The 109,803-nt window shown below is 66.3% G+C and carries 101 protein-coding genes, 1 tRNA gene and 1 pseudogene (1 of these 103 cut by a window edge); 78 read left to right on the forward strand and 25 right to left on the reverse strand.

Features of this window, described 5'->3' with window-relative positions; genetic code table 11:
- From soxZ to zapE, 9 genes are all read left to right on the forward strand, one after another.
- A protein-coding gene (soxZ, locus tag M8A51_RS15790; protein ID WP_251779437.1) for a thiosulfate oxidation carrier complex protein SoxZ crosses the window boundary here: on the forward strand, nt 1–99 show its 3' end. It extends 213 nt beyond the left edge of the window; the window shows 99 of its 312 coding nt (coding positions 214–312); its start codon lies off the left edge, out of view; it ends in the stop codon at nt 97–99.
- Between the two features lie 36 nt (nt 100–135).
- Complete coding sequence (gene soxA / locus M8A51_RS15795) at nt 136–942, forward strand: sulfur oxidation c-type cytochrome SoxA (RefSeq protein WP_251779438.1); 807 nt, start codon at nt 136–138, stop codon at nt 940–942.
- A 10-nt stretch (nt 943–952) separates the two neighbouring features.
- Nucleotides 953–1,594, forward strand: a complete 642-nt coding sequence (gene soxX / locus M8A51_RS15800) for a sulfur oxidation c-type cytochrome SoxX (RefSeq protein WP_251779439.1) — start codon at nt 953–955, stop codon at nt 1,592–1,594.
- Between the two features lie 73 nt (nt 1,595–1,667).
- Nucleotides 1,668–3,383, forward strand: a complete 1,716-nt coding sequence (gene soxB, locus M8A51_RS15805; RefSeq protein WP_251779440.1) for a thiosulfohydrolase SoxB — start codon at nt 1,668–1,670, stop codon at nt 3,381–3,383.
- A gap of 30 nt (nt 3,384–3,413) precedes the next feature.
- Entirely contained in the window at nt 3,414–3,650 is a 237-nt protein-coding gene (locus tag M8A51_RS15810) for a hypothetical protein (RefSeq protein WP_251779441.1), read from the forward strand.
- 254 nt (nt 3,651–3,904) lie between these two features.
- On the forward strand, nt 3,905–6,763 hold the full coding sequence (locus M8A51_RS15815) for a 2-oxoglutarate dehydrogenase E1 component (RefSeq protein ID WP_251779442.1): 2,859 nt from the start codon (nt 3,905–3,907) through the stop codon (nt 6,761–6,763).
- A gap of 102 nt (nt 6,764–6,865) precedes the next feature.
- Nucleotides 6,866–8,125: a 2-oxoglutarate dehydrogenase complex dihydrolipoyllysine-residue succinyltransferase gene (odhB, locus tag M8A51_RS15820; RefSeq protein ID WP_251779444.1), complete on the forward strand. Its 1,260-nt coding sequence runs from the start codon at nt 6,866–6,868 to the stop codon at nt 8,123–8,125.
- Between the two features lie 14 nt (nt 8,126–8,139).
- Nucleotides 8,140–9,570, forward strand: a complete 1,431-nt coding sequence (gene lpdA / locus M8A51_RS15825) for a dihydrolipoyl dehydrogenase (protein WP_251779445.1) — start codon at nt 8,140–8,142, stop codon at nt 9,568–9,570.
- Nucleotides 9,571–9,636: 66 nt separating this feature from the next.
- The gene (gene zapE, locus M8A51_RS15830) at nt 9,637–10,737 is read left to right on the forward strand and encodes a cell division protein ZapE (RefSeq protein WP_407062243.1); all 1,101 of its coding nucleotides are present in this window, start codon (nt 9,637–9,639) and stop codon (nt 10,735–10,737) included.
- Nucleotides 10,738–10,743: 6 nt separating this feature from the next.
- Here the strand turns inward: zapE and M8A51_RS15835 are convergent, their stop codons facing one another.
- Nucleotides 10,744–11,529 carry a PP2C family protein-serine/threonine phosphatase gene (locus M8A51_RS15835; protein WP_407062244.1) on the reverse strand — a complete coding sequence of 262 codons (786 nt, stop codon included), beginning with the start codon at nt 11,527–11,529 and terminating at the stop codon, nt 10,744–10,746.
- Between the two features lie 242 nt (nt 11,530–11,771).
- On the opposite strand from M8A51_RS15835, the gene M8A51_RS15840 reads away from it, so the two are divergent.
- The gene (locus M8A51_RS15840) at nt 11,772–11,975 is read left to right on the forward strand and encodes a YdcH family protein (RefSeq protein WP_251779447.1); all 204 of its coding nucleotides are present in this window, start codon (nt 11,772–11,774) and stop codon (nt 11,973–11,975) included.
- Nucleotides 11,972–14,182 carry an ATP-dependent DNA helicase gene (locus M8A51_RS15845; protein ID WP_251779448.1) on the forward strand — a complete coding sequence of 737 codons (2,211 nt, stop codon included), beginning with the start codon at nt 11,972–11,974 and terminating at the stop codon, nt 14,180–14,182. The genes M8A51_RS15840 and M8A51_RS15845 overlap by 4 nt, the downstream gene beginning before the upstream one ends.
- A 6-nt stretch (nt 14,183–14,188) precedes the next feature.
- Here the strand turns inward: M8A51_RS15845 and M8A51_RS15850 are convergent, their stop codons facing one another.
- On the reverse strand, nt 14,189–14,986 hold the full coding sequence (locus tag M8A51_RS15850; protein WP_407062246.1) for an outer membrane protein assembly factor BamD: 798 nt from the start codon (nt 14,984–14,986) through the stop codon (nt 14,189–14,191).
- A gap of 74 nt (nt 14,987–15,060) precedes the next feature.
- Here M8A51_RS15850 and M8A51_RS15855 point away from each other — a divergent pair, with 74 nt between their 5' ends.
- From M8A51_RS15855 to M8A51_RS15950, 20 genes are all read left to right on the forward strand, one after another.
- Nucleotides 15,061–16,056: an RluA family pseudouridine synthase gene (locus M8A51_RS15855; protein WP_251779450.1), complete on the forward strand. Its 996-nt coding sequence runs from the start codon at nt 15,061–15,063 to the stop codon at nt 16,054–16,056.
- 281 nt (nt 16,057–16,337) lie between these two features.
- Complete coding sequence (gene scpB, locus M8A51_RS15860; protein WP_251779558.1) at nt 16,338–17,336, forward strand: SMC-Scp complex subunit ScpB; 999 nt, start codon at nt 16,338–16,340, stop codon at nt 17,334–17,336.
- Complete coding sequence (locus tag M8A51_RS15865; protein WP_251779451.1) at nt 17,326–19,176, forward strand: pseudouridine synthase; 1,851 nt, start codon at nt 17,326–17,328, stop codon at nt 19,174–19,176. Before scpB ends, M8A51_RS15865 begins: the two co-directional genes overlap by 11 nt.
- 118 nt (nt 19,177–19,294) lie before the next feature.
- Complete coding sequence (gene ndk / locus M8A51_RS15870; protein ID WP_251779452.1) at nt 19,295–19,720, forward strand: nucleoside-diphosphate kinase; 426 nt, start codon at nt 19,295–19,297, stop codon at nt 19,718–19,720.
- Nucleotides 19,721–19,760: 40 nt separating this feature from the next.
- Nucleotides 19,761–20,897 (forward strand): 23S rRNA (adenine(2503)-C(2))-methyltransferase RlmN, encoded by a 1,137-nt coding sequence (gene rlmN, locus M8A51_RS15875; protein ID WP_251779453.1) that lies wholly within the window; start codon nt 19,761–19,763, stop codon nt 20,895–20,897.
- Nucleotides 20,894–21,712 (forward strand): type IV pilus biogenesis/stability protein PilW, encoded by an 819-nt coding sequence (gene pilW / locus M8A51_RS15880; protein ID WP_251779455.1) that lies wholly within the window; start codon nt 20,894–20,896, stop codon nt 21,710–21,712. The genes rlmN and pilW overlap by 4 nt, the downstream gene beginning before the upstream one ends.
- Nucleotides 21,705–22,613, forward strand: a complete 909-nt coding sequence (locus tag M8A51_RS15885; RefSeq protein ID WP_251779456.1) for a helix-turn-helix domain-containing protein — start codon at nt 21,705–21,707, stop codon at nt 22,611–22,613. Before pilW ends, M8A51_RS15885 begins: the two co-directional genes overlap by 8 nt.
- A 33-nt stretch (nt 22,614–22,646) precedes the next feature.
- Nucleotides 22,647–23,930: a flavodoxin-dependent (E)-4-hydroxy-3-methylbut-2-enyl-diphosphate synthase gene (ispG, locus tag M8A51_RS15890; protein ID WP_251779457.1), complete on the forward strand. Its 1,284-nt coding sequence runs from the start codon at nt 22,647–22,649 to the stop codon at nt 23,928–23,930.
- Nucleotides 23,931–23,996: 66 nt separating this feature from the next.
- Nucleotides 23,997–25,307, forward strand: coding sequence for a histidine--tRNA ligase (gene hisS / locus M8A51_RS15895; protein ID WP_251779559.1), 1,311 nt, complete (start codon nt 23,997–23,999; stop codon nt 25,305–25,307).
- Nucleotides 25,308–25,361: 54 nt separating this feature from the next.
- Nucleotides 25,362–26,036, forward strand: coding sequence for a YfgM family protein (locus M8A51_RS15900; protein ID WP_251779458.1), 675 nt, complete (start codon nt 25,362–25,364; stop codon nt 26,034–26,036).
- Nucleotides 26,033–27,184, forward strand: coding sequence for an outer membrane protein assembly factor BamB (gene bamB / locus M8A51_RS15905; RefSeq protein ID WP_251779459.1), 1,152 nt, complete (start codon nt 26,033–26,035; stop codon nt 27,182–27,184). The genes M8A51_RS15900 and bamB overlap by 4 nt, the downstream gene beginning before the upstream one ends.
- A 30-nt stretch (nt 27,185–27,214) precedes the next feature.
- On the forward strand, nt 27,215–28,558 hold the full coding sequence (gene der, locus M8A51_RS15910; protein WP_251779460.1) for a ribosome biogenesis GTPase Der: 1,344 nt from the start codon (nt 27,215–27,217) through the stop codon (nt 28,556–28,558).
- A gap of 67 nt (nt 28,559–28,625) precedes the next feature.
- Entirely contained in the window at nt 28,626–28,868 is a 243-nt protein-coding gene (gene hfq / locus M8A51_RS15915) for an RNA chaperone Hfq (protein WP_251779461.1), read from the forward strand.
- Between the two features lie 58 nt (nt 28,869–28,926).
- Nucleotides 28,927–30,174, forward strand: a complete 1,248-nt coding sequence (hflX, locus tag M8A51_RS15920) for a GTPase HflX (protein ID WP_259372022.1) — start codon at nt 28,927–28,929, stop codon at nt 30,172–30,174.
- Between the two features lie 122 nt (nt 30,175–30,296).
- Nucleotides 30,297–31,565, forward strand: coding sequence for an FtsH protease activity modulator HflK (hflK, locus tag M8A51_RS15925; RefSeq protein ID WP_251779462.1), 1,269 nt, complete (start codon nt 30,297–30,299; stop codon nt 31,563–31,565).
- A gap of 37 nt (nt 31,566–31,602) precedes the next feature.
- On the forward strand, nt 31,603–32,487 hold the full coding sequence (gene hflC / locus M8A51_RS15930) for a protease modulator HflC (RefSeq protein ID WP_251779463.1): 885 nt from the start codon (nt 31,603–31,605) through the stop codon (nt 32,485–32,487).
- Between the two features lie 10 nt (nt 32,488–32,497).
- Nucleotides 32,498–32,686 carry a DUF2065 domain-containing protein gene (locus M8A51_RS15935; RefSeq protein ID WP_251779464.1) on the forward strand — a complete coding sequence of 63 codons (189 nt, stop codon included), beginning with the start codon at nt 32,498–32,500 and terminating at the stop codon, nt 32,684–32,686.
- Between the two features lie 92 nt (nt 32,687–32,778).
- Nucleotides 32,779–33,942: an ATP phosphoribosyltransferase regulatory subunit gene (locus tag M8A51_RS15940; protein ID WP_251779465.1), complete on the forward strand. Its 1,164-nt coding sequence runs from the start codon at nt 32,779–32,781 to the stop codon at nt 33,940–33,942.
- Between the two features lie 70 nt (nt 33,943–34,012).
- Nucleotides 34,013–35,344, forward strand: coding sequence for an adenylosuccinate synthase (locus M8A51_RS15945; RefSeq protein ID WP_251779467.1), 1,332 nt, complete (start codon nt 34,013–34,015; stop codon nt 35,342–35,344).
- A gap of 60 nt (nt 35,345–35,404) precedes the next feature.
- Nucleotides 35,405–35,926, forward strand: a complete 522-nt coding sequence (locus M8A51_RS15950; protein WP_251779468.1) for a phosphoribosyltransferase — start codon at nt 35,405–35,407, stop codon at nt 35,924–35,926.
- Nucleotides 35,927–36,164: 238 nt separating this feature from the next.
- On the opposite strand, the gene M8A51_RS15955 is transcribed toward M8A51_RS15950, so the two are convergent.
- Nucleotides 36,165–36,249, reverse strand: a tRNA-Leu gene (locus M8A51_RS15955).
- A gap of 103 nt (nt 36,250–36,352) precedes the next feature.
- On the opposite strand from M8A51_RS15955, the gene rnr reads away from it, so the two are divergent.
- Nucleotides 36,353–38,542: a ribonuclease R gene (rnr, locus tag M8A51_RS15960; RefSeq protein WP_251779469.1), complete on the forward strand. Its 2,190-nt coding sequence runs from the start codon at nt 36,353–36,355 to the stop codon at nt 38,540–38,542.
- A 9-nt stretch (nt 38,543–38,551) separates the two neighbouring features.
- Here rnr and M8A51_RS15965 read toward each other — a convergent pair whose 3' ends face one another.
- Genes M8A51_RS15965 through M8A51_RS15975 form a run of 3 tightly spaced genes read right to left on the reverse strand, consistent with a single transcriptional unit; the run spans nt 38,552 to nt 42,829 of the window.
- On the reverse strand, nt 38,552–40,102 hold the full coding sequence (locus M8A51_RS15965; RefSeq protein WP_251779470.1) for an NAD(P)H-hydrate dehydratase: 1,551 nt from the start codon (nt 40,100–40,102) through the stop codon (nt 38,552–38,554).
- A 55-nt stretch (nt 40,103–40,157) separates the two neighbouring features.
- On the reverse strand, nt 40,158–41,477 hold the full coding sequence (locus tag M8A51_RS15970; protein WP_251779471.1) for an FAD-dependent oxidoreductase: 1,320 nt from the start codon (nt 41,475–41,477) through the stop codon (nt 40,158–40,160).
- A 2-nt stretch (nt 41,478–41,479) separates the two neighbouring features.
- The gene (locus M8A51_RS15975) at nt 41,480–42,829 is read right to left on the reverse strand and encodes an amidase (protein ID WP_251779472.1); all 1,350 of its coding nucleotides are present in this window, start codon (nt 42,827–42,829) and stop codon (nt 41,480–41,482) included.
- Nucleotides 42,830–43,043: 214 nt separating this feature from the next.
- Here M8A51_RS15975 and rpsB point away from each other — a divergent pair, with 214 nt between their 5' ends.
- The 16 genes from rpsB to M8A51_RS16055 all read left to right on the forward strand — a co-directional run bounded on the left by rpsB (nt 43,044) and on the right by M8A51_RS16055 (nt 57,979).
- Complete coding sequence (gene rpsB / locus M8A51_RS15980) at nt 43,044–43,793, forward strand: 30S ribosomal protein S2 (protein ID WP_251779473.1); 750 nt, start codon at nt 43,044–43,046, stop codon at nt 43,791–43,793.
- A gap of 120 nt (nt 43,794–43,913) precedes the next feature.
- Nucleotides 43,914–44,822 carry a translation elongation factor Ts gene (tsf, locus tag M8A51_RS15985; RefSeq protein WP_251779474.1) on the forward strand — a complete coding sequence of 303 codons (909 nt, stop codon included), beginning with the start codon at nt 43,914–43,916 and terminating at the stop codon, nt 44,820–44,822.
- A gap of 57 nt (nt 44,823–44,879) precedes the next feature.
- A complete protein-coding gene (gene pyrH / locus M8A51_RS15990; protein ID WP_251779475.1) occupies nt 44,880–45,590 on the forward strand; it encodes a UMP kinase in 711 nt (236 codons plus the stop codon).
- A gap of 14 nt (nt 45,591–45,604) precedes the next feature.
- Entirely contained in the window at nt 45,605–46,165 is a 561-nt protein-coding gene (frr, locus tag M8A51_RS15995) for a ribosome recycling factor (RefSeq protein WP_251779476.1), read from the forward strand.
- 22 nt (nt 46,166–46,187) lie between these two features.
- The gene (gene uppS, locus M8A51_RS16000) at nt 46,188–46,916 is read left to right on the forward strand and encodes a polyprenyl diphosphate synthase (RefSeq protein WP_368408557.1); all 729 of its coding nucleotides are present in this window, start codon (nt 46,188–46,190) and stop codon (nt 46,914–46,916) included.
- Between the two features lie 4 nt (nt 46,917–46,920).
- A complete protein-coding gene (locus M8A51_RS16005; protein WP_251779478.1) occupies nt 46,921–47,760 on the forward strand; it encodes a phosphatidate cytidylyltransferase in 840 nt (279 codons plus the stop codon).
- Entirely contained in the window at nt 47,757–48,959 is a 1,203-nt protein-coding gene (ispC, locus tag M8A51_RS16010; protein ID WP_251779479.1) for a 1-deoxy-D-xylulose-5-phosphate reductoisomerase, read from the forward strand. Before M8A51_RS16005 ends, ispC begins: the two co-directional genes overlap by 4 nt.
- The gene (gene rseP, locus M8A51_RS16015; RefSeq protein ID WP_251779480.1) at nt 48,956–50,323 is read left to right on the forward strand and encodes an RIP metalloprotease RseP; all 1,368 of its coding nucleotides are present in this window, start codon (nt 48,956–48,958) and stop codon (nt 50,321–50,323) included. The genes ispC and rseP overlap by 4 nt, the downstream gene beginning before the upstream one ends.
- Nucleotides 50,324–50,328: 5 nt before the next feature.
- Nucleotides 50,329–52,656, forward strand: coding sequence for an outer membrane protein assembly factor BamA (gene bamA, locus M8A51_RS16020; RefSeq protein ID WP_251779481.1), 2,328 nt, complete (start codon nt 50,329–50,331; stop codon nt 52,654–52,656).
- Between the two features lie 14 nt (nt 52,657–52,670).
- Nucleotides 52,671–53,171, forward strand: a complete 501-nt coding sequence (locus tag M8A51_RS16025) for an OmpH family outer membrane protein (RefSeq protein ID WP_251779482.1) — start codon at nt 52,671–52,673, stop codon at nt 53,169–53,171.
- A gap of 10 nt (nt 53,172–53,181) precedes the next feature.
- Nucleotides 53,182–54,210: a UDP-3-O-(3-hydroxymyristoyl)glucosamine N-acyltransferase gene (gene lpxD, locus M8A51_RS16030; protein ID WP_251779483.1), complete on the forward strand. Its 1,029-nt coding sequence runs from the start codon at nt 53,182–53,184 to the stop codon at nt 54,208–54,210.
- Entirely contained in the window at nt 54,210–54,653 is a 444-nt protein-coding gene (fabZ, locus tag M8A51_RS16035) for a 3-hydroxyacyl-ACP dehydratase FabZ (RefSeq protein ID WP_251779484.1), read from the forward strand. The genes lpxD and fabZ overlap by 1 nt, the downstream gene beginning before the upstream one ends.
- Nucleotides 54,654–54,666: 13 nt before the next feature.
- Nucleotides 54,667–55,455, forward strand: coding sequence for an acyl-ACP--UDP-N-acetylglucosamine O-acyltransferase (lpxA, locus tag M8A51_RS16040; protein WP_251779486.1), 789 nt, complete (start codon nt 54,667–54,669; stop codon nt 55,453–55,455).
- 10 nt (nt 55,456–55,465) lie between these two features.
- Nucleotides 55,466–56,608: a lipid-A-disaccharide synthase gene (gene lpxB / locus M8A51_RS16045; RefSeq protein WP_251779487.1), complete on the forward strand. Its 1,143-nt coding sequence runs from the start codon at nt 55,466–55,468 to the stop codon at nt 56,606–56,608.
- The gene (gene rnhB / locus M8A51_RS16050; protein ID WP_251779488.1) at nt 56,580–57,203 is read left to right on the forward strand and encodes a ribonuclease HII; all 624 of its coding nucleotides are present in this window, start codon (nt 56,580–56,582) and stop codon (nt 57,201–57,203) included. Before lpxB ends, rnhB begins: the two co-directional genes overlap by 29 nt.
- The gene (locus tag M8A51_RS16055; protein WP_251779489.1) at nt 57,203–57,979 is read left to right on the forward strand and encodes a TrmH family RNA methyltransferase; all 777 of its coding nucleotides are present in this window, start codon (nt 57,203–57,205) and stop codon (nt 57,977–57,979) included. Before rnhB ends, M8A51_RS16055 begins: the two co-directional genes overlap by 1 nt.
- Here M8A51_RS16055 and ppsR read toward each other — a convergent pair.
- Nucleotides 57,969–58,790 carry a posphoenolpyruvate synthetase regulatory kinase/phosphorylase PpsR gene (ppsR, locus tag M8A51_RS16060; protein ID WP_251779491.1) on the reverse strand — a complete coding sequence of 274 codons (822 nt, stop codon included), beginning with the start codon at nt 58,788–58,790 and terminating at the stop codon, nt 57,969–57,971. The genes M8A51_RS16055 and ppsR overlap by 11 nt on opposite strands.
- A 206-nt stretch (nt 58,791–58,996) precedes the next feature.
- Here ppsR and ppsA point away from each other — a divergent pair, with 206 nt between their 5' ends.
- The 10 genes from ppsA to dnaB all read left to right on the forward strand — a co-directional run bounded on the left by ppsA (nt 58,997) and on the right by dnaB (nt 68,269).
- A complete protein-coding gene (gene ppsA, locus M8A51_RS16065; RefSeq protein ID WP_251779492.1) occupies nt 58,997–61,396 on the forward strand; it encodes a phosphoenolpyruvate synthase in 2,400 nt (799 codons plus the stop codon).
- Nucleotides 61,397–61,563: 167 nt separating this feature from the next.
- Nucleotides 61,564–61,860 carry a hypothetical protein gene (locus M8A51_RS16070; protein ID WP_251779494.1) on the forward strand — a complete coding sequence of 99 codons (297 nt, stop codon included), beginning with the start codon at nt 61,564–61,566 and terminating at the stop codon, nt 61,858–61,860.
- The gene (locus tag M8A51_RS16075) at nt 61,851–62,444 is read left to right on the forward strand and encodes a tetratricopeptide repeat protein (protein ID WP_251779496.1); all 594 of its coding nucleotides are present in this window, start codon (nt 61,851–61,853) and stop codon (nt 62,442–62,444) included. The genes M8A51_RS16070 and M8A51_RS16075 overlap by 10 nt, the downstream gene beginning before the upstream one ends.
- A gap of 140 nt (nt 62,445–62,584) precedes the next feature.
- Nucleotides 62,585–62,842, forward strand: a complete 258-nt coding sequence (locus M8A51_RS16080; protein WP_251779498.1) for a DUF4212 domain-containing protein — start codon at nt 62,585–62,587, stop codon at nt 62,840–62,842.
- A 2-nt stretch (nt 62,843–62,844) separates the two neighbouring features.
- Complete coding sequence (locus M8A51_RS16085; protein ID WP_251779500.1) at nt 62,845–64,962, forward strand: sodium:solute symporter family protein; 2,118 nt, start codon at nt 62,845–62,847, stop codon at nt 64,960–64,962.
- A 238-nt stretch (nt 64,963–65,200) separates the two neighbouring features.
- Entirely contained in the window at nt 65,201–65,563 is a 363-nt protein-coding gene (gene rpsF, locus M8A51_RS16090; protein ID WP_251779501.1) for a 30S ribosomal protein S6, read from the forward strand.
- Between the two features lie 37 nt (nt 65,564–65,600).
- Complete coding sequence (gene priB / locus M8A51_RS16095; protein ID WP_251779502.1) at nt 65,601–65,882, forward strand: primosomal replication protein N; 282 nt, start codon at nt 65,601–65,603, stop codon at nt 65,880–65,882.
- Between the two features lie 46 nt (nt 65,883–65,928).
- The gene (rpsR, locus tag M8A51_RS16100; protein ID WP_251779503.1) at nt 65,929–66,213 is read left to right on the forward strand and encodes a 30S ribosomal protein S18; all 285 of its coding nucleotides are present in this window, start codon (nt 65,929–65,931) and stop codon (nt 66,211–66,213) included.
- A gap of 11 nt (nt 66,214–66,224) precedes the next feature.
- The gene (gene rplI, locus M8A51_RS16105; RefSeq protein ID WP_251779505.1) at nt 66,225–66,677 is read left to right on the forward strand and encodes a 50S ribosomal protein L9; all 453 of its coding nucleotides are present in this window, start codon (nt 66,225–66,227) and stop codon (nt 66,675–66,677) included.
- A gap of 164 nt (nt 66,678–66,841) precedes the next feature.
- The gene (dnaB, locus tag M8A51_RS16110; RefSeq protein ID WP_251779506.1) at nt 66,842–68,269 is read left to right on the forward strand and encodes a replicative DNA helicase; all 1,428 of its coding nucleotides are present in this window, start codon (nt 66,842–66,844) and stop codon (nt 68,267–68,269) included.
- A gap of 75 nt (nt 68,270–68,344) precedes the next feature.
- On the opposite strand, the gene M8A51_RS16115 is transcribed toward dnaB, so the two are convergent.
- From M8A51_RS16115 to M8A51_RS16125, 3 genes are all read right to left on the reverse strand, one after another.
- On the reverse strand, nt 68,345–69,985 hold the full coding sequence (locus M8A51_RS16115; protein ID WP_251779507.1) for a PhoH family protein: 1,641 nt from the start codon (nt 69,983–69,985) through the stop codon (nt 68,345–68,347).
- Nucleotides 69,986–70,161: 176 nt separating this feature from the next.
- Nucleotides 70,162–70,638, reverse strand: a complete 477-nt coding sequence (locus tag M8A51_RS16120; protein WP_251779509.1) for a peroxiredoxin — start codon at nt 70,636–70,638, stop codon at nt 70,162–70,164.
- Nucleotides 70,639–70,757: 119 nt separating this feature from the next.
- A complete protein-coding gene (locus tag M8A51_RS16125) occupies nt 70,758–71,132 on the reverse strand; it encodes an Mth938-like domain-containing protein (protein ID WP_251779511.1) in 375 nt (124 codons plus the stop codon).
- Between the two features lie 155 nt (nt 71,133–71,287).
- Here M8A51_RS16125 and M8A51_RS16130 point away from each other — a divergent pair, with 155 nt between their 5' ends.
- The 9 genes from M8A51_RS16130 to clpB all read left to right on the forward strand — a co-directional run bounded on the left by M8A51_RS16130 (nt 71,288) and on the right by clpB (nt 80,855).
- The gene (locus M8A51_RS16130) at nt 71,288–72,514 is read left to right on the forward strand and encodes a pyridoxal phosphate-dependent aminotransferase (RefSeq protein ID WP_251779512.1); all 1,227 of its coding nucleotides are present in this window, start codon (nt 71,288–71,290) and stop codon (nt 72,512–72,514) included.
- Between the two features lie 18 nt (nt 72,515–72,532).
- Nucleotides 72,533–73,843 carry a homoserine dehydrogenase gene (locus M8A51_RS16135; protein ID WP_251779513.1) on the forward strand — a complete coding sequence of 437 codons (1,311 nt, stop codon included), beginning with the start codon at nt 72,533–72,535 and terminating at the stop codon, nt 73,841–73,843.
- Between the two features lie 25 nt (nt 73,844–73,868).
- Nucleotides 73,869–75,275 carry a threonine synthase gene (gene thrC, locus M8A51_RS16140; RefSeq protein ID WP_251779514.1) on the forward strand — a complete coding sequence of 469 codons (1,407 nt, stop codon included), beginning with the start codon at nt 73,869–73,871 and terminating at the stop codon, nt 75,273–75,275.
- A 22-nt stretch (nt 75,276–75,297) separates the two neighbouring features.
- Nucleotides 75,298–75,819: a molybdopterin-guanine dinucleotide biosynthesis protein B gene (gene mobB, locus M8A51_RS16145; RefSeq protein ID WP_251779515.1), complete on the forward strand. Its 522-nt coding sequence runs from the start codon at nt 75,298–75,300 to the stop codon at nt 75,817–75,819.
- A 4-nt stretch (nt 75,820–75,823) separates the two neighbouring features.
- Entirely contained in the window at nt 75,824–77,020 is a 1,197-nt protein-coding gene (locus tag M8A51_RS16150; RefSeq protein ID WP_251779516.1) for a molybdopterin molybdotransferase MoeA, read from the forward strand.
- The gene (locus M8A51_RS16155; protein ID WP_251779517.1) at nt 77,017–77,268 is read left to right on the forward strand and encodes a MoaD/ThiS family protein; all 252 of its coding nucleotides are present in this window, start codon (nt 77,017–77,019) and stop codon (nt 77,266–77,268) included. Before M8A51_RS16150 ends, M8A51_RS16155 begins: the two co-directional genes overlap by 4 nt.
- A 3-nt stretch (nt 77,269–77,271) precedes the next feature.
- Nucleotides 77,272–77,763 carry a molybdopterin synthase catalytic subunit MoaE gene (gene moaE, locus M8A51_RS16160; RefSeq protein ID WP_251779519.1) on the forward strand — a complete coding sequence of 164 codons (492 nt, stop codon included), beginning with the start codon at nt 77,272–77,274 and terminating at the stop codon, nt 77,761–77,763.
- Nucleotides 77,763–78,149: a fluoride efflux transporter CrcB gene (gene crcB / locus M8A51_RS16165; RefSeq protein ID WP_251779520.1), complete on the forward strand. Its 387-nt coding sequence runs from the start codon at nt 77,763–77,765 to the stop codon at nt 78,147–78,149. Before moaE ends, crcB begins: the two co-directional genes overlap by 1 nt.
- A 102-nt stretch (nt 78,150–78,251) precedes the next feature.
- Entirely contained in the window at nt 78,252–80,855 is a 2,604-nt protein-coding gene (gene clpB / locus M8A51_RS16170) for an ATP-dependent chaperone ClpB (RefSeq protein ID WP_251779521.1), read from the forward strand.
- 55 nt (nt 80,856–80,910) lie between these two features.
- On the opposite strand, the gene M8A51_RS16175 is transcribed toward clpB, so the two are convergent.
- The gene (locus tag M8A51_RS16175; protein ID WP_251779522.1) at nt 80,911–82,194 is read right to left on the reverse strand and encodes a hypothetical protein; all 1,284 of its coding nucleotides are present in this window, start codon (nt 82,192–82,194) and stop codon (nt 80,911–80,913) included.
- Between the two features lie 201 nt (nt 82,195–82,395).
- Here M8A51_RS16175 and nadB point away from each other — a divergent pair, with 201 nt between their 5' ends.
- Nucleotides 82,396–84,033: an L-aspartate oxidase gene (nadB, locus tag M8A51_RS16180; RefSeq protein ID WP_251779524.1), complete on the forward strand. Its 1,638-nt coding sequence runs from the start codon at nt 82,396–82,398 to the stop codon at nt 84,031–84,033.
- Between the two features lie 12 nt (nt 84,034–84,045).
- On the opposite strand, the gene M8A51_RS16185 is transcribed toward nadB, so the two are convergent.
- The 11 genes from M8A51_RS16185 to M8A51_RS16235 all read right to left on the reverse strand — a co-directional run bounded on the left by M8A51_RS16185 (nt 84,046) and on the right by M8A51_RS16235 (nt 96,493).
- A complete protein-coding gene (locus M8A51_RS16185; RefSeq protein ID WP_259372024.1) occupies nt 84,046–84,336 on the reverse strand; it encodes a late competence development ComFB family protein in 291 nt (96 codons plus the stop codon).
- 73 nt (nt 84,337–84,409) lie between these two features.
- Complete coding sequence (gene hutI, locus M8A51_RS16190; protein ID WP_251779525.1) at nt 84,410–85,624, reverse strand: imidazolonepropionase; 1,215 nt, start codon at nt 85,622–85,624, stop codon at nt 84,410–84,412.
- On the reverse strand, nt 85,621–86,589 hold the full coding sequence (hutG, locus tag M8A51_RS16195; RefSeq protein ID WP_251779526.1) for a formimidoylglutamase: 969 nt from the start codon (nt 86,587–86,589) through the stop codon (nt 85,621–85,623). Before hutG ends, hutI begins: the two co-directional genes overlap by 4 nt.
- Nucleotides 86,586–88,133, reverse strand: a complete 1,548-nt coding sequence (gene hutH / locus M8A51_RS16200; RefSeq protein WP_251779527.1) for a histidine ammonia-lyase — start codon at nt 88,131–88,133, stop codon at nt 86,586–86,588. Before hutH ends, hutG begins: the two co-directional genes overlap by 4 nt.
- Nucleotides 88,130–89,809 (reverse strand): urocanate hydratase, encoded by a 1,680-nt coding sequence (gene hutU, locus M8A51_RS16205; protein ID WP_251779528.1) that lies wholly within the window; start codon nt 89,807–89,809, stop codon nt 88,130–88,132. Before hutU ends, hutH begins: the two co-directional genes overlap by 4 nt.
- A gap of 23 nt (nt 89,810–89,832) precedes the next feature.
- The gene (hutC, locus tag M8A51_RS16210; RefSeq protein WP_251779530.1) at nt 89,833–90,561 is read right to left on the reverse strand and encodes a histidine utilization repressor; all 729 of its coding nucleotides are present in this window, start codon (nt 90,559–90,561) and stop codon (nt 89,833–89,835) included.
- Between the two features lie 103 nt (nt 90,562–90,664).
- Nucleotides 90,665–91,870 carry a M48 family metalloprotease gene (locus M8A51_RS16215; RefSeq protein WP_251779531.1) on the reverse strand — a complete coding sequence of 402 codons (1,206 nt, stop codon included), beginning with the start codon at nt 91,868–91,870 and terminating at the stop codon, nt 90,665–90,667.
- 113 nt (nt 91,871–91,983) lie between these two features.
- Entirely contained in the window at nt 91,984–92,850 is an 867-nt protein-coding gene (gene nadC / locus M8A51_RS16220) for a carboxylating nicotinate-nucleotide diphosphorylase (protein ID WP_251779533.1), read from the reverse strand.
- 1 nt (nt 92,851) lies between these two features.
- Nucleotides 92,852–93,964 (reverse strand): quinolinate synthase NadA, encoded by a 1,113-nt coding sequence (gene nadA / locus M8A51_RS16225; RefSeq protein ID WP_251779534.1) that lies wholly within the window; start codon nt 93,962–93,964, stop codon nt 92,852–92,854.
- A gap of 124 nt (nt 93,965–94,088) precedes the next feature.
- Complete coding sequence (locus tag M8A51_RS16230; RefSeq protein WP_251779535.1) at nt 94,089–95,390, reverse strand: roadblock/LC7 domain-containing protein; 1,302 nt, start codon at nt 95,388–95,390, stop codon at nt 94,089–94,091.
- 227 nt (nt 95,391–95,617) lie between these two features.
- Nucleotides 95,618–96,493 carry an AraC family transcriptional regulator gene (locus tag M8A51_RS16235; RefSeq protein ID WP_251779537.1) on the reverse strand — a complete coding sequence of 292 codons (876 nt, stop codon included), beginning with the start codon at nt 96,491–96,493 and terminating at the stop codon, nt 95,618–95,620.
- 92 nt (nt 96,494–96,585) lie between these two features.
- Here M8A51_RS16235 and M8A51_RS16240 point away from each other — a divergent pair, with 92 nt between their 5' ends.
- The 4 genes from M8A51_RS16240 to M8A51_RS16255 are packed head-to-tail and all read left to right on the forward strand — an operon-like array spanning nt 96,586 to nt 99,326.
- Nucleotides 96,586–97,848, forward strand: coding sequence for an MFS transporter (locus M8A51_RS16240; RefSeq protein ID WP_251779538.1), 1,263 nt, complete (start codon nt 96,586–96,588; stop codon nt 97,846–97,848).
- Between the two features lie 10 nt (nt 97,849–97,858).
- Nucleotides 97,859–98,317: a RidA family protein gene (locus M8A51_RS16245; RefSeq protein WP_251779540.1), complete on the forward strand. Its 459-nt coding sequence runs from the start codon at nt 97,859–97,861 to the stop codon at nt 98,315–98,317.
- A 35-nt stretch (nt 98,318–98,352) separates the two neighbouring features.
- Entirely contained in the window at nt 98,353–98,973 is a 621-nt protein-coding gene (locus M8A51_RS16250; protein WP_251779541.1) for a pyridoxamine 5'-phosphate oxidase family protein, read from the forward strand.
- A gap of 23 nt (nt 98,974–98,996) precedes the next feature.
- On the forward strand, nt 98,997–99,326 hold the full coding sequence (locus tag M8A51_RS16255) for a DHCW motif cupin fold protein (protein ID WP_251779543.1): 330 nt from the start codon (nt 98,997–98,999) through the stop codon (nt 99,324–99,326).
- Between the two features lie 2 nt (nt 99,327–99,328).
- Here the strand turns inward: M8A51_RS16255 and M8A51_RS16260 are convergent, their stop codons facing one another.
- Nucleotides 99,329–100,174 carry an alpha/beta fold hydrolase gene (locus tag M8A51_RS16260; protein WP_251779544.1) on the reverse strand — a complete coding sequence of 282 codons (846 nt, stop codon included), beginning with the start codon at nt 100,172–100,174 and terminating at the stop codon, nt 99,329–99,331.
- 157 nt (nt 100,175–100,331) lie between these two features.
- On the opposite strand from M8A51_RS16260, the gene M8A51_RS16265 reads away from it, so the two are divergent.
- The 4 genes from M8A51_RS16265 (at nt 100,332) to M8A51_RS16280 (ending at nt 106,040) form a co-directional block, all read left to right on the forward strand.
- Nucleotides 100,332–102,050: a thiamine pyrophosphate-binding protein gene (locus M8A51_RS16265; RefSeq protein ID WP_251779545.1), complete on the forward strand. Its 1,719-nt coding sequence runs from the start codon at nt 100,332–100,334 to the stop codon at nt 102,048–102,050.
- 144 nt (nt 102,051–102,194) lie between these two features.
- Nucleotides 102,195–102,782, forward strand: a complete 588-nt coding sequence (locus M8A51_RS16270; RefSeq protein ID WP_251779547.1) for a DUF3592 domain-containing protein — start codon at nt 102,195–102,197, stop codon at nt 102,780–102,782.
- Between the two features lie 32 nt (nt 102,783–102,814).
- The gene (locus M8A51_RS16275; protein WP_251779548.1) at nt 102,815–104,089 is read left to right on the forward strand and encodes a TIGR03862 family flavoprotein; all 1,275 of its coding nucleotides are present in this window, start codon (nt 102,815–102,817) and stop codon (nt 104,087–104,089) included.
- 241 nt (nt 104,090–104,330) lie between these two features.
- Nucleotides 104,331–106,040 (forward strand): L,D-transpeptidase family protein, encoded by a 1,710-nt coding sequence (locus M8A51_RS16280; RefSeq protein WP_251779549.1) that lies wholly within the window; start codon nt 104,331–104,333, stop codon nt 106,038–106,040.
- Nucleotides 106,041–106,055: 15 nt separating this feature from the next.
- On the opposite strand, the gene M8A51_RS16285 is transcribed toward M8A51_RS16280, so the two are convergent.
- The gene (locus tag M8A51_RS16285) at nt 106,056–106,592 is read right to left on the reverse strand and encodes a YcbK family protein (RefSeq protein WP_251779551.1); all 537 of its coding nucleotides are present in this window, start codon (nt 106,590–106,592) and stop codon (nt 106,056–106,058) included.
- 233 nt (nt 106,593–106,825) lie between these two features.
- Between M8A51_RS16285 and M8A51_RS16290 the strand changes: the two genes are divergently transcribed.
- Together M8A51_RS16290 and M8A51_RS16295 are read left to right on the forward strand one after the other, a co-directional pair.
- Nucleotides 106,826–107,977: a GGDEF domain-containing protein gene (locus tag M8A51_RS16290; protein ID WP_251779552.1), complete on the forward strand. Its 1,152-nt coding sequence runs from the start codon at nt 106,826–106,828 to the stop codon at nt 107,975–107,977.
- Nucleotides 107,978–108,068: 91 nt separating this feature from the next.
- Nucleotides 108,069–109,178 (forward strand): IS5 family transposase, encoded by a 1,110-nt coding sequence (locus tag M8A51_RS16295; protein WP_251779553.1) that lies wholly within the window; start codon nt 108,069–108,071, stop codon nt 109,176–109,178.
- Between the two features lie 500 nt (nt 109,179–109,678).
- Here the strand turns inward: M8A51_RS16295 and M8A51_RS16300 are convergent.
- Nucleotides 109,679–109,803, reverse strand: a pseudogene (locus tag M8A51_RS16300) (IS481 family transposase); the annotation flags it as partial.

A 109,803-nucleotide genomic window follows, 5' to 3' on the forward strand; every position in this document is an offset into this window, starting at 1 on the left:
CAGTTCAGCTTTGCGGGCGGCAAGCCGGGCGACAAGATCACGATCACCTGGGTCGACAACAAGGGCGACAAGCGCACCGACGAAGCGACGATCGCCTGAGCGCGCACCGCCACGACAACACGAGGAGAGACCACGATGAAATGGGTAGCCCTGAGCGGTCTGTGCGCCGCCTTGCTGGTAAGCCTGCCGGCGGCGGCACAGAAGTCCGCGGCCGAAGCCATCGCCGACTATCGCGCGTCGCTGCAGGACGGCAATCCTGCCGACCTGAACGCCGCGCGCGGGGCCGAGCTGTGGCGCAAGGCACGTGGGCCAAAGAACGTTTCGCTGGAGAAGTGCGACCTGGGCAAGGGCCCTGGCGTGGTGGCGGGGGCCGCCGCGCAACTGCCGCGCCATTTCGCCGACGTGGGCGCGGTGATGGATGTCGAGTCGCGGCTGGTGCACTGCATGGTTGCGCTGCAGGGCTTCGAGCGGGACGCGCTCGTGGCCAAGCCGTATTCCGGCACGGCCGAGAAGGCCACCGACATCGAGGACCTGGTCGCGTTCATCTACGACGAATCGCGTGACGTGCAGGTCAAGGTTCCGCAGTCGCACGCCAAGGAGAAGCAGGCATACGAGCGCGGCAAGAAGATCTTCTTCTTCCGCGGCGGCCCGTACGATTTCTCGTGCGCATCCTGCCACTCGGCCGACGGCCAGCGGATTCGCCTGCAGGATCTGCCGAACCTGACGCAGAAGGCGCCGGCGCAAGCGGCGTTTGCGTCTTGGCCGGCCTATCGCGTCTCGCAAGGCGCGGTGCGCACCATGCAATGGCGGCTGTACGACTGCTTCCGCCAGCAGCGCTTTCCCGAGCTGAAGTACCTGAGCCAGGCGTCGGTGGACCTGATCACCTTCCTGGGCGTCAATGCCAATGGCGGCACGATGGCCGCGCCGGCGATCAAGCGTTGAGGAGCCGCTGATGAACAAGATTCGCATCACGATGGGCGTGTTCGCCGCGGCGGCCCTGGCCGCCGGCTGCGCTTCGATGAGCCGCGGCCCTGAAGTCACCGAGGTGCTTCAGGCTTCGTTCAAGGAGCGTGGAATCGCCAAGCTCGACCGGCTCGAGCAAAGCCCGCTGCAGAAGGCCTGCAGCGAGGCCGCAGCCGCCGGCAAGGACCTCGACAAGGCGGAGCGGGCGCAGCTGGAGAAGGCCGCGCTGGCGTCGGTGAAGTATCCGGCCGACGGGCAATACCTCGGCGACTGGAAGGAAGGCGAGAAGGTGGCGCAGAGCGGCCGCGGCCTGCAGTTCAACGACACGGCGCAGACGGTGGCTGGCGGCAACTGCTACGCCTGTCACCAGCTCAGCAAGGCCGAGATCTCGTTCGGCAACATCGGCCCCAGCCTTTACCACTACGGCAAGCTGCGCGGTGTCGCCAACCCGGTGGACCCGGCCAGCGCAGAAGTCGTCAAGTACACCTGGGGCAAGGTCTGGAACAGCCACGCCTACAACGCGTGCTCGAACATGCCTCGCTTCGGCGACGCGGGCATCCTGACCGAGTCACAGCTCAAGGACGTGATGGCGCTGCTGCTCGACCCGAAGTCGCCCGTCAACGCGCAGTAGGCGCGACCCTCGCACCGGGCGCCACGGCGCCCGGTGTCACATTCGGACCTGTGCTCCGTGGGAGACCCCCCGCATGGATTTGTCTCGCCGTGAATTCCTGAGCGTGCTCGGCGCCGCTGCGGCTGCCGGCTTCCCGCTCGGCCGCGAAGCGAACGCGGCCGAGGTCGACGCGCTGTACGACGTGCCCCGTTACGGCAACGTGCATCTGCTGCATCTGACCGACTGCCACGCGCAGCTGCTGCCAGTCTACTTTCGCGAGCCGAGCGTCAACCTCGGCGTCGGTCCGGCCAGCGGGCAGTTGCCGCACGTCGTCGGCGAAAAACTTCTGAAGCTCGCCGGCTTCGGGCGCGGCACCCGAGAAGCCTATGCCTACACCTGCCTCGACTTCGAGCGTGCCGCGCGGCAGTACGGCAAGGTCGGCGGCTTCGCGCACCTGGCGACGCTGGTCAAGCGGCTGAAAGCCGGCCGTCCCGGCGCGCTGCTGCTCGACGGCGGCGACACGTGGCAGGGTTCTGCCACGGCGTTGTGGACCGGAGCGCAGGACATGGTCGACGCCGCCAAACTGCTTGGTGTCGACGTGATGACCGGCCATTGGGAATTCACCTACGGCATCGAACGCGTCAAGCAGATCGTCGAAAAGGACTTTGCGGGCCGCATCGACTTCCTCGCCCAGAACATCAAGACGGCCGACTTCGGCGACCCGGTCTTCAAGCCCTACGCTCTCAAGCAGATGAACGGCGCGACGGTGGCCATCGTGGGCCAAGCGTTCCCGTATACGCCGATCGCCAACCCGCGGTGGCAGGTCGCCGACTGGACTTTCGGCATCCAGGAGACCGAGTTGCAGCAGGTGGTCGACCAGGCGCGCGCCGCCGGCGCCCAGGCGGTCGTGCTGCTGTCGCACAACGGCATGGACGTCGACCTCAAGCTCGCGTCGCGTGTCACCGGCATCGACGTGATTCTCGGCGGGCACACCCACGACGGCATGCCGGTGCCGGTGACCGTGAAAAACGCTGGCGGCCAGACCCTGGTGACCAACGCGGGCTCGAACGGCAAGTTCCTCGGCGTGCTCGATCTCGATGTGCAGCAAGGCCGGGTGACCGGCCTGCGCTACAAGCTGCTGCCGGTGTTCGCCGGGCTGTTGCCGGCCGACGCCGAGATGGCCGGGTACATCGCCAAGGTCCGCGCGCCGTTCGCGGCGAAGCTGGCCGAGCCGCTCGCGGTCAGCGAGGGCCTGCTGTACCGGCGCGGCAACTTCAACGGCAGCTTCGACCAGCTGATCCTTGACGCGATGATGGACGTGCGCGGCGCGCAGATCGCGTTCTCGCCGGGCTTCCGGTGGGGCACCTCGGTGCTGCCCGGCCAAGCCATCACGCGCGAGCACGTGATGGACCAGACCGCGATCACCTACCCTTGGTCGACGCTGACCGAGATGAGCGGCGAGATGATCAAGACCGTGCTGGAGGACGTGGCCGACAACCTGTTCAACCCCGACCCGTACTACCAGCAGGGCGGCGACATGGTGCGTGTCGGCGGATTGACCTACACCTGCGATCCGCTGGCGGGGGCCGGCCGGCGCATCAGCGACATGCGGCTGGGCGGGCGCCCGATCGACGCCACCAAGATCTACAAGGTGGCCGGCTGGGCACCGGTGGGCGAGGCCGCCAAGGACAGTGGCCCGCCCATCTGGGAGGTTGTCGAGGCGTGGTTGAAAGACCAGCGCACCGTTGCCCTGCGCCGGCTTAACCAGCCTCGGCTCGTGGGCATGGAGGGCAATGCGGGTTTGGCCTAGAGTGCGCCCATGCGGCGGACTCTGCTTCTCATGGTTTTCTGCACCCTGGGCGTCACAGCGTGCGCCGGGGCTCGGGTGGGGATGTCGGTGCCGATCGGCTTCGGTGGCGTCGGCGTTTCGGTCAGCTCCGACGGCCGTGTCGGCGGCTCGGTGGGCGTCGGTCGCGGTGGCACCGGGGTAGGGGTCGGCGGCACGATGTCGCTGCCGCGCAACGACAAGGATCCAGGTCGCCAGCCGCCCGCGGCACCGCTCGACACCTCGCCATGACGCCGTCCGCGGCTTCTACCGTGCCGGCTCCGATGGTTCGCTGGGCCGCGCAGGCCATGCACAAACCACATGACGTGCGAGTTACAACGGTGTTAGAGTCGCCACTCTGACTTAGGTCCTTCCCGTCCCCTTTGCTGGTTTCTGCCCTGAACCCAGATTAAAGGCGGGTCGCAATCCGCCAACCGGTCAAGCCGTGTCGCGGAAGGTTGTTCAACCAGCCAAAGTCCTGGAAACCGGGACGAAAGGTGAGCGAGATGATGCAGCAATACAGGGCGAATTCGTACCTGTTCGGGGGCAATGCTCCCTATGTCGAGGAGTTGTACGAGGCCTACCTCGACAATCCCGGGTCGGTGCCCGACAACTGGCGCGCCTACTTCGACGCCCTCCAGAACGTTCCCGCCGTCGACGGCAGCGAGTCCCGTGACGTGGCCCATGCGCCGGTCATCGAGTCGTTCGCGCAGCGTGCCAAGTCCAACGCCTTCGCGGTCAAGGCGAGCAGCACCGACCTCGCGGTCGCGCGCAAGCAGGTCCACGTTCAATCGCTGATTGCTGCCTATCGCTTCCTCGGTTCCCGCTGGGCCGACCTCGATCCGCTCAAGCGCCAGGAGCGCCCCAAGATTCCCGAGCTCGAGCCGGCGTTCTACGACCTGACTGAAAGTGACATGGACATCACTTTCAGCGCGACGAACACCTACTTCACGAAGGCCGAGCAAATGACCCTGCGCGAGATCGTGCAGGCTCTGCGTGAAACCTATTGCGGCTCGATCGGTGCCGAGTTCATGCACATCACCGACCCGGCCGAGAAGCGGTGGTGGCAGGAAAAGCTCGAAAGCGCGCGCGCCAAGCCGAGCTTCACGGTGGAGCAGAAGCGTCACATCCTTGACCGGCTGACCGCCGCGGAAGGTCTCGAGCGCTTCCTGCACACCAAATATGTCGGCCAGAAGCGCTTCTCGCTCGAAGGCGGCGAAAGCTTCATCGCGTCGATGGACGAAGTGATCCAGCGCGGCGGCAGCAAGGGCGTGCAGGAGATCGTGATCGGGATGGCCCACCGCGGCCGCCTCAACGTGCTGGTCAACACCCTCGGCAAGACGCCCAAGGGCCTGTTCTCCGAGTTCGAACATACCGCTCCCGAAGACCTGCCGGCCGGTGACGTGAAGTACCACCAGGGCTTCTCGAGCGACGTGTCGACCGCCGGCGGTCCGGTGCATCTGAGCTTGGCGTTCAACCCTTCGCACCTCGAGATCGTCAACCCGGTCGTCGAAGGCTCGGTGAAGGCCCGCCTCGACCGCCGCGGTGACGTCGAAGGCGACCAGGTCCTGCCGGTGCTGGTGCATGGCGATGCGGCCTTTGCAGGCCAGGGTGTCGTGATGGAAACGCTGGCGCTCGCGCAGACGCGCGGCTACTACACCGGCGGCACCGTCCACCTGGTCATCAACAACCAGATCGGCTTCACGACCTCCGACCCGCGCGACAGCCGCTCGACGCTGTACTGCACCGACGTCGTCAAGATGATCGAAGCGCCGGTGCTGCACGTGAACGGCGACGACCCCGAAGCCGTGGTGTTCGCGACGCAGCTCGCGCTCGATTACCGCCAGGAGTTCAACAAGGACGTCGTCGTCGACATCGTCTGCTTCCGCAAGCTGGGTCACAACGAGCAGGACACGCCTGCACTGACGCAGCCGCTGATGTACAAGAAGATCAGCCAGCATCCCGGCACCCGCAAGCTGTACGCCGACAAGCTGGTGGCGCAGGGCGCCCTGAGCCCTGAAGCGCCGGACGAGATGGCCAAAGCCTATCGCGCCGCGATGGACGCCGGCAAGCACACCGTCGATCCGGTGCTGACCAACTACAAGAGCAAGTACGCCGTCGACTGGGCGCCTTTCCTGGGCAAGAAGTGGACGGACGCGGCGGACACCGCGCTGCCGCTGGCCGAGGTCAAGCGTCTGGCCGAACGCATCACCACCATCCCGAGCAGCTTCAAGCTGCATCCGCTGGTCGAGAAGGTGATCGCCGACCGCGCTGCGATGGGCCGCGGGGAGATCAACGTCGACTGGGGCATGGGCGAGCACCTCGCCTACGCGTCGCTGGTCGCCAGCGGCTACCCGGTGCGCCTGTCGGGTGAAGACTGCGGGCGCGGTACCTTCGTGCACCGCCATGCCGTGCTGCACGACCAGAAACGCGAGAAGTGGGACGAAGGCACCTACATCCCGCTGCAGAACGTGGCAGACAATCAGGCCCCGTTCGTCGTGATCGACTCCATCCTGTCCGAAGAGGCGGTGCTCGGTTTCGAGTACGGCTACGCGTCCGCCGATCCGAACACCCTGGTGATCTGGGAAGCGCAGTTCGGCGACTTCGCCAACGGCGCGCAGGTCGTGATCGACCAGTTCATCGCCTCGGGCGAGGTGAAGTGGGGCCGTGCCAACGGCATCACGCTGATGCTGCCGCACGGCTACGAAGGTCAGGGCCCGGAGCACTCGTCGGCGCGTCTCGAGCGCTTCATGCAGCTCGCGGCCGACAACAACATGCAGGTGGTGCAGCCCACCACGGCCAGCCAGATCTTCCACGTGCTGCGCCGCCAGCAGGTGCGCATGTTCCGCAAGCCGCTGGTCATCATGACGCCCAAGTCGCTGCTGCGGAACAAGGACGCGACCTCGCCGCTGACCGAGTTCACGAAGGGCGAATTCCGTACCGTGATCGGCGAACTGAACGCCGAGATCGATGCCGCCAAGGTGAAACGCGTGGTCGCCTGCTCCGGCAAGGTCTACTACGACCTGATCAAGAAGCGCGAAGAGAAGAAGTCGACCGACGTCGCGATCGTGCGCGTCGAGCAGCTCTACCCCTTCCCGCACAAGGCCTTCGCCGCAGAGCTGAAGAAGTACCCGAACCTGACCGAACTCGTGTGGTGCCAGGACGAGCCGCAGAACCAGGGCGCCTGGTTCTTCGTGCAGCACTACATCCACGAGAACATGTCCGAAGGCCAGAAGCTCGGCTACGCCGGGCGCCCGGCTTCGGCCTCGCCGGCCGTCGGCTACGCCCACCTGCACCAGGAGCAGCAGAAGGCGCTGCTCGACCAGGCGTTCGGCAAGCTCAAGGGCTTCATCCTCACCAAGTAGCACCCGTCTGTCGTCGCAAGCGCCGCGCGCTGCGACGACTGTGCGCATGCGGCCGGCGCGCGTGCCGGCCGCTGCGTGGCAAAGAACATCGAAAGACAAGACATGGCAATCGTAGAAGTCAAGGTTCCGCAGCTCTCCGAGTCGGTGGCCGAAGCCACCCTGCTGCAATGGAAGAAGAAGGCCGGTGAAGCGGTCGCGATCGACGAAATCCTGATCGAGATCGAGACCGACAAGGTCGTGCTCGAAGTGCCGGCGCCGTCGGCCGGCGTGCTGACCGAGCTCGTCGTCGCTGACGGCGGCACGGTCGTCTCCGACCAGCTCATCGCGAAGATCGATACCGAAGCCTCCGCCGGCGCTGCCGCTGCGGCGCCGGCTCCTGCGGCAGCTGCCGCACCTGCACCTGCACCAGTTGCTGCTGCCGCCGCCCCGGCCAGCACGTCGAAATCCGACGTCGCGATGCCCGCCGCCGCGAAGTTGATGGCCGACAACAAGCTGCCGGCCGGGTCCGTTGCCGGCACCGGCAAGGACGGTCGCGTCACCAAGGGCGACGTGCTCGGCGCGATAGAGGCCGGCGTCAAGCCTGCCGCCGCGCCTGCGCCGGCGCCCGCCGCCGCGAAGCCGCTGCCGGCCGTGGCTGCGCCGGTGGCGCAGAACCTGGGGGATCGTCCCGAGCAACGCGTGCCGATGAGCCGCCTGCGCGCGCGCATTGCCGAGCGCCTGGTGCAGTCGCAATCGACCAACGCCATCCTGACCACGTTCAACGAAGTGAACATGGCGCCGCTGATGGAGATGCGCAAGAAGTTCCAGGAGAAGTTCGAGAAGGAACACGGCGTCAAGCTCGGCTTCATGAGCTTCTTCGTGAAGGCGGCGGTGCACGCCCTGAAGAAGTACCCGGTCCTGAACGCTTCGGTCGACGGCAACGACATCGTCTACCACGGCTACTTCGACATCGGCATCGCCGTCGGCTCGCCGCGCGGCCTGGTCGTGCCCATCCTGCGCAACTGCGACCAGATGACCTTCGCCGAGATCGAGAAGAAGATCGCCGAGTTCGGCCAGAAGGCCAAGGACGGCAAGCTGGGCCTCGAGGAACTCTCCGGCGGCACGTTTTCGATCTCCAACGGCGGCGTGTTCGGCTCGATGCTGTCGACGCCCATCATCAACCCGCCGCAGTCGGCCATCCTCGGCGTGCATGCCACCAAGGACCGCGCCGTGGTCGAGAACGGCCAGGTCGTGGTGCGTCCGATCAACTACCTCGCGATGTCTTACGACCACCGCATCATCGACGGCCGCGAAGCCGTGCTGGGCCTGGTGGCGATGAAAGAAGCGCTGGAAGACCCGGCCCGCCTGCTGTTCGACATCTGAGCCGGGGGAACACGATGAGCAACAAGCAATTCGACGTCGTCGTCATCGGCGGCGGCCCCGGTGGCTACATCGCGGCGATCCGCGCGGCACAGCTGGGCTTCAACACGGCCTGCATCGACGACTGGAAGAACGGCAAGGGCGGTCCGGCACCGGGCGGCACCTGCACCAACGTCGGCTGCATCCCGTCCAAGGCGCTGCTGCAATCTTCAGAGCACTTCGAGCACGCCGGCCACCACTTCGCCGACCACGGCATCTCGCTGTCCAACCTGTCGATGGACGTCGCCAAGATGCTGGGCCGCAAGGACACCGTCGTGAAACAGAACAACGACGGCATCCTGTATCTGTTCAAGAAGAACAAGGTCACGTTCTTCCATGGCCGCGGCTCGTTCGTCAAGGCTGGCGGTGCGGGCTACGAGATCAAGGTCAGCGGCGCGAACGAGGAAGCGATCGAAGCCAGGCACGTGATCGTCGCCACCGGGTCCAACGCACGTGCGCTGCCCGGCGCACCGTTCGACGAGGAAAACGTTCTTTCGAACGACGGCGCGCTGCGCATCCCCGAGGTCCCGAAGAAGCTGGGGGTCATCGGCTCCGGCGTCATCGGTCTCGAAATGGGCTCGGTGTGGCGCCGCCTGGGCGCCGACGTGACGGTGCTGGAGGCGCTGCCGGCGTTCCTCGGCGCCGTCGACGAACAGATCGCCAAGGAAGCGCAGAAGGTCTTCACGAAGCAGGGCCTCAAGATCCAGCTCGGTGTGAAGATCAGCGAGGTCAAGAACGGCAAGAAGGGCGTCAGCGTCAGCTACACCGACGCCAAGGGCGAAGCGCAGACGCTGGACGTCGACAAGCTGATCGTCTCGATCGGCCGCGTGCCGAACACGACCGGCCTGAACCCCGACGCCGTCGGTCTGAAGCTCGACGAGCGCGGCGCCATCGTCGTCGACGACGAATGTCGCACGAACCTGCCGAACGTCTGGGCCGTGGGCGACGTCGTGCGCGGCCCGATGCTCGCGCACAAGGCCGAGGAGGAGGGGGTGGCGGTGGCCGAGCGTATTGCCGGTCAGCATGGACACGTCAACTTCAACACCATCCCGTGGGTGATCTACACCAGCCCGGAGATCGCCTGGGTCGGCCAGACCGAACAGCAGCTCAAGGCGGCCGGGCGGGCCTACAAGGCCGGTACCTTCCCGTTCATGGCCAATGGCCGAGCCCGTGCACTGGGCGACACGACCGGCATGGTGAAGTTCCTGGCCGATGCGAAGACCGACGAAATTCTCGGTGTGCACATCATCGGTCCGTATGCGTCCGAACTGATCGCCGAGAGCGTCGTCGCGATGGAGTTCAAGGCCAGCGCCGAGGACATCGCCCGGATCTGCCATGCCCACCCGTCGCTGAGCGAAGCCACGAAAGAGGCAGCGCTGGCGGTGGACAAGCGCACGCTGAACTTCTGATGACCAGACGGTGCTGACGAATCAGGGCGACTTCACCGTCGCCCTTTTTCTTGAGATGCGAGGCGGATGTTGACGGTCACCGAGCTGTACGAGCAGATGCTGAAGGCGCGCGGCTACCGCAGCGACCCGGCACAGCAACGCGCCATCGAGGCGCTGCAGCGCTGCTACGAAGAATGGCTGGATTACAAGGCCCGCCGTTCCAATGCGATCACCAAGCTGCTGCGGCACCCGCCGCTGCCTCGCGGCGTCTACATGTACGGCGGGGTGGGGCGCGGCAAGAGCTTCCTGATGGACTGCTTCTTCAACGCCGTGCCGCTGCAGCGCAAGACACGTCTGCACTTCCATGAGTTCATGCGTGAAGTGCACCGGGAACTCGCAGACCTCAAGGGCACCGTCAACCCGCTCGACGAACTCGGCAAGCGTATCGCGCGCAAGCACCGGCTGATCTGCTTCGACGAGTTCCACGTGGCCGACGTGACCGACGCGATGATCCTGCATCGGCTGCTGAAGGCATTGTTCGACAACCGCGTCAGCATCGTCACGACCTCGAATTTCCACCCGGACGAGCTGTATCCCCACGGCCTGCATCGAGACCGCATCCTGCCGGCGATCGAGCTGCTGAAGGACGGACTGGAGATCATCAACGTCGACAACGGCACCGACTACCGCCGCCGCACGCTGGAGCAGGTCACGCTGTACCACACGCCGCTCGGCACGGCCGCGGATGCGGCGATGGAGCAGGCTTTCGAGCAGCTGGCCGAGGTGCGCGACGATGACCCGGTGCTGCACATCGAGCACCGCGAGATCCACGCGCGCCGCCGAGCCGGCGGCGTCGTGTGGTTCGACTTCCAGACGCTGTGCGGCGGTCCGCGTTCGCAGAACGACTACCTGGAGCTGGCGACCCAGTTCCACACGCTGCTGCTGTCCAACGTGCCGCGCATGCCGCCGCGGCTGGCGTCGGAGGCACGGCGTTTCACCTGGCTGGTCGACGTGCTCTACGATCGCCGCGTCAAGCTGATCATGTCGTCCGAGGTGCCGGCCGAACAGCTCTACACCGAAGGCCCGCTCGCGCACGAGTTCCCGCGCACCGTCTCGCGCCTGCACGAGATGCAGTCGAAGGAGTTCCTGTCGGAAGCCAAGCGCGACGTCGATACGCGCTTGACCTGAGCCACTTCAGTTGCTCAGCAGCTCCACGCGCACGATCGCAAGCGACAGGTTGTCGCCGCCGCCGCGGGCCCGTTGCCGCGCCTTGCTGACGAGCATTTCGCTCGCATCGCGCGGCGGCAGTGTGTTCACGATGGCGCCCAGCTCGCGTGGACTGAAGTAGTGCCACAGGCCGTCGCTGCACGCCATCACGGTGTCGCCGATCTCGAGCCGGTCGATGTGGTGGAGGGTCAGCGGCGGATCCTGGAAGGTGCCGAGGCAGCCTGTCAGCAAGTTGGACTGGGGGTGCACATTGGCCTCGTCCTCGGTGATCTGGCCTTCCTCGACCAAGCGCTGCACATAGGAGTGGTCCTTCGTGCGGGTGACCATCTCGGCGCCGCGAAAGTGGTACACGCGCGAATCACCGGCGTGGATCACCTCGCATTCTCGGTTGGGGTTGATCAAAAAGGCAGCCACCGTGCTGTGCGGCTCCTCTTCTGCGGTGATCGCCGTCAGCTTGATCATCAGGTGCGATTCGAGCACCAGCTGTTTCAGCGTCTCGGTCGGTTCATCGATCGACGGAGCGTAACGGTCGAACAGCTGCTTCGCTGTCAGAACCACCTGGTCCGAGGCCTTGCGCCCGCCGCTCTTGCCGCCCATGCCGTCGGCGACCACGGCCATCACGCAGCCCGGCACGCGCGGGTGTGCCAGCACCTCGACCTGGTCCTGCTGGTACATGCGGTCACCGCGGTGTATGCCGGTGGCCGCCGTCAGGCGATAACCCTTCGAAACTTTGGAGGGGGCGTTCATGAGCATTCCCCGCTGCGCCCGGCGAGGGGAGGTCCGGGTGGCGAGAACCGGAGATGGCCGAATGGCGCCGTGAAGCCGGCTTTGCCGGTTCGCCGGCACCGCCCCCTCGAGGGGGTGCACGAAGTGCGTAGGGGGTGGTTCATTTCATGCCCATGAAGATGGACCAAAACTATAATCGACGCCACCCCCTGTTCCGCCCCCTCGGATTCCCGCCCGGGGCCCGCGCGGTTCCTCACCCACCGGCTTCCATGGACGAAAACCTGCATTCCCCGCAGCGGCGCCTGATCGAGCTGCGCATGGAGCACGCCGACCTAGACTGCCTCATCGACCAGACCGAAGGCCAGCGCCCGCTGGACGAACTGTCATTGCGGCGCCTGAAGAAGCGGCGCCTGCTGCTGCGCGACCAGATCGCGCGCCTGGAGGCGCAACTGAACCCGCAAGAGCCTGCATGAGCGCCGCCCGGCCGTCCGAAGGCGCGAGATCCCTCTCGGAGGGACAGGCGCAAAGCGCCCAGGGTGTCCCGACCAGCGCCGCCCGGCCGTCCGAAGGCGCGAGATCCCTCTCGGAGGGACAGGCGCAAAGCGCCCAGGGTGTTCCGACCAGCGCCGCCCGGCCGTCCGACGGCCCGCTGGTCCAGGCGGTCCTGGAGGCATTTTCGGCCGACGGCGCGCTGGCGCACGCCGACCCTGGCTACCGAGAGCGCGGCCAGCAGACCGAACTGGCCCGCGAGATCTCCCGGGCCGTCGAAGGCCGACGCCCGATCGTCGCCGAGGCCGGTACCGGCGTGGGCAAGACCTACGCCTACCTTGTGCCGGCGCTGTTGGCCGACGGGCGGGTGCTGGTGAGCACGGCCACCAAGAGCTTGCAGGATCAGCTGTTCCTGCGCGACCTGCCTCACGTGCGCGACGCGTTGCAGATGCCCGTGCAGCTGGCGCTGCTGAAGGGGCGCGGCAGCTACCTCTGCGTGCACCGGCTGCAGCAGGCCAGACAGTCTGCGATGCTGCCTGATCGCTTCGCCGTGCGCACGCTCGCCAAGATCGAGCAATGGTCGCAATCGACGCGCAGCGGCGACCTCGCGGAGCTCGAGGGGCTGGATGACCGCTCGCCTGTCATCCCACTGGTCACGTCGTCACGCGACAACTGTCTCGGCTCCGAGTGTCCCAGTTATCGAAACTGCCATGTGATGAAGGCCCGGCGAGACGCGCTCGCGGCCGACGTCGTGGTCGTCAACCACCACCTCTTCTTCGCCGATCTGGCCCTGCGCGAGACCGGCATGGCGGAGCTGCTGCCGAACGTCGACGTGGTCATCTTCGACGAAGCGCACCAACTGGCCGAAGCCGGCGTGCAGTTTCTCGGCGCGACCCTCGGCACGGCGCAGGTGATCGACTTCGGCCGCGACATGCTGGCGGCGGGCCTCCAGCATGCCCGCGGGCTTGCGCCATGGTCGGACTTGGCCGGCGCCTGCGATCGCGCGGCGCGAGATCTGCGGCTGTCGGCTGCCGGCCCATTGCGCGACGTGCGCGGCATTGTCAAGCTGCGCTGGCAGGAACGCGCCGGGCGTCCAGAGTTTACTGACGGCTTGCAATCGCTGGCCGGTCAACTCCGGGAGGCGTCTGCCGCGCTCGAACGGGTCAGCGAGACAGCTCCCGACTTCCCCAAGCTGCAAGAGCGCGCCGACCAGTTGGTAGGCCGCGCAAGCGCCTTCCTGAAGGACGCACCCACCGGCTCGGTGCGCTGGATCGACATCAGCCCGCAGCAGGCACGGTTGGTCGAGTCACCGCTGGACATACGCGAGACCATGCGCGAGCAGATCGAGGCCCAGCCCAAGGCCTGGGTGTTCACCTCGGCGACGCTGGGCGACGACGAGAGGCTGAGCTGGTTCACCGAGCCGACGGGGCTGGACGACGCGCAGACGCTGCGCGTCGGCAGCCCTTTCGACTACCCGGAGCACGCGCGCGTCTATGTACCGCGCACCTTCCCGAAGCCGAACGAGCCGGGGCATCCGCGTGCAGTCGCCGCGTTGGCCGCCCGCCTGGCAGGAGCGCTCGGTGGGCGCACCTTCGTGCTGACGACCACCCTGCGCGCGCTGCAGCAGATCGGCGACCAGCTGCGTGAACGCTTCGAGGCCGAAGGCCAGCCGATCGACGTACTGGTGCAGGGCGCAGCGCCGAAGCGGCAGTTGATGCAGCGCTTTCTGGAGCAGCATGCCCCGGCTCACGCGGTGCATCTGAGCGCATGGCCCGGCGTTCCAGTGATCGCCGACGCTCAGCGCCGCGGTGCGGTGCTGGTCGGGTCCCAGACCTTCTGGGAAGGCATCGACGTGCCGGGCGATGCGCTGCAATGTGTCGTGATCGACAAACTGCCGTTTCCGCCACCGAACGACCCGCTGGTCGAGGCGCGGGTGAAGCGGCTGGAGAGCGAGGGCCGCAATGCGTTCAACGAGTATTTCGTCGCCGAGGCGGCGGTGGCATTGAAGCAGGGGGCGGGGCGGCTGATACGCACCGAGAGCGACCGCGGCCTGCTCGTGGTTTGCGATCCGCGCATGGTGGGCATGGGCTATGGCCGCCGCCTGCTCGCGGCCTTGCCGCCGATGCAACGCCTCGCTTCGGAGGACGAGGCGCTCGAGTGGCTTACCCGATTGCGCGAAGACGCTGCTTGAAACCGTTCACCAGAGCTGCCACCAGGGCTTGTCTTTGGCCTGGAAGCCGCGCGTCAGGTAGGCACTGTCCGGGAAGCTGGTCTTCAGCACGCGCTCCGCATCGTCGCGCAGTTGCGTCAGGCCGAGGCGCTCGTAGCTGCGCGCCATGATGTAGAGCGCTTCCTCGATCGCCGGCGACTCCTGGTAGCCCTGCACAGCAGCCTGGGCACGGTTGGCGGCGGCGAGATAGGCGCCACGCCGGTAGTAATAGCGAGCCACATGCACCTCGTACGCCGCCAGCGAGTTGACGATGTAGTTCATGCGCAGTCGCGCATCGGAGGCATAGGTCGAGGCCGGAAACTGCTCGACCAGCTGCTTGAACGACTGGTACGCCTCTTTCGCGGCTTGCTGATCGCGTTCGGACAAGTCCTGACGGGACAGACTGCCGAACAGGCCGAGGTTGTCGTTGAAGTTCACGAGCCCGCGCAGGTACAGCGCATAGTCGAGCGCCGGGCTGCCCGGATGCAGCTTGATGAAGCGGTCGAGCGTCGCGAGCGCCTGCGCCCTCTCGTTGCCGCGGTAGTAGGCGTAGGCCAGTTCGAGCTGCGCCTGCTGCGACAGCAGCGTGCCGGCAGCGCGGCCTTCCAGGCGCTCGTAGAACCTGATCGCGCGCTCGTAATTGCCCGCTGCGGCCTCGTCGCGTGCCTCTGAATACAATTTCTCGTTCGACATGCCGGCCGTCTCGTCCTTGGCCGTGGTCGAGCAGCCTGCCAGCAAGGCCAGCGCGAGGACGGCGCTCCAGGCGGAAATCGACACGCCAGGCACCCGTTTCACATCACCCATATGCACCACGCAGGCGGCAGGCTTTGCCGCCGTCAAAGAAGGATCGCGGATTTTATATGCTTCCCCCTGATCGCCCCGGCGCACCGGAGGGCTTGGACACCGAAGCCGAAGAGGATCAGCCGGACGCGGCCGCGGTCGAGCGGCGCGAGGTCGAGGTCGGCATCCCCCAACACGGGCTGCGGCTCGACAAGCTGCTGGTCGAAATCGCCGGCGAGTTCTCGCGCAGTCACCTGCAGCACCTGATCGATGAAGCCTGCGTGCAGGTCGACGGGCGTGTCACGCAGACCGCCAGCCGCAAGGTGCACGTGGGGCAGCGGGTGGTGGTGGAGTTGCGCCCGACGCCCGAGAGCCGGGCGTTCCGTCCTGAGGCAATACCGCTCGACGTTCGCTTCGAGGACGAGCATTTGCTGGTGCTGCACAAGCCGGCCGGCCTGGTCGTGCATCCTGCGGCCGGGCACTGGTCCGGCACGCTGCTCAACGGTCTGCTCGCCCATCATGCCGCTGCAGCCCGTCTGCCGCGCGCCGGGGTCGTGCACCGGCTCGACAAGGACACCAGCGGCCTGATGGTGGTCGGCAAGACCCTCGAGGCAGTGACGCAACTGGTGCGCGCGATCGCTGCGCGCGAGGTGCGCCGCGAATATCTGGCGGTGGCTCAGGGCGAGATTCGTCAGCCAGCGGCGCTGGCCACGATCGAGGCACCCATCGGCCGCGACCCGCAGTCACGGGTCCGAATGGCGGTCGTCGCGGGCGGCAAGCCGGCCCGCACCGAAGTCGTGCTGGTGGCCGCGTCGCAAGGCTGTTCCGCCGTGCTGTGCAAGCTGCACACCGGACGCACGCACCAGATCCGGGTGCATCTGGCCGCGCGGGGGTTTCCGTTGATCGGCGATCCGCTCTACGGCGGGCGACCGGCGCTTGGCATGCAGCGGCAGGCGCTGCATGCATTCCGGCTCGGCCTGGCCCACCCCGTGACGGGCGAGCCGCTGGCTTTCGAGGCGGCTCCACCGGACGATTTCGCTCTGGCGTGGGCGACCGTGGCCGGTGCGACTGTGTGACACATGGGACACATTCGGCAAGAAGTGTCTCGCCGCGGGTCAGGCTTGGATACAATGGGGCCGAGGTATTCATTCACCGCCAGCCCGCAGCCATCCGGAAAAGACCCGGCAGGCCTTGCGAGGCGAGGGCGACCGCCAACAGCCTTGGCGCGTCGCGGCGGATCCCTGGCACGCATCGCAGACCTTACGCACCAGCGCGCGGCACGTTGGACGCTCGCTGCAACCTCTGCGCAAGGCGCGCCCGGCCGCACGACCCGGTTGAGGACGACAAACGACTATCCATGAACACGCAGGATGCAAAGCGCGTCCTCGAGACCGCGCTGATCTGTGCTCACCAGCCCTTGCCGCTGCGCGACATGCGGACCCTGTTCGACGACGAGCTCGGCGCCGACACGATCCGCATGCTGCTCGACGAGCTGACGCGCGACTGGGAGGACCGAGGGGTCGAACTGGTGGCGCTGTCGACCGGTTGGCGCTTCCAGAGCCGGCCGGAAATGCGCGAGTACCTCGACCGCCTGAACCCCGAGAAGCCGCCGAAGTACTCCCGGGCGACGATGGAGACGCTGGCGATCATTGCCTACCGTCAACCGGTCACGCGGGGCGACATCGAGGACATCCGCGGCGTGACCGTCAGCAGCCAGATCGTCAAGCAACTCGAAGACCGGGGCTGGATCGATGCGATCGGCTACCGCGAGGCGCCCGGCCGCCCCGCGCTGTATGCAACCACCAAGCAATTCCTCGACGACCTCGGGCTTGCCTCGCTCGATCAGTTGCCGGCCCTGGAAGGGGCGCCCATCCACGCCGAGCTGCTCACCGAGGGCTTGCCGGAGCAGGCTTCGCTGCTGGACGCAGCACAGGCGGCGGGCGCGGACGGCGAAACATCCGCGACTGTCGAGCCGGCGCCGGACGCGGACGCAGACATTTCCGGGCAGGAGCACCTGCTGGGCACGGATGATGCCGGAGTCCGGGTGTCAGCGGATGCGGCGACCGAAGATGGCGCCGTTGCGCCGGGCAAGAGCGTCGACCATGGCGAGCCAGCCATCGTGCGTGCGACCTCCATGGTCCCCGGCGAGCCTCCCGGCTCCGGTGACGAACCCGTTGCCGATCCGGCGGTTTCATACGCCCACGCCGAGGGCTCCGAGCCAGACGCCGAACCGCATCCGGTGGCAGACGAATCGGCGAACGAGATTGCCGTGACCGAACCCGCTACGGAGAACGACCGCAGCGACCCGAACGACCAAGACCCCAGCGCTCCTGAAGCGACTCGCCATGAATTCTGATCCGCACGACCTGCCTTCGACGCCCGAGCCGGACAACGCCGTCGCCTCTCCCAACGAGACCGCCGGCGAAAAGCCGAAGCGTCGCAGCCCTCGCAAGCCGAAGGCCGTGCCGGCACCGAGCGAAGCTTCGGCCGAAGGTTCCGCAGCGGCCATGGCGGCCGAGGACGCGCCAGCTGAAGCGCTCCCGCCAGCCGCGAAGAAGACCCCGCGCCGTCGCAAGCCGGTTGCGCAGGCCGCTGAGCAGGCGGTCGATGCGGAAGCGGGCGAGGCCCGGGCCTCGCTCCCGGCTGAGCCGTCGGCCGCCATGGTGGGGGTGGACGCCGCCGCGTCGCCGGAGGTGGTCGCACAGACCATTGCGGCATCGCGGCCAGAGGACGAAGCGGCTGCTGAGCCCGGCAACGAAGGCGGCCCGCGTCGCCGCCGCGACCGGCGTGGGCGCCGCGGCGAGCGGGGCGAGCGAGGCACGAGCGAGGCCCCGCAGGAGGCCCGCAACGACGACCGCGCTGGGGGCGCGCAACATGGTCGCAAGGGGCCGAAACCGGGCCAGCCGCCGGCGGCGCAGCAGGCGGTGCAGGAGCGTTTCGCCGAGGTGCTCGCCGGCCATTTCGACACCGAGGACGAGCCGGAAGACGCCGAAGCGCAGCCAGCCAAGCGCGTGCTGCAGCCGGAGCCCGACGCGCCGAAGCTGCACAAGGTGCTGGCCCAGGCCGGCATCGGCTCGCGACGCGACATGGAGCAATTGATCCTCGAGGGGCGCATCTCGGTCAATGGCGAGCCGGCGCATATCGGCCAGCGCATTTCCTTCGGTGACCAAGTGCGCGTCAACGGCAAACCGATCAAGGTGCGCATTGCGCCGCCGCCACCCCGCGTGCTGGCCTATCACAAGCCGGCCGGCGAGGTCGTCTCGCACGACGACCCGCAGAACCGGCCGACGGTGTTCCGCCGCTTGCCGAAATTGCAACAGGGGAAATGGCAGTCGGTCGGTCGCCTCGATATCAACACCGAGGGGTTGCTGCTGTTCAGCAATTCCGGCGAGCTGGCCAACCAACTGATGCACCCGCGCTTCGGCGTCGAGCGAGAGTACGCGGTGCGCGTGCTCGGCACGCTGGACGACGGTTCGCGCGCCAAGCTGCTCGAAGGGGTCAAGATCGATGGCCAGCCGGCGAGTTTCAAATCGATCGAGGATGGCGGCGGCGAGGGTGCCAATCACTGGTATCGCGTGATCATTACCGAAGGGCGCAACCGTGAGGTGCGCAAGCTGTTCGACGCCGTCGGCCTGACGGTCAGCCGCCTGATCCGTATCCGCTACGGCACGGTCGTGCTTCCACGTGGTCTCAAGCGCGGCGTCTGGGTCGAGCTGGAAGACAACGACGTTCGTACCATCCGGCGCCTGGCCGGCGGCGACGTCACTCGTCCGGCCGAAGGCGACGGCAGGGGCGCCAAGGGTGGAAACAAGCGGCAGGGCGGCGGCAAAGACCGTCGAGGCAGCAAGGAACGGGGCCCCGGCCGTCCCGCCGGGCCGGACCCGTTGCAGCAAACATTCGACAAACGCTTTCGTTCGGCGGGCAGCGGGCCGGTCGGAGGCCGCGGCAATTCCGGCCCTGACCCGCTGGAGCAGACCTACGACAAGCGATTCGCGCAGTCAACCAAGGCCAAGGCGGCGGGCAACACTCCGCGCCAGCCCGATCCAATGCAGACCAGCGTCGGTTACATCGGTGGCGACGCGTTCTACCGCAAGACCCATGGCAACAAGGGTGGGGGCGGTGGCGGGGGAGGCGGTGGCCGCAACAAAGGCTTCGGCGGTGGCGGTGGCCCGAAGCGCGGCGGCCGGGGACGCTGAGGCCCGACGGCTTCATGCCCTTTCGAGCCATTGGAATTAGCGGGCCGGGCTGGGGAAAACCCCGGTTCGAGAGCTACAATCGAAGGCTTTGCCAAGTACTTGATTCAGGAGAACTTTCATGGCGGTCGAACGCACTCTGTCGATCATCAAACCCGATGCCGTGGCCAAGAACGTGATCGGCCAGATCTACTCGCGCTTCGAAGGCGCGGGTCTCAAGATCGTCGCGGCCCGGATGGCGCATCTGTCCCGTGGTGAGGCCGAGCAGTTCTATGCTGTCCACAAGGCTCGTCCTTTCTTCAAGGATCTGGTCGACTTCATGATCTCCGGCCCGGTCATGATCCAGGTGCTCGAAGGCGACAACGCCATCGCGAAGAACCGCGAGCTGATGGGTGCTACCGACCCCAAGAAGGCCGAGAAGGGCACCATCCGCGCCGACTTCGCCGACAGCATCGATGCCAATGCCGTGCACGGTTCCGACGCCCCCGAGACGGCTGCCGTCGAAGTGGCTTTCTTCTTCCCGGGCATGAACGTCTACAGCCGCTGAGCGCGGTTGTAGCTTTCGCGTCCTCGAACGAGGAATGCACGTGGCCGCCAACCTTCTCGACTTCGATCTCGACGGGCTGGCGGCCTACTGCGAGCAGCTGGGCGAAAAGCGCTTCCGCGCCACGCAGCTGTTCCGCTGGATCCATCAGAAAGGCGCGTCGGACTTCTCGCAGATGTCCGATCTCGCCAAGTCGCTGCGCGAGAAACTCGCCGGTGCCGCTGAGGTGCGGCCGCTGTCGGTACTGACCGAGCAGGCGTCCGCCGACGGCACGGTCAAGTGGCTGTTCGACGTCGGCAGCGGCAACGCCGTCGAATCGGTGTTCATTCCCGAGGACGATCGCGGCACACTGTGCGTGTCCTCGCAAGCGGGCTGCGCGGTCGGCTGCCGCTTCTGCTCCACGGGCCATCAGGGCTTCAGCCGCAATCTCACGACCGGCGAGATCGTCGCGCAGCTCTGGTACGCGGAGCACCAGTTGCGCCGCCGCCTCCGGCTCGCACCGGGTGAGCGCGCGATCACGAACGTCGTGATGATGGGCATGGGCGAGCCGCTGCAGAACTACGCCGCGCTCGTGCCAGCGCTGCGTGTGATGCTTGACGACCATGGCTACGGGCTCTCGCGGCGCCGGGTGACGGTTTCCACTTCGGGTGTCGTGCCTATGATCGACCGTCTGCGTCAGGACTGCCCGGTGGCGCTCGCCGTGTCGCTGCATGCGCCGAACGATCCGCTGCGCGATGAGCTCGTGCCGCTGAACCGCAAGTACCCGACCAGCGAATTGCTCGATGCCTGCAACCGCTACCTGGACACCGCTCCGCGCGACTTCATCACCTTCGAGTACTGCATGCTCGACGGCGTCAACGACACCGAGCGGCATGCTCGCGAGCTGGTCGCGTTGCTGAAGGGGCGCGTGTCGTGCAAGCTGAACCTGATTCCGTTCAATCCTTTCCCGGCGTCCGGCTTGAAGCGTTCTTCGCGCGGGCAGGTGCAGGCTTTTGCCAAGGTGCTGATGGATGCTGGTATCGTCACCACCGTTCGCAAGACGCGCGGGGACGACATCGACGCGGCTTGCGGTCAGTTGGCCGGCGAAGTGCAGGACCGCACCAACGTGCAGCAGCGTCTGACGCGCCAGCCGATTCGCATCCACGCAACGACCGGCTCGAGCCGGCAGGAGACGAAATGATCACGTTGGGTCGGTCCGGGTCCCGGGGGGTATGGCATCTGGCCGCATGGATCGTTGCGAGCGCGCTGGCAACGGGCTGCGCGACGTCGCCGTCGGCCGGCGAGTCGCGCGAGATTCCCACCGCTTCAGACCAGACCGATGCGCAGAAGCGCGCACGCATCCGGCTGGAGCTGGCGTCGGCGTACTTTGCACAAGGCCAGGCGACCACCGCGCTGGACGAAGTCAAGCAGGCGCTGCAAGCCGATCCTTCGATGCCGCAGGCCTACAACCTGCGCGGCCTGATCTACGCCAGCCTCAGCGAGGATCGCCTTGCCGAGGAGAGCTTTCGCCGTGCGCTGCAGCTCGACAGCCGCGATGCCGACGTGATGCACAACTATGGCTGGTTCTTGTGCCAGCGCAACCGCTATCCCGAAGCGTATGCGCAGTTCGACGCGACGCTTGCCGTGCCGCAATACCGCGACACCACACGCACGCTGTTCGTCAAGGGCGTGTGCCAGGCACGTGCCGGCGCACTCGGTGAGGCCGAGAAGAGCCTGATGCGGGCCTACGAACTCGACCCTGCCAGTCCCGCTATCGCGGTCAACCTCGCCGACGTGCTGTATCGCCGTGGCGAGCTCGAGCGTGCGCGCTTCTATATCCGTCGCGTCAACAACTCGCCCCAGTTCACCAACGCCGAGACGCTGTGGCTGGCCGCGCGCATCGAGCACAAGATTGGCAACACCTCTGGCGCGATGGATTACGGCAATCAGCTGAAGCGGCGCTACCCGAATTCACGCGAGGCCGCGGCGTTCGAGCGAGGAGCGTTCAATGACTGAGGCGGACCGCAGCACGGTGTCGACCGCCGAGACGGCGGCAGGGGGGCAGACCGCCGGCGAAATGCTGAAGGCCGCGCGGCTGGCGCATGGCGTGCACATCGCCGCGTTGGCGGCGTCGATCAAGGTGTCGATACAGAAGCTCGAGCTGCTCGAGGCCGATCGTTTCGACGAACTGCCCGATCCGACCTTCGCGCGTGCGCTGGCACAGACCGTGTGTCGCTTCCTCAAGATCGATCCGGTGCCGGTGCTCGCGCGCCTGCCTGAGCCGGGCACACCGTCCAAGCTCGAACACGTTGCGCGCGGGCTGAACCAGCCCTTCCGCGACAGCACGTCGCGCGCGGGCGACGGCGTGAAGCTGTCAGCGCTGTCGCGACCGACGGTGTGGCTGCCGCTGCTGATCGTCGTCGCCGCGGTCGTGCTGTGGCTGCTGCCACCCGGGATGCTGAAGCTGCCGCAGGGCTGGGGTTCCAGCGAAACGGCTGCGCCCCGCGGCGAGGGGACGACCGTCACGACGCCGGTGCCGGTGATGCCGCCGGCGGAAGCCGCCTCCGAGACGGTTCATTCCGCGCCGCTGGTGGTGGCCCCGCCGCTGCAGGAAGCCGCGTCCGAACCTGCGGCTGCTGCTGCACCGACGTCTGCCGCGCCGGCAGCGCCCGTTTCGACGGACGCCCCCCTGGTCGTGCGCACAACGGCCGAAAGCTGGCTGGAGGTGCGCGACGCGAACGGCCGCGTGCTGGTGTCGCGTCTGGTGGCTCCCGGCGAAACGCTCGCGCTGAGCGGCAGTTTCCCGATGCGCGTGCGTGTCGGCAACGCGGGAGCGACGCAGCTCGTCGTGCGCGGCCAGCCCTTCGACATCGCTCCGTTCGTGCGCGACAACGTGGCGCGATTCGACGTCAAGTAGTCGCAACGCCTGTACGCCATCAGGTTCCATTCCATGCAGCCGCTCACTCCCGACCTCGACCATTTCACCGAAGCCGCGTCCCCGGCGCCGAGGCGCGCGCGCCAGGCGGTCGTGCGCTGGGGTGAGCGGATCGTGACGATCGGCGGTGACGCCCCGGTGCGGGTGCAGTCGATGACGAACACCGACACCGTCGACGTGATCGAGACAGCGGTGCAGGTCAAGGAGTTGGCGCTGGCCGGCTCCGAGATGGTGCGCATCACGGTCAACACACCGGAGGCGGCTCAGGCGGTACCGGCGATCCGCGAGCAGCTCGATCGCATGGGTGTGGACGTGCCCCTGGTCGGCGACTTCCACTACAACGGCCACACGCTGCTGACGCAGTTCCCCGGCTGCGCCGAGGCGTTGTCGAAGTACCGCATCAACCCCGGCAACGTCGGCAAGGGCGACAAGCGCGACCGCCAGTTCGCGCAGATGATCGAAGTCGCGATGCGGCACGACAAGCCGGTGCGCATCGGCGTCAATTGGGGCAGCCTCGACCAGGAGCTGCTGGCTGAACTGATGGACGAGAACGCCGGCCGTGCCAAGCCATGGGACGCGCAGCAGGTGATGTACCAGGCGCTGATCACCTCGGCCATCGAGTCGGCCCGCCGCGCCGAGGCGCTGGGCATGAACGGCGACCAGATCATCCTGTCGTGCAAGGTCAGCGGCGTGCAGGATCTGGTCTCGGTCTATCGCGGGCTGGCTCGGCGTTGCGACTATCCGCTGCATCTCGGCCTGACCGAGGCCGGCATGGGTACCAAGGGCACCGTGGCGTCCACCGCCGCCTTGGCGATCCTGCTGCAAGAGGGCATCGGCGACACGATACGCGTGTCGCTGACGCCGCAGCCGGGCGAGGCGCGTACACAAGAGGTGGTCGTCGCCATGGAGATTCTGCAGTCGCTGGGCCTGCGCGCGTTCGTGCCGAGCGTGACCGCCTGCCCGGGCTGCGGGCGGACCACCAGCACCGTGTTCCAGGTACTCGCCAAGCAGATCGACGACTACCTGCGCGCACAGATGCCGCTGTGGAAGGCGCGCTATCCCGGCGTCGAGACGATGAAGGTCGCGGTGATGGGCTGCATCGTCAATGGCCCCGGCGAGAGCAAGCATGCCGACATCGGCATCAGCCTGCCGGGCACGGGCGAAAGCCCCGCCGCACCGGTATTCATCGATGGCGAGAAGGCGTTGACGCTGCGCGGCGAAGGCATTGCGCGGGAATTCCAGAAGATCGTCGAGGATTACATCGAGCGGCGCTATGGCAGCGTCACGGCCGCGCATTGAACCAGGCGCCGCCGAGACCGTCCCTGCCTTCCAACTTCCAACGCGGCCCACATGGCTGCCTACGACATGGCTGAAATCCTGCGTGCCGTCAAAGGCATGAACGACATCCTGCCGGCCAGCGTGCCGCGCACCGAGAAGCTGCCCGATTCCGCGCTGTGGCAATGGTTCGAGGTTACCGTGCGCAAGGTGCTCTCGCGCTATGGCTACCAGTACGCGCTGATGCCGATCGTGGAGCCGACCGCGCTGTTCGTGCGGGGCCTCGGAGAGGTGACCGACATCGTCGAGAAAGAGATGTACTCCTTCGTCGACTCAATGAACGGTGACAAGCTCACGCTGCGCCCTGAGGCGACTGCCGGCATCGTGCGCGCGATGATCGAGCACAACGCGCTCTACAACGGGCCGCTGCGCGTATGGACCATGGGCCCGATGTTCCGTCACGAGAAGCCGCAGAAGGGACGTTACCGGCAGTTCCACCAGCTCGACGTGGAGGCGTTGGGGTTTCCGGGCCCCGACGTGGACGCCGAAATGATCCTGATGATACGTAGCCTCTGGCGCGAGTTGGGGCTGCTCGAAGGGCGGCATGTCCGCCTGGAACTCAACAGCCTTGGCCAACTGGAGGAGCGCAAGCAGCACCGCGATGCGCTGGTGTCCTACTTTGAGCGCCACGCCGTCCAACTGGACGCCGATTCACAGCGCCGGCTGCACAGCAATCCGCTGCGTATTCTCGACAGCAAGAATCCGGCAATGCAGGCGCTGATCGAAGCGGCGCCGAAGCTGATGGACTTCCTCGGCGACGCCTCGCTTGCGCACTTCGACGGGGTGCGTTCCGCGCTGGATGCAGCCGGTCTCGAATACCGCGTGAACCCGCGCCTGGTGCGCGGCATGGACTACTACAACCTCACCGTGTTCGAGTGGGTAACCGATCAACTCGGATCCCAGGGGACGGTGTGCGGCGGTGGCCGTTACGACGGGCTGATTGAGCAGTTGGGTGGCAAGCCGGCGCCCGCGGTAGGCTTCGGTCTGGGCATTGAACGGCTGCTTCTGCTGGTTCAAGAGCTGGCGTTGCCCGTGCCGGCAGCTGCGCCGGTCGCGTATGCGGTCGTGCCGTCGCCGCAGCAGATGCCGCAAATCCTGCCCGCGCTGGAAACGCTGCGCGCCGCGGGGGTGTCGGTGCAGATGCATGCCGGCGGCGGCAGCATGAAATCGCAGTTCAAGAAGGCTGACACCAGTGGAGCCCGCTACGCACTCGTATTCGGCGAGGCGGAGGTCGCGCAAGGCATGGTGGCCGTGAAACCGCTGCGCGACGCGGCCGCGCCCCAAGTCATCCGGCCGATTGCCGATGCAGGCGCCTGGGCGCGCGAACTGCTCGACGCATAATTCCGCCTTTCGGCCGCGTCCTGCGGTCCCGCCTCTTTCTCTGGAACGCCCTGTATGGCCACCCAACTCGACCTCGAAGAACAAGAGCAGCTTGAGAACATCAAGCACTTCTGGAAGCAGTACGGCAGCCTGATCACCTGGGTGGTGATCCTGGTCCTGGCCGCCTTTGCCGGATGGAACGGCTGGAACTGGTGGCAGCGGGACCAGGCAGTCAAGGCCAGCGCGCTGTACGACGAAGTCGACAAGGCGGCGCAAGGCAACAGCGCCGACCAGGCTTTGCGCGCCTTCAATGATCTGAAAGACCGCTATCCCCGCACCGTTTTCGCAGCGCAGGCGGGGCTGCTGGCCGCCAAGGTGCTGCATGACCAGGACAAGAGCGAAGAGGCGCGCACGGCGCTCGCCTGGGTCAGTGACCACGCGAGCCAGGATGCATACGGTGCCATCGCACGGCTGCGCCTGGCCGGCTTGCTGCTCGATCAGAAAGCGTACGACGACGCGCTGAAACGGCTGTCTGGCTCGATGCCGAAGGAGTTCGAGGCGCTGGCCGCCGACCGCCGCGGTGATGTCTACCTGGCGCAGGGTCAGCAGGCCGAGGCGCAGGCTGAATACGAAAAGGCCTACAAGGGCATGCCGGCCACCGCAGAGTACCGCCGTCTGGTCGAGGCCAAGCTGACCGCGCTCGGCAAGGCGCCCGCACCAGAGACCCCCGCCTCGGAGGTGACGCAGTGAACGGTCGCGCAGCGGGACAGGGTGGGCGCATCGCGGTCGTGCGCCTGGTGGGGGCCGTGGCGTTGCTTGCGCTGGCGGCATGTTCGAGCGCGCCGAAGAAGCCCGATCCGGCGCCTCTGATCTCGCCGGCGCCGAGCGCCATGCCCGTGCAGACGGTCTGGAGCGAGCGCATCGGCGACGTCAAGCTGCCGCTGCGCGTTGCGGTGGCCGGTGACGGCGTGACCGTCGCCGCCAGCGACGGTAGCGTGGTCCACTTCGATGCTGCCACCGGCAAAGTGCGCTGGCGCGGCCACATCGATGCGACGCTCGTTGCCGGAGTCGGCAGCGATGGGCGCTTCACGGCCGTCGTTACCGAGGGCAACGAAGTCGCGGTGCTGGAGCAGGGCAGGCTGCTCTGGCGCGAACGCATCGGGTCACGCGTCGTCACCGCGCCGCTGGTCGCGGGCGAGCGCGTGTTCGTCTACGGCTCCGATCGTTCCGTGCACGCCTACGATGCCCAGGCCGGCGGCAAGCTCTGGACGCAACGCCGACCCGGCGACCCGCTGACCCTGTCGCAGCCGGGTGTGCTGCTGCCCGTGCGTGACACCCTGGTGGTCGGACAAGGGCCGCGGTTGGCGGGACTCGACCCCCTGCGCGGTTCGGTCCGCTGGGAAGCGTCGGTGGCGTCTCCGCGCGGGACCAACGAGGTGGAACGGTTGGCAGACCTGGTCGGGCCCGCGGGACGCGACGGCGACACGGTGTGCGTGCGTGCCTTCCAGTCTGCTGTCGGCTGTGTCGACGCGCTGCGCGGCGGCCTGCTGTGGAGCAAGACGAGCAGCGGCGGGCTGGGCGTCTCCCTGGACGACCGCCACCTCTACGGCGTCGATGCGACCGACAAGGTGACCGCCTATCGACGTGCCGACGGCGAGGTGGCGTGGAATGTCGAGAGCTACCGTTTTCGAGGGCTGAGCGCGCCTTTTGCGGTCGGGCGCAGCGTCGTTGTCGGCGACGCCGAAGGCTATGTGCACTTCCTGTCGGCCCATGACGGTACACCGCTGGCGCGCGTCGCGACGGACGGTTCTCGCATCATCGCTCAGCCGGTGCTGGCCGCCGGTCTGCTCATCGTCGTGACCAGCTCAGGCAGCGTCCATGCGCTGCGGGCGCAGTGACTGCCGCGGCGCAGCATCGAGGCTGATTCCATGAAACCCGTCATCGCCCTGGTCGGACGGCCCAACGTCGGCAAGTCGACGTTGTTCAACCGCATGACGAAATCGCGCGACGCGATCGTCGCCGACTTCGCCGGGCTGACCCGCGACCGTCACTATGGCGATGGCCGCCTCGGCGAGCACGACTTCATCGTCATCGACACCGGCGGCTTCGAGCCCGATTCGTCGACCGGCATCGTCAAGGAAATGGCCAAGCAGACGCGCCAGGCCGTGGCCGAGGCTGACGCGGTGGTCTTCGTCGTCGACGTGCGTGCCGGTTTATCGGCCCAGGACCACGACATCGCGCGTTACCTGCGGACCGTGAACAAGCATGTGATCCTCGCCGCCAACAAGGCCGAGGGCATGAAAGACGCGCCGCAACTGGCCGAGTTCTTCGAACTGGGCATGGGCGAGCCGATGGCCGTATCGGCCGCACACGGGCAGGGCGTGCGCAGCCTGATCGAGACTGCGCTCGAGCCATTCGTGTTCGACGAGCCCGACGAGGACGTATCGGACGAAGAGCGCGCGCTTGTCGTCCGGCTGGCCGTGGCTGGCCGGCCCAATGTCGGCAAGTCCACGCTGATCAACACGTGGCTGGGTGAGGAGCGCCTGGTCGCCTTCGACATGCCGGGCACGACGCGCGACGCAATCTCGGTGCCTTTCGAGCGCAACGGCCAGCGCTTCGAGCTGATCGACACTGCCGGGCTGCGCCGCAAAGGCAAGGTGTTCGAGGCCATCGAGAAGTTCTCGGTGGTCAAGACGCTCCAGGCGATCGCCGAATCCAACGTCGTCGTGCTGTTGCTCGATGCGACGCAGGGCGTCACCGACCAGGACGCTCATATCGCCGGCTACATCCTCGACAACGGCCGCGCCGTGGTGCTGGCCGTCAACAAGTGGGATGCGGTGGACGACTACCAGCGGCAGATGCTGCAGCGGTCGATCGAGCAGCGGCTGGCTTTCCTGAAGTTTGCGCCCATCCTGCATATCTCGGCGCTCAAGCGCCAAGGGCTCGGGCCGCTGTGGAAGGCGATCAGCGAGGCGCATGCCTCTGCCTTCAAGAAGATGTCCACACCGGTGCTCACGCGTCTGGTGCACGAGGCGGTGGAGTTCCAGGCGCCGAAGCGTGCCGGCATGTTCCGGCCCAAGTTGCGCTATGCACACCAGGGCGGCATGAACCCTCCGATCATCGTGATCCACGGCAACTCGCTGGAACACGTCACCGATGCCTACAAGCGCTTCCTGGAGGGCCGCTTCCGCGAGCACTTCAAGCTGGTCGGCACCCCCTTGCGTGTGGAGATGCGTTCGTCCCGCAACCCCTTCACGGACAAGGATTCCTGACTTTTACCCGGCCCCTGTAGGGCTGTGTTAACGTGCAGGTTCCAAAACTTTCAACACGGAGCATATCGTGAGCAATAAAGGGCAGCTTTTACAAGACCCCTTTCTGAACCTGCTGCGCAAGGAACACGTGCCGGTGTCGATCTACCTCGTCAACGGCATCAAGCTGCAGGGCCACATCGAGTCTTTTGATCAGTATGTGGTGCTTTTGCGCAATACCGTGACCCAGATGGTGTACAAGCACGCCATTTCCACGGTGGTCCCCGGCCGGGCGGTGAATTTCCACGCCGGTGAATCGGCCGACTCCAACTGAAGTGCATGAGGGTCCGGCGACGGACCCTCCATGCGAACGCCTGGCGGCGGCAAAGACTTTGACTCCTTCCGACAACGAGAGCCTTCCCCGTACCATCCTGGTGGGCGTGGACCTTGGTCCCGGCTCGCCGTTCGACCCCACCCTAGACGAACTCGCGTTGCTGGCCGAATCGGCCGGCGACGAGCCCGTGGCCCGCCTGACGGCGCGGCGCAAGGCCCCAGATGCCGCGCTGTTCGTCGGCGAGGGCAAGGCCGACGAGATCAAGCTGCTGGTCAGCGAACATGACGCTGCATCGGTGCTGTTCGACCAGGCGCTGTCGCCCGCGCAGCAGCGCAATCTCGAGCGCCACCTCGGTGTGCCAGTGGCCGATCGCACGATGCTGATCCTGGAGATCTTCGGGCAGCGCGCCAAGAGCCATGAAGGCAAGCTGCAGGTCGAGCTTGCACGGCTTCAATATCTTTCCACTCGCCTGGTGCGCAGGTGGACCCACCTGGAACGTCAACGCGGCGGCGTGGGCCACCGCGGTGGCCCGGGCGAAACCCAGATCGAACTCGACCGTCGCATGATCGGGCAGCGTATCAAGGCGCTGAAGCTGCAGCTCGAGAAGGTCAAGCGCCAGCGCAGCACGCAGCGGCGCTCACGCGCTCGCAACAACACCTACAGCGTTTCGCTGGTCGGCTATACGAACGCCGGCAAGTCGACGCTGTTCAATGCACTGGTCAAGGCGCGCACCTATGCGGCCGACCAGCTGTTCGCAACGCTGGACACCACCACTCGCCAGCTCTATTTGTCGGAAGCTGCGCGCTCCGTGTCTCTGTCCGACACGGTCGGCTTCATCCGCGACCTGCCGCACACCTTGGTCGAAGCCTTCCAGGCGACCTTGCAGGAGGCCGCCGATGCCGACTTGCTGCTGCACGTCGTCGATGCCGCCAGTTCGACTTGGCGTGAACAGCTCGACGAGGTGCAGCGAGTGCTGCACGAGATCGGCGCTGAACGGGTGCCGCAGCTTCTGGTGTTCAACAAGCTGGACGCGTTGGAGGCCACGCAGCGGCCACGCAACCTCGTGGACGCCTTCGAGATCGAGGGCGGCCGCTCCGTGCCACGTGTCTTCCTCAGCGCGGCCAAGGGCGAGGGCCTGGATGAATTGCGCCATATCATTGCGCAGGCGGCAGTGGGGGCGTTCTCGGCGCTGGCCGGTCATGCCGACGAGGGAACCTCCGCCACCGAAGGCAGTTCACAAGAAATCGCCGTGACGCAAGACTCCAACGCCGCGACGCAGAATTCCGTTTCTTTTGCACGAGCATGAACACAAGCACCTCTCACGCAACCCCCGGTCCCGCAGACAGCGGTTTTCCCGCGCGACTGTCGGACGTTGCCGTCTCCTTCGTGAGAGCCGTCGGTGCGACCGCGAGCCGCGGCGCCCAGCGCATGTTCAATCTCAACGACTCGCGCTGGGGTCGCAGGATCGAGCCGCAAGAGAACGAACCCACGCGCAACCAGGGGTCGGGTGGCGGCGGCCGCAATGACGGCCCGCCGGATCTCGACGAGCTGTGGCGCGACTTCAACCGCAAGCTCTCCGGTCTGTTCGGCGGCAAGGGCGGTGGCTCGCGTCCTGGAGGGCCGGACGGTGGCGGATCGTTCCAGCCGGACATGAAGGGCGCCGGCCTGGGAGCGGTGCTGATCATCGGTGTCGTCGTGCTGATCTGGCTGGGCAGCGGCTTTTTCATCGTGCAGGAAGGTCACCAGGCGGTGGTGATGTCCTTCGGCAAGTACAGCCACACGGCCGAAGCGGGGTTCAAGTGGCGCATGCCCTATCCGTTCCAGTCGCACGAAGTGGTGCCGGTCACGCAACTGCGCTCCGTGGACGTGGGCACGTCGTCGGTTGTGCAGCAGACAGGGTTGCGCGATTCGTCGATGCTGACGCAGGACGAGAACATCGTCGATATCCGCTTCACCGTGCAGTACCGTCTGAAGGACGTGAAGCAGTACGTCTTCGAGAACCGCCGCCCTGACGACGCGGTCGTGCAGGCGGCCGAGTCTGCCGTGCGCGAAATCGTCGGCCGCAGCCAGATGGATTCGGTGCTGTACGAGCAGCGTGATGCCATCGCCGCGGACTTGGTGAAGTCCATTCAAGCCCAGCTCGACCGGCTCAATGCCGGCATCCTGATTTCCAATGTCAACGTCCAGAGCGTGCAGCCGCCGGAGCAGGTTCAATCTGCCTTCGACGACGCCTTCCGTGCGACGGCCGACCGCGAGCGCCTGAAAAACGAGGCGCAAGCCTATGCCAACGAGGTGATCCCGCGTGCGCAGGGCTCCGCCTCGAGGTTGCGGGAAGAAGCCGAGGGCTATCGGGCGCGCGTCGTTTCGCAAGCTGAGGGCGATGCAGACCGCTTTCGCAGTGTGTTGGTCGAATACGAGAAGGCACCGGGTGTCACCCGTGACCGCCTCTACATCGAGACCATGCAGCAGATCTACTCGAACGCGACCAAAGTGCTGATCGACACGCGCAGCAACAGCAATCTGCTGTATCTGCCGCTCGACCGGCTGATGCAGCAGGCCGCAGGGACCGACGGCGGCGCCACCTACGCTCCGCCCGGTGGCTCCTCGCCTGCGTCGACGGATCCCACGGCAGTGCCGTCGGGGGGCGACATCCGCTCACGCGACAATCAGCGCAGCCGCGAGCGCGAGAGCCGCTGACCCGCCAGAACAAGACCAAGATACAGAGGCGCTCCTCATGAACCGCATCGGATTGATTGTTTCGACCTTCCTGCTGCTCGTCGTCATTGCCGGCTCGACGCTGTTCGTCGTCGACCAGCGCCAGGCGGCAGTGGTCTACGCCCTCGGCGAGATCAAGGAGGTCGTGGTGGACCCGGGTCTGAAGGTCAAGATGCCGCCGCCGTTCCAGAACGTCGTGTTCCTGGACCGCCGCATCCAGACACTCGACAGCCCTGAAACCCGCCCCATCTTTACCGCTGAAAAGAAAAGCCTGGTGATCGACTGGCTGGTGAAGTGGCGCATCGTCGACCCGCGGCAGTTCATTCGCAACAACGGCGTCGACATGCGCAACGCCGAGATCCGGTTGGCGCCGATCGTCCAGGCTGCTTTCAACGAAGAGGTGACGAAGCGCACCGTGCGCGAGGTGTTGGCGACGCAGCGTGAGCAAGTCATGCAAGGGGTGCACGCGCGCTTGGCCGATGACGCCAAGAGCTTCGGCATCGAGATCGTGGATGTGCGCACCAAGCGTGTCGACTTCCATACCAACATCACCGAGTCGGTGTACCGGCGCATGGAATCGGAGCGCAAGCGCGTGGCCAGCGAACTGCGCTCGACGGGGGCGGCCGAAGGCGAGCAGATCCGTGCCGACGCCGACAGGCAGCGCGACGTCATCATCGCTCAGGCCTACCGCGACGCGCAAAAGATCAAGGGTGAGGGCGACGCCAAGGCGTCAGCTCTTTACGCGGGCGCCTTTGGCCGCGACCCGCAGTTCGCCCAGTTCTACCGCAGCCTGGAAGCCTACCGTCAGAGCTTCCGCAACCGTTCAGACGTGCTGGTGCTCGACCCGGCCACGAACGATTTCTTCCGGGCCATGCGCGGCGGCTCACCAGTACCGCGCAAGTGACACGCGCCCGATGAGCGAGGTGCTCTGGACGGCAGTTGCGTTGGTGTTCGTTCTGGAAGGACTGCTGCCTTTCCTGAGCCCGGGCAGCTGGCGGCGGGTGTTCGAGCAGGCGCTGCGGCTCACCGACGGCCAGTTGCGCTTCCTGGGACTCGCCAGCCTGCTGAGCGGCTTGCTGTTGCTGTGGCTGCTTGCGTCTTGAGTGCGCCTTTCCTAACTTGAAGATGCGCCAGGTGAGGCGGCTGGCTTCCGGCACGCCGGTACAATCGCGGTTTTAATCCCCCGGTGGTTTTTATGTCGTCTGCTTGGCTGCTGCCCGAGCACATTGCCGATGTCTTGCCCTCCGAGGCGCGGCGGATCGAGGAACTGCGCCGGGCGCTGCTCGATGCGGCACGGGGCTACGGCTACGAGCTGGTGATGCCGCCCCTGCTCGAGTACCTCGAGTCGCTGCTGTCGGGCACCGGCCGCGAACTCGATCTGCGCACCTTCAAGCTGGTCGACCAGCTCAGCGGCCGCACCATGGGAGTGCGCGCTGACGCGACGCCTCAAGTTGCGCGCATCGATGCCCATCTGCTCAATCGCCGGGGAGTCACCCGCCTGTGCTATTGCGGGCCGGTCCTGCACACCCGCCCGTCCGGTCTGCATGCGACGCGTGAGCCGCTGCAGTTCGGTGCCGAAATCTATGGCCATGCCGGGCTCGAGGCCGACCTCGAGGCCCAGGAACTGGCCCTTGAAGGTTTGCATCGCATCGGGATGGCGCGTTTGACGCTCGACATGGCCGATGCGCGCATCGTGCGCGACCTGCTTGCGGGTGTTGCTGTTGACGCCGCGGTATTGGACCAGGTGTATGCGTGTCTTGCCTCCAAGGATGCGGCCTGCCTCGACGACCTGACGCGTGGCTTCCCTCGGGACAGCCGCCAGGGTTTGCTGGCATTGATCCACCTGTACGGTGGTGCCGAAGTGCTCGACGATGCTGGCAAGGTTTTGCCGGCGCACGCAGGCATCACGGCTGCACTGTCCGACCTGCGCTGGCTGGCCGAGCATCTCGGCCGCGCGCACCCGGAGGTGCGCATCGGCTTCGATCTCGCAGATCTGAGCGGTTATGCCTACTACAGCGGTACTCGGTTCGCCGTCTATGCCGAAGGCGGTGCTGATTCGCTGGTGCGCGGTGGCCGCTATGACGAGGTTGGTGCGGTTTTCGGTCGCAACCGGCCGGCTGTCGGCTTCAGCACCGATCTCAAGGAGCTGGTGCGCTGGACCCGCGTTGATGGAACCCGCGCTGCCATCCGTGCGCCGTGGGGCGAAGCACCGGCGCTGCGCGAGGCGATCCGGCGTTTGCGCGAACAGGGGCAAACCGTCGTGTGTGTACTGCCAGGACACGAGCACGAGGTGCAGGAATTCGACTGTGACCGCGAGTTGACGCAGGTCACGGGGCAGTGGGTCGTGAAGGCGCTCTGACGCCTTCGACCCGCGCCACACGCGGCGGTCGCACGCCTTTCAAGTTTCAAAAGTATCCAGGAACATTTCCATGACGCAGCAAAACCGTGGGCGCAACGTCGTCGTGATCGGCACCCAGTGGGGCGACGAGGGCAAGGGCAAGGTGGTGGACTGGCTGACCGACCATGCTGCAGCCGTGGCGCGCTTCCAGGGTGGCCACAACGCCGGTCATACCTTGGTGATCAAGGGCAAGAAGACCGCGTTGCAACTGATTCCCTCAGGGGTGATGCGCGATGGTGTTGCCTGCTACATCGGCAACGGCGTCGTGGTCGATCCCTCGCACCTGCTGTCCGAGATCGAGCGCCTTGAAGCGGCTGGCGTCGATGTGCGCTCCCGGCTGTTCATCAGTGAATCCTGCCCGCTGATCCTGCCTTTCCACGTCGAGGTCGATCGTGCGCGCGAGGCGCTGCGTGAGTCGAGCGGCGCCGGCAAGATCGGCACCACCGGCAAGGGCATCGGCCCGGCCTATGAGGACAAGGTGGCGCGCCGTGCGCTGCGTGTGCAGGACCTGAAGCACCCCGAGCGCTTCGCCAAGAAACTGCATGAACTGCTCGAGCTGCACAACTTCGTGCTTCAGGGCTACCTGAAGGGCCAGCCGCTGGAGTTCCAGCCGATCTTCGACCACGCGATGAAGGTGGCCGAGCAACTGCGCCCGATGCTGGCCGACGTTGGCGTGCGCATCGATCAGACCAACCTCGAAGGCGGCAACGTGTTGTTCGAGGGTGCGCAAGGCACGCTGCTCGACATCGACCACGGAACCTACCCGTACGTCACCTCGAGCAACTGCGTGGCCGGCAATGCGGCAGCGGGCTCGGGAGTGGGGCCTGACAAGCTGCACTACATCCTCGGTATCACCAAGGCTTACACCACGCGCGTCGGCAGCGGCCCCTTCCCGACCGAGCTGCCGATCGACGCACCGGGAACCGTGGGGCATCATCTGTCGACCGTAGGTCAGGAGCGCGGTACGGTGACGGGTCGTGCACGACGTTGCGGCTGGCTCGACGCCGCCGCCCTGAAGCGCTCTATTCTGATCAATGGCGTCTCCGGCCTGTGCATCACCAAGCTCGACGTGCTCGACGGGCTGCAGGAAATCAAGATGTGCGTCGGCTACGAACTCGACGGGCGGCGCATCGACATCCTTCCCTTGGACGCTGACGAGATCGTGGCATGCAAGCCCGTTTATGAGACGTTCCCGGGCTGGAGCGACAGCACGGCGGGCCTCACGCAATGGGATCACTTGCCGCTGAATGCACGCCGCTACCTCGAAAGGGTTCAGGAATGCATAGGCGCGCCGATAGACATGGTCTCCACCGGACCCGACCGGGAGGACACCATCCTGTTGCGCCATCCGTACAAGGCCTGATCGGGTGGCTGCTTTGATCGCTTGAACATCACGGCTTTACGCCCCGCGCTAGGAACTCGCATGCTGACCGATGACGGCAAACACCTTTATGTCTCCTGGGACGAGTACCACATGCTGATCGAGCGCCTTGCGCTCAAGGTCCACAACTCGGGCTGGCAATTCGATCAGATCTTGTGCCTGGCACGCGGGGGCATGCGTCCAGGGGATGTGCTGTCACGCGTGTTCGACAAGCCACTGGCCATCATGTCGACCAGTTCCTACCGGGCCGAAGCAGGCACCATCCAGGGCCGGCTCGACATGGCAAAGTACATCACGATGCCCAAGGGCGAGCTTGCGGGCCGAGTGCTGCTCGTCGACGACCTCGCCGATTCGGGGATCACGTTGCGCGCGGTGGTCGACCGCTTGCGCGGCATGCCGGCGATCGCCGAACTGCGTTCCTCGGTGATCTGGGTGAAGGGGGTGTCCAGCTACACGCCCGACTATTTCGTCGAGACCTTGCCTACGAGCCCCTGGATTCACCAGCCTTTCGAGGAGTACGACAATCTTCGCCCCGAAGGGCTGGCGAAGAAGTACGAGGTCTGAGCCGCCATCGCCCCAACATCGTCTGCCACGCAACACGTTGCATCTGCCAGTCGTCGCAAAGCTGGCCGTCCCCGCAGGGGGCACCGGCTTTGCTTGCTTTGGGCGGAACTCCTGGGGCACGATGGATGCATGTCGATGCGCATGTGCCACGATGCCGAACCGAGGCTCGCAGCAATCGCCGGATGGGAAGGGCCCAAGCGGAAAGGCCTCGCATCTTGCGATGCGAGGCCTTCGTATCTGGTGCCCAGGAGAGGACTCGAACCTCCACGGAGTTACCCGCTAGTACCTGAAACTAGTGCGTCTACCAATTCCGCCACCTGGGCTTTTGCCTGACCGACAATTCGAATATCTCTAGTGCCGAACAGAGAAGGAGATTCTATCATCAAAAATTCAAACGTATCAAGTCCTCCCGCCGGCCCCTCGCTGATGAGCGAAGTCGAAGGCACCGTGCAAGGCCATCGAGACGGGCATGGTTTCCTGTTGCGCGACGATCGTGAAGCCGACGTCTACCTGTCGCCGCAGGAAATGCGTGCGGTACTGCACCGCGACCGCGTGCGGGTGCGCATCATCCGCTATGACCGCAAGGGGCGCCCCGAGGGTCGTGTCCTGGAAATCCTCGATCGCCGCAAGGCGCCGATCATCGGGCGACTGTTGCACGAGAACGGCGTCTGGGTTGTGGCCCCGGAGGACAAGCGCTATGGCCAGGACATCCTGATCCCAAAGAACGCCACTGCGAAGGCGCAGGCGGGGCAGGTGGTGGCAGTCGAACTGACCGAACCGCCATCGCTGTATTCGCAGCCGGTGGGTCGCGTCACCGAGGTGCTGGGTGAGATCGACGATCCCGGCATGGAAATCGAGATCGCTGTACGCAAGTACGAAGTGCCGCACCAGTTCTCGCCCGAGACGATAGCCGAGACCGCGAAGCTGCCCGACAGCGTTCGCCCTGTCGATTGCAAGCATCGCGTTGACCTGACCGACGTGCCGCTCGTCACCATCGATGGCGAGGACGCCCGCGACTTCGACGACGCCGTGTACTGCGAGCCGGTGAAGGTAGCTCGAGGCAAGGGCTGGCGGCTGGTGGTCGCGATTGCCGACGTCAGCCACTACGTGAAACCTGGCGAGCCGCTCGACGTCGACGCCTACGAGCGCGCGACGTCGGTGTACTTCCCGCGCCGGGTGATTCCGATGCTGCCCGAGAAGCTCTCGAACGGCCTGTGCTCGCTCAACCCCGAGGAAGATCGGCTCTCGATGGTGTGCGACATGCTCGTCAATGCGAAGGGCGAGATTCACGCCTACCAGTTCTTCCCCGCCGTGATCCGCTCGCATGCGCGGCTCACGTACACCGAGGTCGCGGCGATCCTGGCGAATACGCGCGGCCCTGAAGCGACGCGACGCGAAGTGCTGGTACCGCACCTGCTGAACCTGCATGAGGTCTACCGGGCGCTGCTGCGTGAGCGCGGCGAGCGCGGTGCCGTCGACTTCGAGACCACCGAGACCCAGATCGTCTGCGACGACAACGGCCGCATCGAGAAGATCGTGCCACGCGTGCGCACAGAGGCGCACCGGCTGATCGAGGAGGCGATGCTCGCGGCCAACGTCTGCTCGGCCGATTTCATCGCGCGTGCCAACCACCCGGCGCTGTACCGGGTACACGAGGGCCCCACGCCCGAGAAGCGCACCATCCTGCAGAACTATCTGCGCGCGCTCGGCATCGGCATGGGGATCAGTGACGACCCGAAGCCCGGCGAGTTCCAGGCAATTGCAGCTGCCACCAAGGAGCGGCCCGACTCGGCGCAGATCCACATGATGCTGTTGCGCTCGATGCAGCAGGCGATCTACACGCCTGCCAACAGCGGCCACTTCGGGCTGGCCTACGAGGCCTACACCCACTTCACGAGCCCGATCCGGCGCTATCCGGACTTGCTGGTGCACCGTGTCATCAAGGCGTTGCTCATCGGCAAGCGCTATCAACTGATCGGGGTGGCCGAGGAAGAGCATCCGAAGCGGACAGGCCGCAAGCCGGCGGCCGTGAATGAACTCGCGCAATGGGAGGCCGCCGGCATCCATTGCAGTGCGTGCGAGCGGCGCGCCGACGAAGCCTCGCGCGATGTTGAAGCCTGGTTGAAGTGCCGCTTCATGCGCGAGCATCTCGGCGAGGAGTACAGCGGCACCATCAGTGCTGTCACGAGCTTCGGGCTGTTCGTGCAACTCGATGCGCTGTATGTCGAGGGACTGATTCACATCACCGAGCTTGGCGGCGAGTACTACCGCTTCGACGAGGTGCGACAGGAGCTGCGCGGCGAGCGCACGGGGGTGCGCTACGTCGTCGGCGGCCGGGTGCGCGTACAGGTCAGTCGGGTCGACCTCGACGGACGCAAGATCGACTTCCGCATGGTGCGGGACACCGCGGACGAGCGGCTCGTGGCACGTGCGTTGCGGGACAAGGGGGCCACCGGCAAGGTGGCCGAGCTGAAGGGCGTCCAGGAGGCCGATCGTGAGGTCAAGTCACGCACGCGTGCCACGGCACGCAAGAGCCCAGGCCGCACGAATGCGAAAGCTCATCCGGTGAAAGCGGCAAAAAGCGCCGCCAAGAAGTCGCGCCCGCGGCGCAGCTGAGGTGCTGCTTCATGGAGGGTACCCGGCCAGCAGCTCGATCAGGCGACTGGCCGGGAGGGGGCCTTGGTGTCCGTGTGACGCTACCCAGCGGTCGGCTGCCGCACCATGGGCGTGTGTCGCGAGCTGTGCAGCGAGCAGCGCGTCCCGTCCCTGAGGCCACAACCCGGCCATCCAGCCGGCCAGCACGTCGCCGGTGCCAGCGCTTGCCAGCGCCGCATTGCCCGTGAAGTTGATCGATGGCACGGTGTCCGGAGCGGCGACAACGCTGCCTGAACCCTTGAGCACCACGACGCTGCGGTAGCGATCGGCCAGTTGACGCGCCGCTCGCAAGCGATCGCTCTGCACCGTTGCCGCTTCCTCGACGCCAAGCAGTCGTGCGGCTTCCAGCGGATGGGGGGTGAGGATAGTGGCTGCGCCACGCCGGCCGCGGCCCTCGAGCAGCGACTGCAGCATCGGGTCGGCGGCGATGGCATTGAGCGCGTCGGCGTCGAGAACGAGCCGGCCGGCGTGACTCAGCGCACGTGGCAGCATCGCGCGCACGACGGTGCCGCCGCCGCAGCCGCACACCAGCGTCAGCGGCGCCCAGTTCATCGCTTCAACGGCGGCGGCATCGCGGAACATGAGTTCTGGCGTCATCGTGTCGACGGGCCATGCCGGATCACCGAGCGTGTGAACGAAGACCCGCCCCGCCCCCGCCACGAGAGCGGCTCGGCCGGCCAGCAATGCTGCGCCCGTCATGCCTGCTGCACCACCGAGCACCAGCACGTCGCCGAAGCTGCCCTTGTGTTGTGAATGCCGCCGCCCGGGTTCGATCGACGCACTTTTCGAGAACAGCCACGCCGTGGGCGGCTCGCGCAGACCCGTCTGCAGGTCGTCGAACCACACCTGTCCAGCGTGGTCACGCCCCGAGCCGGTGAAGAGGCCCGGTTTCAACGTCAGCAGCGACACCGTATGGTGGCCACGCACGACATCGCCGCTCTCCTCGAAAGCTTGCCCCGTGTCGGGGTGCAGACCACTTGGCAAGTCGACGCACAGCACCGTGCCGGGCCAGTGGCGCAAATGCATGACTGCTGCCGCCAGTGCGCCTTGGGGCGCACGGGCGCCGCCCACGCCGAGCAGCGCATCGATCGCGAGATCGTGGCAGCTGGGGACAGTCGGGGGGCTGGCGCTGTCGGTGATCGGCACGCCGGCAGCCTGCGCCCGCCGCAGCGACGCCGCCGCATCCGGGGGCAGGCGCGTCGGGTCGCCGAGCAGGCCGACCTGTACCCGCTTGCCCGCCCGGTGCAGGTGCATCGCCGCTTCGAGGCCGTCTCCGCCATTGTTGCCGGGGCCGCACGCGACCCAGATGCCCCTCGCATGCGGCGCGATCGCCAGCGCAAACCGGGCGACCGATGCGCCGGCGCGCTGCATCAAGGTATGAGTGGGCAGGCCCTGCTGTGCGTGTTGCTCGATCAGCCGGCTGAGCGCCGCGCCATGCAGTGGCCACGGAGGTCGACCATGGGCCGCGACGCGCAGCGGCGCGCGGGAGGCGGGAGCGGTGCCTGCGGAACAATCATCCATGGTGGGCGAACGATAGCGCCAAGCGTCCGGCTGTCCAAGCGAGGACGCGCGTTGTTCAGGTCGCGCGCAGCCGTTGCAGGCCGAAACCCGTCAGCGGCAGCTCAGTGCCTCGGCCAGCAAGTGCGTCTGCCAGCAGCCGTGCCGCGGCGCAAGCCGTGGCCCAGCCCTGGTTGGCGTGGCCGAGATTCAGCCACACCCCTGTCGCACCGCTTTCGCCGATCAAGGGCAGGCCATCGGGCAGTTGCAGGCACGTTCCTTTCCAGGTCTGTGCGTGCGCCTTGTGAGCTGCCCCTGGGAACCAGCGGTCGAGCACGGCATACAGCGAGCGCAGCATCGATTCGTGGTGATCGTGCACCGGGGTGCCGATTTCCAGGCCGCCGCCGATGCGCACGCGTTGCCCGAACCGCACGATGCTGACGCCGCGATCCGCGTCGGTGATCGCCGCGCGCGGGCACCGTTCCAGGTGGCGCAGATTGGCGGTGACGGTGTAGCCGTGCACCGGCATCAGCGGCAAGGACAGGCCGAGTGCACTCAACAACCTGGTCGACTGCGCCCCGGTGCACAGCATCACGACGTCGAAGTCGTCCTGGTCCGGGTGGTTCACAGGTGCCGAAGATCGAGAACTGCCGCCGGGGGCATGCCGACTGACGAAGCTCGTGGCTGCGGCCTGTGCCGCGCTGTGCACCCTCGGTGATCGGCCGGTTTCGATGCGGGTGACTTCGGTGGCGAAGCGGAACTCGGCGCCCATGCGCTCGCATGCTTCCTTCATCAGGTGGGCGATCTGACGGCAGTTCGCGGCCTCGTCCGAAGGAAACAGGATGGCCGCCGACAGTCTCGCTTCGCGCTCGAGGCCGGGCTCCATGGCGCGGCACTCCTCGGCGCTGAGCCATTGCGCCGCGTGCCCTTGTGCACGCAGCGCGTCGAAAGTCTGGCGGGCGCCCGGAAGCTGAGCCGGGTAGCGCAGCAGCACGATATGGCCTCGGCACGCCTCAAACTCGACCCGCTGCATCGCGACGAAGCGGGCGTGCTCGCGGTGCCCGCAGGCCGCCAGCTCGCGCAGTGCCGGCTGCAGTTCGGATCGCCGCGCCATGGACTGCCGCGTCTGCCAGAGCCAACGCCAGTTCGCGAGCCGCCAGCCAGGACGGACATGGGCTTCGCGAGGCAACCTCCACCAGCTTCGCGACGCGATCGATGCGAAGGGCGACAGCAGGCCCGGGCCCGCGAGGCTGGGCGCCACCAGTCCCAACTGCGCATAGCTGGCTTCCGCCGCGACGCTGCCGCGGCGTTCATACACCGTCACCTGATGGCCTTCGCTGGCCAACACGTGCGCAGCGCTGACTCCGGCGATGCCGGCGCCGACAATCGCGACACGCATGATCAGGCGCCTTCCAGCAAGAGGGCGGCCTCGATGGCGAGCGACACGGCCAGCACCGTGTCGTCGTGCAGGGCCGACGACCAAACCATCAGTCCGACGGGCAGTTGGTCGGGGGCATGACAGGGCAGTGACAAGGCGCACCCGTCGAGCATATTGACGATGGACGGATTGCGCAGCAACAGCGCGTTGACCCGAAAGAATTCGGCGTCGTCATCGGCGATTGCGGCGATCGGTGGAGCGACGATCGGCACGGTGGGCGAAAGGACGGCGTCAAAACCTTCGAGCTGCCGTTCGACCTGCGCAATCCATGCACGCCGCGCGTGCACAAGGTCGATGTAGTCCGCCGCGCTCATCTGGGCGCCGCGCCGGATCCGCTGTGCGACGCGCGGGTCATAGCGTTCGCCGTCGACTTCCAGACGCACTCGGTGCCAGGCCCAGCTTTCGGCGGCTGAAAAACCCCCGGTCGCCTGGATCCGGCTCAGCTGAGACAGTTCGGGGAGGCCGATCTGCTCGATCTGGGCGCCTTGATTGCGCAGCCGTTGCAGCGTCGAGTCGAAGGCGTTTGCGACGGTGCCATCGAGCCCGTCCTGCATCGTGTCGCGTGCGATGGCCAGGCGCCAGGCGCGCAACGGGCGGCGGTTGGCGCGCACCTGCCTTGCGGCCAGTACTTCATGCAACAGGACCGCATCGCGCACGCTTTTCGTGATGGCGCAGGCGGTATCGAGTGTGGTCGACAACGGAATTGCGCCTTCGAGCGGCGTCAGCCGGGCGGTGTTCTTGAATCCGACCAAGCCCTGCAGTGCGGCCGGGATGCGGATCGAGCCGCCGGTGTCCGAGCCGAGCGCTGCCCAGGCGGCGCCGGTCGCGACCGAGACCGCTCCGCCCGAGGTCGAGCCGCCCGGGATGCGGGGCACATCAGGATCGGCCGGGTTTGGCGGTGTGCCGTGGTGCGGGTTCCAGCCGACGCCGGAGAACGCGAACTCCGTCATGTTGGTGTGACCGGTGAGTGCCGCGCCTGCGGCTCGCAGGCGTGCGACGGCTGCAGCGTCTTGCGCCGCGGGTGCACCGTCTTGCAGCACCCGTGAGCCGCCGGTCGTCGGCTGGCCGGCCACGTCGAACAGATCCTTCACGCTCACGGCGAGGCCGGCAAGCGGTAGGCAGGGCAGTGCGGCGCTGCCGGCAGCAAGATCCGCGGCCCTGGCGGCAGCCTCGGCCTGCTCCCAGAAGGTGCGCACGAAGGTATGCCGGTTCGCGGGAGTGTCGGACGCCATGCGCGCTGCGTCCAGCAGGCCCACGGCGCTGCGCTCGCCGGAGTGCACCGCGGAACGCGCCGCGATCAGATCGAAGTGCATGGGAGTGATATACTCTTCGGGTTTATCTGGAGGCCGATGGACTGTCGTCTTGCGGTCCTCTTGCGCCAGGGTACCGATGCATAGCATCGCAGGGCCGTGGCGGCCAGATGAGCAAATCGCGAACCCGGCGGTTTGAAGGTGTTGCAGCGCGCGTTCTCTTGTAAGTGCGGTTGCAATCTGCGCCGGATTCTAGACCCAACCTTTGGAGTACTCCATGTCCGTCACCATGCGCGAAATGCTGGAAGCCGGTGTCCATTTCGGGCACCAGACCCGCTTCTGGAACCCCAAGATGGCCCCATATATCTTCGGCCATCGCAACAAGATCCACATCATCAACCTCGAGAAGACGCTGCCGCTCTTCGAGGACGCGATGAAGTACATCCGCCAGCTCTCGGCCAAGCGTGGCACGGTTCTGATGGTGGGTACCAAGCGCCAGGCCCGTGAAGTGGTCGCCCAGGAGGCACAGCGCGCTGGCGTGCCCTTTGTCGACCAGCGTTGGCTGGGTGGCATGCTGACCAACTTCAAGACGGTCAAGACCTCGCTGAAGAAGCTCAAGGACATGCAGGCCCAGGCAGAAGCCGGCCTCGAGCAAATGAGCAAGAAGGAAGCCCTGCTGTTCCAGCGCGAGATCGCCAAGCTCGAAAAGGACATCGGCGGCATTCAGGACATGAACGCGCTGCCTGACGCCATCTTCGTGATCGACGTCGGCTATCACAAGATCGCCATTGCCGAAGCCAAGAAACTCGGCATCCCGGTGATCGGCGTGGTTGACAGCAACCACTCGCCGGCCGAGATCGACTACGTGATCCCGGGCAACGACGACTCCTCCAAGGCCGTCGCGCTCTACGCCCGTGCCGTGGCCGACGCCGTGCTCGAAGGCAAGGCCAACGCCGTGAACGAGGTGGTGCAAGCCGCGTCGCCCGGCGGTGAAGACGAGTTCGTGGAAGTCAACGAAACCGCCTGAGCCCTGCCGCGGTGCTGAAAGAGGGGGCTGCTACAGCCCCTTTTTTTCAACGCGGTCCGAATTGATGCTGATACCGGTCCTCCGAACGGCCCGGGGTCCCTGAAGAACTGGAGATACGAGATGCCCGCAATTACCGCAAGCATGGTCGCCGAACTGCGTGCCAAGACCGATGCCCCGATGATGGAATGCAAAAAGGCGCTGACCGAAGCAGACGGCGACATCACCAAGGCCGAGGAGCTGCTGCGCGTGAAGCTCGGCAACAAGGCGAGCAAGGCCGCCTCGCGCGTGACTGCTGAAGGTATCGTGGCCGCCTACATCGACGGTACGACCGGCGCCCTGATCGAACTGAACTGCGAGACCGACTTCGTTTCGAAGAACGACGACTTCCTGGCCTTCGGCAAGTCCCTGGCCGAGCTGGTCGCGAAGCAGAACCCGGCCGACGTCGCCGCGCTGTCCGCGCTCGACCTGAGCGGCAACACCGTCGAGGTGACCCGCACCACGCTGATCGGCAAGATCGGCGAGAACATGTCGATCCGCCGCTTCAAGCGCTTTGCCGGCGGTGGCAAGCTGGTGAGCTACCTGCATGGCACCCGCATCGGCGTGATGGTCGAGTACGAAGGCGACGACGTGGCCGCCAAGGATGTCGCCATGCACGTTGCGGCAATGAAGCCGGTGTCGCTGGCCGCCAGCGAAGTGCCTGCCGAGTTGATCGAGAAGGAGCGCAATGTCGCTGCCGGCAAGGCAGCCGAGGACGCGAAAGCGGCCGAAGCTGCTGGAAAGGCGCCCCAATCTGCCGAGATCGTGGCCAAGCGCATCGAAGGTTCGGTGCAGAAGTACCTCAAGGAGGTCTCGCTGCTGAACCAGACGTTCGTGAAGAACGACAAGCAGACCGTCGAGCAGATGCTCAAGGCTGCGAACACCGCGGTCAAGGGCTTCACGCTCTATGTGGTCGGCGAGGGCATCGAGAAGAAGCAGGACGACTTCGCCGCCGAGGTGGCTGCCCAGGTGGCTGCAGCCAAGGGTCAGTAAGTCGCTTCGAACTACACTTTCACTCAACCTCAGCGCTGCACCACTGGAGAGAATTGCATGCCGGCCTACAAGCGCATCCTGCTGAAGCTTTCGGGTGAAGCCCTGATGGGCGACGATGCGTACGGCATCAACCGTGCCACCATCGTCCGGATGGTGCGCGAGATCCAGGACGTGACCGCGCTGGGCTGCGAAGTGGCAGTGGTGATCGGCGGGGGCAACATTTTCCGTGGCGTGGCCGGCGGCTCGGTCGGCATGGACCGGGCCACCGCCGACTACATGGGCATGTTGGCCACCGTGATGAACGCGTTGGCGCTGGCCGACACGATGCGCCAGGAAGGCATGACCGCGCGGGTGATGTCGGCCATCGGCATCGAACAGATCGTCGAGCCTTATGTTCGGCCGAAGGCGTTGCAGTACCTCGAGGAAGGCAAGGTGGTGATCTTCGCCGCCGGCACCGGCAACCCGTTCTTCACCACCGATACGGCGGCTGCGTTGCGTGGGGCCGAGATCGGTGCGCAGATCATGCTGAAGGCAACCAAGGTGGACGGTGTCTACAGCGCCGACCCGAAGAAGGACGCCAGCGCAACCCGCTACACGAACATCAGCTTCGACGAAGCCATCATCAGGAATCTGCAGGTGCTGGACGCCACCGCCTTTGCGCTGTGCCGCGACCAGAAGTTGCCGATCAAGGTGTTCAGCATCTTCAAGCCGGGCGCGCTCAAGCGTGTGGTGCTCGGCGAAGACGAGGGGACCCTCGTCCACGTTTGAGGAGTATGAAGCACATGAGCATTGCAGACATCAAGAAGACGACCGAACAGAAGATGCAGAAGTCGGTCGAGGCCTTCAAGCATGAACTGACCAAGATCCGCACCGGCCGCGCTCACCCCGGTTTGCTGGATCAAGTGCACGTCGAATACTACGGCTCGCCGGTGCCCATCAGCCAGGTGGCCAACGTCACGCTGCTCGACGCGCGTACGATCAGCGTGCAGCCGTGGGAAAAGGGCATGGGGCCCAAGATCGAAAAGGCCATTCGAGAGTCCGACCTCGGCCTCAACCCGTCGTCGCAAGGCGATTTGCTGCGGGTGCCGATGCCGGCGTTGACCGAGGAACGCCGCAAGGAACTCACCAAGGTGGTCAAGCATGCCGGCGAGGAGGCCAAGGTGGCCGTGCGCAATCTGCGCCGCGATGCCAACGAGCAGGCGAAGAAGCTGACGAAGGACAAGCAGATCACCGAGGACGACGAGCGCCGGTCTCAGGACGAAGTGCAGAAACTGACCGACCGGACGATCGCCGAGATCGACAAGCTGATCGCCGGCAAGGAAGCCGAGATCCTTGCGGTCTGATTCGTCACCGCATGCTGCAGCCGTGAGCGGCGTCATCCCTCGACATGTGGCCATCGTGATGGATGGCAATGGCCGCTGGGCCAACCGGCGCAAGAGGCCGCGCGTGTTCGGCCACGAGCAGGGCGTCGAGGCGCTGGTGCGCACCGTGCGTGCCTGCGTTGAGCGAGGCATCGAGTACCTGACGGTATTCGCCTTCTCTTCCGAGAACTGGAAGCGGCCCGAAGAAGAAGTCTCCGGCTTGATGAGCCTGGTGCTTGTCGCGGTCTCCAGGCACGTCGCCAAGCTGGCGGAGGAGGGCGTGCGCATCCGTATCGTCGGCGACCGAACGGCGGTATCCGAGAAGGTGCGTGCCTCCTGGGACAAGGCCGAAGCCGCCACGCGCGACAACCATCGCCTGGTTCTTTCGGTCGCGTTCAACTACGGCGGACGCTGGGACATCGTCCAGGCCTGTCGCCGTGCCGTTGCCGACGGGCTCACGTCGGACACGCTGACCGAAGCGGCGCTCTCGCGCTATATGGCGTTGAGCCATGCGCCCGACCCAGACCTTTTCATCCGCACAGGCGGCGAGTTGCGCATCAGCAATTTCCTCCTTTGGCAGGCGGCGTATTCCGAGCTGTACTTCACCGACTGTTTATGGCCCGATTTCGACGCTGCTCAGCTCGACGCCGCTCTGGCAGCATTTGCCGCTCGCGAGCGTCGTTTCGGCGACGTGCAGGCGGCGGCTCCTGCGTCAGCCCCCGAGGAGGCCTGAAACCATGCTCAAGCAGCGCGTGATCACCGCTGTGCTGCTGCTGGCCGTGCTGCTGCCCGCCTTGTTCGCGCGGCCGGTGTGGCCGTTCGCGGTGCTCAGCCTGGTCGTGGTTGCCACGGCGGGCTGGGAATGGGGGCGCCTGAACGGGCTGGGCTTCGCGCCTGCGGCCGTCATGGGAGGCGCGGTCGTGCTCGTTTGCCTTGCCACCTGGTGGGTCGGGTTCCCGGTCTTGCAGTCCGCGCCGCTATGGTGGCTCGTGACCGGTGCCTGGGTGCTGGGCGGGGCCTATGTGCTGAGTTGCGGGCCTGCGAAGTGGCCGGAGTTGCCGGCAGCTCTGAGGCTGTCGTTGGGCGTCGTTGCACTCTGGTTGACGTGGACCGCACTGACCCAGTCGAAGGCGCTGGGCCTGAATTTCCTGTTGTCGGTGTTCTGCCTCGTCTGGGCAGCGGACATCGCGGCCTACTTTGGCGGGCGAGCCTTCGGACGCCGCAAGCTGGCGCCTGCGATCAGCCCGGGCAAGAGCTGGGAGGGCGTCTGGAGTGGCATGGTGGGCGTGCTGGTGCTGGCAGTCGCCTGGATCGCGGCCGACGGGCGCTGGGATCTCGGCGGCGACAGCCTGTTCACCGGGGTGCGGTCGAGCTTCGGTTGGGTGGGCCTGATCGTCGCCTGTGCCTTCCTGGCGGCAATGAGCGTGGTCGGTGACCTCTTCGAATCCCTGATGAAGCGTAGCGTGGGCGCCAAGGACAGCAGCCAGCTGTTGCCGGGCCACGGTGGCGTGCTCGATCGCATCGACGCCTTGCTGCCGGTGTTCCCGATTGCTTTGACCTTGAGCCTGTTCCGATGACCGGACCGTCCACGGCGCGCCAGCAGGTGTGCATTCTCGGCTCGACGGGGTCGGTCGGCGCCAACACGCTGGACGTCATTGCACGCCACCCACAGCGCTACCAGGTCTTCGCGCTCACTGCGCACCGCCGCGTCGACGACTTGGAGGGGCAGTGTCTGCGCTTTCAGCCTCGCTACGCGGTCATGTCCGACGAACCGGCCGCCGCGTCTCTGCGAGCGCGTCTACGCAGCGCCGGAAGCCCCACCGAAGTGCTGGGCGGGGTGGACGCGCTGACCGAGATCGCGGCTCACCCGGACGTCGACACGGTGATGGCCGCCATCGTCGGTGCTGCCGGGCTGGCGCCTTGCCTCGCTGCCGCACGTGCGGGCAAGCGGCTGCTGCTGGCCAACAAGGAGGCGCTCGTCGTCGGCGGCGGCTTCTTCATGCAGGCGGTGCGTGCCGGCGGGGCACAACTGCTGCCGATCGATAGCGAACACTCGGCGATCTTCCAATGTTTGCCCGAGGACCCGGCGACCTGGCGCGAACGCATCGAACGCATCATCCTCACGGCGTCCGGCGGGCCGTTCCGCGACCGAGACCCCGCGAGTCTGTGCGACGTCACGCCCGAGCAGGCCTGCGCGCACCCCAACTGGGTCATGGGACGCAAGATCTCGGTCGATTCGGCAACCATGATGAACAAAGCGCTCGAGGTGATCGAGGCCCGATGGCTGTTCAGCCTCGAGCCCGAGGACATCGAGGTCGTGATCCACCCGCAAAGCATCGTGCACTCGATGGTGGTGTGCCGCGACCGGTCGGTGCTGGCTCAGTTGGGCACGCCCGACATGCGGGTGCCGATCGCATTCGGCTTGGCCTACCCCGAGCGCATCGAGTCAGGGGCGGCCCACCTGGACTTCACTCGATTGTCCGGGCTCACCTTCGAGGCCCTCGATCGGCGCCGCTTTCCGGGGCTGCAACTGGCCTGGGACACTTTGCGTGCGGCAGCGGGCAGTACGGCAGTGCTGAATGCCGCCAATGAAGAAGCGGTCGCCGCTTTCCTTGCGGGAACCATCCGCTTCGACCAGATTCACACGGTGAACGCGCGCACACTGGACGAAGTCGTCCCGGGGGCGGATGCCGCCGGCTCCCTTGAAGCACTTCTGGAGCTCGACGCCGGCGCCCGTCGCCGTGCGCGAGACTTCGTGAAAGGGTTGGCCGCATGATCACCGTTCTCGCCTTCTTGCTGACCATTGCAATCCTGATCGTCGTGCACGAATGGGGTCACTACCGCATGGCGCTTGCCTGCGGCGTCAAGGTGCTGCGTTTCTCCGTGGGTTTCGGCCAGGTGCTGTGGCGCCGCCAGCGGACGCCGGACAGCACGGAATTCGTCGTCTGCGCACTGCCGCTGGGCGGCTATGTGCGCATGCTGGACGAGCGCGAAGGAGCAGTGCCGCCGGCGCTGGCGCACCAGGCCTTCAATCGCAAGCCACTGCGCTCTCGCGCTCTGATCGTCGCTGCGGGCCCGGCGGCCAACCTGGTCCTCGCGGTGGCGCTCTATGCGGTGGCCGGCTGGATCGGAACCGACGAACCGAAAGCGGTGCTGGGCGCGCCGGTGGCCGCCAGTCTGGCCGACCGTGCCGGCATGCGCGCCGGCGACTGGGTGCAAGCGGCGCAGGAGCCCGATGGCGATACGGTGGAGATCCGCTCGTACAACGATCTGCGCTGGTACGTCACCGACGCCACCGTGCACGGCCGCGACCTGACGCTGCAACTGACGGATGCACAAGGGCATCGCCCGCGTGACGTGACCCTGTCGCTGGCCGAACTCGGTTCCCGTTCTGTCGACGCAGGGCTGTTGCAGAAGATCGGCATCGGCCTGCCGTACAGCGAGCCGGTGCTTGGTCGTGTGATTCCGGGGGGACCGGCCGAGAGGGCCGGTTTGCGTACCGGAGACAGTGTGCTTTCGATCGATGGTGAACCGGTGTTCGATGCGGCGCGGCTGCGACAGCGCATCCGATCGGCAGTGCGGGGCGACGCTGCCGTCCCCATGAAGTGGCGCGTCGAGCGCGGTGGCCAGGCCATGGACCTGATGGTCGAGCCCACGCTCGTCGAAGAGCAGGGCAAGCGTTTCGCACGTATCGAGGCCGAGGTCGGGCGACCGATCGAGTTCGTCACCGTCTCCTACGGGCCTTGGGAAGGCGTGGTCTATGGGATGCGCCGCACCTGGGAGGTCGCTGCGCTGAGCCTGCGCATGCTGGGCAAGATGTTGATCGGCGAAGCATCGATCAAGAATTTGAGCGGGCCGCTGACGATCGCGGACTTCGCGGGGCAGTCGGTGCAGCTCGGGCTGTCCTACTACCTGGGCTTTCTGGCGCTCGTCAGCGTCAGCCTTGGCGTGCTGAATCTGCTTCCGCTGCCCGTCCTCGATGGGGGGCACCTGATGTATTATCTTTTCGAGGGAGTGACTGGGCGGCCGATCTCCGACGCGTGGCTTGATCGGCTGCAGCGTGGTGGGGTGGCGATCATGCTCGTGATGATGTCACTCGCTCTCTACAACGACGTGGCCCGATTCCTGGGTCTGCACTGAGTTCCATGCTGCCTTCCTCCCGTTCGCGCCTGCGTCCGTCTTCGCTTCGCACCCCTACTCTCATCGCTGCTGCCGTTGTCGCCGCTCTTCATGCGGGATGGGCTTGGGCGGTCGAGCCGTTCACCCTCAGCGACATCCGCGTCGAAGGTCTGCAGCGCACCGAGCCGGGAACGGTCTTCGGGTCGCTGCCCTTTCGCATCGGCGATACCTACAACGACGAGAAGGGGGCGGCCGCGTTGCGCGCATTGTTCGCGACGGGCCTGTTCTCCGATGTTCGTATCGAAGTCGACGGCAATATCGTTGTGGTACTGGTCGAGGAACGTCCGATTGTCTCGATGGTGGAGTTCGTCGGCACCAAGGAGTTCGACAAGGACGTGCTCACGAAGGCGTTGCGTGATGTCGGTATTGCCGAAGGACGCCCTTTCGACAAGGCGCTCGTCGATCGCGCCGAGCAGGAACTGAAACGGCAGTACCTGGCCAAGAGCCTTTACGGCGCCGAGGTGATCACCACCATCACCCCGCTGGAACGCAACCGCGTCAACGTCACGTTCACCGTGACAGAAGGCGGGGTTGCCAAGATCCGGGAGATACACATTGCCGGTGCCAAGGCCTTCTCTGAAAGCCGGCTCCGGAGTCTGTTCTCGCTGACCGACGGCGGTTGGCTGACCTGGTACACCAAGTCGGACCGCTACTCACGCGCCAAGCTGAACGCCGACCTCGAACAGCTGCGTTCGTTCTACTTGAATCGCGGCTACCTCGAATTTGCGGTGGAATCGACGCAGGTGGCGATCTCGCCGGACAAGCAGGACATCTCCATCACGGTGAACATCCGTGAGGGGCAGCCCTATGTGGTCACTGCCGTCGAGCTCGAAGGCGAATACCTCGACAAGGAGGCGGACTTCAAGTCGCTGGTGACGATCAAGCCGGGCGAGCCCTACCGGGCCGAGGACGTGGCCGAGACCGTTCGTGCCTTTACCGAGCGTTTCGGCGCCTTCGGGTACGCCTTCGCGCGCATCGAGCCGCGCACCGACATCAATCGTGAGACGGGCCGTGTTTCGGTGGCCTTGGTGGCAGAACCCCAGCGGCGGGTCTATGTGCGTCGCATCAACCTTTCCGGCAACGCACGTACGCGTGACGAGGTCATCCGGCGCGAGTTCCGGCAGTTCGAGTCGTCCTGGTACGACGGAGAGCGGATCCGCCTGTCGCGCGACCGGGTCGACCGGCTCGGCTACTTCAATGAGGTCAACGTCGAGACCAATGAAGTGCCCGGCACCAACGACCAGGTCGACTTGACGCTCAACGTCGTCGAGAAGCCTACCGGCAACCTGCTGCTCGGCGCGGGCTTTTCGAGCGCTGAAAAGCTGACGCTGACGGCGTCGATCAAGCAGGACAACATCTTCGGCTCGGGCAACTATCTTGGCGTCGAGTTCAATACAAGCAAGTACAACCAGAACTTCGTCATCAGCACGATCGATCCCTACTTTACGATTGACGGAATTTCGCGTTCGTTCGACCTTTACTACCGCACGACGCAGCCTTTGTCGAGCCAAGGCTCGGACTACAAGTTAGTGACCCCCGGTGTCGCCATTCGATTCGGAGTGCCTTTCACCGAATACGACACGGTGTATTTTGGTATCGGCGTGGAAAGCACCGAAATTAAAGGTGACGAAAGTGGCATGCCGTTCGCGTACTCCGAGTATCGTGACAAGTTCGGGGCGAAGAGTGTTGCTTTGCCATTGACACTGGGGTGGACCCGAGACGGCCGCGACAGCGCTTTGGTGCCGACGCGAGGCAGGTATCAGCGGTTGAACGCCGAGATGAGCTTGGCCGGAGACGCGCGCTACATCAAGACGAACTATCAATTCCAACAATATATTCCACTGAGCCAGTCATTCACTTTGGCGTTCAATGCTGAACTGGGTTGGGGGAAGGGGTTGTCAGGAAGACCGTTTCCCGTGTTCAAGAATTTCACGGGTGGAGGGTTGGGATCAGTCCGCGGATTCGAGCAGAATTCGTTCGGGGCGCTTGACAACACTACCGGTGGGCGTGTGGGTGGACACAAGCGGCTGAATCTGAATACCGAACTGTATGTTCCGTTTCCGGGCTCCGGAACCGACCGCACGCTTCGCCTGTTTGGATACTTTGACGTAGGAAACGTCTTCGACGACAAGTTCGAAAAGGTGAGCGTCGACAACCTTCGGGCCTCAACAGGCATCGGCTTCAGCTGGGTTTCACCGGTCGGCCCGTTGAAGCTCGCCTACGGCATTCCGGTGCGTGCAAAGTCCGGAGATAGAATCGAACGTCTGCAATTTCAGATTGGGACTGCCTTCTGATGAAGAAGATTTACATGAAGTCTGCGCTGTGTGCCGGCTTGCTCGCGCTGACGATGCAAGGGGCGCAGGCCCAGGAACTGAAGATCGGCTATGTGAGCAGCGATCGTGTGATGCGCGACTCGGAGCTTGCCAAGGCTGCCGAGGCACGTCTGCGCCAGGAGTTCTCCCGTCAGGAGAAGGAACTTGCCGACATGGCCGCGAAGCTCAAGACCGCTTCCGACAAGCTCGACAAGGAAGCTCCGACCCTGGCCGAATCGGAGCGTGGACGGCGCCAGCGTGATCTGGTCGACATGGACCGCGAATTCCAGCGCAAGCGCCGCGAGTACCAGGAAGACGCCAGCCGGCGGCGCAACGAGGAGTTGTCTGCGATCATCGACCGCGCCAACGGGGTGATCAAGCGCATCGCCGAGCAAGAGAAGTACGACCTGATCATCCAGGAGGCCGTCCACTGGAGCCCACGCGTCGATATCACCGACAAGGTCATCAAGGCGTTGAACGCCAACGGTGGCAAGTGAATCTTCGGCCGTGAACGATGTTGCCCTCGGCGAAATCGCGCAAGCACTTGGCGGAGAACTGATCGGCTCCGCCGCATTGCGCATCACCCGGATCGGCCCCCTGGAAGGCGCAACGCCTTCCACGCTCTGTTTCCTTTCCAACCCGCGATACACCTCACAGTTGGCGGCTTCCCAAGCCGGCTGCGTCATCGTTGCGCCGGCGTTTCGCGAGCAGGCGGTGCAGCGTGGTGCGGCCATCGTGGCCGACGACCCGTACGTCTATTTCGCCAAGCTGACGCAGTGGTGGGCGCGTCGGATGCTGCCCACCGTGCCGGCAGGCATCCACCCGTCGGCGGTGGTGGCTGCTACGGCGAGGATCGGGCAGAACGTTCGCATCGAGGCGCTCGCGGTGATCGATGACGAAGCGGAAATCGGTGACGGTGCCATCATCGGCGCGCACAGCGTGGTCGGGCGGGGCACCCGCATCGGTGCGAGGACACGACTGGCGCCCCATGTGTCGGTGCTGGACGGCTGCTCGCTCGGCGAGCGTTGCATTGTGCACTCGGGCGTCGTGATCGGCGCGGACGGCTTCGGCTTCGCTCAAGAGCAAGGCCGCTGGGTCAAGATCGAGCAGCTGGGCGGCGTGCGCATCGGCAACGATGTCGAGATCGGCGCGAACACCTGCGTCGACCGTGGCGCACTCGGCGATACCGTGATCGAGGACGGCGTCAAGCTCGACAACCTCATCCAGATCGCGCACAACGTGCACATTGGCGCGCACACCGCGATGGCGGGCTGCGTCGGCGTTTCGGGCAGCACGCGGGTTGGTGCGCATTGCACCATCGCCGGCGGGGTCGGTATCGCCGGGCACCTGACGATTGCCGACAACGTGCATGTGACCGCCATGAGCCTCGTGAGCCGTTCGCTGCTCAAGGCCGGCGTCTACAGCGGCGCGTTTCCCATCGACGACAATAAGGACTGGGAGAAGAATGCCGCGACACTGCGGCAACTCCATGCGCTGCGCGAACGAGTGCGCGCACTGGAAAAGAAGCTCAAGTGATGATGGACATCCACAAGATACTGAAGAAGCTGCCGCACCGCTATCCCATCCTGCTGGTGGACCGTGTGCTCGAACTCGAGAAGGGCAAGCGCATCCGGGCGCTGAAGAACGTCACGATCAACGAACCGTTCTTCATGGGGCACTTTCCGAACCGGCCGGTGATGCCGGGCGTGCTGATGCTCGAGGCGCTCGCGCAGGCTTCTGCGCTGCTGGCCTTCGATGCCGGCGATGCCGAACTCGATCCACGCGCGGTGTACTACTTCGTCGGCATCGACGGTGCAAGATTCAAGCGCCCGGTCGAGCCAGGCGATCAACTGGTGCTCGAGGTCTCGCTGGAACGCGCGCGTGCGGGCATCTACAAGTTCAAATGCCAGGCGCTCGTCGATGGCGAGCTGGCGGTCGAGGCCGAGTTGATGTGCACGATGCGCATCGTCGAGGACTGACCAGGGGCAGTCGATGGCTGAGGTTCACCCTACTGCAATCGTCGATCCCAAAGCCGAGCTTGCCGCTGGCGTTGCCGTCGGCCCGTATGCCGTGATCGGTGCCGGCGTGCGCATCGGCGAAGGCACGAGCGTCGGTGCACATTGCACGATTGAAGGTCCGACGACCATCGGTCGCGACAACCGCATCTTCCAGTTCGCGTCGCTCGGTTCGGCGCCGCAGGACATGAAGTACCGCGGCGAGCCGACCGAACTGCATATTGGCGATCGCAACACGATACGCGAGTTCTGCACCTTCAGCCGCGGCACCGTGCAGGACACCGGCGTGACATCGATCGGCGACGACAACTGGATCATGGCTTATGTCCATATCGCGCACGACTGCGCTGTCGGCAACCGGACCATCCTTGCGAACAACGCGACGCTTGCCGGGCACGTTCATCTGGGCGACTGGGTGTTCATCGGCGGACTGACCGGCATACATCAGTTCGTGAAGGTGGGTGCTCATGCGATGGCCGGCTTCGGCAGCCATGTGTCGCAGGACATCCCCCCGTTCATGACGGTCGCAGGCAACCCGCTGTCGGTGCATGGGCTGAATGTCGAGGGCCTGCGCCGCCGCGGCTTCTCGCGCGAGCGGATTGCGCATCTGAAGCAGATCCACCGGCTGCTCTACCGACAAGGGCTGACGCTCGAAGAGGCCAAGCAGCAGATTGCAGGCTTGCCGGGTGGCGATGCCGAGATGCGAGGCGACGTCGAGACGATGCTTGCCTTCCTCGCCCAGTCGTCGCGCGGCATCGTCCGCTGAACCTCCCGCCATGCCGACCTTTCCCCGTCTGGCCATGGTGGCCGGTGAGGCCTCGGGCGACTTGCTCGCTGGCTTGCTGATGGGCGGCCTCAAGCAGCGTTGGCCCGACGCGTCGACCTATGGCATCGGCGGGCCGCGCATGGCAGAGCATGGATTCGCCGCCTGGTGGCCGCACGAGAAGCTGGCGGTCCGGGGCTATGTGGAGGTGCTGCGGCACTACCGGGAGATCGCGGGCATCCGTTCCCAGCTGTGCGAGCGGTTGCTGTGTGACAAGCCCGATGCCTTCATCGGCGTGGACGCACCCGACTTCAACCTCGGTCTTGAGGAACGGCTGCGAGCCGCCGGCGTCCGCACGATACAGTTTGTCTGCCCGTCGATCTGGGCCTGGCGCGGCAAGCGCGTGCACAAGATCCGGCGCTCGGCCGATCACGTGCTGTGTCTGTTTCCGTTCGAGCCCGAACTCCTCGCCGGTCATGGCATCGAGGCGACGTACGTGGGGCATCCGCTGGCCGACAGCATCGCACTCGACGTACCACGTGCTGCGTCGCGCGAGGTGTTGGGCATCGATCTCGAAGCCGCGGTGGTGGCCCTGCTGCCTGGCAGTCGGCGTAGCGAGATCCAGTACAACGCTCCCAAGATCATCGCTGCGGCGGCCGAACTGCACCGTCGCCGGCCCGGTCTGAACTTCCTGCTGCCGGTCGTACCCGGCTTGCGCAGCATGCTCGAACCGCTGCTCGCCGAATATGGTGCGGGGTCACCTATCAGGCTGCTGGACGGTCGCTCGCACGAGGTGATGGCCGCAAGCGACGTGGTGGTCATCGCCAGCGGAACCGCGACGCTGGAGGCCGCCCTGTTCAAGAAGCCGATGGTCATCACTTACAGCATGCACTGGCTCAGCGCGATGATGATGCGGCGCATGGGATACCTGCCATGGGTCGGGCTGCCCAACATCCTGTGCAAGGACTTCGTCGTGCCCGAATTGCTGCAGGAAGCAGCCACGCCGACGACACTCGCGGATGCTACGCTTGCATGGCTCGACGACCCGGCTCGCTGCCAGGCGCTGGTCGGGCGCTTTACAGAACTGCACCAACGCCTGCGTTGCGACACTGCGCAAGCCGCCACCCATGCGATCGCGAAAGTCCTCCAAGCTTGAACAACTGCCGCTGAGCTGGGACGTTCCCGGCTTGCTGGCGGGGGTCGACGAGGCCGGTCGCGGACCTCTGGCGGGGCCGGTCGTGGCCGCCGCAGTGATCCTCGATGACGAGAACCGCATCGAGGGCTTGGCCGACTCCAAGCAACTGAGCGAGCGTACGCGTGAGCGTCTGTTCGACGAGATCCGTGCCAGGGCTTTGTGCTGCGCGATCGCCGAGGCGAGCGTCGAGGAGATCGATCGGCTCAACATTCTGCAGGCGACGATGCTCGCGATGAGGCGTGCGGTCGAGTCGTTGCGTCTCAAACCCGCGAAGGTGCTGGTCGACGGCAACCGCCTGCCGGTATTGAAGGTGGCAGCCGAGGCCATCGTGCAGGGCGATGCAAAGGTCCAGGCGATTTCGGCTGCGTCCATCCTCGCCAAGGTGCACCGCGACCGGCTGTGCCTGCAGCTGCACGAGCTTCACCCTCAATATGGCTTTGCCGAGCACAAGGGCTATCCGACGCCTGAGCATCTTGCAGCACTGCAGGCCCACGGCGCTTGTGCGGTGCACCGCCGCAGCTTCGCGCCGGTGCGTGCGGTGCTCCGGGTGGACTGATGTTGGTGCAGCAAGTCACATCACGAGACAACCCACTGGTTGTCAGGCTGCGCAAGCTTGTGCAGGAGGCAGCGGCCTACCGCAAGCTCGGCGAAGTCTGGCTGGAAGGCGAGCACCTGTGCTCTGCCTACCGGCAGCGCGGAGGGCAGGTGATGCTGGCGGTGGCATCGCAGGCAAGTTGGGAAGACGCGAGCGTCCGCGGGCTGTGCGCCGCGGTTGGCAAGGTCACGCTGTTGCCGGACAGCTTGTTCAAGTCGGTCAGCGGCCTGGAGTCGCCGGGGCGTGTGGGCTTTGTCGTCCCGTGGAGCGGCCCCGTGGCCCCGCAGTCCGGCATCGCGACGGTGGTGCTCGACCGCTTGCAGGACGCGGGCAACGTGGGCTCCATTTTGCGTAGCGCCGCGGCCCTGGGCATCGGTCAGGTGATCGCTCTGCGTGGAACCGCTGCGCTGTGGTCGCAGAAGGTACTGCGCGCCGGCATGGGGGCGCATTTCGGCCTGCGGCTGGTGGAGGCAGCAGGCGCCGATGCTCTGGATAGCCTTGGCCTCCCGCTCATCGGCACCAGTTCGCACACCGAAACCGAACTGCATGCGACGCGGCTGCCGTCACCATGTGCCTGGGTGCTGGGCCACGAAGGGCAGGGGGTCGATCCGGCCGTACAGCAGCGCTGCCAATGGACCGTGCGTATCCCACAGCCTGGCGGAGAAGAATCGCTGAACGTCGCGGCCGCCGCCGCCATCTGCTTCTACGAGGGCTTGCGGCAGCAACTCAATAGATGAGCCTGTCCGGGCGTATGTCGCGCAGGATGGTGGTTGCGATCTCTTCGATGGACTTGTGCGTCGACGACAACCAGGAGATGCCTTCGCGTCGCATCAACGCCTCGGCAGCGGCCACTTCATAGCGACAGTTCTCAAGGCTGGCGTACTTGCTGCCAGGCCGTCGCTCGTGCCGTATTTCGGCGAGCCGGTCCGGCGCGATCGTCAACCCGAAGCACTTCATCTTGTGCGGCACGAGCGACGACGGCAGGCAGTTGCGTTCGAAGTCCTCGGGAATCAGCGGGTAGTTCGCGGCTTTGATGCCGTGCTGCATTGCCAGATACAGCGACGTCGGCGTTTTGCCGCTGCGGCTTACGCCGACCAGAATCACGTCGGCTTCCTGCAGGTTTTTTGCCGATTGACCGTCATCGTGAGCCAACGAGAAGTTGATGGCCTCGATCCGGTTGTGATACTCCTGGCTCTTGGCGATGTCGGAAAATCGACCCACGCGGTGGTTGGACTTCATCGCGAACTCGAGCTCGAGCGGTTCGACGAAGGTCATGAACATGTCGAGCACCAGGCCCTTGCACCCGAGCTTCACGACCGACAGCACTTCTTCGTCGACGAGTGTCGTGAAGACGATCGGCTTGCGCCCTTCGACGTCCGCGGTTCGGTTGATCTCGTTGACCGCCTGATTCGCCTTTTCCACCGAGTCGATGAAAGGCATTCGGACGTGCCGAGGCTGGATGGCAAATTGTTTGAGAATCGAATTTCCAAACGTTTCGGCGGTGATGCCGGTGCCATCGGAAACGAAAAAGACGGTGCGGGTAGGCATGTCGCGGATTGTTTAGCCTTTGTTCAGCGCCCGGCCGGAAAAGCCCCGTAGAATTCTCTGGATTACCTCTCGTCCATACGCATGCGCGCCACACCACACGAACCAGAATCCACAAAGTGGGTCGGCCAGCGTGCGCCTCGGCGGCCGGAAACGGCACCGCGCGGGGACTCGGGAGCACCGGTTTCTCAACATCACGGAGCTTTCCCATGTCATCGACCGCATTGGCGACCACCCTGGTCGTACCGCTTGAAAACCTGAGGATGACCGACGTCGAGTCGGTGGGCGGCAAGAACGCCTCCCTCGGCGAGATGATCAGCCAGCTGGCCGCTTCCGGCGTGCGAGTGCCTGGCGGCTTTGCCACCACGGCGCACGCCTTCCGGGAGTTCCTGCGCCACGATGGGTTGGCGGACAGGATCAACGCGAAACTGGCGAAACTCGATACCGAAGACGTGCGTGCTCTGGCGGAAGCCGGTGCCCAGATCCGCCAATGGATGGTCGACACGCCGCTTCCTGCCACGCTGGAACTGGCGATCCGCGGTGAATTCGAGAAGCTGACGGCCGGGAACCCCGGTGCGTCGTTCGCCGTGCGGTCGTCCGCCACGGCAGAGGATCTGCCGGATGCGTCCTTCGCCGGCCAGCAGGAAACCTTTCTCAATGTCGTCGGCATCGACGATGTGTTGCACAAGATCAAGGAAGTCTTCGCGTCGCTCTACAACGACCGTGCCATCAGCTATCGCGTACACAAGGGTTTCGCTCACAGCGACGTGGCCTTGTCGGCGGGCATCCAGCGCATGGTGCGCTCCGACCTCGGGGCCGCTGGCGTGATGTTCACGATCGACACCGAATCAGGCTTCAAGGATGTGGTGTTCATCACGTCCAGCTACGGCTTGGGCGAGACGGTGGTGCAGGGCGCGGTGAACCCCGACGAGTTCTACGTCCACAAGCCGGCGCTGAAGAACGGCAAATTCCCGGTGATCCGCCGCAACCTCGGCTCCAAGCTGATCAAGATGGAATTTGCCTCTGCGGAGGAGAGGGCTTCGGCCGGCAAGCTGGTGAAGACGGTCAACACGCCGCCGGAGCTGCGCAACCGCTACTCGCTCAACGATGCCGACGTGATCGAGTTGGCGAAGTATGCGCTGATCATCGAGCAGCACTACGGGCGCCCGATGGACATCGAGTGGGGCAAGGACGGTGGCGATGGCCAGCTCTACATCCTCCAGGCGCGGCCGGAGACAGTCAAGAGCCAGTCCGACGGCGCCGTCGAACAGCGCTACAAGCTCAAGGGGCACGGCACGGTGCTGGCCGAAGGTCGCGCGATCGGGCAGAAGATCGGCACCGGCCCCGTGCGCCTGGTGCACTCGATCTCCGATATGGACCGTGTGCAGGCCGGTGACGTGCTGGTCACCGACATGACCGACCCGAACTGGGAGCCGGTGATGAAGCGTGCCAGCGCGATCGTCACCAACCGAGGCGGGCGCACCTGCCATGCGGCCATCATTGCACGCGAGCTCGGTATCCCGGCGGTGGTCGGCTGCGGCGACGCGACCGAGGTGCTGAAGGACGGGGCTCTGGTCACCGTTGCCTGCTCGGAAGGCGATACCGGCTACATCTACGACGGTTTGCTGGAAACCGAGGTGACCGAAGTGCGTCGCGGCGAGATGCCGTACTGCCCGGTCAAAATCATGATGAACGTCGGCAACCCGCAGCTCGCATTCGACTTCGCACAGATGCCCAACTCAGGCGTCGGCCTCGCGCGGCTCGAGTTCATCATCAACAACAACATTGGCGTGCACCCGAAGGCCATCCTCGACTATCCGAACGTTGACAGCGAACTGAAGAAGGCGGTCGAGTCGGTCGCTCGCGGCCATGCATCGCCGCGTGCTTTCTATGTTGACAAGCTCGCGGAAGGCGTGGCCACCATCGCGGCAGCCTTCTGGCCCAAGCCGGTGATCGTGCGGTTGTCGGATTTCAAGTCCAACGAGTACCGCAAGCTGATCGGCGGCTCGCGCTACGAGCCCGAGGAGGAGAACCCGATGCTGGGTTTCCGGGGGGCGTCGCGCTACATCAGCGGCGACTTCGCCGAAGCCTTCGCGATGGAGTGCGAGGCGATCAAACGCGTTCGCAACGACATGGGCCTCGACAACGTCGAGATCATGGTGCCTTTTGTGCGCACGCTGAAGCAGGCGGAGCGCGTGACGCAGATGCTGGCAGGCCATGGCTTGCAGCGAGGCAAGGACAACGTGCGGGTCATCATGATGTGCGAGGTGCCGAGCAACGCGATCCTGGCCGAGCAGTTCCTCGAGTACTTCGATGGCATGTCCATCGGCTCGAACGACTTGACCCAGTTGACGTTGGGACTCGACCGAGATTCGGGCCTCGAACTGCTCGCACGGGATTTCGACGAGCGCGACCCCGCTGTCAAGGCGATGATTTCGCGTGCGATCGCCGCGTGTCGTGCCGTCGGCAAGTATGTCGGCATCTGCGGGCAGGGCCCCAGCGATCACCCCGATTTCGCCGATTGGCTGGCCCAGGAAGGCATCGTCTCGATCTCGCTGAACCCGGATACGGTCGTCGACACCTGGCAGCGGCTGGCCGAACGCAAGTAGTTTCGCTTTTTCTTCCTTCCTGCAAATGGCTCCCACGGGAGCCATTTGCATTTGTGGCTCTAGGGTAAGTCCTGATCGGGCTTTCCTTCCGCGGAGCGGTTCTGTCAGAAAGGCGTAAGGCCCCCGCCAAGAATGGCTTGCAAGGTTCACGTAAAGAAAGGTTTCTAATGCTGCTGCTGGCCTCGGCGGTCAAATTGATCGCGGAGATCGCCTTGCTGGCGTTCTTGGGGCAATGGGTGCTCGGTCTCATCGCCGGTCGTCATCGTGAGACCAACCTGTTTTATCAGCTGCTGAGCATCCTGACCCGTCCTTTCGTGAAAGCGGCGCGATTCATCACGCCCAAGGTGGTGATCGACGCGCATGTCCCGTTGGTGGCGTTCCTCCTGCTTTCAATTGCGTGGGTGGCGGCGACGCTGACGGTCATCAGCATCTGTATCGAGATCGGAGTGCAGGCATGTCGATGAACACCGCGACGAGTTCGCGTCGCAGCCTTCGATACCGGCTTCTCAGGTGGCGGGCGATCCTGTGGCTCGTGGTCGGGCGCAATGCCCGGGCGCGGGCGCTGTTCGATCGCATGCTCGACGAATATCCGGGCGATGCCTATGGGTTGTCGAGCAGGGGCCACCTGCTGGCAAGCTCCGGGAGGCGCGACGCGGCCCTGGCCGATTACCGAGAACTGACCAGTCGGCATCCACAGCACAGCGCCGCAGCCTGGTTCAACCAAGCCTTCCTGCTCGATGAGGCCGGCCGCTATGACGAGGCGGAGCAGTGCTTCCGCCGGGCGGTCGAACTCGATCCGAAGCTTGATCGTGCATGGTACGGCCTGGGTCTGGTGCTTATCCGTGCGCACCGCTTTGACGAAGCCGTTGCGGCCCTGAAACGCAACACCGAACTGCAGCCCATGAGTCCGTACGCCTGGTACCAACTGGCGCGGGTCCATGTGGATCGTCACGAGCCCGAAGAGGCGACGAAGATCATTCGCCATCTCAAGGGTTTCGAGCCCAAGGTCGCAGCTCAGCTCGAGCGCGAAACGGGCTTGGCCGTGTGACGTGGCGGCTGGCTGCACCGGCGACGGTGCGGCGGCCGCCCAGCGACAGCCCGGCTGCAGGTTTGCAAAGGAGACGCAAGCGGGCTGTTTTCGTGCTTCGGGTTCACCGCCCGGGGTGTGCATCAGAGGAGACCACTGCCATGCAGTTGACGAGCAAGCATGAGGAGTACTGGCGAAAGAACTTGAGGATCACCGGCATCTTGCTGGCCCTGTGGTTCTTCGTCACCTTCGTGATCGGCTATTTCGCACGGGATCTGAATTTCAGCTTCTTCGGCTGGCCATTCAGCTTTTGGGTCGGCGCGCAAGGTGCGCTGATCGTCTATGTCGTGATCATCTGGTTCTATGCACGGTACATGAACCGGCTGGATCAGGAACACGGCGTTGCCGAGGAGGAATGAGCATGGCTGGATTCTCACCCGCCGCAAGCGGCACATCGGGGGCAGCGGCCAATGCCGCGTTCAAGAAGCAGCTCAACAAGGTGTACGGCTGGTACACCGGCGGCTTCGTCATCTTCGTGGTCGTCCTCGCCATCCTCGAGCAGATGGGGCTGCCGCGGAACTGGATCGGTTTCATCTTCCTGCTCGCGACCGTGGCCCTGTATGCCGGCATCGGCATCATGAGTCGCACCAGCGACGCCGCCGAGTACTACGTGGCAGGCCGCCGGGTGCCGGCGATCTACAACGGCATGGCGACCGGTGCCGACTGGATGTCGGCGGCCTCCTTCATCGGCATGGCCGGCACGCTCTACCTCACCGGCTACAACGGCCTGGCCTTCATCATGGGCTGGACCGGCGGCTACTGCCTGGTCGCGCTGTTCCTCGCGCCCTTCCTTCGCAAGTTCGGGCAGTTCACGATTCCTGACTTCCTGGGGGCACGGTACGGCGGCAATCTGGCCCGCTTCATCGGCATCTGTGCGGCGATCCTGTGCTCCTTCACCTACGTGGTGGCGCAGATCTACGGGGTGGGCATCATCACTGCACGCTTGTCCGGCCTGGCATTCGAGATCGGCATCTTTGTCGGTCTGGGCGGCATTCTGGTGTGTTCCTTCCTCGGCGGCATGCGTGCCGTCACCTGGACGCAGGTCGCCCAGTACATCATCCTGATCATTGCCTACCTCCTCCCGGTGGTCTGGCTGTCGGTCAAGCAGACCAGCGTGCCGGTGCCGCAGGCCATCTACGGCTACCAGCTCGAGAAGGTATCTGCGGCGGAGAAGCGGCTGCGTGAGGACCCGAAGGAACTCGAAGTCATCGAGCTGTTCAAGCAGCAGGCCGCCGCGGCCGACGCCAAGCTGAAGGACGTGCCGGCCGCGATGGCGGCCGACAAGGCTGCTGCCGAGCAGAAGCTGGCCGACCTGAAGGCACAGAACGCCGCCCTGGCAGACATTCAAGCGGCGGAAAAGGCACTTGCCGGCTTGCCGCAGACGGAAGCTGACGCCCGCAAGGCCTATACCGCGGCGAAGACGGGGGCCGAAGGACGTGCCAAGCCGCTGGCCGGCATGCCGGCCCATGCACAGATCTTCGCAGGAGACCCGAACGGAGACGCGGCAGCGCAAAAAGCGTTCGACACGTCGCGGCGGAACTTCCTGGCGCTGATCTTCTGTCTGATGGTCGGTACTGCGGCCCTGCCACACATCTTGATGCGCTACTACACGACGCCATCGGTGAAGCAGGCCCGCGAGTCGGTGTTCTGGTCGTTGTTCTTCATCTTCTTGCTGTATTTCACCGCGCCTGCGCTGGCCGTGCTCGTCAAGTACGAGATCTTCACGGCGCTGGTCGGTACGCCGTTCGACAGATTGCCTGACTGGATCGCTGCCTGGAACAAGGTCGACCCGGCGCTGCTGTCGGTGACCGACATCAACAAGGACGGCATCTTCCAGCTCGGCGAGATGAAGATCGGTGGCGACATCATCGTGCTGGCGACGCCCGCGATCGGCGGCCTGCCGTACGTGGTTTCGGGCATGGTCGCTGCGGGCGGCCTGGCGGCTGCGTTGTCGACTGCCGACGGCCTGCTGCTGACGATCGCCAATGCGCTGTCGCACGACCTGTACTACAAGATGATCGACCCGAACGCACCCACCTCCCGCCGCGTCATGATCTCCAAGATCCTGCTGCTGGTGGTGGCCCTGTGCGCTGCATACGTGGCAGCGCAGAAGCCGGCGGACATCCTGTTCTTGGTCTCTGCGGCGTTCTCGTTTGCTGCGGCAGCGTTCTTCCCGGCGCTCGTGCTCGGCATCTTCTGGAAACGGGCTTCGAGCATCGGCGCGGTGTTGGGCATGGTCAGCGGCCTGGGCATCACCTTCTACTACATGGCGACGACCCAGCCCTGGCTGCGCAGCATCTTCGGCGTCACCTCGCCGGTCGAACTGTGGTTCGACATCCAGCCGATTTCGGCCGGCGTCTTCGGCGTGCCGCTGGGCTTCGCGGTCATCGTGCTGGTGAGCCTGGTGACCCCGGCACCGAAGAAGGACGTTCAGGAGCTGGTCGAACACGTCCGCTATCCGAACCTCAAGTCGGCCTGACACCGACGCGCGCACCCCTGGCCGCCCGAGTTTGAAGGCGGCTCCTGAGGCCCGCTCCACCCGGAGCGGGCTTTTTTGCTTCCGATGCGCTATACTTTCGGGCTTTCCTTGCCGCACCCGGTATTGCTTGTGCCTTGTCGTTCCCCTGAAGGGAGGACGGGTCTGCCAAGCGATGCGACGCCCCGGGGCGGCTTCATGCGCGGCGATTTCTCGTCGCGTGAACCCACAAGGAGTGTCGATGCGTCACTATGAAATCATTTTGCTGATCCATCCGGATCAAAGCGAGCAGGTCAACGCCATGGTCGAGCGCTACAAGGGCGCCGTGACCGCGGCCGGTGGCAAGGTCCACCGCGTGGAAGACTGGGGCCGCCGTCAGCTGGCCTACATGATCCAGAAGCTTGCAAAAGCCCATTACATCTGCATCAACATCGAATGCAGCAAGGAAACGCTGGAAGAGCTCGAGACCGGCTTCCGCTTCAACGACGCCGTGCTGCGCCATCTGACGGTGCAGAAGAGCAAGGCCGAAACCACTCCGTCCGTCATGATGAAGATGGTGGAGAAGGAAGAAGCCAAGAAGGCGCAACAGGAAACTACGGCTTAAAGGTGTTCGCGGCCGTTCGCCTGCACGACCTCGCTGAATGAACCGCCTGGTTCTGACCGCGGCGATCGTCGAACGCAGTGCGATGCGCTACACGCCCGCCGGCCTTGCGGCCCTGGACCTGCGCCTGGCGCACGAGTCGATGGCTGCGGAAGCCGGGCACCAACGACAGGTTCGCATGGAACTGAGGTCGGTGGTGATCGGGCCGATGGCGGAGCAACTGAACCGTGTGGAACTGGGCGTCGCCCGGGATTTCGCCGGTTTCCTCGCTTCGCAGCGCAACGGCCGAGGTGTGGTGTTTCACATCACCGAGCTGCCCTAGAACGTTCGTTTTGTATTCGGATCGATAGACATTTAAGGAGGTCATCATGCCCCCGCCCCGTGGTAAGTTTTCCAAGGACCGTAAAGGCAAGCGCAACCAGCAATCGCTGCTGTTCAAGCGCAAGCGCTTCTGCCGCTTCACCGTCGCCGGTGTTGAAGAGATCGACTACAAGGATGTCGACACGCTGCGTGACTTCGTCGGCGAGAACGGCAAGATCATCCCGGCCCGCCTGACCGGCACCCGTGCGATCTACCAGCGCCAGCTGTCCACCGCGATCAAGCGTGCCCGCTTCCTCGCCATGCTGCCGTACAGCGACCAGCACAAGGTCTGAGGAGCCAGAACATGCAAGTGATCCTGCTCGAAAAAGTGGCCAACCTCGGCAACCTCGGTGATGTCGTCAAGGTCAAGGACGGCTACGCGCGCAACTACCTGATCCCGACTGGCCATGCCCGTCGCGCGACGGAAGCCGCCATCAAGCAGTTCGAAGCCAAGCGCGCCGAACTCGAGAAGGCCGCCGCCGACAAGCTGGGCGCTGCCCAAGCGCAAGGCGAGAAGCTGGCTGGCAAGACGGTCCAGATCGCGCAGAAGGCCGGTGTCGACGGCCGCCTGTTCGGCTCTGTGACCAACTTCGACATCGCTCAAGGCCTGGCCAAGCTGGGCTTCGAAGTGGCCAAGTCGCAGGTGCGGCTGCCCAACGGTCCGGTGAAGACCGTCGGCGAGCACCCGGTGTCGGTGGCACTGCACACCGACGTCGTCGTCGACATCACCGTCAACGTGGTGGCCGAAGCCGACTGAAGCCGGCAGCGGCGTTGTTCCGCGATGAAGGCCGGTCGAAAGACCGGCCTTTTGTCTTTTTTCATGGCGTCGGAGTTGTCCTCCGCCGTCCCCTGGCTGTCCAGCGGTTTTCCACAGACTTGTCCCTTGCCTTGGGCGGGGGGCCGCCCTAATCTTCGTCGCTTATGTCTGCCATTCTGAGCGGTTCAGAGTTTTCCGGGGCCCCACGGCGGGTCGACGACGAAGTTGCACGCCTGCGCGTGCCGCCGCACTCGATCGAGGCTGAGCAGAGCGTGCTCGGTGGCCTGCTGCTCGACAATGGCGCCTGGGACCGTGCCGGCGATCTGCTCACAGACAGCGACTTCTATCGGTTCGAGCACCGCATGATCTACGCGGCGATCGGCAACCTGATCAACGCGACCAAGCCTGCCGACGTGATCACTGTCTACGAACAGCTGCAGAGCCTCGGCAAGGCGGACGAATGCGGCGGGCTGCAGTACCTGAACGCGCTCGCCCAAAGCGTGCCGAGCGCCGCCAACCTGCGCCGCTACGCCGAGATCGTCCGAGAGCGCGCCGTGCTGCGCAAACTGGTCGCCGCCAGCGACGAGATCGCGACGGCCGCCTTCAACCCTCAGGGGCGGCCGGTCTCGCAGATCCTCGACGAGGCCGAGGGCAAGATCTTCAAGATCGGCGAGGAAGGCTCGCGCTCCAAGCAGGGCTTTCACTCGATGGACTCGCTGGTGGTCGACCTGCTCGACCGCGTGCAGGAGCTGGCCGAGAACGGCGCGGAAGACGTGACCGGCGTTCGCACCGGCTTCTTCGACCTGGACCGCATGACGGCGGGGCTGCAGCCGGGCGACCTGATCGTCCTCGCTGCCCGCCCGTCGATGGGCAAGACGGCCTTTGCGCTCAACATCGGTGAGCATGTCGCGGTGAGCGAAGGCTTGCCGGTGGTGGTGTTCTCGATGGAAATGGGGGCTTCACAGCTCGCGCTGCGTGTGGTCGGCTCCCTAGGCCGCATCGACCAACAGCACCTGCGCACCGGTGCATTGCGCGACGACGAATGGTCGCGCCTTTCCGAGGCGGTCGAGAAGCTGCGCAATGCCAGCATTTTCATCGACGAGACCCCCGGCCTGTCACCGAGCGAGCTGCGCGCCCGCGCGCGACGGCAGGCGCGGCAATGCGGGCAGCTGGGCCTGATCATCGTCGACTATCTGCAGCTGATGAGCGGCAGCGGCGGGGCCAGCGAAGAAAACCGGGCCACCGTGATCGGCGAGATCTCGCGCGGCCTCAAAGCGCTGGCCAAGGAGCTGCGCTGCCCGGTGATCGCGCTGTCGCAGCTGAACCGCAGTGTCGAAACCCGCACCGACAAGCGTCCGATGATGAGTGACCTGCGCGAATCCGGCGCCATCGAGCAGGACGCGGACGTCATCATGTTCATCTACCGCGACGAGTACTACACCAAGGAAGCCTGCAAGGAGCCCGGGGTGTCGGAGATCATCATCGGCAAGCAGCGTAACGGCCCTGTCGGGACGGTGAAGCTCGCCTTCCTGAAGCCGTTGACGAAGTTCGAGAACCTGGCGCCGGGCAGCTTCGGCGGCGACGAATACTGAGCGTTGCGATCGCTCCCGGACAAGAAAAAAGCGGCTCCCTCGGAGCCGCTTTCTTTTCGGCCGACGTGGCCTTGCTCAGAGCACCTCGCTGGCGAAGTCCGCCAGCCGCGAGCGTTCGCCGCGCGCGAGGGTGACGTGGCCGCTGTGCGGCCAACCCTTGAAACGGTCTACCGCGTAGGTAAGGCCCGAGCTGCCCTCGGTGAGGTAGGGCGTGTCGATCTGAGCCAAATTGCCCAGGCAGACGATCTTGGTGCCGGGCCCGGCGCGGGTGATCAGCGTCTTCATCTGCTTGGGCGTCAGGTTCTGCGCCTCGTCGATGATCACGAACTTGTTCAGAAAGGTGCGGCCGCGCATGAAGTTCAGGCTTTTGATCTTGATCTTCGAGCGCACCAGTTCGTTGGTGGCCGCACGTCCCCATTCGCCGGCACCGGAGTCCGAGCGTGCCAGCACTTCGAGGTTGTCATCGAGCGCGCCCATCCAGGGCGACATCTTTTCCTCCTCGGTACCGGGCAGATAGCCGATGTCCTCACCGACCGGCACCGTGACGCGCGTCACGATGATCTCGGTGTAGCGCCGCTCGTCGAGCACCTGGCTCAGGCCGGAGGCCAGTGTCATCAGCGTCTTGCCGGTGCCGGCCGTGCCTGTCAGAGTCACGAAATCGCACTCAGGATCCATCAGCAGGTTCAGCGCGAAGTTTTGCTCGCGGTTGCGACCCACCACGCCCCAGACCGCGTTCTTCTGGTGGGTGTATTCCTTCACCGTGCGCAGTACGGCGGTCTTGCCGGTGATCTCGGTGACCTTGGCATACAACGGCGCAACGCCTGGCGCTTCAAGGTAGACGAACTGGTTGACGAGCAATGCCGGCACCAGCGGTCCGCTGATGCGGTAGAAGGTCAGGCCGCCTTGCTGCCAGCTTTCCATGGTCTTGCCGTGCCGCTCCCAGAAGTCCCCAGGCAACGCAAGCACGCCGGTATAGAGCAGGTCGACGTCGTCGAGCGTCTTGTCGTTGTAGTAGTCCTCTGCAGGCAGCCCGAGCGCACGCGCCTTGATGCGCATGTTGATGTCCTTGGACACCAGCGCGACATCGCGCTCAGGATGCTGCGCGCGCAAGGCCTGCACCACGCCGAGTATCTGGTTGTCGGCCTTGCCCTGTGGCAGCCCTTCCGGCAATTCGATCTTCAGCAACTGCGTCTGGAAGAACAGGCTGCCAGCGGCTTCGCGATGGCCGGTCTTGGCCAGCGGGATGCCGTCCGGCATCGCTCGCGGGCTGTCGGCGACGAGCGCGTCCAGCTCGCGGCTGACCTGCCGGGCATTGCGGGCCACTTCCGACATGCCGCGCTTGTGGCTGTCGAGCTCCTCCAGCGTGATCATCGGCAGATAGATGTCGTGCTCGTCGAAGCGGAACAGCGACATCGGGTCGTGCATCAGCACATTGGTGTCCAGCACGAACAGGCGTTTCGGCCCGGCCGGCGTGGAACGTCTGGGAGTCACTGCCTTGTTCGGTGCAGGGCGTGCCGGGACCGCGGTGACCGTCTTCGCCTGAGGCTTGGCGGTCGCGGGAGCTGGTTTGTCTTGGGGGTCGAACAGATCGAGCACGGCCGGCGAAGCAGGCTCGGCCTTGGAGGAGCGTTTCGCCGGCCGGGGGGCAGCTTGCGCGTCGATGTCGGCGAGGGAAAGGACGGTGGCTTTCTTGGCGGGTGGCTTCGGCAGTGGCATTGCGGGGCGACGTGGCTAACGTCAGGCTGCGAAAACAAAAAGCCGCACAGCAAGCTGTGCGGCTTCGCGGTTTATGCAGGAGTCCAACTCAACGGCATGGACCCATTATGCACAAGTCAGATGGCTGATCAACGATGGTGTCGGCGGGGACCGCGACAGCGGTTGCCTGCGCGGTATCAGGCCGACTTCTTGAGTGCCTTGACGGCCTTCAGCACGTCGTCGACATGGCCTGCGACCTTGATGCCACGCCATTCGTGGCGCAGGACTCCATCACTGTCGACCACAAACGTGCTGCGCTCGATCCCCTTGACCTTCTTGCCGTACATGATCTTGTTCTTGACCACGCCGAACATGTGACACATCTTTTCTTCCGTGTCGGCGATCAGGTCGAACGGCAGTTCCAGGCTTTGCTTGAACTTGTCGTGCGAGGCCATGTTGTCGCGCGAAACGCCAAATACCACCGCACCGGCCTTCAAGAAGTCCTTGTGCTTGTCGCGGAATTGCATCGCCTCGGTGGTGCAGCCTGGGGTATTGTCTTTGGGGTAGAAGTACAGGACGACGGTTTGCCCCGCAAAACCCTGCGGGGTGTACTTCACACCGCCGGTCGCGAGCGCTTCAAATTCCGGGAGGGGTTTATTGAGAGCTGGCGTCATGTAGATTTTGGAAGTGGTGCGCCCGGTAGGCGTAGCCCCTCATTATACGGGCACCTGTCAATTCCCCCGACGTGCGGGCCCTTTGCAGGCCTGCCAGAAACGCCAGTTGCGCGGGCGTTTCAACTTGCGATCAGCAGTGCCGCCACCACGGTGCGGCCTTCCGACACGAGGATGTTGTAGGTACGGCACGCCGCGCCTGTGTCCATCGTCTCGACACCGATGCCCCGCTCGATGAGCGGGCGCAACGCTTCCGGGCTTGCGAAGCGCAGTCGCGCGCCGCTGCCGAACAGCACGACTTCGGGTTCCAGCCGTGCCACCTGCTCGAAGTGCTCTGCGCGGAGGTCCTCGATCCGCTTGCAGGACCAATCGACCACGTCGCCCTTGGATGGCACGACCACGCTGGCGTGGTGCACCCGCCCGTTGATCGTCACGCCGCCCGGGCCGTGGGCGCCTATGACGTTGGCTGAATCGATGCGGTCGGGCTGAAGTTTCACGTCGAGATTGCAACTGGGGTGAAGTACTGCGGCCGGACACGCGTGTCCATTTCGGGCCGGTGACGAGCGAAGCGTGTGGTTAAATTATAGGTTTTGCACTGCAGCAAACCTGTAAATCCTTGCTGCCACCGATTTTTCCGTCTGCGGAGGTTCTTTTGAAACCCGTCTCCAAATCCGCCAAGCTGGCCAATGTCTGCTACGACATCCGGGGGCCGGTGCTGGAGAAGGCTCGCCAGATGGAAGAAGAGGGCCAGAAGATCATCAAGCTGAACATCGGCAATCTGGCCGTGTTCGGCCTGGAGCCGCCCGACGAGATCGTGCAGGACATGATCCGTAACGTGCCGCATACGGCCGGCTATACCGATTCGAAGGGTCTCTTCGCGCCACGCAAGGCGGTGGTGCACTACACGCAGGAGAAGAACGTGCGTGGCGTGACGGTCGACGACGTGTTCCTCGGCAACGGGGCGTCGGAGTTGATCGGCATGTCGATGAACGCGCTGCTCAACGACGGTGACGAGGTGCTGATCCCGGCGCCGGACTATCCGCTGTACACGGCGGTGGTGGCGCTGTCGGGCGGCAAGCCGGTGCACTACATGTGCGACGAGCAGGCAGACTGGATGCCGGACGTTGCCGACATCAAGAGCAAGCTCACGTCCAACACGAAGGCCATCGTCGTCATCAATCCGAACAACCCGACCGGCGCGCTGTACCCCGATACGCTGCTGCTCGAACTGGTCGAGATCGCTCGTGAGCACCAGCTGATCGTGTTCGCCGATGAGATCTACGACAAGACGCTGTACGACGGCCACACGCATACCAGCATCGCTTCGCTGGCCGACGACGTGCTGTGCGTCACGTTCAACGGCCTGTCGAAGAACTACCGTTCCTGCGGCTATCGCGCCGGCTGGATGGTGGTGTCGGGCGAAAAGAAGCATGCGCGCGACTACATCGAGGGCCTGAACATGCTGGCTTCGATGCGCCTGTGTGCGAACACGCCGGGGCAGTTGGCGATCCAGACGGCGCTCGGGGGCTACCAGAGCATCAAGGACCTGGTGGCGCCGGGCGGCCGACTGTGCCGCCAACGTGATCTGGCGCACCAGTTGCTGACCGACATCCCAGGCGTCAGCTGCGTCAAGCCGAAGGCCGCGTTGTACATGTTCCCGCGGCTCGACCCGAAGCTGTATCCGATCGAGGACGACCAGCAGTTCGCCTACGAGCTGCTGGCCGAGGAGAAGGTACTGATCGTGCAGGGCACCGGCTTCAACTGGCCGCAGCCCGACCACTTCCGGCTGGTGTTCCTGCCGAACTCGGACGACCTCACGGAGGCCGTTGGCCGCATCGCACGTTTCCTCGAGCACTACCGCAAACGTCATTCCTACTGAATCACTGATCGAGTTCCTATGAATCCCATCCGCATCGGGTTGCTGGGCGCCGGCGTCGTCGCCAGCGGTGTCGTGAACGTCCTCAGCCGGAATCAGGCCGAAATCAAGCGCCGTGCCGGGCGTGGCATCGAGGTCGCGCGCATTGCCGCGCGTAATGCCGAGAAGGCGCGCGCCTCGCTCGGCTCGGACATCGAACTCACCACCGATTTCGATGCACTCGTGACCGACCCGGCCATCGACATCGTCGTCGAGCTGATCGGCGGCACCACCCGCGCCAAGGAACTCGTGCTGAAAGCCATCGGGGCAGGCAAGCATGTCGTGACTGCCAACAAGGCGTTGCTGGCCGTGCACGGCACCGAGATCTTTGCCGCGGCCAGCGCAAAGGGCGTGATGGTCGCGTTCGAAGCGGCGGTGGCCGGTGGTGTGCCGATCATCAAGGCGCTGCGCGAGGGGCTGACGGCCAACCGCATCCAGTGGATCGCCGGCATCATCAACGGCACGACGAACTTCATCTTGAGCGAAATGCGCTCCAAGGGCCTGGACTTCGACACGGTCCTGAAGGAGGCCCAGCGTCTCGGCTATGCCGAAGCTGACCCGACCTTCGACATCGAAGGGGTCGATGCGGCGCACAAGGCAACCATCATGAGCGCGATCGCGTTCGGCATCCCGGTCCAGTTCGACAAGGCCTATGTCGAGGGCATTACGAAGCTGCAGGCGGCCGACATCACCTATGCCGAACAACTCGGCTACCGCATCAAGCTGCTGGGCATCACCAAGTGGCGTGAGCAAGGCATCGAGCTGCGCGTGCACCCGACGCTGGTGCCGGAGAAGCGGCTGGTGGCCAACGTCGAGGGGGCGATGAACGCGGTCGTGGTGCACGGCGATGCGGTGGGCTCGACCCTGTACTACGGCAAGGGCGCGGGCTCCGAGCCAACCGCCTCGGCGGTGGTGGCGGACCTCGTGGACGTGACGCGCTTGCACACGGCCGACCCGGATCACCGCGTGCCGCACCTGGCGTTCCAGCCGGACGCGCTCGACAACACGCCGATCCTGTCGATCGACCGGGTCGTCACTTCGTTCTATCTGCGCCTGCGCGTCGCCGACCAGACCGGTGTGCTGGCACGCATCACCGGCATCCTGGCCGAGCACGACATCTCGATCGACGCAGTGCTGCAGCGGGAAGCCGGCGACAACGAGAATCAGACGGACCTGATCATCCTGACGCACGACACCGAAGAAGGCCGCATGAACCGCGCGATGGCGCAGATGCAGGCGCTGACCACCGTGCTGCAGCCGATCGTGCGCATCCGCAAGGAAGAACTGAACTGAACGCAGCCCATCGTCGGAGACGGATTTGAAGTACATCAGCACCCGGGGCGACCGGACCTTGCGCGGTTTTTCCGAGATCCTGCTCGAGGGGCTGGCGCCGGATGGCGGCCTGTACCTGCCGGCCGAGTACCCGAAGGTCGACGCCGCCACGCTCGCACGCTGGCGCAAGCTGCCGTATGCCGAGCTGGCGTTCGAGGTGTTGTCGCTTTACATCGACGACATTCCGTCGGCCGACCTGCGCGACATCGCGGTCCGTACCTATCGCCAGGAGGTGTTCGGTACCGCGGAGATCGTGCCGCTGAAGCGGCTGGAGCCCGGCCTGTGCCTCGAAGCCTTGTCCAACGGACCGACGCTGGCCTTCAAGGACATGGCGATGCAACTGCTCGGCAACCTGTTCGAGTACGAACTGGGCCGCCGTGGCGAGCAGCTGAACATTCTCGGTGCGACGTCGGGCGACACCGGCAGCGCTGCCGAGTACGCGATGCGTGGCAAGCAGGGGGTGCGGGTGTTCATGCTGTCGCCCCACCGTCGCATGAGCCCTTTCCAGCAGGCGCAGATGTTCAGCCTGCAGGACGCCAACATCCACAATCTGGCCGTCGAAGGCGTGTTCGACGACTGCCAGGACATCGTCAAGGCGGTTTCGAACGACCTGGAATTCAAGCGCCGTCACCGCATCGGCACCGTCAACTCGATCAACTGGGCGCGGCTGGTCGCGCAGGTCGTCTACTACTTCGCCGGCTACTTCCAGGCAACGAGCTCGAATGAAGAGGTCGTCAGCTTCGCGGTGCCGTCGGGTAATTTCGGCAACATCTGCGCGGGGCACGTCGCACGCATGATGGGGCTGCCGATCCGGCAGCTGGTGCTGGCGACGAACGAGAACGACGTGCTCGACGAGTTCTTCCGCACCGGCACCTACCGCGTGCGCAAAAGCGCCGAGACCCACGAGACGTCGAGCCCGTCGATGGACATCTCCAAGGCCTCGAACTTCGAGCGCTTCGTGTTCGACCTGCTCGGTCGCGACGCAGAGCGCACGCGCCGCCTGTTCAAGGAGGAGGTCGAGCTGCACGGTTCGTTCCAGCTGCTGCCGCACGAGTTCGCCCGTATTGCCGACTATGGCTTTGTCTCGGGCAAGAGCACCCATGCCGATCGCCTGGCGACGATCCGCGATACCTTCGAGCGTTGCGGCGTGATGATCGATACCCACACCGCCGATGGCCTGAAGGTGGCGCGCGAGCGCCGTCAGCCCGATGTGCCCATGCTGGTGCTCGAGACGGCCTTGCCGGTGAAGTTCGCTGCGACGATTGTCGAGGCCCTGGGGCGCGAACCGGAGCGGCCCGCAGCCCTGCAGGGCATCGAGGACCTGCCCAAGCGCTACACGGTGATGCCGCCATCGCCCCAGGCGATCAAGGACTACATCGCGCAGAATTGCTGATCCCTCCACGGATCGGCAGTTCATGAAGGTCGTCGGTTTTTGCGGTTACTCGGGCTCGGGCAAGACCACGCTGGTCGAGCAGCTCATCGTGCGTATGAAGTACGAAGGCCTGCGCATTTCGGTGGTCAAGCATGCGCATCACAAATTCGACATCGACCATGAGGGCAAAGACTCCTGGCGACACCGTCAGGCCGGGGCTTTCGAGGTGGTCGTGGCCTCCGACCGCCGGCTGGCGAAGATCCGCGAGTACGAGGCTGTGTGCGAACCGACCGTCCACCAGCTGATCGCTGAGCTCGTCGAATGCGACTGGGTGCTGGTCGAAGGTTTCAAGCACGCCGACATCGGCAAGATCGAGGTCTGGCGCGCCGACACCGGGCAGCGTGTGCAGTATGTCGAAGACCCTTTCGTCTTTGCGATCGCGACCGACAGCCCCGACCGGCTGCCCCAGTCCACCCTGCGGCCGGTGCTGAACCTCAACGACCCCGACGCCGTGGTCGAGCATCTGCTGCAGAATGCTTCCCGCTATGAGTACACCGCCACGTAGCCCCATGCTGAGCCTGGAGGAGGCGCTCGGCCGCCTGCTGACTTGCGTCCGACCCTTCGCCGAGCGCGAGCAACTGCCGACCGCGCAAGCGCTCGGCCGCGTGCTGGCCGAGGACTTGGTGTCGCCGCTGGATGTGCCGCCGCTGGCGAACAGTTCGATGGACGGCTACGCGGTGTGTCGGTCCAACATTCCCGACGAGGGCGTGGCATTGCCGGTTTCCCAGCGGGTGGCCGCGGGGCAGGTCGGCACGGTGCTCCAGCCGGGCACGGCCGCGCGCATCTTCACCGGCGCACCGGTGCCGGACGGCGCCGATGCGATCGTGATGCAGGAGCAATGCGAACTGCTGGACGACGGCCGGGTGCGTCTGAACACGGTACCGATGGCGCGGCAATGGATCCGTGAGCAGGGCGAGGATGTACGGCGTGGCACCGTGGTGCTGCCGCGCGGCACGCGGCTGACGCCGCAGGCCATCGGCCTGGCGGCCACGGTGGGCGCCGCGACGCTGCCGGTGGCGCGCAAGCCGCGCGTTGCATTGTTCTCGACGGGCGACGAACTGGTGATGCCCGGCGAGCCGCTGCGTCCTGGCGCGATCTACAACTCGAACCGCTACACGCTGCGGGCGTTGCTGGCGCAGCTTGGCTGCGACTGCACGGACCTCGGCATCGTGCCGGACACCCTGGAAGCGACGCGCGATGCGCTGCGCCGGGCGGCTGCCGGGCATGACCTCATCCTGACCTCGGGCGGCGTCTCGGTGGGCGAGGAAGACCACATCAAGCCGGCGGTACAGGCGGAAGGCCAGCTCGATCTGTGGCAGATCGCGATCAAGCCGGGCAAGCCACTGGCGTTCGGGCAAGTGCGCGACGCCTGGTTCATCGGGTTGCCGGGCAACCCGGTGTCGAGCTTTGTGACCTTCCTGCTGGCGGTGCGGCCCTTCCTGCTGGCGCTGCAAGGCAGCCGGGTCGAGCCGCCGCAGACCCTGCCGATGCGTGCGGCCTTCGACTGGCCAAAGCCGGACAAGCGGCGCGAGTTCCTGCGGGTGCGCCGTACCGCAGACGGGCGGGTGGAACTGTTCCCGAATCAGAGTTCAGGCGTGCTGACTTCGACGGTCTGGGCCGATGGCGTGGTGGACAACCCGCCCGGGCAGGCGATCGCGAGCGGCGACATCGTGCGCTATCTGTCGTTGGCGGAGTGGATGCAATGAAGGTGACGGTGAAGTACTTTGCGTCCATCCGGGAGGCGCTGGGACCGGGCGAGGTGGTCGAACTGCCGGCCGGCTCGACGATCGGCGCACTGCGCGACCGGCTCATCGCCGCGTCGTCGCCGCATGCCGAGGCGCTGGCCCGCGGCCGTGCGGTGCGCGCGGCGCTCGACCAGGCACTGTGTGACGAGAACGCCGTGGTGCCGGAGAATGCCGAAGTGGCCTTCTTCCCGCCCGTGACCGGCGGCTGAGACATGAGCACGTCGCGCGTCAGCATCCAGACTGAAGATTTCGACTTGTCGGCCGAAGTCGCACAACTGCGTGCCGGCGACACCGGGGTCGGCGCGGTTGCGGCCTTCGTCGGCACCGTGCGCGACGTCAGCGAAGGGCAGGGCGTGCAGCGCATGGAGCTGGAGCACTACCCGGGCATGACCGAGAAGTCGATCGAGGCCATGATCGACGAAGCGCAGCAGCGCTTTCGCATCCGTGCAGCCCGGGTGATCCATCGCGTCGGCGCGTTGGCGCCGGCCGACCAGATCGTGATGGTGGCGGTGACTTCCGCGCACCGTGGCGACGCCTTCCAGGCCTGCGAGTTTCTGATGGACTACCTGAAGACACAGGCACCGTTCTGGAAAAAGGAGCACACGCCGGAAGGCGCGCGCTGGGTCGATGCGCGCAGCAGCGACGATGCCGCCTTGGCGCGCTGGGGCATCCACGCGGCCAACGCCAGCGAGCCGCCAAGCTGATGCAGCAACTCACGCTGCTCCACGCGGTGGCGGTGGCTGTCGGTGCGGCGGGCGGGGCCCTGCTGCGCTGGCTGGCCAGCATGTGGCTGAATCCGAGCTGGTCGGGCTTTCCTCTCGGAACGCTGCTGGTCAACTGCGTGGGGGGGCTGCTGATCGGCGCCGCGTTGATGTGGTTCAGCCGCTTCCCGGACGAATTCTGGCGCTTGCTGTTCGTCACCGGTTTCCTCGGTGGGCTGACCACCTTCTCGGCCTTTTCGCTGGAATCGCTGCACCTGCTGCAACAGGACGAGTGGGGGATGGCCGCGGCCCATACTGCGGCCCACGTGGCGGGCGCGCTGGGCTGCGCTGCGCTCGGGTTCCGGGGCCTGAGGCTGCTGCTGGGGTGAGCGCCCGAGCGCCGGCTTGATCCAGCGCACGTCGGGGCACGCGGTTTGCACTTGAAATGTGCGGCGGCTGCCTCATTTCCTTCGCAATTCGGAGGATTTCCCATGCGACTCGACAAGCTCACCACCAAGTTCCAGGAAGCCCTGGGCGATGCCCAGAGCCTGGCGCTGGCGCACGACAACCCGTACATCGAGCCGCCGCACATCGTGCTGGCGATGCTGCAGCAGGACGAGGGCCCGAAGGCGCTGCTGGCGCGCGCGGGCGTCAACACTGGCGGGTTGCAGAAGGCGGTCGAAGCTGCCATCAAGCGCCTGCCGCAGGTGCAGGGCGCCGAGCAGGTACAAGCCGGCCGCGACACCGTATCGCTGCTGCAGGCGGCCGAGAAGGAAGCGCTGAAACGAGGCGACCAGTTCGTCGCCAGCGAGATGTTCCTGCTGGCGCTGACCGAGACCAAGGCTGACATCGGCCAGATCGCAAAGGAATTCGGCGTCACCCGCAAGTCGCTGGAGTCCGCCATCGAGGCCGTGCGCGGCGGACAGCCCGTGGACAACGCCGAGGCCGAGGGCCAGCGCGAAGCGCTGAAGAAGTACACGCTCGACCTGACCGAGCGCGCACGCCGGGGCAAGCTCGACCCGGTGATCGGCCGCGATGACGAGATCCGCCGGGCGATCCAGGTGCTGCAGCGCCGCACGAAGAACAACCCGGTACTGATCGGCGAGCCGGGCGTCGGCAAGACGGCCATCGTCGAAGGCCTGGCACAGCGCATCGTCGCCGGCGAAGTACCGGAGACGCTGAAGAACAAGCGCGTGCTGGTGCTCGACATGGCAGGGCTGCTGGCCGGTGCCAAGTACCGCGGCGAATTCGAGGAGCGGTTGAAGTCGGTGCTGAAGGAGGTGGCGCACGACGAGGGGCGCATCATCCTGTTCATCGACGAGATCCACACGATGGTTGGCGCGGGCAAGGCCGAAGGTGCCATTGACGCCGGCAACATGCTGAAGCCGGCGTTGGCGCGCGGCGAGTTGCACTGCATCGGCGCGACCACGCTGGACGAGTACCGCAAGTACATCGAGAAGGATGCGGCGCTGGAGCGGCGCTTCCAGAAGATCCTGGTCGACGAGCCGACGGTGGAAGCGACCATCGCCATCCTGCGCGGCCTGCAGGAGAAGTACGAGGTGCACCATGGCGTCGAGATCACCGACCCGGCGATCGTGGCGGCGGCGGAGCTTTCGAACCGCTACATCACCGACCGCTTCCTGCCCGACAAGGCGATCGACCTGATCGACGAGGCGGCGGCCAAGATCAAGATCGAGATCGACTCCAAGCCCGAGGCGATGGACCGGCTCGACCGCCGGCTGATCCAGTTGAAGATCGAGCGCGAGGCGGTCAAGAAGGAAAAGGACGAGGCCTCGCAGAAGCGACTGTCGCTGATCGAGGAAGAGATCGGCCGGCTGGAGCGCGAGTACGCCGACCTGGAAGAGATCTGGAAGTCCGAGAAGGCCACTGCGCAGGGCTCGGCGCAGATCAAGGAAGAGATCGATCGCATGCGCTTCCAGATGGAGGAACTGAAGCGCAAGGGCGACTTCAACAAGGTCGCCGAGCTGCAATACGGCAAGCTGCCCGAGCTGGAGAAGAAGCTCAAGGACGCGCAGGCGAAGGAAGCGGGCAAGGCCAAGGACGGTAGCAAGCCGCAGTTGCTGCGCACGCTGGTCGGCGCCGAGGAGATCGCCGAGGTCGTCGCGCGTGCCACGGGCATTCCGGTGAGCAAGCTGATGCAGGGCGAACGCGACAAGCTGCTGCAGATGGAAGCGAAGCTGCATGAGCGCGTGGTGGGCCAGGACGAGGCCATCGTCGCTGTGGCCGATGCCATCCGCCGTTCGCGCGCCGGCCTGTCCGACCCGAACCGGCCGCTGGGTTCGTTCCTGTTCCTCGGGCCCACGGGCGTTGGCAAGACCGAGCTGTGCAAGGCGCTGGCCGGCTTCCTGTTCGACAGCGAGGAGCACATGATCCGCATCGACATGAGCGAGTTCATGGAGAAGCACTCGGTGTCACGCCTGATCGGCGCGCCGCCGGGCTACGTCGGCTACGACGAGGGCGGCTATCTGACCGAGGCGGTGCGGCGCAAGCCGTACAGCGTGCTGCTGCTCGACGAGGTCGAGAAGGCGCACCCGGATGTGTTCAACGTGTTGCTGCAAGTGCTGGACGATGGCCGTCTGACCGACGGCCAGGGCCGCACGGTGGACTTCAAGAACACCGTGATCGTGATGACCAGCAACCTGGGCTCGCACGTCATCATGCAGATGGCGGGCCAAGACCCGGAGTTGATCCGCGAAGCGGTGTGGGCCGAGGTCAAGGGCCACTTCCGGCCCGAGTTCCTGAACCGTATCGACGAGGCGGTGGTGTTCCACGCGCTCGACCAGAAGCACATCGAGTCGATCGCGAAGATCCAGCTCAGGAACCTCGAGCAGCGGCTGGAAAAGATGGAGATGAAGCTCGACGTCTCACCCGCGGCCTTGACCGAACTGGCCAAGGTCGGCTTCGACCCGGTGTTCGGGGCTCGGCCGTTGAAGCGGGCGATCCAGCACCGCATCGAGAACCCGGTGGCGAAGCTGATCCTGCAGGGTCGCTTCGGGCCGAAGGACGTGATCCCGGTAGACGTGCAGGGTGCCGAGCCAGGCAGCGAGTTCTCGTTCGAACGCGTGGTGCACTGACGGCGCGGCTGTCATCGGGCACGGGGCCGCTTCTGCAGCGAGCGGCCCTTGTTTCTTACCCCTGCTGACTCTGCAGCCAGGTGTCGAGCTTTTGCAGCTGGAAGCGGATCAGCGACTGGTTGGTCTTGCCGCGCTCGAACAGGCAATGCAGCGCCAGCGTACGCTCGCCCGGCAATGGACGCAGCACCTGGTGGTGGCGCTCTGACGACAGCAGCATTTCCTGCAGCGGCTCGGCCAGGCTCATCGACATGCGGGCGAGCTGCTGGGCCTTGAAAAGGGCAGCGCCTTGCTGCGCCATTTGCGCCGCCGAGGGGCCGCTGCCGGCATGCCCGAGCGCTGTGCTCTGGTCGATGTCGAACACGCAGCAGGCCTGCACGCCGGCCATCTGCGAGACCAGCCGGAGGTAGGTGGCCAGCTCCGGCGGGAGCGCGGTGGCCGAAGCTGTTCTCGGCGCCGTGGTGAAAGCCGGCGATCGGAGGGGAGCGAGCCCAGAAGCGGGCGGGTCGAGGTCCAACGTCAACGGGCGCAGTTCGCTGCTCGGATTCAGCGGCGCCAGCCGTCCGCGCATATGGTTCTTCTGCCAGAAGCCGGCGATGTAATTCCAGGCGTCCGCCGGGCGGCCCGGAGCAGGGGCGGCGCGCACCAGCAAGCCGTGGCGTTGGACCACCTGGTTGCATTGCGCGGCAGCGGCGGTCGCGGCGTGACTGCCGAGCGGCAGCACAAGCAGGTTCGGGCAGGTCCAGCCGCCGGTGTGAACGGCCTGCATCATCGTGCGCAACGCGTTCGCACTGCCTTGTCCGGCCATCTCGCCGAGCAGCAGCACGCTGGCCTGGCTCATCTCGAGCAACGCGCGGGCAACGGCCTGCTGCGCTGACGGCGTGCTCTCGACGGCAGTGGAATAGACGCAGACCGTTTCGCCGTCTTCTGCCCGGAAACTGACGTATTCGACGGAGGCGAGCGTCGTGCCGTAGCCCTGTTGGCGGATCACCAGGCGCTGCACGGCGCTGCAGCCGAGCGCCGTCAATTGGCGCAGCAACTGGCGCGAATGTGTGTCTCCCAGGTCGTGCAACGCGATGTAGCGGCTCTCGAGATGGGTGAACTGTTGCCGCAACGCTTCGGCAGCATCGCAGGACACGAACAGTTCCCAGGTGTTGTCGCCGACGGCGCGGCCGATGTCCTTCGGATCGCTGCTCAGGTACTCGTTCTCGCCACCCATGACGGCGGTGTTCGCGACCTCCGTGGGCCGCGTGACCGGCCATTCGCGGGTCTGCGCGGGGCCGGGCCCGCCGTTGCCGCGCGACACCGGGCCGGTCTTGTCCGGGGAAAGGGGCTGGTACATGACGTCGAGGGCGGCTGGGGTGATGAAACACAGTGTAACCACATGTGTCGCCCCTGTGTGCCACCCGATTGGGGGTGTGCCACGGGGCCGTGCGGTATTCGCTCTTTGCCCCCGTGTGGCCGGCGGGAGGCGGTGGACCGACCGCAGGAAGGGTGGCCGATAGAATCTGCCCTCCATTTCCTCGTACTGCACAGGATGCGCATGCAAGCGACTGCACAAGCCCCCGTCGTCATCGTCGGCGCCGGGCTCGCCGGGCTGACCGTGGCGTTGCACCTGGCCGATCATCAGCCGGTCATCGTGCTGGCCAAGCGCAATCTCGAGGAAGCAGCGACGGCGTGGGCGCAAGGCGGCATCGTCGGCGTGCTGGGCAGCGACGACAGCGTCGACAGCCACGTGCGCGACACGCAGGATGCTGGCGCCGGCCTGGTAGACGAACAAGCTGCGCGCTTCATCGCCGAGCACAGCGCTCATGCGGTCGCATGGCTGGTGCAGCGCGGCGTGCCTTTCTCGGCCGACCCGTCCGGCCCGCTGGGCCTGCACCTGACACGCGAAGGCGGGCACGCGGTGCGCCGCATCGCGCATGCGGCCGACGCCACCGGCAAGGCCATCCACGATGTGCTGCTGGGACAGGTGAAGGCGCACCCGAACGTGGACCTGCGTGAGCGCTGGATGGCGGTTGACCTGATCACTTCACGCCACCTGAAGCGCGATGAGCCGGCCCGCTGCTACGGGGTCTACGCGCTCGACATCGATCGCGGCCGGGTCGAGACGCTGCCGGCTGCGGCCGTGGTGCTCGCGACCGGCGGGGTGGGCAAGGTCTATCGCTACACCAGCAACCCCGAGACCGCCACCGGCGACGGCATCGCGATGGCATGGCGCGCCGGCTGCCGGGTCGGCAACATGGAATTCGTGCAGTTCCATCCGACCTGCCTGTACCACCCGCAGGAGCGCAGCTTCCTGATCACCGAAGCCCTGCGCGGCGAAGGTGCGCAGCTCAAGCTGCCCGACGGCACGCGCTTCATGCCTGCGCACGACGCGCGCGGTGAACTGGCGCCGCGCGACATCGTGGCTCGCGCCATCGACTTCGAGATGAAGAAGCACGGGCTCGACCACGTGTGGCTCGATGCCACCCACCTGGGCGCGGAGTTCCTGAAGGAGCACTTCCCGACCATCCATGCGCGTTGCCTGAAGCTGGGGATCGACATCACGCGCCAGCCCATCCCGGTGGTGCCGGCTGCGCACTACACCTGCGGCGGCATCGTGACCGACCTGCAGGGACGCGCCGACCTGCCCGGGTTGTATGCGGTGGGCGAGGCCAGCTATACCGGCCTGCACGGCGCGAACCGCCTGGCCAGCAACTCGCTGCTGGAATGCGTGGTGCTTGGACGGACGGTCGCCGCACACATCTGCGGACATGACGGCGAAGCGGCGATGGCGCTGCCGGCCTGGGACGAAAGCCAGGTGGAGGATGCGGACGAGCAGGTGGTCATCTCGCACAACTGGGACGAGCTGCGGCTGCTGATGTGGAACTATGTCGGCATCGTGCGCACGACGCGCCGGCTGGAGCGCGCCCTGCACCGCATCAAGCTGCTGCGCAGCGAGATCGACGACTACTACGCGAATTTTCGCGTCTCGCGCGACCTGCTGGAGCTGCGCAACCTGGTCGATTGCGCCGAACTCATCGTGCGCTCGGCGCTGGTTCGGCACGAAAGCCGCGGGCTGCACTACAGCCGCGATTTCCCGCAGACGCTGCCGGCGAGCTTCCCGACCATCCTGGTGCGCCCGGCCGGGCGCCGCGGCGGCAACGGGGCGCCGGTGCCGAACTTCCTGGGGATGTGAGGTTTCCGGAGGTCAGCCGCGGGCCCGCATGGCCTGGCGCGCCTGCACGAACTCGAATGCGAAAGTGACGGCTTCGTCGACCGCCCGCTCGATCTCGGCGCGCTCTTTCTCGGTCAGGTAAAACACCAGATCGACTTCGTGGCGGATGTACCGCGGCGGCAGGCGATTCAGCGCGACGCACAGCACGTCGGGCAGCAGGTCCTGGCGCAACTGCGGGTAGCGTGCCGTGGCGTCCGCGATGGCTTGCATCACGGGACGCTCATAGTAGTTGTGGATCGAGGCGAAGTCGTCGGTGATGCGCATGGGCGGGGCTCCTGAACCGGAGTATCGGCCGCCACGTGCCAGGCTGCGGGCGGAAATACGCGTCTGGTGCGCCCTAAATCACACTGCGGCCGGCCAGCCAGGAGGCGGCCAGCGGGTTGAAGCCGAAGCGGCATGCCAGGTCGCGCGGGTGATCGATGGCCCACAGCGCCAGGTCGGCTTGCAGGCCGGTCGCCAGGCGGCCGGTGTGATGGTGCAGCCCGAGCGCACGTGCCGCATGGCGGGTGACGCCGGCCAGCGCTTCCGAGGGCGTCAGCCCGAACAGCGTGCAGCCCATGTGCAGCATCAGCAGCAGCGAGGTGCACGGGCTGGTGCCCGGGTTGCAGTCGGTCGACAACGCGATGGGCACGCGGTGATCGCGCAAGGCCTGCATGTCGGGCAACTGCTGCTCGCGCAGGCAGTAGTAGGCACCGGGCAGCAGCACGGCGACCGTGCCGGCGCGAGCCATCGCAGCGATCGACTCGCGCGAGCTGTACTCGATGTGATCGGCGGAGAGCGCCTGGAATTCCGCCGCCAGCGCGGCGCCCCCCAGGTCGCTGAGCTGGTCGGCGTGCAGCTTGACGGGCAGGCCGAGCGCGCGGGCGGAGTCGAAGACCCGGCGCGTCTGTGCGGGCGTGAAGCCGATGCCTTCGCAGTAGGCGTCCACGGCATCGACCAGGCCTTCCTGGTGGGCGGTTGGCAGCATCTCGGAGCAGACCTGCTCGATGTAAGCCTCCGGCCGGCCGCGGTACTCGGGCGGCAACGCATGCGCGCCCAGGAAGGTGGTCGTTACACGGACGGCGTGGGTCTCCCCGAGGCGGCGCGCGGCGCGCAGCAGCCGCAATTCGGTCTCGGTGTCCAGGCCGTAGCCGGACTTGATCTCGACCGTGGTGACGCCTTCGCGCATCAGCGCCCGCAGGCGCGGCGTGGCCGCATCGACCAGTTCGTCCAGCGAGGCGGCGCGCGTGGCGCTCACCGTGGAGACGATGCCGCCGCCGGCGCGCGCGATCTCCTCGTAGCTGGCGCCTTGCCAGCGTCGTTCGATCTCGGCGGCGCGGCTGCCGGCCCAGACCAGGTGGGTGTGGCAGTCGATCAGCCCCGGGGTGAGCCAGCCGCCGTGGCCGTCGACCTCGCGATCTGCCTGCAGTCCGGGGGGCCGCTCCCGCTCGGGGCCCATCCAGGCGATACGCCCGGACGCGACGGCGAGTGCGGCGTCGGGCACCTCGCCATAGCCGCTCTCGTCGGCCAGTGTCGCGAGATGCACGTGGCGGATCAGGAGGTCTGCTTTCATGCCGCAGCCTCCTGCCAGGCGTCCACGATGCGCCACGCCAGTCGAGCGGCTGTGCGCGCGGTGCGCTGGTCGATGTCCAGTGGCGGGCACAGCTCCGCGATGTCGGCCAGACGCAAGCGCCCGCAGCCGGCCACGCAGGCGACCATCGGCTCGATCACGTCCACCGGCACGCCGCGCGCGGCGGGGGCGCTGACGCCCGGAGCCACGCTCGCGGGCAGTACGTCGAGGCAGATCGTGAGATAGACGTGATCGAAGCCGCCGAGCCACTCGCGCAGCTCGTCGCAGTGACGAGGCAGTGCGGCCGAGGTCAGCGCGTCGTCGTGCCGCCACGAGATGCCGCATTCGCCCGCCTGCTCGAACAGGGCGCGTGTGTTCGACGTGACGCTGATGCCGAGGCAGTGGTAGGCCACGTCGCAACCCTGTGCGCGAGCATGATCCAGCGCTTGCCGGAAGCCCGTGCCGGAGGTCGACTGCGCATCCCGGCGGATGTCGAAGTGCGCGTCGAAGTTCACGATCGCCAGGCGCTGTCCTTCGCCCGGCGCCCAACGCGAGGCGGCCAGTGCCTGGTAGCTCGCCCAGGCGATTTCGTGGCCCCCGCCCAGCCCAAGCACGAGCTGTCCGGCGTCGAGCATGCGAGCGGCGCGCGCAGCGTACTCCCGCTGAGCGGCTTCCAGCTGTTGGTCGAGGCAAGGCACGTCGCCCGCGTCGTACAACGCGAGCGGCCGGTGCACCGGCAGGTTGGCGAGCATGCGGCGTAGCGCCTGCGGGCCTTGCGCCGCACCGACGCGGCCGTGGTTGCGGCGCACGCCTTCGTCGCTGGCCAGGCCGAGCAGTGCCACGCCGGGTGCAGCGTGGGCGTGCCACGGCTGCACCACCTGGTGCCAGCGGTGACCGGCTTCGCCGTCGAGCGTGTCCACGCGGCCCTGCCAAGGCTGCCGCCACTGCGAGCCGGGTTCGTTGCTCACGCGGCGCTCCACGACGGCAGCACGCCGCCGGCATGGCGGGTGAAGCTGCCCGCGTCGATCAATTGCTCGACGGCGGCGATGTCGGGCGCGAAATAGCGGTCTTCGGCATAGTGCGGCACGCGGCTGCGGATCGCAGCGTGCACTTCTTCCAGCGGCGCTGAAGAGGCGAGCGGGCGATGGAAGTCGATGCCCTGCGCGGCCGCCAGCAACTCGATGGCGATGATGTGACGCACGTTGAGTGCCATGTCGGCGAGCTTGCGGGCGGCGAAAGTGGCCATGCTGACATGATCTTCCTGGTTCGCCGAGGTCGGCAGCGAATCCACGCTGGCCGGGTGGGCGAGCGTCTTGTTCTCGCTGGCCAGCGCGGCGGCGGTCACGTGCGCGATCATGAAGCCGGAGTTGATGCCGGGGTCGGCGACGAGGAAAGGCGGCAGGCCCGACAGCGTGGCGTCGATCAGCAGTGCGATGCGACGCTCTGAGAGCGCGCCGACCTCGGCGATCGCCAGCGCCAGCGTGTCGGCGGCGAAGGCGACCGGCTCCGCATGGAAGTTGCCGCCGGACAGCACCTCGCCGCTGTCCGAGAACACCAGCGGGTTGTCCGACACCGCATTCGCCTCGATCACCAGGGTTTTCGCCGCGTTGCGGATCAACTCCAGGCAGGCGCCCATGACTTGCGGCTGGCAGCGCAGCGAATACGGGTCCTGCACGCGATCGTCGCCGATGCGGTGCGAGGCGCGGATGGCGCTGCCGGTCAGCAACTTGCGGTACAGCGCTGCCACCTCGATCTGGCCGGCATGGCCGCGCACCTGATGGATGCGGTGATCGAACGGCGCATCGGAGCCCTTGGCGGCATCGACGCTCAGCGCACCTGCCACCACCGCTGCGGCGAAGACCTGCTCGGCACGCAGCAGGCCGATCAGCGCGATGCCGGTCGACACCTGCGTGCCGTTCAGCAGCGCCAGGCCTTCCTTGGCCGCCAGCGTGACCGGCTGCAACCCGGCCTGCTTCAGCGCCTGCGCGGCATCCATCATGCGGCCTTCGACGCGCACCTCGCCTTCACCCATCAGCGGAAGCGTCAGGTGGGCCAGCGGCGCCAGGTCGCCGGAGGCGCCGACCGATCCCTGCGACGGAATGCAGGGCCAGATCTGCGCGTTGTACATCGCGATCGCGGCATCGATGACTTCCGGGCGCACGCCCGAATAGCCGCGCGCGAGCGACGCGATCTTCAGCAGCAGGATCACGCGCACGGTGTTGTCATCCAGCAGCGGGCCGACGCCTACCGCATGCGAGCGCACGAGGTTGGCCTGCAGTCTTGCCAACTGGTCGCGCGGGATCTGCACCTTGGCGAGTTTGCCGAAACCGGTGTTGATGCCGTAGGCCGGTTCGCTGCCCGCGCCGATGCGTTGCACCGTGGCGGCACTGGCCGCGATCGCGGCGCGGCATTCGAGGTCGAGCTCGATCGGCATGAAGCCGGCGGCGACCTCACGCAGCGCCGGCAGGTCCAGCTGGCCGGGGTGCAAAGTCAAACGGTTGGCCGGGTTCATCGTGCATCTCCGAGCATCGGAATGTGCACACCTTGCTCGCGCGCCGTGCGGACCGCCAGCTCGTAGCCGGCATCGGCATGACGGACCACACCGAGTGCGGGGTCGTTCCACAGCACGCGGGCCAGCCGCGCATCGGCGTCGCGCGAGCCGTCGCAGACGATCACGACCCCTGCATGCTGCGAGTAGCCCATGCCCACTCCGCCGCCGTGGTGCAGGCTCACCCAGGTGGCTCCGCCTGCGGTGGCGGTGAGCGCATTGAGCAGCGGCCAGTCCGACACGGCATCGGAGCCGTCGCGCATCGCTTCGGTCTCGCGGTTGGGGCTGGCAACCGAGCCGCAGTCGAGGTGGTCACGACCGATCACGATCGGCGCTTTCAGCTCGCCGTTGCGCACCATCTCATTGAAGGCCAGCGCGGCCCGATGCCGCTCGCCCAGCCCCAGCCAGCAGATGCGCGCCGGCAGGCCCTGAAACGCAACGCGCTCGCGTGCCTGGTCGAGCCAGCGGTGCAGGTGGGTGTCCTCGGGGAACAACTGCTTCACCTTGGCGTCGGTCTTGTAGATGTCCTCGGGGTCGCCCGACAGCGCCACCCAGCGGAACGGCCCCTTGCCCTCGCAGAACAGCGGCCGGATGCACGCCGGCACGAAGCCGGGGAACTCGAAGGCGTCGGTGACGCCCTGATCGAGCGCGACCTGGCGGATGTTGTTGCCGTAGTCGATGGTCGGCACCCCGATCTGGTGGAACGCGAGCATCGCGCGCACGTGCTCCGCGCAGGAGGCCGCCGCGGCCTGCACGAGTTGCAGGCGTTGCGCGTCGGTGCCGGTGCGTGCGGCTTGCCACTGTTCGACCGACCAGCCACGCGGCAGGTAGCCGTTGACGAGATCGTGGGCCGAGGTCTGGTCGGTCACTGCGTGCGGGCGCGGGCCGCCTTGGCGCGCCCGCTGGGCGAACTGCGGCAGCAGGTCGGCGGCGTTGCCGAGCAGCGCCACCGAGGTCGGCTGCTTCGCGTTCTCGATGATGGCGAGTGCTTCGTCGATGCTGTGCGCCTTGTGGTCGACATAGCGGGTGCGTAACCGGAAGTCGATGCGCGATTCCTGGCACTCGATGACGATGCAGTGGGCTCCCGCCAGCGCCGCCGCCAGCGGCTGCGCGCCGCCCATGCCGCCGAGCCCGGCGGTCAGGATCCATTTGCCGGACCAGTCGCCAGCGTAATGCTGGCGGCCCAGTTCGACGAAGGTCTCGTAGGTGCCTTGCACGATCCCCTGAGAGCCGATGTAGATCCACGAGCCGGCCGTCATCTGGCCGTACATCATCAAGCCCTTGCGGTCGAGTTCGTGGAAGTGCTCCCAGGTGGCCCACCTGGGCACCAGGTTGGAGTTGGCGAGCAGCACGCGGGGGGCGTCGGGGTGAGTCTTGACCACGGCGACCGGCTTGCCGGACTGCACCAGCAACGTCTCGTCGGCTTCGAGCTGGCGCAAGGCCTCGAGGATGGCATCGAACGCCGGCCAGTTGCGCGCGGCTTTGCCGATGCCTCCGTAGACGACCAGGTCCTCGGGGCGCTCTGCCACGTCCGGGTCCAGGTTGTTCTGGATCATGCGGTAGGCCGCTTCGATCAGCCAGTTCTTGCAGTGCAGTTCGCTGCCGCGCGGGGCGCGGACGGTGCGATAGGGGGTGCTCATGGGGTCTCCTTGTGGAAGCGCGCTCAGCCGGGGTCAGGCTGTGTGAACGAGAAGCGACCGCTCAGCCGGAAGCGGCGGGCCGGATGGAACAGGCGGGCGACGCTGGCGACGCGCCCGCCCGACCAGGTGCGGCGGTTCAGCACCAGCACCGGCTCATGGGGCTGAAGCTGCAAATGCCGTGCGACCTCGGGTGACGGCGTGTCGGCTTCGATCACGTGCTCGGCCTGTTCCAGCGGCGCGACGCGCGTGAGGTAGTGGTGCGGCGTATCGGCGGCGAGGTCCTGCTGCAGATAGCCGGGGGCGGCAGCCGGGTTGACATAGCGGTCTTCGAGCTGCAGCGGCTGCCCGTCGGCGCAGTGCAGCAGCAGCGAGTGATAGAGCGGCGCGCCGAGCGGCAGGCCGAACGCTTCGGCCAGCGCTGCATCGGCGTGGGTCTCACCGACCGACAGCACGGTCGCCGCGTGCTGCTGTCCGCGCTGGCGGATCTCGTCACGGATGCCGTGCACCTCGACCATCGTCGATTCGGCCTTCGGGCCCGCGACGAACGAGCCGACGCCCTGCACCCGGGTGATCGCCCCGCTGACGGCCAGCTCGCGCAACGCACGGTTGACCGTCATGCGCGACAGGCCGAACTCTCGCGTCAGCTCGCCTTCGCTGGGAATGCGCTCGCCGGGCTGCCAGTCGCCGGCAGCGATGCGGCCGAGGATGTGGCGCTTGAGCTTGAGGTACTCAGGGGCAGGATGAGCCGTCATGGTGGGGCATCATACCGACTTGTATATACAGGTCAATACAGGGCGTCCCAAGCAAAAGCGGCCGGCTGCGCTACGCAGCCGGCCGCTTCTCGGCACGAGCGCTTTACTGGCCTTCGCTGCAGGCCTTGGGCAGGTGCTTGCCCGGGATGTCGTCCGATTCGCAGGCCCAGCGAATGGAGCCGTCATCCTGGCTGCTGGGCACCAGCGCCAGCCGGTGGTCGTCGGCCAGCACCAGCGTGATCACTGCGCCATCGGCCGTGTACTCGATGCCGGTGACGCCGGGGGGCAGGGCGCCTTCGGTGAAGCCGGCTTGCTCGAGCGTCTCAGGCACCTCTTCGTTCTGGCGGTAGTAGCCCTCGACCAGCGCCGCGGCCTGCGCGCCGTACTGGTATGCGATGGCGACCTGGGCACGCTGCTGATAGTCGTGGTAAGCGGGGATCGCGACCGCGGCGAGGATGCCGACGATCGCCACCATCAGCACCAGCCCGACCGCGCCGCTGCCGCGCCCGCCGACGCGTGGCGTGAAGCAGGCCAGGAACCAAGCGAAGCCGTGGCGGCGAGGGAACTGTGCGTTGTCGCCGTCGATCACGCGCGCCAGGCGCTTGACGAGCCAGGGGTAGTCGCCGGTCAACTCGTGGAAGGACATCCAGAAGCCGCCGCTTTGCTGCGACTGGTTCGCCAACTGGCGCAGGTTCACGTCGGCCCAGCGTTTGCCGCCGGCCGAGATGGCTGCGAGCGCGCGGGCGGCGTGTTCGGGTTGCGGACAGCAGGCCAGACCGTGCAGATCGCAGGTGTATTCACGGGCACGGGAATAGGCTGCGCCCAGCAGCGGCAGCACGCTGGCCGGTGCACGCCAGATCATGCCCGTCAGATGGCCGCGGCGGATGTGGCCGAGTTCATGTCCGATATAGAAGTCCAGTGCCTCGGGCTGGTGCTCGAAGGCGTCGACGACGTCGGACAGCAGGATCACGAAGTGACGGCCGAGGAAGCGCGTGGCAAAGGCGTTGAACATGCCGTCGCCGTGCAGCACGTAGGCCTCGGGCGGCTGCTCCACGCCCAGCTTGCGGCAGCACTCGACGAAGCGCTGGTGCAGGTCGGGAAACTGTTCGGGCGTCAGCTTCACACCGGTGCCCTTGAGGTAGGAGATGAACGCCGAGTGGACGAACAGATAACCGAGGAAGCCGAACAGCAGGTAGATGAGCGCGATGCCCAGCGTGCCGACGACCAGGGCCAGCCAGACGATCAACGAGAGCACGAGACAGATGGTCGAGAGCTTGCCCTCGTGCTTGTAGACGAGTGATGGATTCAAGATGCCCCTCTCAGGGATGTGATTGCTTTGTGTTTGTGAGAGTGGGCAGGCGCCGACTCCCCCTCCGCCCGTTGCCGGGCCCGGGGGATTGTAGGAGAGGCCCGGGGCGCAGGCTACAGGCGTTCGAGGACGCGCATCGAGTAGTCGACGGCCTTCACATCCTTGGTGAGCCGGCCGATCGAGATGCGGTCGACGCCGGTTTCGGCGATCGCGCGCACCTGCCCGAGTTGCACGCTGCCGGACACTTCCAGCAGCGCACGGCGCTGGGTCACGGCCACCGCCTCGCGCATCTGCTCGAACGTGAAGTTGTCGAGCAGCACGCTGGTGGCGCCCGCCGCCAGCGCTTCGCGCAGTTGCTCGATCGATTCGACCTCGATCTGGATGTCGACGCCGGCGTCGAGCGCCTGCGCATTGCGCAGCGCCTGCGTCACGCCGCCGGCGGCCGCAATGTGGTTTTCCTTGATCAGGATGCCGTGGTAGAGCGCCAACCGCTGGTTCTGGCCGCCGCCGACCCGCACTGCGTACTTCTGTGCCAGGCGCAAGCCGGGGACCGTCTTGCGCGTGTCGAGGATGGCGCAGCCGCGCGGGTTGGGTGAAGCGCCGGCAATCGCGTCGACGTGGCGGCGCGTGAGGGTGGCGGTGGCCGAGAGCAGCTGCAGGAAGTTGAGCGCGGGGCGCTCGGCGGTGAGCAGCCCGCGCGCGTCGGACTCGATGTGGCAGACCGCGGTGTCGGCCGTCATGCAAGCGCCTTCGTCGTAGTGCCAGTCGACCCGCGCTTGTGCGTCGAGCGCCTTCACGCAGCCTTCGAACCACTCCCGGCCGCACAGCACTGCGTCTTCGCGCACGAGCACGCGCGCCTTCACGCGCTGCCCGGCCGGCACCAGCTGCGCGGTCCAGTCGCAGCGGCCGATGTCTTCCGTCAGAGCGTCGCGCACGTTGCGTTCACGTGCCTGTTCGAGCGTTTCGTCGGATGCAAACATGTCAGGCGGCGCCTACGTTGGGGACAAAGCCTTGCGCCGGCTTGGCAATGCTGGCCGGATGCCGGGCCACGAAGTCGAGCATGCGCTCGATGCAGCCGAGCGCCTGGCTGCGCGTCGACTCGGGGATGGTGATTTCGCCGCTGCCTTGTTCGAGGCAGGTGACCACGCCTTGCAGGGCATTCATCGCCATCCAGGGGCAGTGCGCGCAGCTCTTGCAGGTGGCGCTGTTGCCGGCGGTGGGCGCCTCGATCAGCACCTTGTCGGGGGCGAGCTGGCGCATGCGGTGCAGGATGCCGTTGTCGGTGGCGACGATGTATTCGCGTGCGCCGCCTTGCACCACGGCCTGCAGCAGCTGCGAGGTGGAGCCGACCACGTCGGCCTGCTCGACGACGTTGCGCGGCGATTCGGGGTGCACGAGGACCAGCGCCCCCGGGTGTTCGCGCTTCAGTAACTCGAGCTCCATGCCCTTGAACTCGTCATGCACGATGCATGCGCCGTTCCACATCAGCATGTCGGCACCGGTCTGCTCCTGGATGTAGCGGCCCAGATGCTTGTCGGGTGCCCACAGGACCTTCTCGCCCTGCTCCTTCAGGTGCCGCACGATGGCCAGCGCACAGGAACTGGTGACCATCCAGTCGGCGCGTGCTTTCACGGCCGCGCTGGTGTTGGCGTAGACCACCACCCGGCGATCGGGGTGAGCGTCGCAGAAGGCAGCGAAGTCCTGCGGCGGGCAGCCGAGGTCGAGCGAGCAGGTCGCGTCGAGGTCGGGCATCAGCACGCGCTTGTCGGGCGACAGGATCTTGGCCGTCTCGCCCATGAAGCGCACGCCGGCGACGACCAGGGTCTTGCTCGCGTGGTCGCGGCCGAAGCGGGCCATTTCGAGCGAGTCGGCGACGCAACCACCGGTCTCCAGTGCCAGGTCCTGCAGGTCCCCGTCGACGTAGTAGTGCGCCACCAGCGTGGCGTTGTGCCGTGCGAGCAGCGTCTTGGCGCGCTCTTTCCACTGGCGACGCTGGTCAGGGGACAGGGGTTCGGGCACCTTGGCCCAGGCGTGGGCCGTGCAGCTGGCGCCGGAAGCGTCCTGCCGGGTGTAGTCGAAGATCACTTGTTCCATGGGGCGAGCAGGCTGCGTTGGCCTGCCTTGGGCGGCAACGGGGAACGGAAATGGTAGCCGAGCGCTCGATCGCGCCGGCCAGCAGGGACAAAGGCGAGGGGGCCTCCGGCGCCTGCCCCGGGGCTCAGCTCAGGGCTTTTTCCGCATCCATGATCTTGAAGCGGGCCAGCGCGAGGTTGGTACGCAGCTTGTCGAGCACCGCCAGCACGAACAGCTCGGGATGTGCCGTGACGGTGCGCAGCACCTGGTGGCGGCGTGCGTGCGTGACGATGATCTCGTCGACGCGGTCGCCGCAGCCCATCTCGCGCGACGCACGGCGGTGCGCCTTCAGCACTTCGGTGTGGGTGGCGGCGGCCAGTTCGACGTTGAGGTCGTCCGCCTCGTCGGCCCGCTGGCTGCCCAACACCATGCCGGTGCTGGAGTCGACCACGCAGCAGGCGAGCATGCCCTCGACCTGCATCAGCTGGTCGAGGGCACGCAGCATCCGGGTGCTGTCGAGCGACGCTCGAGCGGCGTCGACCCGCACCGAGGTGGCTGGCTTGTCAGCGGGGGATGAGGCGACAGCGCGTGCAGCGACCTTGCCGGTGATGGGGGGCTCCAGGTCGGCGACCTTGATCGGAAAGTCGTTCTCGCCCAGCGTCGCGCGCAACTCCGCGCCGTCCCACTGCGGCACACCCTTGACCTTGTTCCAGACGTTGAGCACGTTGTTCCACACGGCCGACGCGCTGGTCATCGGCTCGGTCGTCACCATCACGTTGAGCCGCTCAGGCCACGGCATGGCCGCAATGCGGGGCGCCATCTGCGCGACCGGGGTCGACAGCATGAACAGCAGCGTCGGGCAGCGCCAGTTGGCGCCGCGTGCGGCGGCGTTCAGCATGCCGACGATCTGCTCCAGGGCCGAGGTCGGCATCGGCGCGATGACCACCGCCGTGAGGTGGCTGCTTTCCATCAGGGCCACCGGGATCGACTGGGCGTCGCTGCTCGAATCGCGGACGTCGGTGTGGTAGACCTTCAGTGGGTCTTCCACCCGGCGCGGCAACGCGGTGCGCTCGATCAGCGCGATGGTGGCGAGCGTGTTCTGGTGCCGCAGGTGCAGCCGCTCGATCGGCTGGCCGGAAGCATCGGAGAGGGCCTTGATCACGCTGCTGGCCCACATGCGGGCGGGGTCGAACAGCGTGATCTGCCGCGTCGCGGTTTCCAGGTCGGCGCGCGTCGCCTTCAGTTGCTGGCGTATGGCTTCCGACGGCGAGCCGGTGACGAACAGGTCACGCGTGTGCTTGTCGACCATGTGCCCCTGGTCGCTGACCTCGGTGGCGGTGCTTTCGAGGATCGCGGTGGCGGCGAAGTCGGGGCCCTCGGCTGCACGGCGAGCGCGCCCGCGCGGGTCGTTCGGGGAGCCCAGATCGCCGAAGAGGGAGGTGAGCATGCTGCGTCCTCTCGTCCATCAATGCGCGGCACGGCGCGCGGTCTTGCTGCGGTGGCAAGCGGGGTGCCGCCGAGCCGGGGAACGCACCTTTCCCTGGCCCGGTGAGACATTCGGTTGCAGTTTAGTCAGGCCGGGGCGTTCGGTCATCCCACCCGAAGTGGGGAGCACCGGGTCCCCGGTCGGGCGGTCGGCAGGCGTCGATGAACGGCGCGAGGCGGCCGCCGGTTTCAACGCGCGGCCTGCCGCCCGAAGAACTGGCTGGGGGGCGTGCCGACCGAGCGCCGCACCATCGCGGTGAAGGCGCTGGCACTGGCATAGCCCAGTTCCGCCGCGATGTGGCTCATCGGCAACTGGCGAGCGGCCAGCGACAGCGCCTTGGCCAGCAGCACCTGCTGGCGCCACTGCACGAAACTGGTTCCCAGCTCCTGTCGGAACAGCCGGGCCACGGTGCGTGGACTGGCGCCGACGTCCCGGGCCCAGGCGTCGAGCGTCGGATGGCGGGTCGGGTCGTCCACCACCGCCTGGCACAGCGTGCGCAGTCGCTTGTCGGACGGCAGGTCGACGCCCAGACGCACGGCGCGGGCGCGCCGCAGCTCGTCGCGGACCAGGGCGCTCAGATGGTGTTCGCGACGCAGTCCGTCGTCGTCGGGCGCCCCGTCCCGGCCGTCGGCGCGGGTGTCGAGTTCGAGCACCAGGGCGCGCAGCAGGTCGGAGACTTCCAGCACGCGACAGTGGCGCCACTCGCCGTCGTCCTGCTGCTGCGGGTCTGGGCCGCAGCGTCCGTCGGGCTGGTGGAAGTAGACCGTGCGCATGTCGGCGTCCTCGACCACGGTGATGGCATGTTCCACGCCGGGCGGCACCCACACCACCCGCGACGGCGGCACGATGTAGGTGCTGTGCGTGGTGCTCAACCGCAGCACCCCGGTGGCCGAGAAGGTCAGCTGCGCCCAGGGGTGTGCATGCGGCGTGACCTGGACGTCGGCGCGCAGGCCGTGCGCCTTCGCCCGCACCGGCCGCTCAGGCGTCGGCATGAACAGGTGAGGGGTCAGCGGGCCGATCCGTTCGGGCGGGCGAGGCGAAGGACGGCGGGGGCGGCTTGGCATATTCTCGACAGAAGTTGTCCCGCTATCGTAACTCCGCCGTGCTGCACCCGCCTACCATTGGTTCAGTCCCTGCTGACACGCGCTCGCATTCCATGACCATTCCCGCCTCGTCGAACCCCGTCCCACTGCGCCAGGACGCCCGCACCATCGGTCTGATCGGCCTGGCGCACGGCACCTCGCACTTTTTTCACATGCTGCTGCCGCCGCTGTTCCCGTGGTTCATCAGCGACTTCTCCCTGAGCTATTCCGAGCTGGGCCTGCTGGTCACGATGTTCTTCGTGATCTCCGGCATCGGGCAGGCGCTGTCGGGTTTCCTGGTCGACAAGATCGGGGCGCGGCCGGTGCTGTTCGCCGCGCTCGCGTGCTTCGTGGGGGCGGCGCTGGCGGCGGCTTCCGCGCACGGTTATGCCGGGCTGATGCTGGCAGCGGGCTTGGCCGGGCTGGGCAACGCGCCGTTCCACCCGGTGGACTTCACGATCCTGAACAAGCGCGTGTCGGCGCCCCGCCTGGGGCATGCGTTCTCGGTGCACGGCATCACCGGCAACCTGGGCTGGGCCGTGGCGCCGGTGTTCCTGGCCGGCATCACGCATGCGGCCGATTCGTGGCGGGTCGCCTACCTGTGCGCGGCAGCGGTCGCCGTCGGCGTGATGGTGCTGCTGGCGTTCAACCGGGACGCGGTGGACGACCGCCTCGGCAGCTGGGGGCACGAGGCGAAAAAGACGGCGGCTGGCGTTCCCGCCGCACCAGAGCACCCGCTCGCTTTCCTGAAGCTGCCGTCGGTGTGGCTCTGCTTCTCGTTTTTCTTCTGGTCGACCTGTGCCCTGAGCGCGGTCCAGAGCTTTGCCAGCCCGTCGCTGCAGCAGCTGTACGGGCTGCCGCTGTCGCTGACGTCTTTGGTGGTCACCGGCTTCATGCTGTGCGGTGCGGCCGGCATGGTGGCAGGCGGTTTCCTCGTGGCGAAGGTGGAGCGGCTGGAGTTCACGATCGGCGTGGCGCTGCTGATCGGCGCCACGCTGCTCGCGTTGGCGGGCACCGGGCTGGTGCCGGGTGTCGGGGCGGCCGTCGTGGCTTCGCTGGCCGGTTTCGGCGTGGGACTGGCCGGCCCGTCGCGCGACATGCTGATCAAGCGGGCCGCGCCCCCCGGGGCGACGGGGCGTGTCTACGGCACCGTCTATTCGGGGCTCGACCTGGGCTTTGCGGTGGCTGCGCCGACGTTCGGCATGCTGCTCGACCGCGGGCAGCCGAGTTGGGTGTTCTACGGCGCCGCCATGACTTTGGTGATGGGCGTGCTGTCGGCCACGCTGGTGGGCAGCCGGCAGCGGGCGCGCATGCCGGCAACCGCGGCCCCCGCCTGAGGAGCGCTCGATGACTCCGGAAGATCGATTGCATGAGCTCGGGCTGGTGCTGCCCCAGGTGACACCGCCACGCGGCAGTTTCGACGCCTGCGTGCTGCATGGCACGACGCTCTACCTGTCCGGCAAGGGCGCGCCCGTGCGTGAGGATGCCGGGCCGGTGCCGAAGGTGGGGCGGGAAGTCTCGGTGGCCGAAGCCGCGGCGCATGCGCGCGAGATCGCGCTCTACCAGATTGCGGTCATGAAGCACGCGCTCGGTGACCTGCGCCGGGTGGCGCGTATCGTCAAGGTGCTGGGGATGGTCAACGCGGTGCCCGATTTCACTCAGCACACCGAGGTGATCAACGGCTGCTCCGACCTGCTGCTGGCCGTCTTCGCCGAGCGCGGCCGGCACGCACGCTCGGCGATCGGCGTCGGCTCGCTGCCCAAAGGCTTCGCCGTCGAGATCGAGATGTCGGTCCAGGTGGCATAGTCGACGGTTGCTCCCCACGCTGAAAGCCGAACAAGATGGATGCCTCGCACGTCGTTCATGAGCTGTCTCAACTGGAGTCCCTGTTCGGCGCGGTCGGCGAGCCGTCGTTGCGCAAGCAGGTGGCACATCTGCACCCGGTCTACCGGCCGATGATCGCCGCATCGCCGTTCGCGGTGCTCACCACCGTCGGGCCGGATGGGCTGGATGCCTCGCCCCGTGGCGACGCGCCCGGGTTCGTGAGGGTGAAGGACGACAAGACGCTGCTGCTGCCGGAGCGCCGCGGCAACAACCGCATCGACAGCCTGAGGAACATCCTTCACGACCCGCGCGTCGGCCTGCTGTTCCTGATCCCCGGCGTCGGGGAGACGCTGAGAGTCAATGGCAAGGCCCGCATTTCGGTCGATCCGGCACTGCTGGAAGCACTGGCGGTCGACGGGGCGCCGCCCAAGTGCGTGCTGGAGATCACCGTCGAGGAAGTGTTCTTCCAGTGCGCCCGCGCGGTCCTGCGCTCGAAGCTGTGGACGGCGCTTCCCGACAGTGTTCTGGCGCAACTGCCGTCGCCGGGGACCGTGCTGGCCGCGCTCACCGACGACCAGGTGGACGGGCCGCAATACGACCAGGGCCTGCGCGAGCGACAGCGCGCAACGCTCTATTGACCCTCCTGCGCGAGCGACCTGCCATGAAGATCAATGACATCCCCTTCGGCACGACAGACTGGTCGGCCGTGGAGCAGACGGAACATGCGGGCGAGGCCGGCACCGCCTACTGGCGCACGCGCCGCTTCGGCGACATCCGGGTGCGCATGGTCGAGTACACCCCCGGCTACGTCGCCGACCATTGGTGCGAAAAGGGACACATCCTGCTGTGCCTCGAAGGCGAGCTCTCTACCGAGCTGGCCGACGGCCGCCAGTTCGTGCTGCGTCCGGGCATGAGCTACCAGGTGGCCGACCAGGCCGAGACGCACCGCTCGTCCACCGGTACCGGCGCACGGCTGTTCGTCGTCGATTGAACTCAGGCGGCCAGCGGCAGCTGCTGCGATCCGTTGTCGCCGAGCACGGCACATTCCTTCAGGAACTCGCTGATCGTGGCCAGCGTCGCGACGGGCTGCTCGATGGGCGCGCCGTGCCCGGTGCCCCGGAGCAGGGCCAGCCGAGCGCGCGGCAAATGCTGGGCAATGGCGCGCGCGTGTGCCGGTGGCGTGTTGCCGTCGAGTTCTGCTGCGATCACCAGCGACGGGATGTCGAGCTGGCGCAACCGCGGCAGCACACTGTCGCGGTCGGCCACCATTTCGACCACATGGCGCACGACGCTGCCGTCCATGCGGCCGAGCGCTTGCCGCCAGGCTGCGACTGCGCGAGGCTGCCGGCGACGGAAGGGGCCGCAGAACATCGCCTTGGCTGCTTCGCCGGTCAGCCACGGGACCGGGCCGAGCAGGCCGGCAGCGCTGGCCAGTGCATGGAATTTGATGCGGCGCCAGGTGTCCTCGCGGCCGCCGCTGGTGTTCATCAACACCATCGCCCGCACGCGCTGTGGGTAGGCCAGCGCGAAGCGCATGCCCACCATGCCGCCGAGACTGAAGCCGACCAGCGTGACCCGGTCCAGCTCCAGCACGTTGCACACGGCCCGCACGTCTTCGACCAGCCGAGCCATCGACCACGGCGTGTGCGGCCGCGTGCTGTAGCCGTGGCCGCGCCAATCGATGCGAATCACGCGGGCATGGCGGCTCAGTTCGCGCGCCTGGAACTCGAACAGCCGCGTGTCGCACAGCATGCCAGGCAACATCAGCAGCGGTTCGCCCGCGCCGATGTCGTCGACATGCAGCGTGACGCCGGGGACTTCGACATGGTGGAGGGTCATGGACTCGTGGAGGGGGTGGAGATGCCGGTTGCCCATTCTGGCGACGCCTGCGCAAGGGTCAATCCGTTCCCCCTCGTTTGAAGCCCGCTGTCCCCTCTTTCCGGGACGGTGCCGGGCCTCGCGATAATCGACCGATCGCAGACAGGAGACTTTGCCCATGACTGAGCGAAACACGCCGCGCATCGCCGGCCACGCACTGGTCGAGGCCCTCATCGAGCAGGGCGTCGACACTGCCTTCGGCGTGCCGGGCGAGAGCTTTCTCGGCGTGCTCGACGGCTTCTATGAACACCGTGACCGCATCCGCTTCATCGCCTGCCGGCAAGAGGGCGGCGCGTCCTTCATGGCCGAGGCGCAGGGCAAGCTGAGCGGGCGGCCGGGCATCTGCTTCGTGACCCGCGGCCCTGGAGCCACCAACGCCAGCATCGGGCTTCACACGGCCTGGCAGGACTCGACGCCGATGATCCTGTTCATCGGCCAGGTGGGCGCTGACGTGCGCGACCGCGAGGCCTTCCAGGAGGTCGACTACCGCGCGATGTTCGGACCGAGCACCGGTGCCTTCGCGAAGTGGGTGGCCGAAATTGACAGCGCCGACCGCCTGCCGGAGTACATCGCCCGTGCGTTTCACGTTGCCATGCAGGGCCGGCCCGGGCCGGTGGTGCTGGCGCTGCCTGAAGACATGCTCGTGACGCCGACCCAGGCGCCGGTGCTGCCGCGTATCGAGCCGGCGCTGGCGTGGCCGGCTCCGGGCGCGTTGCGCGACGTGCGCACGATGCTGGTAAAGGCCGAACGTCCGCTGGTGATCGTTGGCGGCAGCGGCTGGGACGCCGAGGCTTGCAAGGCACTGCAACGCTTCGCCGAGAACTGGCAACTGCCGGTCGGCTGCGCCTTCCGCTTCCAGGACCTCTTCGACAACCGCCACCCGCTCTACGCTGGTGACGTCGGCATCGGCATCAACCCGCGGCTGGCCAAGCGCATCAAGGACGCCGACCTGATCCTCGCGGTGGGGCCGCGCCTGGGCGAGATGACGACCGGCGGCTACACGCTGATCGAGGCGCCTCGCCCGAGACAGAAGCTGATTCACATCCATGCCGGTGCCGAGGAACTGGGGCGGGTCTACGCCGCCGACCTGTTGCTGCAGTCGTCGATGGCTTGTGCCGCAAAGGCGCTCGAAACTCTGGCAGCGCCACCTGCGGTGCCGTGGGGCGAGTGGACGCAGGCTGCGCATGCCGACTACGAAGCCAATCTGGAGCCGACCGCGGCCCCGGGCCCGCTCGACATGGCCGAGGTCGTCAAGACGATGCAGCGGCTGCTGGTCGAAGTTGGCAAGGAGGACGCCGTCTTCACCAACGGTGCCGGCAACTACTCGGGCTGGCTGCACCGCTACTACCAGTACCCGGCGTTGCACATCGGCGGCCGCACCCAGCTGGCGCCGACGGCTGGCGCGATGGGTTATGGGGTACCGGCTGCCGTGGCCGCCAGCCTGCTGCAACCCGGCCGCGTCGCCATCAACATCGCCGGCGATGGCGACTTCCTGATGACCGGCCAGGAACTGGCCACCGCCACTGGCTACGGTGGGCGGCCGATCGTGATCGTGGTCGACAACGGCACCTACGGCACGATCCGCATGCACCAGGAGCGAGAGTTCCCCGGGCGGGTGTCGGGCAGCGATCTGTTCAACCCGGATTTCACGCTGTTCGCGCAGTCGTTCGGCTGGGATGCCACCCTGGTGGCACAGACGCAGGAGTTCGAAGCGGCGTTCCGCAAGGCCTTGCGCAGCGAGCGACCGACCTTGCTGCACCTGAAGCTCGACGCCGAGGTCAGCACGAGCCGCTCGACGCTGAGCGCCATTCGGGCCTCCGCGCTGCGCAGAGGCTGAGCGCGCGGCGGGGCTGCAACCTCACGTCACGCACTTCCACGCTTGCTTACATCCGCCGGGCTCGGCAGCGCACGCTGCACCCGGGACAATCGCTGATTCGCCGCCTCGCGCAGAGGCTTCCAACCCGGGCGAACGAGGAGACGGATGGACGCGAGCGTCGTGCTGCAATGGGTGTCGGGCGGGCTGTTCACCGCGGCCGGCGTGTTGCTGCTCGCCGCGCGCCTGCCGGCCGCCATTGACGCCTGGCGCGCGACTCGCTGGCGCAAGATGCCGGCGGTGCTGCAGGCGATGGTGCTGCAGCGCATCGGCAACAGCGAGCGCTATCGGGTGCTCGTCAGCTACCGCTACCGCGACGGTGACCACGGCTACATCGGCGAGCGCATCCATCATTGCTACGACGCGTCCGGCAAACGGGTGCTGCACAAGGGTGTGCTGAATCGCCTGCAGGCCGGTTCGGTGATCGCCGTGCACGTCGACCCCGAACAGCCGCATCAGTCGACCATCCTCGCCGGCGTCAACCGGCACTGCCTGCTGCACGCACTGGCCGGGCTGCCGCCGGTGCTGATCGGCCTGCTGGTGAGCGGCCATGCGTTGGCGCAGACGACGTCCGTCGAATTGCCGAACTGGAGCCTGGCGCTGGCCGGCGCGGTGTTGATGGCGAGCGTTCTCGTCGGTGCCTTCAGTCTGCGCGCGCACGATCGCCTCGTGGCCGACGTGGCGCGCGTGCTGTAGAGCCGGGCGGCGGCGCGCCTACACTCGCGCCGATGCAGTTCTCCTCCGTGCCCGTACACATCGTCGGCGCCGGCCCCGCAGGGCTGATGGCGGCCGAAACCATCGCGAACGCCGGCTGGCCGGTGCATGTGCATGACGCGATGCCTTCCGCCGGCCGCAAGTTCCTGCTCGCCGGCAAGGGGGGCCTCAACCTGACGCATTCCGAACCGCTGGAGCCCTTCCTGTCACGCTACGGCGCGCGCCAGCCTCAGATCGAGCGCTGGCTGGCGGGGTTCGGCCCGCAGGCGCTGCAGGAGTGGACGCACGGGTTGGGTATCGACACCTTCGTCGGCACCTCGGGGCGAGTGTTTCCCACGGACATGAAGGCCGCCCCGATGCTGCGCGCCTGGATGCACCGCCTGCGCGGGACAGGGGTGCAGTTTCACATGCGGCATCGCTGGGTCGGCTGGAACGCTGACGGCGCATTGCGCTTCGAGACGCCGCACGGAGCGGTCGACACCGATGCCGCGGCCACGGTGCTGGCACTCGGCGGTGCCAGTTGGCCGCGGCTGGGCTCCGACGGTGGGTGGGTCGGGGTGCTGCAGCCGCACGGCGTGCCGGTCGCGCCGTTGCGGCCGGCCAACTGCGGGTTCGACGTTGCGCGCCCGCAGGCCGACGGCAGTTCGCTGCCGGGCTGGAGCGAACACTTCCGCGAGCGTTTCGCCGGGCATCCGCTGAAGACGGTGGCCTTGTCCTGCCCATCGGCCGACGGGCACATCGAGCGGCGCCAGGGCGAATTTGTCGTGACCGGCACGGGCGTCGAAGGCAGCCTCATCTATGCTTTTTCAGCGCCATTGCGCGACGCGATCGAGGCCCGGGGCAGCGCAGTGGTGCACATCGACCTGCTGCCGGCGAAGAGCCACGAGCAGGTGCTGCGCGAGGTTGCGCATCCGCGCGGCTCGCGTTCGATGGCCAGCCATCTGCAAAGTCGCCTGGGCCTCGCCGGCGTGAAGGCGAGCCTGCTGCGCGAACTGCTGACGCGTGAGGCTCATGCCGATCCCGCCCGGCTGGCCGCGGGCATCAAGGCCTTGCCGTTGAGGCTGGCCGCCGCCCGACCGGTCGCCGAAGCGATCAGCACCGCGGGAGGCGTGTCTTTCGATGCGGTGGACGAGCAACTGATGCTGCGCGTGCTGCCCGGCGTGTTCTGTGCCGGTGAAATGCTGGATTGGGAGGCCCCGACCGGAGGCTACCTGCTGACGGGTTGCTTCGCCAGCGGCAAACGGGCGGGGCAGGGCGTGGTCGAGTGGTTGCGTCAGCACGGCCGATGACGCCGAACGGGGTCATCTGCTGAGAGCCGCCGCACAAACTGGGCGATACGTGGGATGAAGGGCCGCACGACTTGCGAGTCGAGCTTCGAGCGGCTCGTGCAGGCCGGGCCGGTGCGGCTGCTGCGGCACCTGCGCACACCGAGCGCCGCCGAGTGCCTGGTACGGAATCTGCCTCGACAGCAGAAAGGCGCTGCCGGACGCACCCGCGGACATTGGCGTTGCGTCGAGGAGCCGACAAATCTTGTTGCACCAGCCCGATCGACTTTCCGCGCGGCCGTGGCCGCTGTTGCCAGCGTTTGCGTTGGCGCTGGCCGTGACCCTGCTGGCCTGCAGCGAGCGCCGGTCGCAGCCGCACGCCACGGCGCCGGACGCCGCCACAGAGACAACGCGCAAGGACGACGGCCCGTCGTTCGTGTCGGCGCTGCGGCAGCGCGTGGCCGACCCGTCCTCGCCGCAAGCCGTGCGCCGGCTCTATGCCGAACGGTCGCCTTTGTGGCTGGACGTGCGCAGCCGTCCAGGGCCCCAGGCCGAGGCGGCGCTCGCGTTGCTGCGGGCAGCACACACCGAAGGCCTGGACCCGGCCGTGTACCGCGCCGATGCCCTGGCGCTGCAAGCACGCCAGATCGCCACCGAACGACCCGACGATGCAGTGTTGGCGGATTTCGAGTTCGAGCTGAGCCAGGCAGTGCTGCGCTATCTGCGTCACCTGCACGCAGGACGGGTACAGCCGAAAGCGGTGGGGTTTCGTGTGCCGGCGCGCGACGAAGCGACCGATATCGCAGACGTGCTGCGCGTTGCGCTGCGGCAGGGTCGCCTGGCCGATGCGGTCGAGGCGCTGCAACCCAAGCTGGCGCAGTATCCGCTGCTGCGGGGAGAGCTGGCGCGCTATCGATCGCTTGCCGCGCAACCCGCACTGCAGGAGCCGCTGCCGGGGACGGACAGCGTGCGACCGGGCGACTCCTACCCGGCGCTCGCGGCTTTGCACGCACGGCTCGTCGCGTATGGCGACCTGCCGCCTTCGGCGGCCGTGCCGGCCGAACGCTACGACGGGGAGATCGTCGAAGGCGTGAAGCGTTTCCAGGCGCGCCACGGCCTGGAGGCCGATGGCGTCCTCGGCAGGTCGACGCAGTCGGCACTGAACGTGCCGCCGCAGCAGCGTGTGCGGCAGATCGAGCTGGCGATGGAGCGATTGCGCTGGTTGCCGGAGCTGGGACGGCAGCCGTTCATCGGCATCAACATCCCGATGTACCGGCTGTGGGCCTCGGACGCGGCCTCGTCAGGGCCGGTTGCCGCTGCCACGATGAATGTGGTCGTCGGCAAAGCGCTCGATACGCAGACGCCGGTGATGATGGAGGAGATGCGCTACCTGATCTTCCGGCCGTACTGGAACGTGCCGCGCTCCATCGTGCTGGGCGAGATCCTGCCCAAGCTGCAGCAGGACCCGGCCTACCTCGACAAGCAGCAGATGGAGATCGTCGACGGCCCGGGTGACGATGCGAAGCCGGTGGCGACCACACCGAAGAGCCTCGAGGCACTCACCGAAGGCAAGCTGCGGTTGAGGCAACGGCCCGGGACCCACAATTCGCTGGGTCTGGTGAAGTTCATCTTTCCGAACGACGAGGCGGTCTATCTGCACGGCACGACGGCACAGGGGCTGTTCGATCGCATACGCCGCGACTTCAGTCACGGCTGCGTGCGAGTCGAGGACCCGGTCGCGCTGGCGCAATGGGTGCTGAAGGACCAGCCCGAATGGACGCGCGAGAAGGTCGTCGGGGCGATGCAGGGGCAGGCGAATTCGGTGCGGGTCGACCTGAAGCGACCGGTACAGGTGCTGCTGTTCTATGTCACCGCGGTCGTGATGCCGGAGGACGGGCGCATGCACTTCGCCGCGGACATCTACAAGCACGACGCCAGGCTCGAGCGGGCGCTGGCCCAGCGGGCGCCCGGCTGAGCCGGCGGCCGCCGGCTACCACTGCCGCACGCGGCCCGTGTCGACGTGCACGAAGTTCGAGCCGGGGTAATAACCGACCCCGCCGGCCTTCATGGCGAGTGCGGCCTTGCGCAACTGAGCGAGCGGTACGTCGGCCACCCGGATGTCGACCGCCTGGCCGACCATGTGCAGGCTCTTGGTCGCGACGCCGCTGCTGCGCCGGTGCAGCATCTGGTTGGTCTGCGGCGAGCGATAGCCCGAGATGATCTCGAAGGGGCGTGAGCTGCCGGTCAAGCCGTGCAGGCGATGCAGCAGGTCGAGCAGGCCGCGGTCGATCTCGGCGACCGCGCCCGTGCGGAAATCACGCAAAACGTGATTGATTTCGGACAGGGCGTCGAGCACGTAGCGGCCGCCGCTGAAGTACTCGATGTTGCGCAGGTGCTCGCCTGTATGCAGGTGGCTGAAGCTGAGCGCGCGGGGCTCGGACACGGAAGCCGTTGCCCAGGCGGGTGCCGCCAGTGCGGGCGTGGAGGCAAGGGCGGCAACGAAGCGGCGGCGGGACAGCAGGCTCACAGGCAGTCGGGGAGAAAAAATGGGTGGCAAGAAGGGCGAAGGCGCAGTTATAGAAGCGCGGCTCCTGCAGTGTCAATGTGTAGATATTTCACGTATGAAACATGTGGCCTCGCTGCCTGCCGAGGGTGTGCCCTGTTCGTGAGCTTTGTCGCGCAGATCGAGGTTTCCCGGGCTGGCGCTCTCGCGAGACAATCGCGTGTTCAGGCCGAGGACGTTTATCGCTGCAGTTTCCGATGGACCCAGACCGAAGCGCCCGCATCCGGCTGGCGCAACTCCACCTCTACGTCGACAACCACATCAACGACCAGTTCCTCGCGCCGGCGTTGACGGTGGTGGCTGCCGCCTTGCTGACCCGTTGGCTGCCGGTGGAGCGGGTGACGATCTGGGCAGTGGTCGAGCTGGCCATCATCGCGATCTACATCACCTGTTACCGGCGCTTCCGCGCAGCGAAGGTGCAGGTGGCCGACGAACGTGTCTGGAGGCGCCGCATTGCCTGGGCGCATGGCGCGCACATGCTCAGCTGGTCATCGATCATCGTCTGGGGCTGGGTGCCGGGCGACGCCGGCAACCTGATGTTCACGATGATGATCCATCTCGGCCTGGTCTCGCTGACGGCCGCGATGAGCAACCCCCACCGGCGGTTGTTGATGTCGGACATGAGCATACCGATCGTCGCGCTGCTGGCGCCGCCGCTGCTCAGCGCGGGCGGCTTCAATGCGGGACTGGCACTGCTCGGGGTGTTCTACTGCATGCTGATGCTGTGCGTCGCATTCAAGATCCACGGCACGACCGCCGAAGCGATCGAACTCAGGTTGCGCAACGAAGAGCTGATCTCGAAGCTCGAGCACCAGGCCCGGCTGGACGGATTGACCGGCGTGGCGAATCGCAGCCACCTGCTCGCGACCGGCAACGCCGAGATCCGGCGCGCTTCGCGCTTTGGCCATGCGATGGCCCTGCTGATGCTGGACATCGACCACTTCAAGGAGATCAACGACACGCACGGCCATCTGGTAGGCGACCGGGTGCTCAAGGCGGTGTCGGACGCCTGCGCGCTGGCGGTGCGTCACTGCGACTGCCTGGGCCGGCTCGGCGGTGAGGAGTTCGCGGTCATCCTGCCCGAGACCGACCTGCCGTCAGCACTGGCCGCGGCCGAGCGTCTGCGCGAGACCGTGGCCGCGTTGCAACTCCATCACCGCGAGTTCCCGCTCAAGACCACCGTCAGCATCGGCGTGGCGATGTTGCAGGCCCCGGGCGAGCCGTTGGCGCAACTGTTGCACCGCGCCGATGTCGCGATGTATCGCGCCAAGAACAGTGGGCGCAACCGCGTCGAGGCAGAGGTGACCGCCCCGATGTCCGACGCCGGTCCCGAGGCGGTCACGGCCTAGCAGGCTGTTGAATTTCCCCCGCACAAATGCTGTGTTGCAGGGGCACGGAAGTTGATACGGTAGAGCGCCGATCAACAGGGGAGCGAAGACGATGCGCGGAAGCGACGGGATGCAAGAGGCGCTGTTCACGGTGGCCAAGCTCGAAGACTTCGTGCCGGCAGACCATCCGCTGCGTCCGATCCGCCTGCTGGTCAACGCAGCCCTGGTGCGCCTGAACGGCCTGTTCAACACGATATACGCCGATAACGGCCGTGCCTCGATCGCTCCTGAGAAGCTGCTGCGGGCGATGCTGATCCAGGTGTTCTTCTCGGTGCGCAGCGAGCGGCAGTTGATGGAACAGGTGCGCTACAACCTGCTGTACCGATGGTTCATCGGCTTGGCGATCGACGACGAGGTGTGGGACCACTCCACGTTCTCCAAGAACCGCGACCGGCTGTTGGAGCATGCGGTGGTGGAGAACTTCTTCACCGAGGTCATGACAGTGGCCGACCGACAGGGCCTGCTGTCGCGCGAGCACTTCTCGGTGGATGGCACTCTAATCCAGGCCTGGGCCAGTCACAAGAGCTTTGCGCGCAAGGACGGTGGCAGCGACGATGCCAACGGAGGTGGGAGCGGTCGCAACGCGCAGGCCAACTGGAAGGGCAAGCCGCGCGGCAACGACACGCACGCCAGCACGACCGACCCGGATTCGCGGCTGTTCAGGAAGAGCCACAACACGGCCGCCACGCTTTGCTACCAAGGCCACGTGCTGATGGAGAACCGCTCGGGGCTGGTGGTCAGCGCCGTGGTCACGCACGCGGACGGCAAAGGGGAGCGGGCGGCTGCATTGGCGATGCTCGACAGGCTGCCGGGCCGGCACCTGAAGACGCTCGGCGCAGACAAGGCCTACGATCTGCGCGACTTCGTACAGGCGTGCCGCCAGCGTCGCGTCACCCCGCACGTGGCGAGCAACGTCACTCACATCGGTGGCAGCGCGATCGACGGGCGCACGATGCGGCACAGCGGTTATGCCGCAAGCCAGGTGGTCCGAAAACGCATCGAGGAGCACTTCGGCTGGGGCAAGACCATCGGACGCATTCGTCAGACGGTGTACCGAGGAATCAAACGGGTCGACCAGCACTTCAAACTGACGATGACAGCGAGCAACATCGTGCGCATGGCTCGAATACTGACCTTGCCGCCGCAAGGAGTGGCGCAATGAGCGCCGCAAAGGGGCTGCGGAGTACCGTCCCGCTGCCAGAACACAAACCGAACGCATCTCGGCACCGATCGATGACTCGAAATTGCTTCGCGTTCGATGCCCTTGTCGGGTTCGGTGATGGTTTTTCAACAGCCTGCTAAGGCCTGTTCACACGACGGAGGGCTGATGCGTTGTTGTCCAAAAGGCCGTGAGCAAGGCGCAAAACGAAGCCGGGTGGGGCGTTGGGAAGCGTCCGTGCGCGATAGCTGTACAGCGCAGCAACGCCATTTGCCGCGCTACGCCTGGTTCGCTGCGCAGACCGGACGGCTGCGCGCGGCACCCGGCGAGGCTTTGCAACGCCGCGCACGGCCTTTTGGACAACAACCCGCAGGGAGCGGGCCTGCCAGGGCGCAGCGCGTCGTAGGGCGCCTCGCCCAGACGCCCAGTCTGGGCGGCCTTGCCCGCCTCGCTCTGCGCCCTGGCAGGCTCGCCCGCACAGCCCTTCGTCGTGTGAACAGGCCCTAGGTGTGAAGAGTCAAGAGGTTCTTTCGTGATTTTTTGATCCGGGACATAGGCGGCAGGCAGCCGATGCCATGGTGCGGACGGTGCCAGTTGTAAAAGTGATTCCAGACGGGCAAGGCGATGC

This window comes from Caldimonas mangrovi (assembly GCF_023721835.1).
GTDB lineage: Bacteria > Pseudomonadota > Gammaproteobacteria > Burkholderiales > Burkholderiaceae_C > Caldimonas > Caldimonas mangrovi.

What these genes read in the sequence shown, in the direction of transcription:
- soxA (WP_251779438.1), top strand. Translation starts at nt 136, where the DNA reads ATGAAATGGGTAGCCCTGAGCGGTCTGTGCGCCGCCTTGCTGGTAAGC.
- soxX (WP_251779439.1), top strand. Translation starts at nt 953, where the DNA reads ATGAACAAGATTCGCATCACGATGGGCGTGTTCGCCGCGGCGGCCCTG.
- soxB (WP_251779440.1), top strand. Translation starts at nt 1,668, where the DNA reads ATGGATTTGTCTCGCCGTGAATTCCTGAGCGTGCTCGGCGCCGCTGCG.
- M8A51_RS15810 (WP_251779441.1), top strand. Translation starts at nt 3,414, where the DNA reads ATGGTTTTCTGCACCCTGGGCGTCACAGCGTGCGCCGGGGCTCGGGTG.
- M8A51_RS15815 (WP_251779442.1), top strand. Translation starts at nt 3,905, where the DNA reads ATGATGCAGCAATACAGGGCGAATTCGTACCTGTTCGGGGGCAATGCT.
- odhB (WP_251779444.1), top strand. Translation starts at nt 6,866, where the DNA reads ATGGCAATCGTAGAAGTCAAGGTTCCGCAGCTCTCCGAGTCGGTGGCC.
- lpdA (WP_251779445.1), top strand. Translation starts at nt 8,140, where the DNA reads ATGAGCAACAAGCAATTCGACGTCGTCGTCATCGGCGGCGGCCCCGGT.
- zapE (WP_407062243.1), top strand. Translation starts at nt 9,637, where the DNA reads ATGTTGACGGTCACCGAGCTGTACGAGCAGATGCTGAAGGCGCGCGGC.
- M8A51_RS15835 (WP_407062244.1), bottom strand. Translation starts at nt 11,529, where the DNA reads ATGCTCATGAACGCCCCCTCCAAAGTTTCGAAGGGTTATCGCCTGACG.
- M8A51_RS15840 (WP_251779447.1), top strand. Translation starts at nt 11,772, where the DNA reads ATGGACGAAAACCTGCATTCCCCGCAGCGGCGCCTGATCGAGCTGCGC.
- M8A51_RS15845 (WP_251779448.1), top strand. Translation starts at nt 11,972, where the DNA reads ATGAGCGCCGCCCGGCCGTCCGAAGGCGCGAGATCCCTCTCGGAGGGA.
- M8A51_RS15855 (WP_251779450.1), top strand. Translation starts at nt 15,061, where the DNA reads ATGCTTCCCCCTGATCGCCCCGGCGCACCGGAGGGCTTGGACACCGAA.
- scpB (WP_251779558.1), top strand. Translation starts at nt 16,338, where the DNA reads ATGAACACGCAGGATGCAAAGCGCGTCCTCGAGACCGCGCTGATCTGT.
- M8A51_RS15865 (WP_251779451.1), top strand. Translation starts at nt 17,326, where the DNA reads ATGAATTCTGATCCGCACGACCTGCCTTCGACGCCCGAGCCGGACAAC.
- ndk (WP_251779452.1), top strand. Translation starts at nt 19,295, where the DNA reads ATGGCGGTCGAACGCACTCTGTCGATCATCAAACCCGATGCCGTGGCC.
- pilW (WP_251779455.1), top strand. Translation starts at nt 20,894, where the DNA reads ATGATCACGTTGGGTCGGTCCGGGTCCCGGGGGGTATGGCATCTGGCC.
- M8A51_RS15885 (WP_251779456.1), top strand. Translation starts at nt 21,705, where the DNA reads ATGACTGAGGCGGACCGCAGCACGGTGTCGACCGCCGAGACGGCGGCA.
- ispG (WP_251779457.1), top strand. Translation starts at nt 22,647, where the DNA reads ATGCAGCCGCTCACTCCCGACCTCGACCATTTCACCGAAGCCGCGTCC.
- hisS (WP_251779559.1), top strand. Translation starts at nt 23,997, where the DNA reads ATGGCTGAAATCCTGCGTGCCGTCAAAGGCATGAACGACATCCTGCCG.
- M8A51_RS15900 (WP_251779458.1), top strand. Translation starts at nt 25,362, where the DNA reads ATGGCCACCCAACTCGACCTCGAAGAACAAGAGCAGCTTGAGAACATC.
- der (WP_251779460.1), top strand. Translation starts at nt 27,215, where the DNA reads ATGAAACCCGTCATCGCCCTGGTCGGACGGCCCAACGTCGGCAAGTCG.
- hflK (WP_251779462.1), top strand. Translation starts at nt 30,297, where the DNA reads ATGTTCAATCTCAACGACTCGCGCTGGGGTCGCAGGATCGAGCCGCAA.
- hflC (WP_251779463.1), top strand. Translation starts at nt 31,603, where the DNA reads ATGAACCGCATCGGATTGATTGTTTCGACCTTCCTGCTGCTCGTCGTC.
- M8A51_RS15935 (WP_251779464.1), top strand. Translation starts at nt 32,498, where the DNA reads ATGAGCGAGGTGCTCTGGACGGCAGTTGCGTTGGTGTTCGTTCTGGAA.
- M8A51_RS15940 (WP_251779465.1), top strand. Translation starts at nt 32,779, where the DNA reads ATGTCGTCTGCTTGGCTGCTGCCCGAGCACATTGCCGATGTCTTGCCC.
- M8A51_RS15945 (WP_251779467.1), top strand. Translation starts at nt 34,013, where the DNA reads ATGACGCAGCAAAACCGTGGGCGCAACGTCGTCGTGATCGGCACCCAG.
- M8A51_RS15950 (WP_251779468.1), top strand. Translation starts at nt 35,405, where the DNA reads ATGCTGACCGATGACGGCAAACACCTTTATGTCTCCTGGGACGAGTAC.
- rnr (WP_251779469.1), top strand. Translation starts at nt 36,353, where the DNA reads ATGAGCGAAGTCGAAGGCACCGTGCAAGGCCATCGAGACGGGCATGGT.
- M8A51_RS15965 (WP_251779470.1), bottom strand. Translation starts at nt 40,102, where the DNA reads ATGGATGATTGTTCCGCAGGCACCGCTCCCGCCTCCCGCGCGCCGCTG.
- M8A51_RS15970 (WP_251779471.1), bottom strand. Translation starts at nt 41,477, where the DNA reads ATGCGTGTCGCGATTGTCGGCGCCGGCATCGCCGGAGTCAGCGCTGCG.
- M8A51_RS15975 (WP_251779472.1), bottom strand. Translation starts at nt 42,829, where the DNA reads ATGCACTTCGATCTGATCGCGGCGCGTTCCGCGGTGCACTCCGGCGAG.
- rpsB (WP_251779473.1), top strand. Translation starts at nt 43,044, where the DNA reads ATGTCCGTCACCATGCGCGAAATGCTGGAAGCCGGTGTCCATTTCGGG.
- tsf (WP_251779474.1), top strand. Translation starts at nt 43,914, where the DNA reads ATGCCCGCAATTACCGCAAGCATGGTCGCCGAACTGCGTGCCAAGACC.
- pyrH (WP_251779475.1), top strand. Translation starts at nt 44,880, where the DNA reads ATGCCGGCCTACAAGCGCATCCTGCTGAAGCTTTCGGGTGAAGCCCTG.
- frr (WP_251779476.1), top strand. Translation starts at nt 45,605, where the DNA reads ATGAGCATTGCAGACATCAAGAAGACGACCGAACAGAAGATGCAGAAG.
- M8A51_RS16005 (WP_251779478.1), top strand. Translation starts at nt 46,921, where the DNA reads ATGCTCAAGCAGCGCGTGATCACCGCTGTGCTGCTGCTGGCCGTGCTG.
- ispC (WP_251779479.1), top strand. Translation starts at nt 47,757, where the DNA reads ATGACCGGACCGTCCACGGCGCGCCAGCAGGTGTGCATTCTCGGCTCG.
- rseP (WP_251779480.1), top strand. Translation starts at nt 48,956, where the DNA reads ATGATCACCGTTCTCGCCTTCTTGCTGACCATTGCAATCCTGATCGTC.
- bamA (WP_251779481.1), top strand. Translation starts at nt 50,329, where the DNA reads ATGCTGCCTTCCTCCCGTTCGCGCCTGCGTCCGTCTTCGCTTCGCACC.
- M8A51_RS16025 (WP_251779482.1), top strand. Translation starts at nt 52,671, where the DNA reads ATGAAGTCTGCGCTGTGTGCCGGCTTGCTCGCGCTGACGATGCAAGGG.
- fabZ (WP_251779484.1), top strand. Translation starts at nt 54,210, where the DNA reads ATGATGGACATCCACAAGATACTGAAGAAGCTGCCGCACCGCTATCCC.
- lpxA (WP_251779486.1), top strand. Translation starts at nt 54,667, where the DNA reads ATGGCTGAGGTTCACCCTACTGCAATCGTCGATCCCAAAGCCGAGCTT.
- lpxB (WP_251779487.1), top strand. Translation starts at nt 55,466, where the DNA reads ATGCCGACCTTTCCCCGTCTGGCCATGGTGGCCGGTGAGGCCTCGGGC.
- rnhB (WP_251779488.1), top strand. Translation starts at nt 56,580, where the DNA reads ATGCGATCGCGAAAGTCCTCCAAGCTTGAACAACTGCCGCTGAGCTGG.
- M8A51_RS16055 (WP_251779489.1), top strand. Translation starts at nt 57,203, where the DNA reads ATGTTGGTGCAGCAAGTCACATCACGAGACAACCCACTGGTTGTCAGG.
- ppsR (WP_251779491.1), bottom strand. Translation starts at nt 58,790, where the DNA reads ATGCCTACCCGCACCGTCTTTTTCGTTTCCGATGGCACCGGCATCACC.
- ppsA (WP_251779492.1), top strand. Translation starts at nt 58,997, where the DNA reads ATGTCATCGACCGCATTGGCGACCACCCTGGTCGTACCGCTTGAAAAC.
- M8A51_RS16070 (WP_251779494.1), top strand. Translation starts at nt 61,564, where the DNA reads ATGCTGCTGCTGGCCTCGGCGGTCAAATTGATCGCGGAGATCGCCTTG.
- M8A51_RS16075 (WP_251779496.1), top strand. Translation starts at nt 61,851, where the DNA reads ATGTCGATGAACACCGCGACGAGTTCGCGTCGCAGCCTTCGATACCGG.
- M8A51_RS16080 (WP_251779498.1), top strand. Translation starts at nt 62,585, where the DNA reads ATGCAGTTGACGAGCAAGCATGAGGAGTACTGGCGAAAGAACTTGAGG.
- M8A51_RS16085 (WP_251779500.1), top strand. Translation starts at nt 62,845, where the DNA reads ATGGCTGGATTCTCACCCGCCGCAAGCGGCACATCGGGGGCAGCGGCC.
- rpsF (WP_251779501.1), top strand. Translation starts at nt 65,201, where the DNA reads ATGCGTCACTATGAAATCATTTTGCTGATCCATCCGGATCAAAGCGAG.
- priB (WP_251779502.1), top strand. Translation starts at nt 65,601, where the DNA reads ATGAACCGCCTGGTTCTGACCGCGGCGATCGTCGAACGCAGTGCGATG.
- rpsR (WP_251779503.1), top strand. Translation starts at nt 65,929, where the DNA reads ATGCCCCCGCCCCGTGGTAAGTTTTCCAAGGACCGTAAAGGCAAGCGC.
- rplI (WP_251779505.1), top strand. Translation starts at nt 66,225, where the DNA reads ATGCAAGTGATCCTGCTCGAAAAAGTGGCCAACCTCGGCAACCTCGGT.
- dnaB (WP_251779506.1), top strand. Translation starts at nt 66,842, where the DNA reads ATGTCTGCCATTCTGAGCGGTTCAGAGTTTTCCGGGGCCCCACGGCGG.
- M8A51_RS16115 (WP_251779507.1), bottom strand. Translation starts at nt 69,985, where the DNA reads ATGCCACTGCCGAAGCCACCCGCCAAGAAAGCCACCGTCCTTTCCCTC.
- M8A51_RS16120 (WP_251779509.1), bottom strand. Translation starts at nt 70,638, where the DNA reads ATGACGCCAGCTCTCAATAAACCCCTCCCGGAATTTGAAGCGCTCGCG.
- M8A51_RS16135 (WP_251779513.1), top strand. Translation starts at nt 72,533, where the DNA reads ATGAATCCCATCCGCATCGGGTTGCTGGGCGCCGGCGTCGTCGCCAGC.
- mobB (WP_251779515.1), top strand. Translation starts at nt 75,298, where the DNA reads ATGAAGGTCGTCGGTTTTTGCGGTTACTCGGGCTCGGGCAAGACCACG.
- M8A51_RS16150 (WP_251779516.1), top strand. Translation starts at nt 75,824, where the DNA reads ATGCTGAGCCTGGAGGAGGCGCTCGGCCGCCTGCTGACTTGCGTCCGA.
- M8A51_RS16155 (WP_251779517.1), top strand. Translation starts at nt 77,017, where the DNA reads ATGAAGGTGACGGTGAAGTACTTTGCGTCCATCCGGGAGGCGCTGGGA.
- moaE (WP_251779519.1), top strand. Translation starts at nt 77,272, where the DNA reads ATGAGCACGTCGCGCGTCAGCATCCAGACTGAAGATTTCGACTTGTCG.
- crcB (WP_251779520.1), top strand. Translation starts at nt 77,763, where the DNA reads ATGCAGCAACTCACGCTGCTCCACGCGGTGGCGGTGGCTGTCGGTGCG.
- clpB (WP_251779521.1), top strand. Translation starts at nt 78,252, where the DNA reads ATGCGACTCGACAAGCTCACCACCAAGTTCCAGGAAGCCCTGGGCGAT.
- M8A51_RS16175 (WP_251779522.1), bottom strand. Translation starts at nt 82,194, where the DNA reads ATGTACCAGCCCCTTTCCCCGGACAAGACCGGCCCGGTGTCGCGCGGC.
- nadB (WP_251779524.1), top strand. Translation starts at nt 82,396, where the DNA reads ATGCAAGCGACTGCACAAGCCCCCGTCGTCATCGTCGGCGCCGGGCTC.
- M8A51_RS16185 (WP_259372024.1), bottom strand. Translation starts at nt 84,336, where the DNA reads ATGCGCATCACCGACGACTTCGCCTCGATCCACAACTACTATGAGCGT.
- hutI (WP_251779525.1), bottom strand. Translation starts at nt 85,624, where the DNA reads ATGAAAGCAGACCTCCTGATCCGCCACGTGCATCTCGCGACACTGGCC.
- hutH (WP_251779527.1), bottom strand. Translation starts at nt 88,133, where the DNA reads ATGAACCCGGCCAACCGTTTGACTTTGCACCCCGGCCAGCTGGACCTG.
- hutU (WP_251779528.1), bottom strand. Translation starts at nt 89,809, where the DNA reads ATGAGCACCCCCTATCGCACCGTCCGCGCCCCGCGCGGCAGCGAACTG.
- hutC (WP_251779530.1), bottom strand. Translation starts at nt 90,561, where the DNA reads ATGACGGCTCATCCTGCCCCTGAGTACCTCAAGCTCAAGCGCCACATC.
- nadC (WP_251779533.1), bottom strand. Translation starts at nt 92,850, where the DNA reads ATGTTTGCATCCGACGAAACGCTCGAACAGGCACGTGAACGCAACGTG.
- nadA (WP_251779534.1), bottom strand. Translation starts at nt 93,964, where the DNA reads ATGGAACAAGTGATCTTCGACTACACCCGGCAGGACGCTTCCGGCGCC.
- M8A51_RS16230 (WP_251779535.1), bottom strand. Translation starts at nt 95,390, where the DNA reads ATGCTCACCTCCCTCTTCGGCGATCTGGGCTCCCCGAACGACCCGCGC.
- M8A51_RS16235 (WP_251779537.1), bottom strand. Translation starts at nt 96,493, where the DNA reads ATGCCAAGCCGCCCCCGCCGTCCTTCGCCTCGCCCGCCCGAACGGATC.
- M8A51_RS16240 (WP_251779538.1), top strand. Translation starts at nt 96,586, where the DNA reads ATGACCATTCCCGCCTCGTCGAACCCCGTCCCACTGCGCCAGGACGCC.
- M8A51_RS16245 (WP_251779540.1), top strand. Translation starts at nt 97,859, where the DNA reads ATGACTCCGGAAGATCGATTGCATGAGCTCGGGCTGGTGCTGCCCCAG.
- M8A51_RS16250 (WP_251779541.1), top strand. Translation starts at nt 98,353, where the DNA reads ATGGATGCCTCGCACGTCGTTCATGAGCTGTCTCAACTGGAGTCCCTG.
- M8A51_RS16255 (WP_251779543.1), top strand. Translation starts at nt 98,997, where the DNA reads ATGAAGATCAATGACATCCCCTTCGGCACGACAGACTGGTCGGCCGTG.
- M8A51_RS16260 (WP_251779544.1), bottom strand. Translation starts at nt 100,174, where the DNA reads ATGACCCTCCACCATGTCGAAGTCCCCGGCGTCACGCTGCATGTCGAC.
- M8A51_RS16265 (WP_251779545.1), top strand. Translation starts at nt 100,332, where the DNA reads ATGACTGAGCGAAACACGCCGCGCATCGCCGGCCACGCACTGGTCGAG.
- M8A51_RS16270 (WP_251779547.1), top strand. Translation starts at nt 102,195, where the DNA reads ATGGACGCGAGCGTCGTGCTGCAATGGGTGTCGGGCGGGCTGTTCACC.
- M8A51_RS16275 (WP_251779548.1), top strand. Translation starts at nt 102,815, where the DNA reads ATGCAGTTCTCCTCCGTGCCCGTACACATCGTCGGCGCCGGCCCCGCA.
- M8A51_RS16290 (WP_251779552.1), top strand. Translation starts at nt 106,826, where the DNA reads ATGGACCCAGACCGAAGCGCCCGCATCCGGCTGGCGCAACTCCACCTC.
- M8A51_RS16295 (WP_251779553.1), top strand. Translation starts at nt 108,069, where the DNA reads ATGCGCGGAAGCGACGGGATGCAAGAGGCGCTGTTCACGGTGGCCAAG.